The sequence below is a fragment of the Caldicoprobacter faecalis genome (assembly GCF_900115765.1).
In the GTDB taxonomy this organism is placed as follows: domain Bacteria; phylum Bacillota; class Clostridia; order Caldicoprobacterales; family Caldicoprobacteraceae; genus Caldicoprobacter; species Caldicoprobacter oshimai.
In genome coordinates this window covers 1-115,343 of sequence record NZ_FOXR01000002.1, presented here as the reverse complement: position 1 = coordinate 115,343, position 115,343 = coordinate 1, and the positions used below count along the sequence as shown (strand labels likewise).

The 115,343-nt window shown below is 46.1% G+C and carries 101 protein-coding genes, 2 tRNA genes, 1 other RNA gene, 2 pseudogenes and 2 other annotated features (1 of these 108 running past the window's edge); of the genes and pseudogenes, 93 read left to right on the top strand and 13 right to left on the bottom strand.

Translation table 11 applies throughout. The features are described from left to right. From BM241_RS01435 to pyrE, 19 genes are all read left to right on the top strand, one after another. Positions 1-179: the final stretch of a sigma-70 family RNA polymerase sigma factor gene (locus tag BM241_RS01435; RefSeq protein WP_025746981.1), read on the top strand. It extends 583 nt beyond the left edge of the window; the window shows 179 of its 762 coding nt (coding positions 584-762); its start codon lies off the left edge, out of view; it ends in the stop codon at positions 177-179. A gap of 154 nt (positions 180-333) precedes the next feature. Continuing rightward, complete coding sequence (locus BM241_RS01430; RefSeq protein WP_025746980.1) at positions 334-753, top strand: ATP-binding protein; 420 nt, start codon at positions 334-336, stop codon at positions 751-753. Between the two features lie 110 nt (positions 754-863). Then, entirely contained in the window at positions 864-2,078 is a 1,215-nt protein-coding gene (locus BM241_RS01425) for a biotin/lipoyl attachment domain-containing protein (RefSeq protein ID WP_025746979.1), read from the top strand. A gap of 7 nt (positions 2,079-2,085) precedes the next feature. Continuing rightward, a complete protein-coding gene (locus BM241_RS01420) occupies positions 2,086-2,775 on the top strand; it encodes a YggS family pyridoxal phosphate-dependent enzyme (protein ID WP_035146019.1) in 690 nt (229 codons plus the stop codon). A gap of 16 nt (positions 2,776-2,791) precedes the next feature. After that, positions 2,792-3,277, top strand: a complete 486-nt coding sequence (locus BM241_RS01415) for a cell division protein SepF (protein ID WP_025746977.1) — start codon at positions 2,792-2,794, stop codon at positions 3,275-3,277. Between the two features lie 11 nt (positions 3,278-3,288). After that, positions 3,289-3,594, top strand: a complete 306-nt coding sequence (locus BM241_RS01410; RefSeq protein WP_025746976.1) for a YggT family protein — start codon at positions 3,289-3,291, stop codon at positions 3,592-3,594. Between the two features lie 37 nt (positions 3,595-3,631). Then, on the top strand, positions 3,632-4,114 hold the full coding sequence (locus BM241_RS01405; protein ID WP_025746975.1) for a DivIVA domain-containing protein: 483 nt from the start codon (positions 3,632-3,634) through the stop codon (positions 4,112-4,114). Between the two features lie 110 nt (positions 4,115-4,224). Further along, a complete protein-coding gene (locus tag BM241_RS01400; RefSeq protein WP_025746974.1) occupies positions 4,225-4,533 on the top strand; it encodes a DUF5665 domain-containing protein in 309 nt (102 codons plus the stop codon). A 138-nt stretch (positions 4,534-4,671) separates the two neighbouring features. Continuing rightward, the gene (locus BM241_RS01395; protein WP_177206059.1) at positions 4,672-5,070 is read left to right on the top strand and encodes a TraR/DksA C4-type zinc finger protein; all 399 of its coding nucleotides are present in this window, start codon (positions 4,672-4,674) and stop codon (positions 5,068-5,070) included. Between the two features lie 97 nt (positions 5,071-5,167). Further along, on the top strand, positions 5,168-5,626 hold the full coding sequence (gene lspA, locus BM241_RS01390) for a signal peptidase II (RefSeq protein ID WP_025746972.1): 459 nt from the start codon (positions 5,168-5,170) through the stop codon (positions 5,624-5,626). A gap of 10 nt (positions 5,627-5,636) precedes the next feature. After that, positions 5,637-6,566, top strand: coding sequence for an RluA family pseudouridine synthase (locus BM241_RS01385; protein WP_025746971.1), 930 nt, complete (start codon positions 5,637-5,639; stop codon positions 6,564-6,566). Positions 6,567-6,723: 157 nt separating this feature from the next. Further along, a complete protein-coding gene (pyrR, locus tag BM241_RS01380) occupies positions 6,724-7,293 on the top strand; it encodes a bifunctional pyr operon transcriptional regulator/uracil phosphoribosyltransferase PyrR (RefSeq protein ID WP_143094033.1) in 570 nt (189 codons plus the stop codon). 148 nt (positions 7,294-7,441) lie between these two features. Then, positions 7,442-8,377: an aspartate carbamoyltransferase catalytic subunit gene (locus BM241_RS01375; RefSeq protein ID WP_025746969.1), complete on the top strand. Its 936-nt coding sequence runs from the start codon at positions 7,442-7,444 to the stop codon at positions 8,375-8,377. Further along, complete coding sequence (locus tag BM241_RS01370; protein ID WP_025746968.1) at positions 8,361-9,650, top strand: dihydroorotase; 1,290 nt, start codon at positions 8,361-8,363, stop codon at positions 9,648-9,650. Before BM241_RS01375 ends, BM241_RS01370 begins: the two co-directional genes overlap by 17 nt. 57 nt (positions 9,651-9,707) lie before the next feature. Continuing rightward, positions 9,708-10,655 carry an orotidine-5'-phosphate decarboxylase gene (pyrF, locus tag BM241_RS01365; RefSeq protein WP_092281867.1) on the top strand — a complete coding sequence of 316 codons (948 nt, stop codon included), beginning with the start codon at positions 9,708-9,710 and terminating at the stop codon, positions 10,653-10,655. A 36-nt stretch (positions 10,656-10,691) separates the two neighbouring features. After that, on the top strand, positions 10,692-13,901 hold the full coding sequence (gene carB / locus BM241_RS01360) for a carbamoyl-phosphate synthase large subunit (protein ID WP_092281866.1): 3,210 nt from the start codon (positions 10,692-10,694) through the stop codon (positions 13,899-13,901). 83 nt (positions 13,902-13,984) lie between these two features. Further along, positions 13,985-14,779 (top strand): dihydroorotate dehydrogenase electron transfer subunit, encoded by a 795-nt coding sequence (locus BM241_RS01355; RefSeq protein ID WP_092281884.1) that lies wholly within the window; start codon positions 13,985-13,987, stop codon positions 14,777-14,779. After that, entirely contained in the window at positions 14,757-15,668 is a 912-nt protein-coding gene (locus BM241_RS01350) for a dihydroorotate dehydrogenase (protein ID WP_092281865.1), read from the top strand. The genes BM241_RS01355 and BM241_RS01350 overlap by 23 nt, the downstream gene beginning before the upstream one ends. A 249-nt stretch (positions 15,669-15,917) precedes the next feature. After that, positions 15,918-16,505 carry an orotate phosphoribosyltransferase gene (gene pyrE, locus BM241_RS01345; RefSeq protein WP_092281864.1) on the top strand — a complete coding sequence of 196 codons (588 nt, stop codon included), beginning with the start codon at positions 15,918-15,920 and terminating at the stop codon, positions 16,503-16,505. Positions 16,506-16,701: 196 nt separating this feature from the next. Here pyrE and BM241_RS01340 read toward each other — a convergent pair whose 3' ends face one another. Continuing rightward, complete coding sequence (locus tag BM241_RS01340) at positions 16,702-18,465, bottom strand: Rqc2 family fibronectin-binding protein (protein WP_025746962.1); 1,764 nt, start codon at positions 18,463-18,465, stop codon at positions 16,702-16,704. A 146-nt stretch (positions 18,466-18,611) separates the two neighbouring features. Then, positions 18,612-19,512 (bottom strand): annotated as a pseudogene (locus BM241_RS13055) (hypothetical protein). Positions 19,513-19,971: 459 nt separating this feature from the next. Between BM241_RS13055 and BM241_RS01330 the strand changes: the two are divergent. The 25 genes from BM241_RS01330 to BM241_RS01210 all read left to right on the top strand — a co-directional run bounded on the left by BM241_RS01330 (position 19,972) and on the right by BM241_RS01210 (position 50,163). Then, entirely contained in the window at positions 19,972-20,982 is a 1,011-nt protein-coding gene (locus BM241_RS01330; protein WP_092281863.1) for a GerMN domain-containing protein, read from the top strand. Positions 20,983-21,055: 73 nt separating this feature from the next. Then, entirely contained in the window at positions 21,056-21,802 is a 747-nt protein-coding gene (gene rph, locus BM241_RS01325) for a ribonuclease PH (RefSeq protein WP_025746958.1), read from the top strand. Further along, positions 21,799-22,419 (top strand): XTP/dITP diphosphatase, encoded by a 621-nt coding sequence (locus BM241_RS01320; protein WP_092281862.1) that lies wholly within the window; start codon positions 21,799-21,801, stop codon positions 22,417-22,419. The genes rph and BM241_RS01320 overlap by 4 nt, the downstream gene beginning before the upstream one ends. A 155-nt stretch (positions 22,420-22,574) precedes the next feature. Then, positions 22,575-23,054 carry a metallophosphoesterase gene (locus BM241_RS01315; protein ID WP_025746956.1) on the top strand — a complete coding sequence of 160 codons (480 nt, stop codon included), beginning with the start codon at positions 22,575-22,577 and terminating at the stop codon, positions 23,052-23,054. Between the two features lie 166 nt (positions 23,055-23,220). Further along, entirely contained in the window at positions 23,221-24,411 is a 1,191-nt protein-coding gene (gene nagA / locus BM241_RS01310) for an N-acetylglucosamine-6-phosphate deacetylase (RefSeq protein ID WP_092281883.1), read from the top strand. A 77-nt stretch (positions 24,412-24,488) separates the two neighbouring features. Continuing rightward, the gene (locus BM241_RS01305) at positions 24,489-24,926 is read left to right on the top strand and encodes a carbohydrate-binding family 9-like protein (RefSeq protein ID WP_207648941.1); all 438 of its coding nucleotides are present in this window, start codon (positions 24,489-24,491) and stop codon (positions 24,924-24,926) included. Beyond that, positions 24,865-25,059 (top strand): carbohydrate-binding family 9-like protein, encoded by a 195-nt coding sequence (locus BM241_RS13050; protein ID WP_084054648.1) that lies wholly within the window; start codon positions 24,865-24,867, stop codon positions 25,057-25,059. Before BM241_RS01305 ends, BM241_RS13050 begins: the two co-directional genes overlap by 62 nt. Before the next feature lie 457 nt (positions 25,060-25,516). After that, positions 25,517-26,644, top strand: coding sequence for a GntR family transcriptional regulator (locus BM241_RS01295; protein WP_092281860.1), 1,128 nt, complete (start codon positions 25,517-25,519; stop codon positions 26,642-26,644). A 976-nt stretch (positions 26,645-27,620) separates the two neighbouring features. Beyond that, entirely contained in the window at positions 27,621-29,048 is a 1,428-nt protein-coding gene (locus BM241_RS01290; protein WP_092281859.1) for an ABC transporter substrate-binding protein, read from the top strand. A gap of 129 nt (positions 29,049-29,177) precedes the next feature. Next, a complete protein-coding gene (locus tag BM241_RS01285; RefSeq protein WP_092281858.1) occupies positions 29,178-30,074 on the top strand; it encodes a carbohydrate ABC transporter permease in 897 nt (298 codons plus the stop codon). Between the two features lie 45 nt (positions 30,075-30,119). Continuing rightward, positions 30,120-31,028 carry a carbohydrate ABC transporter permease gene (locus BM241_RS01280; RefSeq protein ID WP_025746950.1) on the top strand — a complete coding sequence of 303 codons (909 nt, stop codon included), beginning with the start codon at positions 30,120-30,122 and terminating at the stop codon, positions 31,026-31,028. 144 nt (positions 31,029-31,172) lie between these two features. Beyond that, positions 31,173-33,992, top strand: coding sequence for an alpha-mannosidase (locus BM241_RS01275; RefSeq protein WP_025746949.1), 2,820 nt, complete (start codon positions 31,173-31,175; stop codon positions 33,990-33,992). A gap of 527 nt (positions 33,993-34,519) precedes the next feature. After that, complete coding sequence (locus tag BM241_RS01270; protein ID WP_242948218.1) at positions 34,520-37,156, top strand: alpha-mannosidase; 2,637 nt, start codon at positions 34,520-34,522, stop codon at positions 37,154-37,156. A 170-nt stretch (positions 37,157-37,326) separates the two neighbouring features. Then, positions 37,327-37,649 (top strand) — a binding site (T-box leader). 271 nt (positions 37,650-37,920) lie between these two features. Continuing rightward, positions 37,921-39,354, top strand: a complete 1,434-nt coding sequence (gene trpE / locus BM241_RS01265) for an anthranilate synthase component I (protein WP_025746947.1) — start codon at positions 37,921-37,923, stop codon at positions 39,352-39,354. A gap of 1 nt (position 39,355) precedes the next feature. Then, a complete protein-coding gene (locus tag BM241_RS01260) occupies positions 39,356-39,934 on the top strand; it encodes an anthranilate synthase component II (RefSeq protein ID WP_025746946.1) in 579 nt (192 codons plus the stop codon). Continuing rightward, positions 39,924-40,946 (top strand): anthranilate phosphoribosyltransferase, encoded by a 1,023-nt coding sequence (gene trpD / locus BM241_RS01255; protein WP_025746945.1) that lies wholly within the window; start codon positions 39,924-39,926, stop codon positions 40,944-40,946. Before BM241_RS01260 ends, trpD begins: the two co-directional genes overlap by 11 nt. Then, entirely contained in the window at positions 40,936-41,730 is a 795-nt protein-coding gene (gene trpC, locus BM241_RS01250) for an indole-3-glycerol phosphate synthase TrpC (protein WP_025746944.1), read from the top strand. The genes trpD and trpC overlap by 11 nt, the downstream gene beginning before the upstream one ends. Positions 41,731-41,907: 177 nt before the next feature. After that, entirely contained in the window at positions 41,908-42,537 is a 630-nt protein-coding gene (locus tag BM241_RS01245) for a phosphoribosylanthranilate isomerase (RefSeq protein WP_025746943.1), read from the top strand. Continuing rightward, the gene (gene trpB, locus BM241_RS01240) at positions 42,527-43,702 is read left to right on the top strand and encodes a tryptophan synthase subunit beta (RefSeq protein ID WP_025746942.1); all 1,176 of its coding nucleotides are present in this window, start codon (positions 42,527-42,529) and stop codon (positions 43,700-43,702) included. Before BM241_RS01245 ends, trpB begins: the two co-directional genes overlap by 11 nt. Before the next feature lie 17 nt (positions 43,703-43,719). Next, positions 43,720-44,508, top strand: a complete 789-nt coding sequence (trpA, locus tag BM241_RS01235) for a tryptophan synthase subunit alpha (RefSeq protein ID WP_025746941.1) — start codon at positions 43,720-43,722, stop codon at positions 44,506-44,508. A 226-nt stretch (positions 44,509-44,734) separates the two neighbouring features. Then, positions 44,735-45,658: an NUDIX hydrolase gene (locus BM241_RS01230; protein ID WP_025746940.1), complete on the top strand. Its 924-nt coding sequence runs from the start codon at positions 44,735-44,737 to the stop codon at positions 45,656-45,658. 28 nt (positions 45,659-45,686) lie between these two features. After that, the gene (locus BM241_RS01225) at positions 45,687-47,147 is read left to right on the top strand and encodes a nicotinate phosphoribosyltransferase (RefSeq protein ID WP_025746939.1); all 1,461 of its coding nucleotides are present in this window, start codon (positions 45,687-45,689) and stop codon (positions 47,145-47,147) included. 196 nt (positions 47,148-47,343) lie between these two features. Continuing rightward, entirely contained in the window at positions 47,344-48,318 is a 975-nt protein-coding gene (locus BM241_RS01220) for a phosphoglycerate dehydrogenase (RefSeq protein WP_177206057.1), read from the top strand. 270 nt (positions 48,319-48,588) lie between these two features. Then, positions 48,589-49,002, top strand: a complete 414-nt coding sequence (locus tag BM241_RS01215; protein ID WP_207637332.1) for a GntR family transcriptional regulator — start codon at positions 48,589-48,591, stop codon at positions 49,000-49,002. A gap of 42 nt (positions 49,003-49,044) precedes the next feature. Further along, positions 49,045-50,163 carry a GNAT family N-acetyltransferase gene (locus BM241_RS01210; protein WP_092281855.1) on the top strand — a complete coding sequence of 373 codons (1,119 nt, stop codon included), beginning with the start codon at positions 49,045-49,047 and terminating at the stop codon, positions 50,161-50,163. 79 nt (positions 50,164-50,242) lie between these two features. On the opposite strand, the gene BM241_RS01205 is transcribed toward BM241_RS01210, so the two are convergent. Continuing rightward, positions 50,243-51,529 (bottom strand): class II aldolase/adducin family protein, encoded by a 1,287-nt coding sequence (locus tag BM241_RS01205; RefSeq protein ID WP_092281854.1) that lies wholly within the window; start codon positions 51,527-51,529, stop codon positions 50,243-50,245. A 128-nt stretch (positions 51,530-51,657) separates the two neighbouring features. Next, positions 51,658-52,905, bottom strand: coding sequence for a 6-phosphofructokinase (locus BM241_RS01200; protein WP_025746934.1), 1,248 nt, complete (start codon positions 52,903-52,905; stop codon positions 51,658-51,660). Positions 52,906-53,193: 288 nt separating this feature from the next. Between BM241_RS01200 and fba the strand changes: the two genes are divergently transcribed. Further along, the gene (gene fba, locus BM241_RS01195; RefSeq protein ID WP_025746933.1) at positions 53,194-54,141 is read left to right on the top strand and encodes a class II fructose-1,6-bisphosphate aldolase; all 948 of its coding nucleotides are present in this window, start codon (positions 53,194-53,196) and stop codon (positions 54,139-54,141) included. Positions 54,142-54,181: 40 nt separating this feature from the next. On the opposite strand, the gene spoVB is transcribed toward fba, so the two are convergent. Further along, positions 54,182-55,744, bottom strand: coding sequence for a stage V sporulation protein B (spoVB, locus tag BM241_RS01190; RefSeq protein ID WP_025746932.1), 1,563 nt, complete (start codon positions 55,742-55,744; stop codon positions 54,182-54,184). Between the two features lie 309 nt (positions 55,745-56,053). Here spoVB and BM241_RS01185 point away from each other — a divergent pair, with 309 nt between their 5' ends. The 5 genes from BM241_RS01185 (at position 56,054) to BM241_RS01165 (ending at position 60,975) form a co-directional block, all read left to right on the top strand. Beyond that, entirely contained in the window at positions 56,054-57,136 is a 1,083-nt protein-coding gene (locus BM241_RS01185) for a uroporphyrinogen decarboxylase family protein (protein ID WP_025746931.1), read from the top strand. A 132-nt stretch (positions 57,137-57,268) separates the two neighbouring features. After that, entirely contained in the window at positions 57,269-57,901 is a 633-nt protein-coding gene (locus BM241_RS01180; RefSeq protein ID WP_025746930.1) for a ThuA domain-containing protein, read from the top strand. 19 nt (positions 57,902-57,920) lie between these two features. Next, positions 57,921-58,664 (top strand): SDR family oxidoreductase, encoded by a 744-nt coding sequence (locus BM241_RS01175; protein ID WP_025746929.1) that lies wholly within the window; start codon positions 57,921-57,923, stop codon positions 58,662-58,664. Between the two features lie 136 nt (positions 58,665-58,800). After that, the gene (locus BM241_RS01170; RefSeq protein WP_025746928.1) at positions 58,801-59,559 is read left to right on the top strand and encodes a DeoR/GlpR family DNA-binding transcription regulator; all 759 of its coding nucleotides are present in this window, start codon (positions 58,801-58,803) and stop codon (positions 59,557-59,559) included. A gap of 150 nt (positions 59,560-59,709) precedes the next feature. Beyond that, positions 59,710-60,975, top strand: a complete 1,266-nt coding sequence (locus tag BM241_RS01165) for a zinc-binding dehydrogenase (RefSeq protein WP_025746927.1) — start codon at positions 59,710-59,712, stop codon at positions 60,973-60,975. A gap of 168 nt (positions 60,976-61,143) precedes the next feature. Here BM241_RS01165 and srlD read toward each other — a convergent pair whose 3' ends face one another. Next, positions 61,144-61,929: a sorbitol-6-phosphate dehydrogenase gene (gene srlD / locus BM241_RS01160; protein ID WP_092281853.1), complete on the bottom strand. Its 786-nt coding sequence runs from the start codon at positions 61,927-61,929 to the stop codon at positions 61,144-61,146. A 443-nt stretch (positions 61,930-62,372) separates the two neighbouring features. Here srlD and BM241_RS01155 point away from each other — a divergent pair, with 443 nt between their 5' ends. The 4 genes from BM241_RS01155 (at position 62,373) to BM241_RS01140 (ending at position 68,805) form a co-directional block, all read left to right on the top strand. Then, positions 62,373-63,746 carry a dihydrolipoamide acetyltransferase family protein gene (locus BM241_RS01155; RefSeq protein ID WP_092281852.1) on the top strand — a complete coding sequence of 458 codons (1,374 nt, stop codon included), beginning with the start codon at positions 62,373-62,375 and terminating at the stop codon, positions 63,744-63,746. Positions 63,747-63,773: 27 nt separating this feature from the next. Continuing rightward, on the top strand, positions 63,774-65,144 hold the full coding sequence (lpdA, locus tag BM241_RS01150) for a dihydrolipoyl dehydrogenase (RefSeq protein ID WP_092281851.1): 1,371 nt from the start codon (positions 63,774-63,776) through the stop codon (positions 65,142-65,144). A 20-nt stretch (positions 65,145-65,164) separates the two neighbouring features. Next, entirely contained in the window at positions 65,165-67,636 is a 2,472-nt protein-coding gene (locus BM241_RS01145; protein ID WP_092281850.1) for an alpha-ketoacid dehydrogenase subunit alpha/beta, read from the top strand. Between the two features lie 113 nt (positions 67,637-67,749). Further along, positions 67,750-68,805 (top strand): class II aldolase/adducin family protein, encoded by a 1,056-nt coding sequence (locus BM241_RS01140; RefSeq protein ID WP_092281849.1) that lies wholly within the window; start codon positions 67,750-67,752, stop codon positions 68,803-68,805. Between the two features lie 105 nt (positions 68,806-68,910). Here BM241_RS01140 and BM241_RS01135 read toward each other — a convergent pair whose 3' ends face one another. Continuing rightward, complete coding sequence (locus BM241_RS01135; protein WP_143094031.1) at positions 68,911-69,612, bottom strand: phosphatase PAP2 family protein; 702 nt, start codon at positions 69,610-69,612, stop codon at positions 68,911-68,913. A 295-nt stretch (positions 69,613-69,907) separates the two neighbouring features. On the opposite strand from BM241_RS01135, the gene BM241_RS01130 reads away from it, so the two are divergent. The 5 genes from BM241_RS01130 to BM241_RS01110 all read left to right on the top strand — a co-directional run bounded on the left by BM241_RS01130 (position 69,908) and on the right by BM241_RS01110 (position 74,835). Continuing rightward, the gene (locus BM241_RS01130) at positions 69,908-70,633 is read left to right on the top strand and encodes an ABC transporter ATP-binding protein (protein WP_394328169.1); all 726 of its coding nucleotides are present in this window, start codon (positions 69,908-69,910) and stop codon (positions 70,631-70,633) included. Then, positions 70,630-71,907 carry an ABC transporter permease gene (locus BM241_RS01125; protein ID WP_025746919.1) on the top strand — a complete coding sequence of 426 codons (1,278 nt, stop codon included), beginning with the start codon at positions 70,630-70,632 and terminating at the stop codon, positions 71,905-71,907. The genes BM241_RS01130 and BM241_RS01125 overlap by 4 nt, the downstream gene beginning before the upstream one ends. Before the next feature lie 81 nt (positions 71,908-71,988). Continuing rightward, positions 71,989-72,645: an adenylate kinase gene (locus BM241_RS01120; protein WP_025746918.1), complete on the top strand. Its 657-nt coding sequence runs from the start codon at positions 71,989-71,991 to the stop codon at positions 72,643-72,645. 46 nt (positions 72,646-72,691) lie between these two features. Next, positions 72,692-73,381, top strand: a complete 690-nt coding sequence (locus BM241_RS01115; protein ID WP_025746917.1) for a metallophosphoesterase — start codon at positions 72,692-72,694, stop codon at positions 73,379-73,381. Positions 73,382-73,569: 188 nt separating this feature from the next. Then, the gene (locus BM241_RS01110) at positions 73,570-74,835 is read left to right on the top strand and encodes a C40 family peptidase (protein ID WP_025746916.1); all 1,266 of its coding nucleotides are present in this window, start codon (positions 73,570-73,572) and stop codon (positions 74,833-74,835) included. Positions 74,836-74,923: 88 nt separating this feature from the next. Here the strand turns inward: BM241_RS01110 and BM241_RS01105 are convergent, their stop codons facing one another. Together BM241_RS01105 and BM241_RS01100 are read right to left on the bottom strand one after the other, a co-directional pair. Then, positions 74,924-75,679, bottom strand: coding sequence for a TIGR03915 family putative DNA repair protein (locus tag BM241_RS01105; RefSeq protein ID WP_025746915.1), 756 nt, complete (start codon positions 75,677-75,679; stop codon positions 74,924-74,926). A 2-nt stretch (positions 75,680-75,681) separates the two neighbouring features. Further along, the gene (locus tag BM241_RS01100; RefSeq protein WP_025746914.1) at positions 75,682-76,992 is read right to left on the bottom strand and encodes a putative DNA modification/repair radical SAM protein; all 1,311 of its coding nucleotides are present in this window, start codon (positions 76,990-76,992) and stop codon (positions 75,682-75,684) included. A 303-nt stretch (positions 76,993-77,295) separates the two neighbouring features. On the opposite strand from BM241_RS01100, the gene infC reads away from it, so the two are divergent. From infC to BM241_RS01030, 14 genes are all read left to right on the top strand, one after another. Next, on the top strand, positions 77,296-77,814 hold the full coding sequence (gene infC, locus BM241_RS01095) for a translation initiation factor IF-3 (RefSeq protein ID WP_025746913.1): 519 nt from the start codon (positions 77,296-77,298) through the stop codon (positions 77,812-77,814). A 63-nt stretch (positions 77,815-77,877) separates the two neighbouring features. Next, the gene (gene rpmI, locus BM241_RS01090) at positions 77,878-78,075 is read left to right on the top strand and encodes a 50S ribosomal protein L35 (RefSeq protein ID WP_025746912.1); all 198 of its coding nucleotides are present in this window, start codon (positions 77,878-77,880) and stop codon (positions 78,073-78,075) included. Positions 78,076-78,096: 21 nt separating this feature from the next. Continuing rightward, complete coding sequence (gene rplT, locus BM241_RS01085; RefSeq protein WP_025746911.1) at positions 78,097-78,456, top strand: 50S ribosomal protein L20; 360 nt, start codon at positions 78,097-78,099, stop codon at positions 78,454-78,456. A 225-nt stretch (positions 78,457-78,681) separates the two neighbouring features. Further along, positions 78,682-80,025 (top strand): TrkH family potassium uptake protein, encoded by a 1,344-nt coding sequence (locus BM241_RS01080; protein WP_092281882.1) that lies wholly within the window; start codon positions 78,682-78,684, stop codon positions 80,023-80,025. 17 nt (positions 80,026-80,042) lie between these two features. Then, positions 80,043-80,699 carry a potassium channel family protein gene (locus tag BM241_RS01075; RefSeq protein WP_394328168.1) on the top strand — a complete coding sequence of 219 codons (657 nt, stop codon included), beginning with the start codon at positions 80,043-80,045 and terminating at the stop codon, positions 80,697-80,699. A 15-nt stretch (positions 80,700-80,714) separates the two neighbouring features. Further along, positions 80,715-81,509: a TrmH family RNA methyltransferase gene (locus BM241_RS01070; RefSeq protein ID WP_177206056.1), complete on the top strand. Its 795-nt coding sequence runs from the start codon at positions 80,715-80,717 to the stop codon at positions 81,507-81,509. An 82-nt stretch (positions 81,510-81,591) separates the two neighbouring features. Further along, positions 81,592-81,684 (top strand): YqzL family protein, encoded by a 93-nt coding sequence (locus BM241_RS01065; RefSeq protein WP_394328167.1) that lies wholly within the window; start codon positions 81,592-81,594, stop codon positions 81,682-81,684. After that, positions 81,684-81,914 (top strand) — a binding site (T-box leader). Its footprint overlaps the gene before it by 1 nt. Positions 81,915-81,969: 55 nt before the next feature. Beyond that, positions 81,970-82,989, top strand: coding sequence for a phenylalanine--tRNA ligase subunit alpha (gene pheS / locus BM241_RS01060; protein WP_025746908.1), 1,020 nt, complete (start codon positions 81,970-81,972; stop codon positions 82,987-82,989). 16 nt (positions 82,990-83,005) lie between these two features. Next, the gene (gene pheT, locus BM241_RS01055; protein WP_092281845.1) at positions 83,006-85,399 is read left to right on the top strand and encodes a phenylalanine--tRNA ligase subunit beta; all 2,394 of its coding nucleotides are present in this window, start codon (positions 83,006-83,008) and stop codon (positions 85,397-85,399) included. 97 nt (positions 85,400-85,496) lie between these two features. Continuing rightward, positions 85,497-85,826, top strand: a complete 330-nt coding sequence (locus BM241_RS01050; RefSeq protein ID WP_025746906.1) for a cell division protein ZapA — start codon at positions 85,497-85,499, stop codon at positions 85,824-85,826. Positions 85,827-86,147: 321 nt separating this feature from the next. Beyond that, complete coding sequence (locus tag BM241_RS01045; RefSeq protein WP_092281844.1) at positions 86,148-88,532, top strand: endonuclease MutS2; 2,385 nt, start codon at positions 86,148-86,150, stop codon at positions 88,530-88,532. A gap of 19 nt (positions 88,533-88,551) precedes the next feature. After that, positions 88,552-89,007 (top strand): 2-thiouracil desulfurase family protein, encoded by a 456-nt coding sequence (locus BM241_RS01040; RefSeq protein ID WP_092281843.1) that lies wholly within the window; start codon positions 88,552-88,554, stop codon positions 89,005-89,007. A gap of 116 nt (positions 89,008-89,123) precedes the next feature. Next, positions 89,124-90,671, top strand: a complete 1,548-nt coding sequence (xylB, locus tag BM241_RS01035; protein ID WP_092281842.1) for a xylulokinase — start codon at positions 89,124-89,126, stop codon at positions 90,669-90,671. Between the two features lie 38 nt (positions 90,672-90,709). Next, positions 90,710-91,159 (top strand): hypothetical protein, encoded by a 450-nt coding sequence (locus BM241_RS01030; protein ID WP_025746902.1) that lies wholly within the window; start codon positions 90,710-90,712, stop codon positions 91,157-91,159. Between the two features lie 58 nt (positions 91,160-91,217). Here the strand turns inward: BM241_RS01030 and BM241_RS01025 are convergent, their stop codons facing one another. Continuing rightward, entirely contained in the window at positions 91,218-93,242 is a 2,025-nt protein-coding gene (locus tag BM241_RS01025) for a methyl-accepting chemotaxis protein (RefSeq protein ID WP_143094030.1), read from the bottom strand. A 324-nt stretch (positions 93,243-93,566) separates the two neighbouring features. Between BM241_RS01025 and BM241_RS01020 the strand changes: the two genes are divergently transcribed. The 3 genes from BM241_RS01020 to BM241_RS01010 all read left to right on the top strand — a co-directional run bounded on the left by BM241_RS01020 (position 93,567) and on the right by BM241_RS01010 (position 97,030). Next, positions 93,567-94,256: a response regulator transcription factor gene (locus BM241_RS01020; RefSeq protein ID WP_092281840.1), complete on the top strand. Its 690-nt coding sequence runs from the start codon at positions 93,567-93,569 to the stop codon at positions 94,254-94,256. After that, positions 94,257-95,699: a sensor histidine kinase gene (locus BM241_RS01015; protein WP_025746899.1), complete on the top strand. Its 1,443-nt coding sequence runs from the start codon at positions 94,257-94,259 to the stop codon at positions 95,697-95,699. Between the two features lie 101 nt (positions 95,700-95,800). Continuing rightward, on the top strand, positions 95,801-97,030 hold the full coding sequence (locus BM241_RS01010; protein WP_025746898.1) for a S1C family serine protease: 1,230 nt from the start codon (positions 95,801-95,803) through the stop codon (positions 97,028-97,030). Positions 97,031-97,098: 68 nt separating this feature from the next. Here the strand turns inward: BM241_RS01010 and BM241_RS01005 are convergent, their stop codons facing one another. After that, a complete protein-coding gene (locus BM241_RS01005; protein ID WP_092281839.1) occupies positions 97,099-98,634 on the bottom strand; it encodes a zinc ribbon domain-containing protein in 1,536 nt (511 codons plus the stop codon). A gap of 177 nt (positions 98,635-98,811) precedes the next feature. Here BM241_RS01005 and BM241_RS01000 point away from each other — a divergent pair, with 177 nt between their 5' ends. The 6 genes from BM241_RS01000 to clpB all read left to right on the top strand — a co-directional run bounded on the left by BM241_RS01000 (position 98,812) and on the right by clpB (position 107,424). Further along, positions 98,812-99,348: a DUF6106 family protein gene (locus tag BM241_RS01000; protein WP_092281838.1), complete on the top strand. Its 537-nt coding sequence runs from the start codon at positions 98,812-98,814 to the stop codon at positions 99,346-99,348. A 155-nt stretch (positions 99,349-99,503) separates the two neighbouring features. Then, positions 99,504-100,658 carry a cysteine desulfurase family protein gene (locus BM241_RS00995; protein ID WP_092281837.1) on the top strand — a complete coding sequence of 385 codons (1,155 nt, stop codon included), beginning with the start codon at positions 99,504-99,506 and terminating at the stop codon, positions 100,656-100,658. Positions 100,659-100,663: 5 nt separating this feature from the next. Beyond that, the gene (thiI, locus tag BM241_RS00990; RefSeq protein WP_025746894.1) at positions 100,664-101,845 is read left to right on the top strand and encodes a tRNA uracil 4-sulfurtransferase ThiI; all 1,182 of its coding nucleotides are present in this window, start codon (positions 100,664-100,666) and stop codon (positions 101,843-101,845) included. Between the two features lie 7 nt (positions 101,846-101,852). Then, positions 101,853-103,574, top strand: a complete 1,722-nt coding sequence (locus BM241_RS00985; protein WP_092281836.1) for an ABC-ATPase domain-containing protein — start codon at positions 101,853-101,855, stop codon at positions 103,572-103,574. Between the two features lie 257 nt (positions 103,575-103,831). After that, positions 103,832-104,785, top strand: coding sequence for a DnaJ C-terminal domain-containing protein (locus BM241_RS00980; RefSeq protein WP_092281835.1), 954 nt, complete (start codon positions 103,832-103,834; stop codon positions 104,783-104,785). Then, positions 104,785-107,424: an ATP-dependent chaperone ClpB gene (gene clpB, locus BM241_RS00975; RefSeq protein ID WP_092281881.1), complete on the top strand. Its 2,640-nt coding sequence runs from the start codon at positions 104,785-104,787 to the stop codon at positions 107,422-107,424. The genes BM241_RS00980 and clpB overlap by 1 nt, the downstream gene beginning before the upstream one ends. 73 nt (positions 107,425-107,497) lie before the next feature. On the opposite strand, the gene BM241_RS00970 is transcribed toward clpB, so the two are convergent. Continuing rightward, positions 107,498-108,022, bottom strand: a complete 525-nt coding sequence (locus BM241_RS00970; protein ID WP_025746890.1) for a DUF4364 family protein — start codon at positions 108,020-108,022, stop codon at positions 107,498-107,500. 70 nt (positions 108,023-108,092) lie between these two features. Next, positions 108,093-108,320 (bottom strand): HPr family phosphocarrier protein, encoded by a 228-nt coding sequence (locus BM241_RS00965; protein ID WP_025746889.1) that lies wholly within the window; start codon positions 108,318-108,320, stop codon positions 108,093-108,095. Between the two features lie 314 nt (positions 108,321-108,634). Between BM241_RS00965 and BM241_RS00960 the strand changes: the two genes are divergently transcribed. The 11 genes and pseudogenes from BM241_RS00960 to BM241_RS00915 all read left to right on the top strand — a co-directional run. After that, a complete protein-coding gene (locus BM241_RS00960) occupies positions 108,635-109,633 on the top strand; it encodes an acyl-CoA dehydratase activase-related protein (RefSeq protein WP_025746888.1) in 999 nt (332 codons plus the stop codon). Beyond that, positions 109,587-110,330, top strand: coding sequence for a hypothetical protein (locus tag BM241_RS00955; RefSeq protein ID WP_242948216.1), 744 nt, complete (start codon positions 109,587-109,589; stop codon positions 110,328-110,330). The genes BM241_RS00960 and BM241_RS00955 overlap by 47 nt, the downstream gene beginning before the upstream one ends. Then, positions 110,297-110,701 carry a hypothetical protein gene (locus tag BM241_RS12725; protein ID WP_242948215.1) on the top strand — a complete coding sequence of 135 codons (405 nt, stop codon included), beginning with the start codon at positions 110,297-110,299 and terminating at the stop codon, positions 110,699-110,701. The genes BM241_RS00955 and BM241_RS12725 overlap by 34 nt, the downstream gene beginning before the upstream one ends. After that, entirely contained in the window at positions 110,670-111,668 is a 999-nt protein-coding gene (locus BM241_RS00950) for an acyl-CoA dehydratase activase (RefSeq protein WP_092281834.1), read from the top strand. The genes BM241_RS12725 and BM241_RS00950 overlap by 32 nt, the downstream gene beginning before the upstream one ends. Positions 111,669-111,739: 71 nt before the next feature. Next, positions 111,740-111,940 (top strand): hypothetical protein, encoded by a 201-nt coding sequence (locus BM241_RS00945; protein WP_025746885.1) that lies wholly within the window; start codon positions 111,740-111,742, stop codon positions 111,938-111,940. A 9-nt stretch (positions 111,941-111,949) separates the two neighbouring features. Next, a complete protein-coding gene (locus BM241_RS00940) occupies positions 111,950-112,204 on the top strand; it encodes a hypothetical protein (protein WP_025746884.1) in 255 nt (84 codons plus the stop codon). 216 nt (positions 112,205-112,420) lie between these two features. Then, a non-coding RNA gene (gene ssrS / locus BM241_RS00935) (6S RNA) lies at positions 112,421-112,601 on the top strand. A gap of 138 nt (positions 112,602-112,739) precedes the next feature. Next, positions 112,740-112,813: transfer RNA gene (locus BM241_RS00930), tRNA-Gln, on the top strand. Positions 112,814-112,822: 9 nt separating this feature from the next. After that, positions 112,823-112,898, top strand: a tRNA-Glu gene (locus BM241_RS00925). A 600-nt stretch (positions 112,899-113,498) separates the two neighbouring features. Next, on the top strand, positions 113,499-114,062 hold the full coding sequence (locus tag BM241_RS00920) for a glycerol-3-phosphate responsive antiterminator (RefSeq protein ID WP_051456304.1): 564 nt from the start codon (positions 113,499-113,501) through the stop codon (positions 114,060-114,062). Positions 114,063-114,088: 26 nt separating this feature from the next. Beyond that, a pseudogene (locus BM241_RS00915) lies at positions 114,089-115,180 on the top strand (FGGY family carbohydrate kinase); the annotation flags it as partial. Between the last annotated feature and the right edge of the window lie 163 nt (positions 115,181-115,343).

Here is a 115,343-nt window from a genome sequence, read left to right as displayed (position 1 = left end):
TCGACAGCGTCATGGACAAGCTGAACGATGTGGAGAAAAAGATCATATATGAACGCTTTTATAATCAGCGAAGCCAGAAAGATATAGCAGAAGAGATGGGCGTTTCGCAGATGTATGTCTCCAGACTGGAACGAAAAATACTCAGGAAGCTCAAATACATGTTTAAAAACAGCATCTGAGAGATCGCTTTGATGTAAAATGATTACAATTGTTTTGTTTAAATGTTATAAAGAAGGGTAGTTATATAAATAAGGAGCTAAGTTTTGTTGAAAAACGATTTAAATCAGTCAATCGAATTTGAGCAACACCAGTTTTTGGAGGTAGTTGCCAGTGATGTTATTATTTAAAAAGGAAATTGTAGGAGCCAATCCTCAGATGGTTAGAGGGCTAGTAAGGGAAATAATGGAATGTATAGAATCTTGGCATCACTTGGAGGAAGAAGAGGATTATGAATTTCGCCTCATAATCAATGAACTTATTGTCAATGGTATTGTCCACGGGAATAAGTGTTTTGATGACAAGGTATTGACGGTGATTGTCCACGCGTTGGATGATAATACCATATCCATATGCATAAGGGACCAGGGAGGGGGTTTTAATTACAGGGAAATAGAAAGAGGTATTTTCCCCTGTGATTCTTTTTTGCTTTTGGAAAGGGGGAGGGGACTTAAAATAGTGCAGAGCATATGTGATGATATTAAATTCAGCAAGAATGGCAGCTGGATTAGCGTAAAGAAATCCATAAAGTCATAAGGGGATATAAACTGATTCGCTGCAATCAGAATATTTTTATTTTTGGAGGATTTTTTTGTTTTGCGGAGAAATAGAAAATATAGTAGAATAACTTTGAAGGGATTGGAGTTATGGGTAAGGACCTTGTAATTGGCAGAAGAAGAGTGCGTTTTCGCTTTTTTGTTTTTTTGTTTATGGCCATAATGGGCTGTTATTACCTTATATACTCTTCCGCTCGGTCGCCGGTTTACGGTATCGTGCAGTACGGAGAAATGTTGTTGAAAGATAGGGGCGATGCTTTGGTAATCCGGCAGGAAAGCGTGTATGAGGCTCCTGAGTACGGGCGCGTTACTTTTTTGGTAGCTGAAGGTGAACCGGTGGAGAAGGAGGCTCCTGTGGCCGTTTTATATAAAGCTAATTACAAGGAAGAGTTGGTGTATCAGCTTTACAACGTGCAGGAGAAGATATTGAGCTATCAGCAGGAAAATATAGTACAGGAGATTATCGATAAAGATTTGGAGAGAGTAGAGAAGGAGATAGCCGGGACGGTCGCATCTATCCAGATTGTGGTAAGGGATTTGCAGCTGGACAACCTGGATGATTACGAAAAGAGGCTTCGTTCATTGTTTGCCAGTAGGCAAAAGATACTAAACCAGAAGATGAAACCTGACCCTTATTTAGAAAGGCTTTACAAGGAAGAATCTGAACTGAATAGGCAGCTGGAAGAATGGAAGGTAGAACTGGTGGCCCCAGAATCCGGCCTCATAAGCTTTTCTTTGGATGGTATGGAGGATATACTGGGGGCAAAAGCGGTAAATTACATAACCATCGAGGACTTTAAGAGCTTTTATGGCAAAGATGTGTGGGAGCAGGAAGATGATGGGAAAGAGGCAAAAGCTGATCAGCCGTTTTTTAAAATCGTACAGCCCGGTAAGTGGTATGTAGCGTGCTTGATATCAAATTCACAAATTAACTATGTAGAAGGGGAAGAGGTGGATGTAAGCTTTATAGGCCCCCAGGTGCAAACCATTAAAGGCAGGGTGTACCGCGTTGTTGAAGAAAAAGGTGAAATCCTTGTGATAGTGGAATTTAATGAAAAGGTTGAAGATTTCATCAACAAGAGAAGTGTAAAAGTTGAGATAAGCAAGAATTTTCAGGGGTTTATGGTGCCTGCCGATGCCGTCGTTACCCGATGGGGTGAAAAGGGGATAAAGGTGGTTCGGGAGAATTCAGAAACTTTTATCCCGGTAGAAGTGGTGGCCTCTGATGGCGAGAGCGCTATAATTGTCGAAAAAGGAGAATCCAAACAGTTGGAGCTTCACGCCAAAGTCCGCATTGAGAGGTGATTTAGCAATGGACGTACAATACAACGTGAAGAGGGTATTGGAGAGAATCGCCGAAGCTGCCCATAGGGCAAATAGGGCCCCCGAAGATATTACGGTTGTTGCCGTAACTAAAACTGTTGAGGTAAGCAGGATAATGGAAGCCATCAATGCCGGCATCCGGCATATTGGAGAGAACAGGGTACAGGAGTTTGTAAAAAAGCACGAATTCATTCCCGCTGAGGTAAAGAGGCATCTGATTGGGACGTTGCAGACAAACAAAGTGAAGTATATAATAGACAAGATAGATTTGATACATTCGCTGGATCGCCTATCCTTGGCAAGGGAGCTGGACAAGCGTGCAGCGGCAGTGGGGAGGGTCATTCCCGTTTTAATACAGGTCAATGTATCCAAAGAAGCCACAAAGTCGGGCATCTTTGAAGAGGAGCTTGAAAGCTTTATCGAGCAGTTAGAACCCTTTAAGCATGTACGGGTAAAGGGATTGATGACCATAGCGCCGTTGTCGAGTAACCCTGAGGCTGTACGTCCTTATTTTGCGCGGCTCAAAGAGTTGTTCGACAGGATAAAGGAGAGGGGATATCCTCATATTGATATGGAATACCTCTCGATGGGGATGACCAATGATTTTGAGGTGGCCATTGAGGAAGGTGCCAATATCGTGAGGATTGGCAGGGCAATCTTTGGGGAAAGATATGTTTAGAAAAGGAGGAATTTTTATGGCGGGCGGTATATTTAACAAGATTCTGAATCTAATTGGACTGGAGGAGACCGTGATAGAGGAGAATCCGGAGGTCAGCGAACCTGAAGCTGAGGAACAAAATCAAGATCAGGAGCTGGAGGAGCCATCATTTTGGTCCAGGCAAAGGAAAGGCAAAGTTGTCAATATACATACTTCGTCCTATGTAAAAGTGGTAATATATCAGCCCACATCATTTGAGGATACTCAGACTATTATTAATAATCTAAAAAACAGAAAGCCTATTGTGGTTAACCTGGAGGCGCTGGACACAGGGCTGGCCCAGAGGGTGCTGGATTTCATAAGCGGGGCGGTGTATGCTCTCGATGGTACCATTCAAAAGGTGTCTAGAGGTATCTTTGTGCTGGCGCCCAGCAATATCGATATAGTGGGCAATATCCCGGAAGAATTGAAGGGTAAGAGCTTTTATACGTTGGCAAACATCAAGGAAGAGGGCACAGAATAGGGGGAGTGACATTGATATACTGGGGAATTATATATGTACTTAGGGGCATACGGTGGTTCTTGAACATACTGTCGTGGTTAATTGTCATTAATGCCTTTATGTCGTGGTTTATAGATCCAACCCATCCGATTCGGTCTTTTGTAATGCGGGTGGTGGAACCTGTGGTCAGTCCTTTTCGCAGGCTAACCGATAGGTTGAATACCTCGGGATTCCCTATAGATTTTTCGCCGCTTTTTGCCTATCTGGCGATAATGATTCTGCAACAGATCATAGAGGTTGTGGAAAACTTTCTGAAGTACAGGGCTGCGTTTTTTTAACGTTTTTGTGGCAATCTAAGAGAGGAGGATATTGGCTATGCCATTGACGCCCATGGATATTCACAATAAGGAGTTTTCCCGAAGCTTCAGAGGTTATGACGAGGATGAAGTAGATCAGTTTCTGGATGAAGTTGTACAGGATTTTGAAAAGCTTTATAAAGAAAACCTTGAACTTAAGGAGCGTATAGGCCTCTTAAAAGAGCAGCTGGAGTACTACAAATCCATGGAGAGTACCCTGAAGGAGACGCTGGTTACTGCACAAAAAACTGCAGAGGAAGTGACGGCCTCGGCGCATAAAAATGCCGAGCTTATCATCAAAGAAGCTGAACAGAAGGCGCATAAGATCATACAGGATGCTAATGAGCAGGTGGTAAAAATACAAATGGAATACGAGGAGACGAAAAAGCAGATGCAGATATTCAAGACCAGATTCAAGACGCTTTTGCAGGAGTATCTCCAAATAATAGAAAAGGAAGCGGAATTGCCGTCTGTTGAGGTCGAGGATCAAACTAGTGCTTAAAAGCTCATAAAGATGTATATTGATGATTAACACGGTGGGATAAAAAGCGCTGTGAGGGGGTATACTTTTTTCAGTATCCCCTTTTATGTTTTTTGGGGAGATGGTGCAACATGGGAAGGGATTGTCGGGCAAATAATGAGAAGGACACAAAGCAGCAAGCTTATTCAAAGATAGAGGAGATTGCCAGGACCCTTGAGAAGATGAGGTTTGACGACTATATAGAATATCTAAACGATACGAGGAGGATGATACGCACCAATTTCATAGCCGGCCTGGCAAGAGGGTTTGGAATGGCTGTGGGGTTTACCCTGTTGGGTGCCGTGGCACTGTATTTCTTGACCCGGCTGGCCAATAAGAATTTACCCATAATAGGCGGATTTATAGCAGAAATAGTTAAAATTGTCAAGCAACACCTGTGAACAGCTTTAAAAATATGGAGATATGTCTGATGGGTGTATTCGTGCTAGCAAATAGCAGTTCGCTGTCAACCTGCAATTAAAAACCTATTCGCTGTCAACCTGCAATTAAAAACCTAAGAGAAGGGAGAAATGAGATTCATGAAGGATTATGAGATTAAATATCTTAAGAAAAAACTGCTGGATGAACAGCAAAAAGTTGAGTCTATGCTTAACGAGTCCAAGAAAAACAATTTTGGGGTGGATGATTCCATAGGTAACAGCATAGAGGAGCTTTCCAAATACGATAACCATCCTGCCGATTTAGGGACCGAAACCTTTGAGCAGGAAAAGTACGTCTCCTTGCGCAATCATCAGTTAGAATACCTTGGCGATATACGCGATGCCCTGCAAAGGATAGAAAGGGGAAGTTATGGGATATGTTTATACTGCGGCAAGGAGATAGGCTTCGAGCGCCTGGATGCCTATCCAACTGCCAAGCTTTGTATCAACTGCCAGAAAAAAGAGGCTGAAGAACAGATTGACACCAACTGGGCCTGATTCACAAAAAGTTGTTATAAAATTGCTATGAAATGTGCTTCCCCTTATGTTATAATGTAGTACGGCTTAAACAACTCGATGGAAGGGGAGCACCATGCTGCAGGTATTTATCGTGGCCTTCATAGTGGTCCTTGATCAGGTTACTAAATATCTCGCCAAGACCTATCTTAAGCCAGTGGGGTCTATCCCTTTGATACCAAACGTTTTCCATTTTACCTATGTGGAAAACAGAGGTGCCGCATTCGGCATTTTGCAAAATCAGAGATGGCTTTTTATAGTATTGACGGTTGTAGTCAGCGCAGTGATAGTATATTATTTATTTACCCGCAGTCAAGAGAGCATAGTACTCACCATTGCGCTTTCCATGATACTGGGTGGGGCCATAGGCAACTTGATTGATAGATTGCGTTTGGGATATGTAGTGGACATGCTGCATTTTGTACTTATAGACTACCCGGTCTTCAATGTGGCCGATTCATTCGTGGTGATAGGCACAATATTGCTTGCCTATTATATCCTGTTTATGGCAGACTCAAGAGAGAGACAGCTCAGTTAGGTGTTTACTTATGGAAACTTTGAGGTTTGAAGTCGAGCAAGCGGATGACAAAAAGAGGATTGATGTCTTTTTAGCCGAGAAGATATCCGAGTATTCGCGTTCATACATTCAAAAGCTAATAAAAGACGGGCTTGTGCTGGTAAACGGTGAAAAGGTAAAGCCCAATTTCAAGGTAAAGCCCGGGTGCATCATAGATGTGACCATACCTCCGCCGCAAGAGATATCCCTTCAGCCCGAGCCCATGGAGCTGGATATAGTATACGAGGATGATGACATAGTGGTGGTCAATAAGCCCCAGGGGATGGTGGTACACCCCGCACCGGGGAATTATTCGGGTACACTGGTCAATGCGCTGCTCTACTCATGCGACGAGCTGTCGGGCATAGGTGGCATCATTCGTCCTGGAATTGTCCACCGTTTAGACAAGGATACCTCGGGCTTGCTGGTGGTTGCCAAGAATGATGCCGCTCACCGCAGTTTGGCGCAGCAACTCAAAGACAGAACTTTAAAGCGTGTTTACTGGTGTATTGTGGAAAAAAACATAAAGGGGGATAAAGGGGTTATCAATGCTCCAATAGGGCGCCATCCCATCAACCGCAAGAAAATGGCGGTGCTAAATGCGCCTACTGCAAAACCAGCGGTTACGCATTTTAAGGTACTTGAGCGGTTTGGAGAATATACCCTTGTCGAGGCCAGGCTTGAAACCGGCAGAACTCATCAGATACGGGTGCATATGGCGTATATAGGCCATCCTGTGGTGGGCGACAGCGTTTATGGTTCTCGAAAGCAAAAATTTAATTTAAAGGGACAGGTCCTTCATGCAAAGAAGCTGGGGCTTATCCATCCTTCCACTGGAGAGTATATGGAGTTTGAAGCGCCTCTGCCCGAATATTTTGAGAACCTGCTGGATATCCTGCGAAAAAATTATACCAAAAATTAAAAAAGGGTATGGACAACTTCCAGATGTTTATGTTATACTATAAAAAATTGAGTGGGCCTTTAAATCGATCCTGTGAGGTCGGTAAGGTGTGGTGGGATAGTTTGCGCAAAATTGCATCTGGTATGGTGTGTAGAGGGACGTCTTACCGATCGGTGAGATGTCTTTTTTTGTAAGAGGGGTGACTTGGACCATGATCCAAAAGGCGCTGATTATGGATGAGGTGGCAATGAACAGGGCTCTTACGCGAATAGCCCATGAGATCATAGAGCGTAACAAGGGCATCAAAGATGTAGTGCTGGTGGGTATACAGACGAGGGGAGTACCTTTAGCTCAGAGGCTGGCCAAAAAGATACAGCAATACGAGGGCCAGGAAATTCCCGTTGGCGTACTGGACATAACGCTGTATCGTGATGACCTATCCTCACAGCCCGAACAGCCCGTAATTAACGGTACGAATATTCCGTTTGATGTGAATGGCAAAATCGTGGTAATGGTCGATGATGTGCTGTTTACAGGGAGGACGGCTCGAGCAGCCATGGATGCCCTGATTGATTTAGGCAGGCCCAAGGCCATCCAGCTTGCGGTTTTAATAGACAGAGGACATCGCGAGCTGCCCATAAGGGCGGATTACGTAGGGAAAAACGTTCCTACATCAAAAAGTGAAAAGGTATACGTATATGTCGCTGAAGTTGATGGTATGAACAAGGTGATCATAGCCGAACCTTAAAAATTCCCTTTAATACAGTCCTGTGAGGCTGTCAAGGGAATTGCACCGGGTTTTATATGCCTTGATAGCCTTCTATCAAGGCATTTTTTGATGCTCAAAAACGAGCGACAGAAAATCAAATAAATCTTGAATTTTGGTGGGTGAGATAATGGCGCTAAAGCAAAAGGACTTGCTGGGACTTAGAGGATTGACCAGAGAGGAGATAGAGGAAATACTGGCGACGGCTGAAGAAATGAAATCCATTCTCTTAAGCAAGGTCAAAAAATCATCCCATCTACAGGGCAAATCAGTGGTAACGCTGTTTTATGAAAACAGCACCAGAACAAGGTTTTCGTTTGAATTTGCAGCCAAGTATCTGGGGGCACATACAGCCAGCGTTGCTGTCTCGTCCAGCAGCGTTGCCAAGGGGGAAAGCCTGATAGACACGGGGAAAACCATTCAAAGCATGGGGGTTGATGTCATCGTTATTCGCCATCCAATGTCGGGGGCGCCTCACCTTCTGGCCAAACATGTATCGGCGTCGGTTATTAATGCTGGTGACGGGATTAACGAACATCCGACGCAGGCGCTGCTCGACATGTTTACCATGAAGCAAAAAAAGGGGGCCCTAGATGGTTTGAAGGTGGCCATAATAGGGGATATACTGCACAGCAGGGTGGCGCGCAGCAACATATGGGGGCTCACTACCATGGGGGCCGAGGTGAGGGTGGCTGGACCTCCCACTCTTATGCCTCCCGATATTGAAAAGATGGGAGCCAAGGTTTTTTTCAAAGTTGAGGAAGCCGTAAGAGGGGCGGATGTGGTCATGGGACTACGGCTTCAAAGGGAACGCCAGCAGAAAGGGCTGCTGCCTTCTCTTAGAGAATACACGCGTCTGTTTGGCATAACCGAGGAACGGATACGGCTTGCCAAGAAGGATGCGCTGATTATGCACCCTGGCCCGGTAAACAGGGGTGTGGAGATATCCTCTAATTTGGTGGATGGAGCGCAGTCTGTCATCAATGAGCAGGTAACAAACGGAGTGGCTATCCGCATGGCGCTTCTATATCTCTTGACGAGGAGGAATCATGATGCTGTGCGTTAAAAACGGGATGGTGGTTGATGGGATCTCGGCTGTACCCTATAAAGCGGATATATTGATCGATAAAGGGAAGGTCATCGATATAGGAAACGGTATCGAAAATACAGCTGATGAAGTCATAGATGCCACCGGCAAGTGGGTACTCCCCGGCCTGGTGGATGCACACTGCCATTTAAGAGAGCCCGGTTTTGAATACAAGGAGGATATAAGTTCGGGAACAAGGAGCGCTGCCGCAGGAGGGTTTACCAGCGTCGCGTGTATGCCCAATACCAATCCAGTCATAGACAGTGCGGCCATGGTAAATTATATAAAGTCAATGGCAACGGCCAAAGGTGTGGTTAAGGTTTATCCCATAGCAGCCGTCACAAAAGGACAAAAAGGCGAAGAGCTCACAGAGATGGGGGAACTCAAAGAGGCAGGGGCTATAGCTCTGTCGGATGACGGCAGGCCCATCATGAACTCCCAGCTGATGAGGCTAGCCCTTCAGTATGCCAAGGGTCTCAGTATGCTTATAATCTCGCACTGTGAAGATTTGTCGCTGGTGGGGGACGGGGTCATGAACGAGGGATATATGTCGACGGTGCTGGGACTTAAAGGCATAACCCGGGCTGCTGAAGAGGTCATGGTGGCAAGGGACATCATACTGGCTGAGACGCTGGATGCTCCCATACACATCGCACATGTGAGCACCAGAGGCTCGGTGGAGCTGATCCGCCAGGCAAAGAGAAGAGGTGTAAAGGTCACTTGTGAAACTGCACCTCACTATTTCTCAGCAACTGATGCGTGGGTGGATGGATACGATGCCAACACTAAAGTGAATCCTCCTCTCCGTACCGATGACGATGTGGAGGCCATAAAACAGGGGTTAAAGGACGGGACCATCGATATCATTGCCACCGACCATGCACCTCACCACCGGGACGACAAAGAAGTGGAGTACAGCCTGGCTGCAAGCGGCATATCGGGTTTTGAGACGGCGTTTTCGCTTGCCTATACCAATTTGGTCGCGACGGGGATCCTTTCGATGGTGGAACTGGTACAAAAGATGAGCAAAGGGCCGGCTGATATATTGAATATAGATGGGGGGACCATACAGGTTGGAAACCCTGCAGACATAATAGTGGTTGACCTCGATAGGGAATACACCGTTGATGTTTCAAAATTTTATTCTAAGGGCAAGAACTCGCCTTTCCATGGCCATACTTTGAAAGGCAAGGTTATCCACACCATCGTGGATGGCAGGATAGTCATGAAGGATGAGAGAGTAATCGTTTAAAGGTCTATAAAACACCCTGGTGATGCGGTAAAACAAAATTAGATAGATGGGGGGTGAATGCATTTGATAGATAGGCTCATAGAACAGATTATTGAAAAGAGGAATCCCACGGTGGTTGGGCTGGATACGCGGCTTGAGTATGTTCCTGACCACGTGGTGGAAAGGTGCAGCGGGGCATCGCCCTTTGAGGTGGCCGCCAGCGCCATATTTGAATTCAACAAGGCCATCATTGACGCGGTATATGAGCATATTCCTGCCGTCAAGATACAGGTAGCCTATTATGAGCTATACGGCCCACCGGGGATGGAGGCCTTCAGGCTTACAGCGCAGTACGCCAAGTCAAAAGGCCTGATAGTCATAGGGGATATCAAGAGAAACGATATCGGCTCTACTGCTGAGGCCTATGCCAGCGCTTATCTCGGTGAGACTCCGCTTAAAAATGGCAGAATGCCAGCCTTTGACCTGGATTTCGTAACGGTTAATCCCTATCTTGGCACCGATGGCGTGATGCCATTTATCCAGGCCTGTAAGGAGTACAATAAGGGCATATTTGTGCTGGTTAAGACTTCAAACCCTTCGTCGGGGGAGTTCCAGGACCTGCCTGTTGAAGGGAAAAGGCTATATAACAAGGTGGCCGAGAAGGTGGTAGAATGGGGGAAAGAGCTCATGGGAACAAAAGGCTACAGCCATATAGGTGCCGTCATAGGAGCCACTTACCCCCGGCAGCTTGAGGAGCTGAGGGGCGAGATGCCCAACACCTACTTTTTGATACCGGGTTACGGGGCGCAGGGGGGTAGCGTCCAGGATGTAATGGGTGGTTTTGATGCGAATGGACTGGGTGCTGTCATCAATGCCTCGCGTAGCGTGATATGTGCCTATCGGCGAAGCCCGTGGAAGGAGAAGTTTTCTCCCAAGAGCTTTGCCGATGCCGCACGGGCAGAAGTGCTCCACATGAAGGAGGAGATAGAGGCTGCCCTATCACATAATGGGATTAAGCCATGGTAATCAAAAAATAGCAGACGGCAAAGGAGATGATGGATTATGCCAAGAGACCCAAACATCAAAAAAGTCCTTGTAATAGGCTCAGGACCAATAATCATCGGGCAGGCGGCGGAGTTTGACTATGCGGGGACTCAGGCTTGCAGGGCCCTGAAGGAAGAAGATGTGGAGGTTGTGCTGGTAAACAGCAATCCTGCCACCATTATGACCGATCCCCATATGGCGGATCATGTGTATATTGAACCTTTAACTCCTCAAATCCTCAAAGGGGTTATTGCCAAGGAAAGGCCTGATAGCCTGCTGGCCACTTTAGGCGGGCAGACGGGGCTTAATTTGGCCGTTGAGCTGGCCGAATCAGGATTTTTAGATGAATACGGTGTGAAAATCATAGGAACCGATGTGGAGTCCATCCGCAAAGGCGAGGACAGAGAGCTGTTTAAGCAGACCATGCAGTCCATTGGAGAGCCGGTAATCGAAAGCCTCACCGTACACGATGTTGACAGTGCGCTGGCGTTTGCCGAAAAAATCGGTTACCCCGTTATAGTTCGTCCCGCTTATACCCTTGGGGGAACGGGTGGAGGCATGGCCAACAACAGCGAGGAACTGAGGCGCATTGCTTCCGAAGGGTTGCGATTGAGCAGGGCGCACCAGGTGCTTATAGAAAAATCGGTGGCCGGCTGGAAGGAGATCGAATATGAGGTGGTACGGGATGCAGAAGGCAACTGCGTTATCGTGTGCAGCATGGAGAACGTCGACCCTGTGGGCATCCACACAGGGGATAGCATAGTGGTAGCGCCTGCGCAGACCCTGACTCCAGAGCAAGATGCCATGCTGAGGCGTGCTGCCATAAATATAGTCAATGCACTCAACATCAGGGGCGGGTGCAACATCCAGTTTGCATTGAGCGTCGACGGACAGCAGTACTACGTCATAGAGGTCAACCCCAGGTTAAGCCGTTCAAGCGCTTTGGCTTCCAAAGCCACGGGCTACCCAATTGCAAGGGTGGCAACCAAAATCGCACTGGGGTACAGGCTTGAAGAGATAAGGCACAGCATAACAGGCAGGCCTTTTGCTGCGCGTGAGCCTGTGGTGGATTACACGGTGCTCAAGATCCCGCGCTGGCCTTTCGATAAATTTGTGAAGGCCGATAAAGCCCTGGGTACAAAGATGAAGGCGACTGGCGAGGTTATGGCCATTGGCGGCTGTTTTGAAGAGGCGCTTTTGAAGGCTGTGCGTTCGCTGGAGCTGGGTGTGGACTATTTATATATGGAACACATCGCTAAGATGGACGACGACCAAATCGTCAAGCAGCTGGATTACAAGACGGATGAGAGGCTTTTTGTGGTGGCAGAGGCGCTTCGAAGAGGCATATCAATTGAGGAGATTTACAGCAAAACCGCCATTGACCCGTTTTTCTTGAGCAAGATTCTCAACATTATCCGCTTTGAAGACGGGATAAGGCAAGAGGGAGCAACTCTGGATAGGTCCACGCTGCTTGAGGCCAAGAAACTGGGCTTTACTGATGCGACCATCGGCAGGCTTACTGGTATGAAGCCCGACGAAGTGCGAAGCAAAAGAAAAGAATGGGGGATATATCCTGTATACAGGCCCATAGATACTGGAGCCGGCGATAACTCCGGTGTTGGAGCATACTACTATTCCACCTACAACGCGCAGGAAAATACTGTTAATGTAGGTCAAGGCAAAAAGGTTGTAGTGCTAGGTGCCGGGCCTATAAGGATAGGACAGGGCATCGAGTTTGACTACTGCTCGGTTCACTGCGTGTGGGCTTTGAAGAAGATGGGATATCAGGCCATTATTATAAACAACAATCCTGAGACAGTCAGCACCGACTTTGATACCTCGGATAGGCTGTATTTTGAACCCCTGTCTCCTGAGGACGTACTGAACGTTCTGGACATGGAGAGACCAGACGGGGTTATGGTACAGTTCGGTGGGCAGACGGCCATCAAGCTGGCACGTATCGTGCATGAGGCGGGATACACAATACTGGGAACCCAGCCCGAGTATATAAACAAGTCCGAAGATAGGAAGGAATTTGATGCAGTTCTGGAAGAGCTCAACATTCCCAGGCCGCCGGGGACTACCGTGTTCACTGCAGAGGAAGCGGTGGCTGTAGCTGAAAAGCTGGGATACCCGGTGCTGGTAAGGCCTTCGTACGTGCTGGGCGGCCAGGGAATGGAGATCGCCTACAACCGTGACAACATAGTCGAATACATGGGGATCATAAACCGCATCAAGCAGGAGCATCCGGTTCTGGTGGATAAGTATTTGATGGGCAAGGAAATCGAAGTGGATGCCATATGTGACGGGGAAGACATACTGATACCGGGCATCATGGAGCACATAGAGAGGGCGGGTATTCATTCTGGCGACAGCATTGCCGTATACCCAGCAAAAGGGCTTTCCCGATTTACCGTGGATCGCATACTTGATTACACTTACAGGCTGGCCAAGGCGTTGCAGGTTAAAGGGCTTATCAATATTCAATACATTGAGCATAATGGAGATGTGTATGTAATTGAAGCAAATCCACGTTCTAGCCGTACAGTTCCTTATATCAGCAAGGTGACAGGGGTACCGATGGTTGAGTTGGCCGTCAGGACTATGATGGGTCAAAAGCTGAAGGAATTAGGATACGGTACGGGCTTGTATCCCGAGAAAAACGTCGTGGCCGTCAAAGTGCCGGTGTTCTCGTTTGAGAAATTGCCCATGGTAGAGGTAAGCCTGGGGCCCGAGATGAAATCCACCGGCGAGGTGCTGGGGATAGGAAGGTCATTGCCTGAGGCTCTGTTCAAGGGCTTGCTGGCGGCGGGTTACAACTTGAAAAAGGAAGGCAATGTGCTGATCACCGTATCCAACGCCGATAAACAGGAGGTTGTGCCCATAGCCGCTGACTTTGAGAGGCTGGGGTTCGGCATACTTGCTACCAGCGGTACGGCCCATGTGCTCAATTCAAATTACGTGGCGGCCAGCGTTGTGAATAAGGTAAGCCAAGACCATCCCAATATCAGCGACTATATACAGCAGGGCAAGATAAGCATTATAATCAATACGCCCACCAAAGGGCATATCCCACAGCGCGATGGGTTTAAGATACGAAGGATGGCTGTGGAACACTCCATCCCTTGCCTGACTTCATTGGATACGGCCCGCGCTTTTGTCAGCATTTTGAAACAGAACATTGATGAATCCAGGATCGAGCTTATAGCTCTGGAGGATATAGAGTGATGAAAGGGGGTAAGTGCCGAGGCTCCCGATTTTCATAAAGGCCGGGGGCCTCTTGTGCCGCTAGCATGGTAAAAGGTTTAGAGATGTGTAAAGTCGTGGAGAATATAATGATTACATCCCATATGTATAAAATGGCATTTCTCTCTGAAGGTATTGCTTTAAATGCCAATCCCGGTCAGTTTGTGCATATAAAGGTGCCGGGCGATAACTCGCTGCTTCTCAGACGGCCCATAAGCATATGCGATGTGCATCCACAAACCGGAATGGTGGAAATAGTGTATCAGGTAGTGGGTAAGGGGACACGCATCCTTTCAGGGATGAATGCCGGGCAGGTTATAGATGTGCTTGGCCCTCTGGGCAAGGGCTTTACCATTTCCCGGGAAATCAAAAGCGCGTTTGTGGTGGGTGGCGGATGCGGCATAGCGCCTCTTAAGCTATTGATGAGACGGTTGAAAGAGATGGGAGTGGTGGTTACGGCGTTGCTGGGATTTCGCAGCCGCGAGGCGGTGTATGGGCTTGAAGAGTTTGAGATGCTTTCGGATCGCGTGTTGGTGACCACCGACGACGGCAGCCTGGGCAGGAAAGGGCTGGTGACCCAGGTGCTCGAGGAAGAGCTCCAGCAGCTGTTGCCTGATATTATGTTTGCATGTGGGCCGACACCTATGCTTAAGGTTGTCCAGCGGTTGGCTAAGGAGTACAGCGTACCCTGTCAGATGTCGCTGGAGGAGAGAATGGGGTGCGGGATAGGAGGATGCCTTGTCTGCTCGTGCGCTGTTCGTACGCCGGATGGCGGTTTCGAATATAAAAGGGTGTGCAAGGACGGCCCGGTGTTCTGGAGCCAAGAGGTGATGTTGGATGAAGCCACGATTGGATGTTGAGATATGCGGCGTTTCCTTTAAAAATCCCGTTATTGCTGCTTCTGGTACTTTCGGATTTGGTCGGGAGTATGCCGAATACGTGGATTTAAACATGCTGGGCGGCATAGCTGTCAAAGGCCTGACGCTTTTACCAAAGAAGGGCAATCCCCCACCCAGGATTGCCGAAACCCCTTCTGGCATATTGAACAGCGTGGGGCTTCAAAATCCTGGCATTGACTATTTTATCGAGCATGAGCTTCCCGAGCTGCTCAAGTACGACACGCGCATCATTGTAAATATAAACGGCAATACCATCGATGAATACTGCAGGATGGCCGAAAAGTTGAGGGATGTGCCGGTGCATTTTCTGGAGCTCAATATCTCGTGCCCAAATGTCAAGCAAGGGGGCGTTGCTTTCGGCACTCATCCCGATGTGGTGTATGACATCACACGCAGCGTGAAGGCGCATGCCAAGCAGCCGGTTCTGGTCAAGCTGACGCCCAATGTCACCGATATAAAGGAGATTGCCATTGCTGTTGAAAAGGCCGGCGGAGACGGCATATCCCTTATCAACACGGTGCTGGGCATGGCCATAGATGCCAAAAAGCGCCGGCCGGTACTGGCAAACATAGTAGGGGGGCTTTCGGGGCCTGCAATAAAGCCCATCGCGCTCAGGATGGTGTGGGAGGTTGCGCAGGTGGTCAGCATCCCCATTATTGGCATGGGGGGAATAACCACTGGCGAGGATGTGGTGGAATTTCTTTTAGCCGGCGCCACCGCCGTTGGGGTGGGTACTGCTAACCTTATATCTCCTACTGCCTGTATCGACATCGTCAATCAGCTGGAAGAGTATATGGTACAGAACGGCATTGGAGATGTAAACGAGCTGATAGGAGGGCTTAGGGTTTAATAATTTTTGCGGACGGAGGAGTTGGCGGCAAAGTTGGGTTTGGCGATGGGACAAAAATTTTGTTAAAAATGATAGGACATCATTTTTAGCGGAATTTGAACAGGATGTTCAATTGCCGCGTGGAAAAAACTCCATACATAAGCGTTTCTTTATCGAGCTATATTTAAGCAAGTTAAGTTTGTAGTAAAATCAAAATTGAGTCCAAAAGCACAATTTAAGACAAAACGATAACGAAAGGGGAAAAGATTTATGGACAGGGAAAGGGTACTGCAGATATTTAGGGAGACGGGGGTGCTGCTTCAAGGTCACTTCCTTCTCACCTCCGGGAGGCATAGTGGAGAATATCTTCAGTGTGCCAAGGTGTTTCAGTATCCTCGCTACGCCGAGGAGATAACCAGGGCGCTGGCTGATAAGTTCAAGGATGACCGCATAGACATAGTGGTGGGCCCGGCTATAGGCGGCATCATCCTTTCGTATGAGATGGGCAGGTGCCTTGGCATAAAGACCATATTTGCAGAGCGAGAAGATGGCAAGATGACCTTGAGAAGGGGATTTGAAATACCGGAGGGGAGCAGGGTGTTGGTGGTGGAGGATGTCGTCACCACCGGCGGGTCGGTCAAGGAAGTCATGGAGGTTGTGAAAAACTGCGGCGGAGAGGTAGTTGGGGTTGGAGCTGTAGTGGACAGAAGCGGGGGCAACGTTGACTTTGGGGTAAAGTTTCACTCGGTAATATCCATGGATGTCAAGTCGTATGCCCCTGAGGAGTGCCCGATATGCAGGACTGGATTGCCTCTTGTAAAGCCGGGCAGCCGGAATATAGGGAAGTCACAGGAATAGCTGTAAAGAATGCAGCACCCGAGGAGCTGGCTAAGGGCCAAGTAGCTGTGAAGCTGTGAGACTGCGGGCACAATTGACACAAGGACAGCGAGACGGGGCTCCAAACAATTACACTGGGATAACTGTAAACGAATACAAGGGTATCGCCACATTTTACATTTATGGCAATGCCGTGGAAAATATTGGTGCATGGAAGTCAATTTAGCTTTTTGATGCTCTGTATTTTTTCCTCGGATGGCGTTACGTATATGGTATTGTATCCTTCATATATTACCATTCCGGGCTTTGCACCGCTGGGCTTCTTGACGTTTTTGCGCGGGCAGTAGTCCACGGGTACGTTGCTGGAATTCCTGCCTTTGCTGAAATAGGCCGCTAGCAACGCGGCTTCCACCAGCGTATTTTCGGGGACTGGTCGCCCACCTGTTTTTATGATTACATGGGAGCCCGGGATGTTTTTGGTATGAAGCCAGATATCATTGGCGCCGGCCGTTTTGAGGGTGAGACGGTCGTTCTGGTAGTTGTTTTTCCCGACAAAGATATCAAACCCATCCGAGGAGATAAAATGATGGGGTTTTGAAGGGGCAGGAGCCTCCCTTTTCTCCTTTGTCGTCTTTTTGATGTATCCCTGCTCGGCCAGTTCCTGATACACTTCTTCCACATCAGACTCTTCGGTGCACTTTTCCAGGCTTTCGAGCAGTGCCTCCAAATAATCTATTTCCTCTCTGCTCTCCTCTATTTGCTTGGAAACCTTGTCCAAGGTATTTTTCGCCTTGGAATATTTTTTAAAGTATTCCTGGGCATTCTGTATGGGCGATTTCTTTTCATCCAGGGGTATGATTACGGTGGAGCCGTTTGGGTCATAGTAGTTGACCAGAGTAACCTCCTTCAGCCCTTTTGGTATGGAATGGGCGTTTGCTGTAAGAAGTTCACCCCACAGGCGGAACTTGTCGGCCTCTTTGGCCTGCTGGAGCTCTTCCATCTGCACAGCCAGCTTTTTCTGGCAGCGCTCCAGGTTGGCCTTGAGAAGCTTTGAGAGATAAGAGGTACGCTGCTGCAATCGCTCCAGCCTGTCCCGTTCTGAATAAAACGCCTCCAGCATTTCAGATACCGATGAATATCTCTCCAGCATAGAGGCAGGATACTGCTGGTAAACAAACGGGAAGATATCCCGGGGATAGCCCTCTTCATCCTTCAACATGGTGGGGCTGAACTGCTTGTTTTTTACTTCATCAAAAAAAGCCATGAACGATCGGCATAGCGCTTCCAGCTGCTGTTCGGAAAGCTCCTGAATACCCATTGTTTTATCGCTCAAAGCCCGATATACAATTTCAAAGGCTGTGGTAGGAGAGATTCCCATATAATTGTTCAAGAGGACATTTTCGACCTTCTTGTTTGTTGACATGGATTTTAAAAGGTCCTTGAACGAGTCCGGCGTTTCTGATAGGGGATTCCTTTTATCCTGGGCTGGGGGAGGACTGTACACAAGGCCGGGAAGTACCTGGCGAACCCTGCTCATTGACTCATTTACATGCTTTATGCTGTCTATTATCTTCCCGTCTTCGTCTACCAGTATTATGTTGCTGTGCCGTCCCATTATTTCGATGATTAATCTCTTTATGGCCAGGTCGCCCAGTTCATTTGTGCTTTCGATGAGTATTTCGGCAATTCGCTCCATTTGAGGCTGAACTATATCCACAATTTTGCCGCCGGTAAGGTGCTTACGCAAGAGCATGCAAAACATAGGCGGCGTTAAAGGATTGGGCTTGGTAGACTTTACCAGGTGAATGCGGGGATGATTGGTGCTGGCAGACAGCAGCAGCTTTAGCTCTTCATCCCGGGAGCGAATATGCAGGTAAATCTCATCTTTTTCTGGCTGATAAACTTTGTCTATACGCCTGTTGAGTATTTTACTGCGCAGTTCTTCGATAACGCAGCTCAATAGAACACCATCGTAAGCCATTTTATGCCTGGTCATCTAAACTGTACAAAACTGTACAAGTTTAGACGGCTGGGGTATTTCTTACCGCCTTTCAAGTTGTCCCACCCCCAGCAGGCGGTATTTGGGACAACCATAGCCCCTGCCCCAAGAAGCAGGAACTCACGCCCTTAACCGGGTCTCCCCACTTGCCCTGAGAATAATACCCCCCTCAGGACAGAGCCATCTCTTAATACCCTCTCAGGAGAGAGTGGCATCACCACCGCTACCTTGAGAACTCGCCAGAGTTTATAGCTATCGCTACAGGCACCAAGACTTGTTCCACCCAGTGGCCTTGATTCCTCCCCTGGCTCACTCCCAAGGCTTGGCATAAGCTTTTTAACCCTCTCTATCTCTCTCAATTGTTTCTTCCTTAAGTGTTTATTCTTAACCGTTTTCTTTACATACCCTTTTATCTCCTCTAATTCATCAGCATCCAAACGCTCTACAATTGCCATGTACCCTTCCGGGATCTGCTCTTTTAGTCCAAGTCCTCTCCTCGCTATCACATACGACGCCGCTACGTCCTTGCTTATCATATACTGCGGCGTATACTTTAAAAGCCCTATCACTGATGTATATGCGGGGTCAACCTCCATAACCTGTATACTCATATATCTCAATCCTCGTATTTAGATTCCCTTTCTTGCTCCTGTCACCTCTTGAGTAGAGGTTGCCTTTCCTTTTCTCCTGCCACTCTTGTCTTAACTTCTCGTATGCCTTACCGTTTATGTGCCGTTTCTTGAGCCTCTCAAACAAGCCCCTGCCACCAAAGATAACTTTACTGGGGTTTTCCTCCCTTTTTTTACAAGACTCCAATACGCTGGTTGCCTTCATTATCGCATCATCTACATACCTCGAATTTAAATTAAAAACTCCCTGTAGTTCTCTCTTTATTGTATTTCTGCTAAAGCCTTCTAAAAGCCTGTTATATGCATACTTCATACAGGATGACCATCTTCTCATTAAATCTGGCACTATTTGCTTATCTTCCTTGCTTGGGAAAGTAAGCTTAGCCTGTATTGTTATCATCATGTCTTTTACCTCTCCTGGTTTCATTTAATCCACTCGCTATTTCGGATATAACTTCATAACTGCTAACGTTATATGTTTCTTTAACTTTTTGTATATTCAATAATACCTATAATCGTCCAGTTAAAATTATATCAGTTTATATTGTTATTTTAAACTGTTGTTATCTCCTATTGTATTTATTGTATTATCAAAACAATTTATCGCATCCATAAATTACCATAGGCAATTTTTTAGTTATTGGATTTCGGGCTATAATAATTAATTATACTACATTTTTGTCTGTGATTTCAAAAATATTTGAAAAGTGGCAGCGGTTAGGTAAAAGAAAATTTGGACAAAACCCCATAAAAAAATACAAAACCCGATGGATATGTGGTAAAATATTTGACGATAAAGACATACTCAAAATTCCCCCCTAATATAATTAATATCAAGAGATTGGTTGGGGGGGAGAGTATGTTGAACAGTAAAAGCGCTGCCTTAATAGCAATTATTGTTGTCCTGATGCTTTTGTTTACGGTGGGCTGTAACTCAATAAAGACCAAAGAGGAATTTGAGGAGGAACTGCCACAGGATGTTGTGCCAGAGGGAGATACCGAGGACGCTGAAGATGCTGAAGATGCCGAGGACGAAAATGTGCGTGAGACTGTCGTATATTATCAGAATGAAGCGGGATATCTGGTGCCGGTAATGCGCAAAATACCCTGGGAAGAGGGTATAGCCAAAGCTACGTTGAAGATGACGATAGATAGCCCTGAAATACAGCAGGACCTCATGGCCATGGGGCTTAAAGCATTGCTTCCTGAAGGTACCCAGATAAGGGGTATGTCCATAAAGGATGGGCTGGCGAAGCTCGACTTGAGCAAAGAGGCAATGGAATGTGAAAACGCGGTGGCTGAACACAATATGGTTCAGGGAGTGACGCTGACTCTGGCCGAGTTTGATTCCATTGATAGGGTTCAGTTCATGTTTGAAGGAAAGGTTGTCGACCGGCTGAAATATGGAACCGATGTGAGCAAACCGATTGAACCCCAGGACGTAAACCTTGAGGCAGGCTCCAAAGCCAGCAGCGATGGCGCAAAAGTTACCGTGTTTTTCCATTCAAATCCCGATGCCTCTTACGATTACATTGTGCCGGTTACCAGGGTAACCTCGGCTGAAAGCGCATCCATTGAGACGGCCATCCAGGAGCTTTTGAATGGGCCCAGCGATGATAGCCTAAGCATGGATATACCCGCGGGGACACGATTGCTGGGGGTTGAAACAGATAACGGCGTTGTCTCCATAAACTTCAGCAAGGAGTTTGGGCATCTGGCACAGCTGCAGCAGAGCGAGCCCTTGGTGCTCAAGTCGATAATAATGACGGCTAAGCAGTTCCCAGGAGTGGAAGAAGTGAAAATACTGGTTGAGGGCAAAGAGTATGAGGGAGGAGAGGTAAGCGTCTCTGCCTTCGCCAACGAATATTGATAAAATGCAGCCCGGTGACGGATTGCGCTATAGCCTTTAGAGAAATCATATAACAAACGTAGGAGGAATTTTGATGGCTAGGATAGACGGAAGAAGGAATGACGAGTTAAGGCCAGTTAAGATGACCACCAATTACATAAAAAATGCCAGCGGTTCTGTTCTCATTGAAGTGGGTAATACCCGGGTGATATGTACCGCTACCGTTGAAGATAAGGTGCCGCCGTTTTTGAAGGGCACAGGCAAAGGTTGGCTTACAGCCGAGTACGGCATGATCCCGGCTGCCACACAGGTTAGAAAGGCACGGGAGGTTACTCGGGGTAGGCCTGAGGGCCGTACACAGGAGATTCAAAGGTTGATAGGTCGTGCACTGCGTTCGGTCATCAATACCGAATTGCTGGGTGAAAGGACAATTTGGATAGATTGCGATGTCATCCAGGCCGATGGTGGGACCAGGACGTCTTCCATAACCGGTGGGTTTGTTGCGCTGGTATACTGTATAAAGTCTCTGCTGGATCAGGGGCTTATCGAAAAAAGCCCTGTTACCAGTTATGCTGCCGCTGTGAGTATAGGTAAAGTAAACGATGAGATATTGCTTGACCTGTGCTATGATGAGGACGTGGTGGCAACGGTTGACATGAATCTGGTCATGACCGAGAAAAACGAGCTTGTGGAGATACAGGGTACGGCTGAAGGTTCGCCCTTTACGCTGCAGGATTTGAATGTTTTGCTCGAGCTGGGGCAAAAGGGAATTAACCAGCTAATTCAATACCAGATGGAAGCTCTTGGTGAACTTAATTGTTTGGTGGGGCAGGGAAAATGAGGCGGATTATCATTGCAACCAATAATTCTGGCAAGGTACAGGAAATTCGCCAGATTCTAGGCGACCTGCCCTTTGAATTATTATCCTTGCGAGATGCCGGCATTCACATAAAGGTAGAAGAGGACCAGGACTCTTTTGAAGGAAATGCGAGGAAAAAAGCGCTAGAGGTTGCCAAATATACGGGATATCCTGCTTTGGCCGATGATTCTGGGCTGGAAGTCATGGCGCTGGGCGGTCAGCCGGGGGTGTATTCGGCTCGCTTTGCGGGAGAAAACGCCACAGATGAGCAAAACAACGCTAAGCTGCTCAAGATGATGGAAGGCATACCTTACGAAAAGAGGCAGGCGGTGTTCCGCTGCGTAGTGGTGCTGGCTTATCCCGATGGGAGGATGCTTGAGGCTACAGGAGAGTGCTATGGCAGGATAGGCTTTAAGCCCTCGGGCAGCGGGGGATTTGGCTATGACCCGCTTTTTATTGTGGACGGCCTTGGGAAGACATTTGCGGAGCTTACTCCCGAGGAAAAAAACAGGATCAGCCACCGCGGCATAGCTTTGCGAAAGCTCAAGGAGCTGATTGTACAGAACTGTTGTGATCTTGATGCTAGCAAAAATGAATAACACAGCCTAAAAAATGGCTGTACGGCATTCAGTGATGGAGATGGTGGGTTATAAGGCGGATGAAGTGGAGGTCGCGCGATTTTAGTCTTGGAAAGTTTAATGCACAAAATTGATCGTTGCCTTAAAATTGCCGATAACGGGGATGGGACTAAAGTATGAGGATTGGAGTAATTAGCGACAGCCATGGTAAAAGGTTTGCCATTGACAGGGCTTTAAAAAACATAGGAGAAGTGGATATGCTTATCCATCTTGGAGATTTATGTTCCGATGCTGCGTATCTTGAAAAGTCATTAGAAGTGCCGGTGGTATACGTCAGAGGAAATTGCGATTTTTCCGGACAAGCTCCTTATTCAAGGGAGATTGAGCTGAAGGGTAAACGAATATTTTTAACCCATGGGCACCTTTATAGGGTGAAATGGGGGACAAGCTACCTTGTGGACTTCGCAAGAAAAAATGGCTTTGATGTGGTGCTTTTCGGGCATACCCATGTGCCTGAGGTTTTTTGGGAGGGTGACATTGTCTTTATGAACCCGGGAAGCGTCTCTCTACCCAGGGAGAGTACAGGGCCAACGGCTGGGGTTATTGAGATGTCAGACGATAAAATTGTCCCGTATATTATAAAGGTACGTTATTAGACTCTGTGTTAATAGGCCTGGTGAAGGCTTCGCTTTGTAATTTAAATAATGCATTTGTTTTAAAACACCTTAAAATGTATTTAAAGTATAAAACTGCGTTTAAACATATAAGAACGTGACCTAAAGGTGTATATCAAACTGTTTTAATGGGGGAAGAGGGGCTATGATGGATAGGATATTGATTTTTAATGCAAAAATCCTTACTCCTTATCGCTTAATTGACAACGGCAGCATTTTGGTGGAAAACGGTAAAATTGTGGAGGTGAGCCGGGGCAGACTCCCAGTTTCAGAATGCATTGCCATAGATGCAAAGGGGTATTATGTTTCACCAGGGTTTATCGATATCCACACCCACGGTGGTGGCGGATATGATTTTATGGATGGCACCGTGGAGGCTTATTTAGGAGCGGCAAGAAAGCATGCATGTTATGGTACAACCGCTATGGTGCCCACTACTTTGACCAGCAGCTTAGAAAATTTGAGGGAGACGTTTGAGGTATACAAACAAGCTAAAGCTGCCAATAAGATGGGGGCTGTCTTTTTAGGCCTGCATCTGGAAGGGCCTTATTTTTCAATGGAACAAAGGGGTGCTCAGGATCCAAAGTATATTAGGAATCCCAAAAGAGAAGAGTATGAGAAAATTTTGAGTTGGTCTGACGATGTGGTGCGCTGGAGTGCGGCTCCCGAGCTTGAAGGCGCACTGGAGTTCGGCAGATTTTTAAGGGAAAGAAACATTTTACCCTCCATAGGGCACTCTAATGCGATATACGAAGAAGTGATCGAGGCATTTGAAAATGGGTATACCCACGTTACACATCTATACTCTGGCATGTCAGGAGTGAGGAGGATTAATGCCTATCGGTATGCTGGGGTTATTGAGAGCGCTTTTCTAATAGATGAGATGACTGTGGAGATAATTGCAGACGGTGCACATCTGCCTGCCAGCCTGCTCAAGCTTATATACAAGATAAAAGGGCCGCAGAATATCGCTTTGATCACCGATTCTATGAGGGCTGCGGGGATGCCCGAGGGAGAGTATATATTGGGCAGCCTAAAAGAAGGGCAGAAGGTCATTGTGGAAGAGGGGGTAGCAAAACTGCCGGATCGAACTGCCTTTGCTGGGAGCGTGGCAACTGCTGATCGATTGGTCAGGACTATGGTGCAACTGGCGCAGGTGCCCTTGATGGAAGCTGTTCAGATGATAACCGCCACGCCGGCGAGAATCATGAAGGTGGATGATAGGAAAGGAAGCATCGCCGTTGGCAAGGATGCTGACCTGGTCATATTCGATGATGATATAAACGTTCATTTGACGATGGTTGAAGGGAGAATAGTGTATAAGGGGGAAGCTCTATGAGTAATGCTCGGGTTTGGAAGGTGCGCTATATTGAGGATTCAAAAGTGGACCCGAAAGTGTGAGAAGAAATACCTCCTTTGGTCATTGATAATTTTCCTTGGAATGAAAATGGTTATAGGCCCAGGACGGAAGTGCGTATCTTTTATTCTGAGACAAGGTTTTACTTATTGTTTAAAGCTTTCGAACAGGAAATACGTGCTGAATGCTTAAACATTAATGATCCTGTGTGCACAGATAGTTGTGTTGAATTCTTTTTCAATCCAGACCCTGAACATGATGATAGGTACATAAACTTTGAGATAAATCCCATTGGCGCTTTTTTATTGGGGATAGGTGCAGATCGCTACAGCCGCGTGCTTATTAACGACGCTAGCCCTGAAATATTTGATATCACTACTTCAGTAACCAAGGGTTCAGTTCAGAGCTACAAGGGCCCACTGTGGACAGTCGAATATTTCAATTCCCTTTTATTTTATAGAGAAATATTATGGAGGGCAGGATTTTCGTTGTGGTAAGAGGATAAAGGCCAATTTTTATAAATGTGGAGATAAAACAAAATATCCACATTGGGGTTGCTGGAATAGAATTGATACTCCCCATCCTGATTTCCACAGGCCTGAGTTTTTTGGTGATCTGATACTGGGGTGAATAAGGCTAAACAAAATTTTCGAGGACAGTTTTTAAGTCCTTTGAGATTTATGATGTTTTAGCAGGTTTTGAGATATTTTTGTTATTTACTAAGTTAATTCGGAAATTTCTCTCATTAGTTTTTTGCTTTTTTATGGTATATTTTGCTGGGATTATTATAATGATAGAATACGTATAAGGTCACTCTCACATCTTTAAGGTTTTTAAAAGGTAGTTTTTAGACTTCTTAATTTTATACAAAAAAGATAGAGATAGCCTCTATTCTTTTTCGGCATTTTGAAACGTCTGTTCGCTTTCGTGAATATCTTTACACCTCTTCGGAGGTGGGAGACAGGAAATGTATTGACAATAGTAATAATAAATGGTATATTTCAGATATAAAATAAAGATGACATGATATATCAAATAATTTTGTCACTTATATACATTGTATACTTTAGAGAAGGAGGATATCCATTTGTTTAATGAAGAGAAAAAGCCTTTATACATGCAAATATTTGAATACTATAAGCAAAAAATTAACAACAAAGAGTTGTTACCAAATGACCAACTTCCTACTGAGATTGAAATGGCAGAGATGTTTGGAGTAAGCAGAATTACAACAAAAAGAGCTTTGGAGGAGCTTGAGAGGGAAGGATTTATATATAGAAAAAGGGGACAGGGCAGTTTTGTTTCTGATTTACATCAACGCAAAATTAATGAATCTAATAGAAAAAATGTTATATCTATGATTATTCCTGCAACAACTATGCGTGGAAGAAATATGGATTATGTGAAAGGTGCAACCGATGTAATTAATCAAAAAGGCTATTATCTTGCCCTTCATATTACGGAAAATGAAACGCAAGAGAGAGAGATGTTGATGAATATTCCTAAAGATGGTATAAGTGGTATAATTTTTTACCCCATATCAAGAGCACATTTTGATCTCTTGTATATTATGCACATTACTGGCTATCCTATAGTAACAATAGATAAACATTTTGAATCTCTTCCGATAAGCTATGTTATATGTGATAACTTTAACGGAGCATATCAATCTGTTTCACATTTGGTTGAGTTAGGGCACAAGAATATTGCTTATATTGCGAGTTCTACTATTGAATCTATCAGTACAGTTAGACAACGTTTTTTTGGTTACTGTTCAGCTTTACAGGAGCATAATCTTAAGATAGAGAGAGAATTCGTAGTATTAGGATTAGCTGACCAAGTCAAGCATTTTAAAGATGAGATGGAAAAAACAAATTTTTTAAAAGCTAAATTGGAGAGGTTGTTAAAAAAGGGAGTGACTGCTATAATTGCAGAAAATGACTATATAGCCGTTTCTATACAAAAGATTTTGATTGACATGGGGGTTAAGATACCTAAAGAAGTATCTTTAATTGGATTTGATAATCTAGATGTATTGGAGCAGGTAGGTATTATGTTGACAACTGTAGAACAGAATTTTTATGAAATTGGTAAAGCAGCAGCAGATATTATTATTGAAATGCTTGAGAATGGAAAAAGAGAGCAGATCAAAAGGGTTGTACCCGTTAAGTTGGTTATTAAAGAATCTACAGGACCATGCAATACTGTAAAATGAATAATTAATGTAAATTGCAATTTTAAATGCAACACTTTTTAATTTTTACTTTTATACAAATTGCAAAACCCTACGTTATCAAGGAAAGGGTGGAGATTTTCGAGCGTAAGCGAGAAAATACTACCCCGACATCGACAACGTGCCTGAATGATATAACTATGTCTAGATCTATTGGCATTCCTGGCCAAAAGGCTTTAACTATACAGAATTATTATGTTTACTTCCCCGTGAGCATTTAAGTGTTTAAAAGATCGGCTTTTAGTGGTACACTTGTTTAAGCCATAGTGAGACTTCCTTGTATGGTTAGTGATTTTGGATATCTATATCATACAGGATTTCTCACTATGGTTCTATAATTTTTGGGGGTGTTGCATTTAATTTTACAACAGACCGACAAAATATATCAAAAAAATCAAATTAAATACATCTTGACAAATTGGCAAAGCTATGATATATTATAAACATAATCAATGAAATGGAATGGTATATTAAAAGTGTTATGTAATGTTTCTTATTAGACATTGATATAACTTAAAAATGGTACCCCAATTATATGGACGCATTTTATTGATCTAGTATAGGAGTATTTCGTAAGGCATTTCGTAGGTTAGGTGTGATGGAAAAGGTTAAGGGCCGCTTCTTTTTTAAGTGTTTGGACAATTTAGTGGCGAATAGATCGAAACTTATTTTTAGAAGAAAATGCTTCGTTATTCTCGTTATGGTATATAAAAATAGGGTTTTAAATCATCGATAATTTATGCAAATTGTAGATAAAATTGGATGAGGTATCATGCAGGGTTTCCTACTTATACTTACTCCTATATACCATTATGGTTTTCAATTGAACGTAACCAATATCATTTAAACAAAAAATCAAAGGGAAATCCTGCTTGATATATAAAGTAAAACCCTAAAAATGGGGAATTTTGGGGTTTTACCACAATTTAATGATTTAAAGAATAGGAGGGGTATTCTTATGAAAAAAGCATTAGTATTATTGTTGGTGTTAATGTTGAGTATTTCTTTTATCTCCTGTAGCAGCTCTAATACTTCATCTTCATCAGATGCTTCATCTTCGCCAGGGCAAAAAGCTTCTAGTGGGAATGGTAAAAAAGTGCAAGTTATAGTATGGGGACTTAATCCGTTAGCTCCTGGTAGCGGTAATAAGGAAATGATAGACGAATTTAATAAGAGTCATGATAGTATTGAAATAGTACCTCAGACTACGCCTGGTACTGGTGGTTATGCTACACAAGATGTTTCGAAACTATTGGCAGCTATAGCAGCTGGCAACCCACCAGATATTACATGGTTAGACAGGTTTACTGCAGCTCAGTTTGCAGCTAGAGGAGCTCTAACGCCTTTAGATGAATATATAGAAGCTAGTGGATTAGATATTAGTCAATATGCCGAATATACTGTTAAGGAAATAACATTTGATGGTAAAATATGGGCTCTGCCGTGGGATACTGATACGCGGATATTGTTCTGGAACAAGGATTTATTTAAAGAAGCAGGTTTAGATCCTGAAACACCTCCAAATACGTGGGATGAATTAAAGGAATATACGAAGAAGTTAACCAAAACTAACGAAAAAGGTGAATTTACGCAAATTGGTTTCATACCTACTTATGGAAATACATCTATGTATTTATATGGTTTCCAGAATGGTGCGAAATTCTTAAGCGAAGATGGTAAAAAGGCATTACTAAATGCTCCCGAAGTAGTAGAGGCTTTAGAATTTGTGGTTGAGCTTATGGACATGTTAGGTGGCGCTGAAAAAATTAATGCATATACATCAACCTTTCAAGGTGAAGCCAATAATCCATTCTTAACTGGGCAGGTAGCTATGCTTATTACTGTTAATAATGCTATAAGAGATTATACTAGGTATAAACCTGATTTAAACTTTGGTGCAGCACTGCCGCCCACACCTACTGGTGAGAATAAAATCACGTGGAGTGGTGGCTGGTCTTGGGCTATTCCTAAAAAGGCCAAACATCCTAAGGAAGCTTTTGAGGTTATAAAATGGTTAACTACTGAGGGTATAAAGGTACAACAAGCTGCCGCAGCTAAGTATAATCAAGAGGAGTTAGGTAATAAATATTTTGCACCTTTCCCTGCTGCCTATGAACCTACAAATAAAGAGTTGCTAGAAACTTATGTTGATCCTATGGATAATGAGACAATAAAAAAAGCTATATATGTAGGAATGGATGCTATGAAAGTAGCTTTGCATAGACCTGTGTCGCCAGTAGGTGAAGTAATGTGGGTTGAACTTGGCAAAGCTTTAGACAAAGCTATATATCATGAACTGACGCCACAAGAGGCTTTAGATGCAGCCAATAAAGTGGTTCAGGAAGAGCTGGATAAGTTCTGGGCTAATTATAAGCCGTCTAATTAAGAAATTTTTTGCTTAAAATATATACTCCTATATGTAAAATGTTTTTACTAAAATACTATCATAATGTGATAAGGGAGAATTTTCCCTTATCACATTTCCTTATCATTTTTTATTAATGGGAGTGATTATATGATGAGATTAATAAGTAATCGAATGGCACGGAGAGAAGCTATAACAGGCTACATTTTTGCTTCTCCATGGATAATTGGATTTGTATTGTTTACTGCGTATCCAATAGTTGCATCTATAATATATAGTTTTATGGATTATAACATATTAGAAACTCCAAGATGGATAGGAATTAAAAATTACATTGATTTAATTAACGATCGAACATTTTGGTTATCGTTAGGTAATACATGTTATTATGTTATTTTTAGTGTACCATTAAATATGATAATAGGTTTGTCAATAGCGTTGTTACTTAGTATGGATATAAAAGGTATAGCTGTATATAGAACTTTATATTATATGCCGTCAATAGTTCCGCTGGTAGCTAGTTCCGTATTGTGGTCGTGGATATTTAATCCTAATTTCGGTATTCTTACTCATACTGTTAGATTATTGGGGTTAACACCACCTGCATGGTTATCAGATCCGAAATGGGCTAAACCATCGTTAATAATAATGTCGTTATGGGGTGCTGGTGGTGGAATGATAATATACTTAGCAGGATTAAAAAATATACCAAGAACTTATTATGAGGCTGCAGAACTAGATGGTGCTAGCGTATGGAGAAAATTTATACATGTTACATTACCTATGCTCAGCCCTACATTGTTCTTTCAACTTATCATGGGTTTAATTGGTTCTTTTCAAGTATTTACTCAAGCCTTTGTAATGACAGGTGGAGGGCCTAATGAATCAACATTGTTTTATGTACTTTATTTGTACAGAAATGCATTTCAATTTTGGAAGATGGGATATGCTTCAGCAATGGCGTGGGTGCTTTTTGTAATAATAATGTTTTTAACATGGTTAAACTTTGTTATTTCAAAGTATTGGGTGTTTTATGACCAAGCTTAATTATAAGGTATTTTCCGTTAGGCTTGAAGAGGGGAGAGATACGTGATGAGTACAGTTACACGAAAATTTAATGCGTTGGATTTTATAATTGGTTCTGGATGGCAGGTACGTAGAGCTAGACGAAAATTTTTTTCTAAAATGTTTGCACATTTAGTTTTGATAGCAGGGGCAATAATATTTGTATTTCCATTATTATGGTTGGTGTCAACATCACTTAAACCAGATACACAGATATTTAAAGTACCTCCTGAATTAATACCGAGACCAATTATGTGGGAAAATTATACTAGAATGTGGAGACACTTTCCATTTTTAATGTTTTTAAAAAACACAGTGTTAGTAGTAGTACTAAGTATGGCAGGGGTACTTATATCAGCTCCATTAGTGGCCTATGCTTTTGCAAGGCTTAGATGGCCGGGAAGAAACTTTTTATTTATGATACTACTTGGGACTATGATGTTACCTGGTCAAGTTACTATGATACCATTATATATATTGTTTAACAAGTGGGGATGGGTTGATACGTTCTATCCATTGTGGGTACCTGCTTGGTTTGGTGGTGGTGCATTCAATATTTTCTTAATAAGACAGTTTCTAATGACAATACCTAAAGAACTAGAAGAAAGCGCAGTTATTGATGGTGCAAGTCACTTTAAAATTTATTGGAAAATAATGCTACCACTTATTAATCCAGTACTTACAACTGTAGCCATATTTCAATTTATGGGAGCATGGAATGACTTTATGGGGCCATTAATTTATATAAATGATCAAAGTAAATATACCTTATCGTTAGGTTTGCGAATGTTCCAACAGCAGACTAGTGCTTCTCAAACAGAGTTTGGTATGTTAATGGCGGCAACTACTATTATGGTTATACCCGTAATAATATTCTTCTTTTTAGGTCAGAAGCGATTTATAGAGGGTGTTATAATAACTGGTATGAAAGCGTAATAAACATGTTTATTTTAGGGAAAGTATTTAATTTTTATGAGTAGGACTATTAAGATTAACTCTTGAGTATCTACGTAACATTTTGCTTATACAAAATCTATGTAAAGAGATTAAATTTTACTTTAAAAGAAAGGAGCAATAAAAATGGAACAATATCTAAAGAAATTAAGGGAGATGCGTAAAAACAAAGACCTTGGCTACTGGGGAAGCAGGATTTTATCCCAGCTCGAGTATGGGCTCAAGTTATCGGAGGTTAAGGACCATCAGTTTGATGGCACGTTTTCAAAAGCTATCGATTTTGTGTACGGGGAGTTCAGCAAAGAAGGCGTCATCACAAGGTCCACATGTCAAAAGGCAGAGGAGATGATGGCAGAGCTTTCACAGGAGGCTAAGAGATTTAAGATAATCTGCGCTGCTCACGCTCATATCGATATGAACTGGATGTGGCGCTGGGACGAAACGGTGATGGTTACCCTTGATACCTTCAGGACCGTGCTCAACCTGATGAAGGAGTATCCTGACTTTACCTTTTCGCAGTCACAGGCATCTGTGTATAAAATACTGGAGGACTACGCACCCGAGATGCTGGGAGAAGTAAAAAGCAGGGTGAAGGAAGGGCGCTGGGAAGTCACGGCTTCTACCTGGGTTGAGGCTGACAAGAATATGCCAAACGGCGAGAGCATGGCCAGGCACATTTTATATACCAAGAGGTATTTGTCCAGGCTTTTGGATATCGACCCTGAGATTTTGAACCTTGATTTTGAGCCCGATACCTTTGGTCACAGTCAGAATGTGCCTGAAATCCTGCGCAGCGGTGGAGTGAAGTATTACTATCACTGCAGGGGTTATGAAGGACCTTACCTCTATAAATGGGTGGCGCCGTCGGGTAAATATATAATAGCGTACCGTGAACCATTCTGGTACAATGCGGAGATTCGCCCTGACATGGCGTTATACGTACCCAAATTCTGTACTCAGCATAATCTGGATACAATGCTGAAGGTGTACGGGGTTGGTGATCACGGTGGCGGGCCAACCCGCAGGGATTTAGAGAGGATAATAGACATGAATACCTGGCCGGTATTTCCGCAGATCCGGTTTGGCACCTTTGCCGACTTTTACAGGTTGGTGGAGAGTATCGCCGATGAGCTGCCTGAAGTGAAGGGTGAGCGCAATTTCATATTTACAGGCTGCTACACCAGCCAATCCAGGATTAAGATGGCCAACCGTATCAGCGAGGCAGCGCTAAATGAGGCCGAGATGTTCAACGCGTTCTCAAGCTTTTGCGCTGGATACAGGTACGACGGCGGGGCTTTTGAAAGCGCGTGGCGGAATGTGCTTTTCAACCAGTTCCACGACATCATCCCGGGTTCGGGGACAATAGATACCAGGGAATATGCCATGGGGCTTTTCCAGAACACCATGGCCATAGCCAACAGCAGGAGGAGCCTATCGCTTCAAGCCATTGCTGCACAGATAGATACGTCGAAGTTTATCGTATCAGAAGAAGACGATAAGGATAGCGTATCTGAGGGGGCTGGAGCGGGATTTGGCGCAGCGCAGTTTAAGGTAACTCAATCTGAGAGGGGCAGGGGAAAGACACGCATATTCCACGTCTTCAATCCTGCGCCGGTGGAAAGAGATGAAGCGGCTGAGATAGTGGTTTGGGACTGGTTGGGCGATGTTGACAGGATGGTTTTCAGGGATGCTCAAGGTAACAAGGTTGAGCATCAGGTACTTGACAAAGGTTTTAACTCTTACTGGGGACATCACTACATGAGTGTGCTTATCAAGGCAAGAGTTCCTGCTTGCGGGTATAACACTTACATCCTGACGGAAGATGACGAGGTTGAGGCGGCATTGCCCTTCCCCAGGGATCCGCGGGTAGAGGGTATAGACCAGTTTGTCCTTGAAAACGATCATATAAGGGCTGTGTTCAGCAGCCGTGATGCGTCCATCGTATCGTTGATAGATAAGGCCACGGGAGAGGAGTTTATAAAGGGGTCACCTGCTGGCATCTTCAGGTTGATCGAAGAAGACCACAGTAAAGGTGGGACAGCATGGGTTGTGGGTCGCCACATGAACGTGATTGACTTGACCCGCGACGTTAAGATTAAGAAGGTGACTTATGGAGCAGGCAATATCAGACAGTCCATTGCTTATGAGTGCTCTTTCAGGGATTCCAGCTTGAAGGTAACTGTTTCACTGGATTATAACAGCCCTGTGCTGCGCTATGATGTGCAGTGCGACTGGCACGAGGTGGGCAAACCAGGCATAAGCGTGCCCCAGCTCAGCTTCTACATGCCTCTCGGGTATGAGTGTTCGTGCTATAAGTACGATATTCCCTTTGGCACCATAGAGCGGGAGGGGATGGATAGGGACGTTCCGGCCAACAGCTGGGCCTTGGGAGTGAGAAAGCAGCCGGGCGGGAAATCCGTAATGCTCGTCACGGATAGCAAATACGGGTTCAGATGTGTGAACAACTCCATGTCCATAACCTTGATACGTAGCTCTTATGACCCGGATCCCTATCCCGAGTTTGGTATACACAAGTTTAGTTTTGCCGTCTGCCTGGTGGATAATGACAGCAACAGGGAGCTTATCCAGAGGGCATATAACTTCAATCATCCGTTGAGCGTTATTTCCTCTTGTGTACACAAAGGCTCGTTACCTGCTTCTGGCAGCTTTATGAGGCTTGAGAAAGGGGATGTGGTGCTTTCGGCTGTTAAGATGGCCGAGGAACAGGGGAAAGCAAAACGGGTTGTGGTAAGGGTCTATGAGACCGAGGGTAAGGCTGCTAAAGTCGTGCTCAGGTTGTGGAAACAACCCGTACAAACTTATTATGTGGACTTAAACGAGTGTAGGATAGACAACGGCCTTAGCGTTTCTATAGATGGGGCATGTGTATCATTTGAGGTACAACCCTATAGCGTTGCCAGCATATGCGTTGAATTTGAGGAGTGAATGAGAAAATTTCAGGTGTGAATTTGAGAAATGATAAAGTTATGATATTATAAGCTATAAAACAAAGAAAATTCAAAAAGCGCAAAATGAATTTGTAATTTAGAGCAGAAATTTTTATAAGCATTTAATAACAAACGGAGGGATAATCGTTGCCTTATTTCTACAATAAAAACATAGAGCGTTCTTTGGACTGGGTGCTTAAAAAAATCCAAAAATCTATATACAAAGTGGTAGACGAGCTAAAAATAACCGCTTGGGTGACGCCGGAACCTGTGCCTTTTGAACAACGGATGACAGGTATTAAAAAAGAGCTTTCCATAGGTGATAAATGGGGTAATCTTTGGGATTGTGCTTGGTTTCATTTTACAGGTGTGGTGCCCGAATCCGCCGCAGGAAGCAATGTGGTACTTCTTATAGATATCAGCGGTGAGGCATGTATTGTGGATAGCAATGGGTGCCCTATTCAGGGGTTAACCCCAGCAGCTTCTACCTTTGATTATTCATTGGGATTTCCTGGGAAAAAGGTAGTGCCGTTGTTTAAAAACGCTCAGGGAGGAGAAGTCATAGATATTTGGGCTGATGCGGGGTGTAATGATCTCTTCGGTGTTTTAAAGGATGATGGCGTTATAAAGGAAGCATATATAGCTGTTTGCAATGAAACAATGCGAGAGCTTTATTATGATTTTGAAGTGCTTTATGAGCTTATGCAACATATTCCACAGGACAAAGCTCGATACCATAGCATTGCATGGGCTTTGATGGAAGCCTGTAAGGTGTTACGTAATTTCACTGAAGAAGAAGCAAAGGAAGCTAGAGCTATTCTTGCGCCAGAGCTTAGTAAAGAAGGAGGACATCCTTCACTTACCATAAGTGCTATCGGACATGCACATATTGATCTAGCTTGGTTATGGCCTATTCGTGAAACTATACGTAAGGGAGCACGTACTTTTTCAACTGTATTGGCTCTTATGGAGCGTTATCCAGATTATGTATTTGGTGCAAGTCAGCCACAGTTATACCAGTGGATGAAGGAATACTATCCTTCCTTATACCAAAAGATCAAAGAGCATGTTTTTAAAGGTCGATGGGAACCACAGGGAGGCATGTGGGTAGAGGCCGATACCAATATTACAGGCGGAGAATCCCTCATACGCCAGATTTTATATGGTAAACGGTTTTTTAAAAAAGAATTTGATTATGATGTAAAGACTCTTTGGTTGCCTGATTCTTTTGGGTATACCGCTTCACTGCCACAGATTATGAAGAAATGCGGTATTGAATATTTTATGACTATAAAGCTCTCATGGAATGAATATAATAAATATCCACATCATACATTTTTGTGGGAAGGAATAGACGGGAGCAGTGTACTGGTTCACATGCCACCTGAAGGTACATACAACAGTTCGGCGGCACCTAGAGCCATAATAAAAGCTGAGAAGGAATATCTCGATAAAGGGGTTTCAGATCGATGCCTCATGTTGTTTGGAATAGGTGATGGAGGTGGAGGGCCGGGGGAGGAACACCTGGAACGATTGAAGCGTGAAAAGAACTTGGACGGTTTGGTACCAGTCGTACAAGAACCGGCAATTAAATTCTTTCAACGCTTAGAAAAAAACAAAAATAAGTATCAAACCTGGGTTGGAGAGCTATATCTGGAAAAGCATCAGGGTACCTATACAAGCCAGGCCAGAAACAAGCGCTATAACAGGAAGATGGAGTTGGAACTCAGGGAGTTGGAATGGGCCTGTGTTTTGAGCTTTCTTATTAGCGGATATCCCTATCCTCAAAATGAGTTAGAAAGAATTTGGAAAGAAGTCCTTCTATACCAGTTCCATGATATTCTACCCGGTTCTTCTATAAAGCGGGTATATGACGAATCTTTAGCTCGATATGAGATATTGATGAATGAGGTAAAGGAGTTAAAGCAAAAAGCTTACCTTTCTTGGATTAATACATTAGATGTTGGTGAGATGGTATGCCCCGTTGCTGTAATAAATTCTCTCTCATGGGAGAGAGATGAGTGGATCTCTGTAGAAGGTCAATGGCTTAAGGTCAAAGTTCCACCAATGGGTTACACCGTGGTTGACGCTTCAATACATCAGAGACAGGTTTGCGGTTTGATTGCAGGTGATAATTTATTGGAGAATGACAAACTGCGAATTAAGTTTGCTGCTGACGGAAGCATTGAGTCCATTTTTGACAAGGAATACAATCGGGAAGTCTTATCTACTGGTTCGTTTGCCAATAAGCTGGCAGTATATGATGATAAAGGAGATGCCTGGGATTTCCCTATATTCTATGATCAAATTCCTTGTGAGTTTTTTACTCTACAATCAGCTAGCTTTTATATTGATGGCCCAAAAGCTGTGGCTAATCAGGTATATCGTTATGGTGCATCTACCATTGAACAGAAAGTTGTTCTCACGCTAGGAAGCCGTCGAGTGGATTTTATTACCAAAGTTGATTGGCATGAATCCAATAAGATGCTTCGTACTTCATTCCCCGTTAATATTCATACAAATGAGGCTACATGTGACATACAGTTTGGAAACATAAAACGGCCTGTACACCGTAATACTAGCTGGGAAATGGCTAAATATGAGATCTGTGCTCATAAATGGGTAGATCTTTCTCAGAAGGACTATGGTGTAGCACTCTTGAATGACTGCAAGTATGGTTACAAGGTTCTAGATAATGTGATTGATTTAAATCTGTTGCGTAGCGCTACTTATCCCGATTCTGAGGCTGATCGCGGTGTACATGAGTTTACCTATGCGCTTTATCCTCATCCTGGAGATCATGTTGAGGGAGGAGTTGCTAGAGAGGGCTATGAATTGAATATACCCCTTAATGTGATTCCCTTAGATGCTTGTAAGAATGGAGCTATGCCACGAGAGAAGACTTTTATGGAGGTGGAAGCCAGGAATATTATTATAGAAACGGTAAAAAAGGCTGAAGACAGCGATGATATTATTATCAGACTGTATGAAAATAGTGGCGCAGGTACCAAAACAAAAATAAAGTTTTATTTCACTTTCAAGTCTGTGTGCTTGGTTAATATGATGGAGGAAGAGATCGAGATGTTGAATATGGAAAAAAATGGTGTCGAGCTATATTTCCGGCCCTATGAAATTCATACCCTTAAAGTGTCTACAAAATAATGGTCTAGTTGTTTTACTGAATCTTGTTTAAGACGTTTTAGCGGTTAACTTGGCCGAATTGAAGGTCTAACATAAGCGAAGAAAATTTTGTGAGAAATCTCTTGTTAACCCCTTGACATATATCAACTTTCTTTATATTATTAATGTAAAATATTAAAACATAGAAACAGCCAAATTCGATGAACGGGAAGAGTAGGCGGCATGGCCAGGTCACAGAGAGCCGGGGATGGTGGGATCCCGGTACCGATGGGTGCCGTTGAATGGGCCCGGGAGAAGTTGTGCGAACTTCAAGTAGCATGAACCGGTAGTCCACCGTTAAAAGGACAGGGTATCGAAGCGCAAGCTTCTGTACCTGGAACGAGATGGCTGCGTTTAGGTGGCTAGCGGAGTGCTCAGGCATTTCGCCCTAAAGGGTGAAATGCCTTTTTTGATATAACCGCCATCTAATCCGGCCGAAATTGGGTGGCACCGCGAGGGGTACCTCGTCCCATGTGGATGAGGTACCCTTTTTTCGTTATATTTCTTTGAGTTGGCTTAAAATCAACTTGCTGAAGATTTTGTTTACACAGATTGGTTGCACTTATTGTGCTGAAGATTTTGTTATGTACTGCTTTAAATAAATATTTTTCGGTTTGCACCATTTAGATGTTTGGCAAAACATTTAGACATCATTAGCCTTTCACAGGCTTCGCAGGAGACATTATAAGCTTTTGAACAGCATTTTATTTAAAAATTTAACTCAATAACGAAAGGAGTGAGCAAAAATGATATTTCCTAGTGAACCGGAGTTTAGAAAATTGAGGGAAAAAGGCGGCGTTGTACCCATGGTGTTGAAACTGAATGCCGATGAGCTTACTCCAATTGGCTTGTTTTACAGTTTAAAGGGTAAGAAAAAATTTCTGCTTGAAAGCGTGGAAAGCGGCAAGAACTGGGGCAGATACTCCTTCCTGGGCTGTAACCCTTACATGATGATTAGCAGCTATGGAGACCAGGTATTTATAGAGAAAGATGGCAAAACCGAGATTGTCACCGGTAAAGTTCTTGACGAGGTAAAAAAGCACATAAGCCGATACGGCACGGCATCGGGGATGGAACTACCTCCTTTTGCAGGGGGCGCGGTGGGGTATGTGGGCTATGACGTGGTGAGGCAGTACGAAAAGCTCCCCGACAAAAATCCGGATTTAATTCAGGTGCCAGAGGCTTATCTGATGTTCTACAAAGATATCATAGTGTACGACCACTTTTATCACATTGTATCCATTATCTGCAACGTATTGCCGGAGGACGAGGTAGAATACAGCGATGTTGTAGATAGATTGATCTGGATGAAAGATGAAATTATCAAAATGGAAGAGATTCATCCACTTGATATGACAAGCGGCCTGGAGGACATTTATTCCAATTACGATAAGGAGAGCTTTTGCGGAATTGTCCAAAGAGCAAAAGAGTATATAGCCGCCGGGGATGTGTTTCAGGTGGTTCTATCCCAGAGACTGACTGTAATCACTCATACCAGGCCATTTGACGCTTATAGAAAGCTGCGCTTTCTCAATCCTTCACCGTATATGTTTTATATAGACTTTGAAGATTTCCAAATCGTTGGTTCATCCCCAGAAAGCCTGGTGAGCGTTGAGGGACGAACGGTAAAGACCAACCCTATAGCTGGCACTAGGCCAAGGGGCAGAACAAATGAGGAAGACGAGAGATTAAAGGAGGAACTTCTTGCGGATGAGAAAGAGCGGGCCGAACACGTAATGCTGGTGGACCTGGGCAGAAACGATATCGGCAAGGTGAGCGAATTTGGTTCGGTAAAAGTTGACAGATTTCTAGGTGTGGATATGTATTCGCATGTTATGCATATAGTCTCCACCGTGTCGGGTCGGCTCAAGGATGACAAGGATTGCTTTGATGCCCTGGTGGCCTGCTTACCGGCCGGCACAGTATCAGGCGCCCCCAAGATAAGGGCCATGGAGATAATCGATGAGCTGGAGAATACAAGGCGAGGCATATATGCGGGGGCGATTGGATACTTTGCTTATACGGGCAATATGGATATGTGTATAGCCATAAGGACAATTGTTTTCAAAGGTCAAAAGGCGTATATCCAGGCAGGTGCAGGGATTGTATACGATTCTGTTCCCGAACTTGAATACCAGGAGACGCTCAACAAGGCTATGGCACTTAAGGAGGTGCTCTGAGATGGTGATTTTGATCGATAACTATGACTCGTTCACCTACAATTTGTACCAGTACATTGGCGAAATCTATCCCCATGTAGAAGTGGTCAGAAACGACGAGGTGACGGTGGAGCAGGTTATAGATTCAGGGGCCAAGAGGATAGTGCTGTCGCCGGGGCCGGGCAGACCTGAAGATGCCGGCATATGCGTAGAGCTTATAAGAAAGCTTAATGGCCAGATTCCCCTTCTCGGCATTTGCTTGGGGCATCAGGCCATAGGATATGCTTACGGTACCAAAGTGGTGCGCGCCGATAGAATACTGCACGGTAAGACCTCCATGGTGATACACAACGGGAAAGGTATACTGTGCGGCGTAAAAAATCCCATACGCGCAACCAGGTATCATTCCCTGGTGCTGGATGAGAAGAGCCTACCGCCGGAGCTGGAGGTTACGGCCCGTACGCCGGACGGCACCATTATGGCGGTGAGCCACAGAAGCCTGCCAGTATACGGCATACAGTTCCACCCTGAGTCTATTTTAACAGAGCATGGAAAGAAAATATTGAGGAATTTCATGGGAGGGATTATAGGTGTTGAGTGAAGCGCTGAAAAAGATAGTGTCGGGCGAGCATTTGACTCAGCAGGAGGCGGCGTTGGCCATGGACGATATAATGGATGGCAACGCTACGCCGTCGCAGATAGGCGCTTTCCTGGTGGCGCTGCGCATGAAGGGGGAGACCATTCCCGAGATAACCGGATGCGCCGTTTCCATGAGGCTTAAGGCTAAAAGAGTGGAGCTAGATGACTATGCAATAGATACCTGCGGCACCGGGGGGGATGGCGGCAGAACTTTTAACATATCAACGGCTGTGGCAATTATCGCTGCGGCTGCCGGGGTGAAGGTGGCAAAGCACGGCAACAGGGCGGTGTCCAGCAAAAGCGGAAGCGCCGATGTGCTTGAGGCTTTGGGCGTCAAGATTGAGATGTCGCCTGAGATGGTAGTGGAGTGCATCAAAAGAACGCACATAGGCTTCCTGTTTGCTCCCCATTACCATGTGTCCATGAAGAATGTAGTTGGGCCACGGAGAGAGCTGGGGGTAAGAACTATCTTTAACATACTGGGGCCGCTCACCAACCCTGCTGGCGTTAAGGGTCAAGTCTTAGGGGTGTATGACAGGCGGCTGGTGCACAGCCTGGCGGAGGTGCTCAAGAACCTGGGTACTCAAAGGGCACTGGTGGTGCATGGCATGGATGGGCTTGATGAAATTACCACCACCACAAGGACAATTGTGAGCGAGATTAAGGGCGGAGAAATAATCGATTATGAGATAGACCCAGCTGAATATGGTATCCCTTATGCGAGGCTACAAGACATTGCAGGTGGTGATGCAAAACACAATGCTGAGTTGATAATGAGGATATTAAAAGGTGAAAGAGGGCCGGCACGGGATATAGTCCTGTTGAATGCTGCCGCTGCGCTGTATGTCGGCAATGCCGCCGAGAGCATAAGGGAAGGGCTTGAAAAAGCCACGTATCTGATCGATTCAGGCGCGGCATATGAAAAATTAAAAGAATTCATAAGGGTGAGCAGGGAGGTGGGCCATGTTTCTTGACGAGATAGTGGCTTACAAGAAAAAGTGCGTGGAGGAGCAAAAGCGAAAGAAGCCGTTAAAAGTGCTGGAAAAGGAGATACAACTTGCGCCTCCACACAGAAATTTTGCTAAAGCGCTGCGCCAGAGCAGCTGTGGGAGTCAAGATGAAGTAAAGATTATTGCCGAGATAAAGCGGGCATCCCCCTCCAGAGGCGTTATAAGGGAGGATATAGTGCCAGTTGATGTTGCCAGGATGTATCAGGAGGGCGGGGCGGATGCTATCTCGGTTTTGACCGAGGATAAGTACTTTATGGGGTGCGATGCTTTCCTGCAGCAGGTCAAACAGGCGGTCTCCTGTCCCGTACTTAGAAAGGATTTTATAGTAGACTCATATCAGTTGTATCAGTCAAAGGCGCTGGGAGCCGATGCCGTCCTGCTCATAGTGGCTGTCTTGGGGAAGCGTTTGAAGGAGTTTTACAGCCTGGCAAAATCCCTGGGGCTGGAATGCCTGGTGGAGGTCCACGACAAGAGGGAACTTGAAATTGCGCTGGATTGTGGAGCAGAAGTGATAGGTATAAACAACCGGGACCTTAAGAGTTTCAAAGTAAGCCTTGATACCACCGAAAGGCTCATAAAGATAATCCCCAGGCATACTGTGAAGGTGTCGGAAAGCGGCATAAAGTCGGCTGAGGATATAAGGCGCCTTAAGTCCATGGGGGTGGATGCCTTTTTGATAGGCGAAACCTTGATGACGGCCAGCGACGTGGTAGGGACTCTCAGGAGGTTTAAGGGGATGATTGTATGACGATCCTCTTTAAGGATGCTCAATATTTATAATGCGACGGATATGCAGGGCGTTTACTGTAGACTAGGTTTAAGGTCGACGGCGTGGCAGACACCATAGGGGCTTTTAATGGCCAATAATAAATAGGTGCTCTTGAATAAGGTACTCTAGGGGGCATTTGGGGAGGTGGACCTTAAGGTGGTTAAGATAAAGATATGCGGCCTTAAGAGGTATCAGGACATTGATTACGTCAACGAGTTAAAAGTTGATTATGCGGGGTTTGTGTTTGCGAAAAGTCCCAGAAGGGTGGATTTGCAGCACGCCGAAAGGCTGATTGCCCGGCTGGATAAAGGCATAAGAAAAGTGGGGGTGTTTGTTAACCAAAGCCGGGAATTTATAAAAGAGGCTTGCAGCGCTTTAGGCCTTGATGTGGTTCAGCTTCACGGGGATGAAACCCCTGACGAGGTCGCCGCATATGCCGTGTACGGCGTTGAGATGTGGAAGGCCATACGGGTAAAAGGCGAAGATGGTTTGGTACGGGCTGGCGAATACCGGGTGGATGGCATACTGTTGGATGCGGCGGTGCAGGGAAGGTATGGAGGAACGGGCCAAACGTTTGACTGGGGTTTATTAGAAGGCGTGTCGTTTAATAGTAAGCTTATTTTGGCAGGAGGGCTTAATTCACACAACGTGTGTTCAGCCATAGCTAGAGTAAAGCCGTATGCTGTGGACGTCAGTAGCGGCGTGGAAACTGGCGGATTTAAGGACTACAAAAAGATGAAAGAATTTGTAGAAAGGGTGAGGAGCTTTGAAAAGCATAACAGGTAGATTTGGCATATTTGGGGGTCAGTATGTGCCCGAAACGGTAATGAATGCGTTGATCGAGCTTGAAAAGGAATTCAACGCTGCCATACAGGATGAGGATTTCATGCAGGAGTACCGCTATTACCTAAGGGAATATGCGGGGCGGCCCACTCCGCTGTATTTTGCACAAAACCTTACCGAGAAATTGAGCGGGGCCAAGGTGTACCTAAAGCGTGAGGATTTGAATCACACGGGGGCACACAAGATCAACAACGTTTTGGGACAGATACTCCTGGCCAAACGAATGGGGAAAAAGAGGGTGATAGCCGAAACTGGGGCCGGCCAGCACGGTGTAGCTACCGCCACCGGTGCTGCTATGTTTGGCATGCAGTGCGAGATCTTCATGGGCAAAGAAGATGTAAGGAGGCAGGCTTTAAACGTGTTTAGAATGCGGCTTCTTGGGGCCAAGGTACACAGCGTAGAATCGGGTACCGGCACTTTAAAGGATGCCGTCAACGAAGCCATAAGGGACTGGGTAACCAGAATAGAGGACACATTTTATGTGATGGGTTCGGTGGTGGGGCCTCATCCTTATCCAACCATCGTAAGGGAGTTTCAAAAGGTGATAGGGGAAGAGGCCAGGGCACAGATATTGGAAAAGGAAGGGAGGTTGCCGGATTATGTCATTGCCTGTGTAGGGGGTGGAAGCAATGCGATGGGCATATTTCATCCCTTTTATCACGATAAGCAAGTAAAGCTGATTGGCGTTGAAGCCGCGGGATTGGGATTGGAGACCGGAAAGCACGCGGCTACAATGGCAAAGGGGAGCGTGGGCGTGCTGCACGGCATGAAGACATTGCTCCTTCAGGACAGCGAAGGGCAGGTCATGCCCGTACATTCCATTTCGGCAGGGCTTGACTATCCGGGGGTAGGCCCAGAGCACGCGTATTACAAGGAAATCGGGAGGGCCGAATATGTCGCCGTGACAGATAGGGAAGCAGTGGAGGCTTTTGTGGAGCTATCCAGAACAGAGGGGATAATTCCGGCTCTGGAAAGCGCCCATGCAGTGGCCTATGCATTGAAGCTGGTTCCACAGCTACCGAAAGATAAAATAGTGATCGTAAATCTATCAGGCAGGGGAGATAAAGATGTTGAGACAGTTGCAAGCTTGCCGGAGGTGGAACTATGAACATGATGGACTTGACTATGAACAGGATTGATATGGTGTTCAATGATTTGCGGGAGAAAGGCAGCAAAGCGCTTATTACCTACATCACAGCCGGGGATCCCAATCTTGGTGCCACTGCCGACTTGATCATTGAAATGGAAAAGGCGGGGGCGGATATCATCGAGCTGGGCATACCCTATTCCGACCCTCTGGCTGATGGGCCGGTCATTCAGAGGGCCTCGGCGAGGGCGCTCAATAATGGCATAAAAATAGCCGATATAATGAACATGGTAAGGTCAGTCAGGCAGGCCACACAGATTCCTCTGATATACCTGGTCTATTATAACTCGGTATTTAAATACGGTATAGATAGGTTTGTGAAAGAAGCACACGATGTTGGCATAGATGGAATTATAATTCCTGACCTGCCTTTGGAGGAGAGGGGAGAGGTTTTTGACATAACAAAACAATACGGCATACACCTTATCCCACTCGTTGCGCCTACATCCCATCAGCGAATCCCGAAGATTGTTGAAAACGCAGGCGGGTTTGTGTACTGCGTTTCCACAACCGGTGTTACCGGGGAAAGGGACGAGATTCAAACCAACATAAAGGACTATATGGAAGAGGTGTCAAGATATACAGATATGCCCAAAGCCATAGGGTTTGGTATATCAAACCCGGACATGGCATCGCAGCTTAAGGACTACTGTGACGGCATAATCATAGGTAGCGCCATAGTATCGCTGATAGAGAAGGCAGCCAGCAGAGATGAAATGCTCGACAGCGTATACCGTTTTATAAGAGGTGTTAAGCGAGTTTTGTGATGCTTTAAAAGACATGATAATTATCTTTAAAAATCAGCTTGCGGTTTGGGGTGTGTAATGGGCTGCTTTTTCATTGAGCCTTTATTAAACCACATAAAAAGAGGCCAAATGAAAAGCGTAACATTATTGGGTGCAGCAGCGTACAATAACTTGACAAAAAAATGTATGAGTACTATCCTTAAGATGATAAATTAGGTTGTATAAAATACTGAGGAGCTGAGAAGTTATGTCGGACAAGATGGTCAATGCCCAGGGCTTGACCGAGGAGGAATTTTTAAGGCAATATGATCCAGATAAATATGCTACCAGCAACCCCGCGCTGACGGTGGATATGCTGCTTTTTACATTGCAGGACGATGAAAAAACTGACGTAGCCGGAGTACCTCCTAAGCATGTAGAGGTGCTGATGATAAAGAGGGGCGACCACCCTTTCATGGGCAGATGGGCTCTTCCCGGAGGATTTGTCAGCCGCAATGAAGATCCGGAAGATGCGGCCCTGCGTGAGCTCAAGGAGGAAACAGGTATAGATGAGATCTATATGGAACAGCTCTATACCTGGGGCGCGCCTGGGCGGGACCCGCGCACCCATGTGGTTAGCGTTTCATACATGGCGCTGGTTGATAGTTCAAAGCTGAAGGTCAAAGCTGGGGATGATGCCAGCGACGCCAGATGGTTTAAAGTAAGCCTTGAGGTTTTGACCAAGGAGAAAGATGTCATTGAAAACGGCTACGCTGAGAGAGTTAAATACAGGCTTGTGCTTTGCGATGGCCAAGAGGAATTGTATGGCGTAGTGGAAGTTATAAAAAGCATTGAGAAAGGCATTGTCAAGACAAAATACAGGCTTGTTGAAACGCAGGGCATTGCCTTCGATCACGCTGTCATAATTACTTACGGCTTGCTGAAGCTCAGAAGAGATGTTTGGCTTACGCCTGTTGTTTTCAGCATTTTGCCCAAATGTTTTACCATGTTGCAGCTTAAGGGAGCTTATGAGGCCATATTGAATACGACGTTTGGGATGGACGAATTTGTCGAAAAGATCGTGAGGACGGGTATGGTCATCGAAGTTAAAAACGGAGATGCACGTACATACGCTGAGAAAGATAAATTGTATATGTTCAATCCCGAATGGGATTGTGATGGTGTTATATAAAAATCCTATGCGCTAGGAGATGAAGAAGTTGGTTAGGATTGATTGGAAGGAAAAGAAGAACCTCACCATGCTCACCGACTTTTATGAGCTTACCATGTCCAACGGCTATTTTGAGCATGGGCTTAAGGACACGATAGCATATTTTGATATGTTTTTCAGGAAAGTGCCCGACGGTGGCGGCTTTGCCATCATGGCGGGGGTTGAACAGCTGATTGAATACTTAAAAAATCTGCGCTTTACGCCTGAGGACATAGAATACCTCCGCAGCAAGAAGATGTTCAGCGAAGAGTTTTTAAAATATCTTGAAAATTTCAAGTTTGAGTGCGATGTATGGGCAATTCCTGAGGGTACGCCCATATTCCCCAATGAGCCCATTGTAACGGTTGTAGGGCCGGTCATCCAGGCACAGTTTGTCGAAACCATGGTGCTTCTAACGATAAACCATCAGAGCTTAATCGCTACCAAAGCCAACCGTATCGTACGAGCAGCGCAGGGAAGGCCGGTTATGGAGTTTGGTTCCCGTCGGGCGCAGAGCTACGATGGGGCGGTGCTGGGCGCCAGAGCCGCCTATATAGGTGGATGTGTGGGCACTGCCTGCACTATAGCTGAAAGGGATTTTGGAGTGCCTGCCGTGGGGACCATGGCCCACAGTTGGGTGCAGATGTTTCCGTCGGAAGTGGAGGCATTTCGTGCATATGCAAGGACATATCCCGATAAATGCGTACTGCTGGTGGACACATACAACGTATTGAAGAGCGGCGTGCCAAACGCTATTAAAGTATTTAAGGAAGAGATAGTCCCCAGAGGCTACAGGCCTCAGGGTATACGGATAGACAGCGGTGATATCGCATATCTGTCCAAAAAAGCGCGGCAGATGCTTGACGAAGCTGGGTTTAAGGATTGCAAGATCATCGCTTCAAGCTCGCTGGATGAATATATCATCAGGGATTTACTGCAGCAAGGGGCTGCCGTTGATGCCTTTGGGGTGGGTGAAAAACTCATTACCTCCAGCAGCGACCCGGTGTTTGGAGGAGTATATAAGCTGGTAGCAGTACAGCAAAACGGGAGAATTATACCAAAGATAAAGATAAGCGAAAATGTTGAGAAGATAACCAATCCAGGCTTCAAGCAGGTGTACAGGTTGTATGATAGAGAGACCGGTAAAGCCATTGCCGACGTGATTACTCTACACGACGAAGTGATAGATGATACTCAGCCGTACGAGATCTTTGACCCAATACACACCTGGAAGCGAAAAACAGTTACAAACTTTTTCGCACGGAAGCTTCTCGTTAAGATATTTGATAAGGGCAAGTGTATATATAAGAGCCCTGATATTCATAGCATAAGGAAATACTGTCAGGAACAGGTAAATACGCTGTGGCCAGAGGTATTGAGGTTCGAAAATCCTCACAATTATTACGTGGACCTCTCTAAGCCCTTGTGGAATTTGAAGCAGGAGTTGCTCAATAAATACGGTAATATATAAAGTATGCTTGAATGGGTATTGGTTGATTTGTGCTATCTATACCAGGCGTAATTTCTAAAGACGGACATTAAAAACATTTAGGGGATGCGTATCGATAAAGGGAATTAAGATATATTGAAATAGAAAGGGGGAGTAAGGCACATTGCCTGCTGACTCTTAGCTTGTAAACGATAAAGCAGGCGTGTGCCTGATTTAGATGAAAATACTGGTTACACCGACGTCTTTTAATCGAGAAGTGTGTCCTGAGGCATGGCACATGCTAGAACAGTTTGCTAGCGAGATTGTCTGTAACCCCTATAACCGCCCGTTGATGGCCGATGAGCTTATCCCACTGCTTGAAGGCGTTGACGGATATATAGCGGGTGTGGATGATGTTTCCGCTAGGGTGATAGATAAGGCGCCTTCTACCCTTAAGGTGATTTCGAGGTATGGAGTTGGATATGACCAGGTGGATATCAAGGCCTGCGGACAACGGGGAATCGTGGTTACGAATACGCCTGGGGCCAATGCTGAATCGGTGGCAGATTTAGCGTTTGGGCTCATGCTTTCAGTTGCAAGACAGATTCCATATGCTGATGAACAGACAAAGAGGGGCGGTTGGCCGCGCATAACAGGCCTTGAGTTGTACGGAAAGACCCTTGGAATTATAGGTTTGGGGGCCATAGGTAAGGGTGTGGCAAGGCGAGCAAAGGGTTTTTCTATGAGGGTGCTAGCATATGACCCGGCGATAGATGAGGCTTTTTGTAGGCAATACGGGGTTGAAATTTCCTCCTTCGAAGAGGTATTGTCAAAGTCCGATTTTATATCGCTGCATTTACCACTCAAAGACGAGACCAAGCACATCATCAATTCAAACACCATCTCCATGATGAAGGATGGTGCTATTTTGATCAATACAGCACGAGGTGGACTGGTGGACGAACAGGCGGTGTATCAGGCTTTGAAGGCGGGCAAATTAAGGGGATTTGGCACGGATGTGTTTGAGGTTGAACCTCCAGGGAAATCGCCGCTGTTTGAGTTTAAAAACGTTGTGGTAACACCCCATATGGGCTCAAGCACGGTGGAGGCAATAAACGCCATGGCCAATCTGGCAGTCAAAAACCTCATCGATGTTTTGACCGGAAAGGAGTGTCCCTACATAGTAAACCGTGAATATTTAAAGATAGTATGAAAATAGTATGAAATTGGATTTTCTGATACGCCCATGCAAGAAGTGCATGGGCATTTATTTTTTGGCTTTAAGCTCCACTTGATATATCGAATGCCGTCGAATTTCCGATGATAAAAGATATTGACACTGTTACAATACCGTGTTAGTGTAATAGTGTACCAGTTCACCGATACACTATCAAGTACTGCTGGCTGTTGTATAAGACTATGGAGACTGAAATGGTTATTTTTATAAGATGGTAGAATCGATGACATGAGGGGGAAAATCACTGTGAAGTTGAAGAGGGCTGCCTTGAATATCGTCATTGACCCCGATGCTCCCATACCTATTTATATGCAAATCATAATTCAAATAAAGGGTCTGATTGCAAGCAAGGTCCTTGCACCCGGCGATAAGTTACCTTCTGTGAGAAAGCTCAGCCGTCAGCTGGGGGTAAATCCCAATACTGTGGCGCGGGCATATCAGGAACTAGAACGAGAGGGTATTATACGTACAACTCGTGGAATCGGGGCGTTTGTTGGCAAACCAACTCTTAAAGTTTCAGCACAGCAGCGTTCAGAGTTCATGAGCAGGATATTGGATTATCTGTTTACTGAGGCGTACCATCTCCAGTACAGCAAAGAGGAGCTTTACTCTATGTTCATGCAGCGGCTTGAGCAGTGGAATCCGGATAAAAGCTGCTGAATCTACAAGCCGGACACCTAAGAATGATGAGGGGGTCATAGTGTGGTTGAGATAAAGGAAGTTAAGACACGAAAGGATTTGAAGCAATTCGTCTATTTCCCTTATAAGCTGTATGCGGGGAACAAATACTGGGTTCCGCCTCTTGTAATGGATGAGATGAATACCCTCCGCCGGGATAAAAATCCCGCTTTTGAGTACTGTGAAGCCAGGTACTGGCTGGCGCTTAAGGATGGTGAAGTCGTAGGGCGAATTGCCGGCATTATAAATTACAAATACATAGAGAAGTGGGGGCAAAAGAATGCACGATTTGGGTGGATAGATTTTATAGATGACCCTGAGGTATCAAAGGCTTTGCTTGCAACTGTGGAGGATTGGGCAAGGGAAAAGGGGATGACAGGCCTGCATGGGCCTCTGGGTTTTTGCGATCTTGACAGGGAGGGTATGCTGGTAGAAGGTTTTGATGAGATGGGCACTTTTACTACTATTTATAATTATCCATATTATCCAGTTCATTTAGAGAATAACGGTTACGTTAAAGACGTGGACTGGTTGGAATACGAATTGGAGGTTCCGCCGCAGTTACCTGATGTTATACAAAGGGCTTCACAAGACGCTTTGAGGAGGTTTAACCTTAAGGTACTGGACGCCAAAAAACCAAAAGATTTCCTTCCTTATGTCAAGGGTATTTTTGCGCTTTTAAACGAAGCATATAAGGACCTGTATGGAGTGGTACCATTGACCGATATGCAGATACAGCTGTACACCAAGCAGTACTTTGGCTTTATAAATCCGGACTATGTAAAGGTGATTCTGGATCAAAATGATGAGGTAGTGGCATTTGGCATCGCATTTCCATCTTTGACGCAGGCGATGAGGAAAACAAATGGAAGGCTTTTGCCCTTTGGATTCATACACATTTTGAAAGCTTTAAAGAAGAATGATACCATCGATTTGTGTCTAGTAGCGGTAAAACCTGAACTGCAGGGCAAGGGCGTGAATGCCATTTTGATGAGCGAGATTCACAAGGAATGCATCAAAAACGGCATAGTCAAAGCGGAATGCAATCCCCAGCTGGAATCTAATGTGAAGGTTCGATCTCAGTGGAGACATTTTAACTTTAGGCAACACAAGCGGAGAAGGTGCTACATAAAGTACCTTTAATGATAACCAGGAAAAAGCTCCTGGCGAAAATGACTGGTTTGGATACCAGCTTCGCCAGGGGCAAATTGTTTATGCTATATTATAGCTTAAATGCCTTTTCGATCTCAGCTACCTGTTCATCATTGATGGTCACTAGCTCTCCCAAGTCCTTGGCTGCTATGATGGCCTTGGCGCTGTATTCGGCTACCTCCAGCCTGTCGAAGGCATTGAGCAGGCTACTTCCGGTTACGATGACGCAGTCGTTTTCCACCAACACCACCGACGTTTCCTTGGAGAATGCATCTGCTGTCATCTCGGGCTGCATGAAGGTACACCCAAAGGGCAGTTTTGGTATGTTGCGCAACATTATGTAGCTCTCGGGTATGGTCTTGGTTTCAAAGTTCTCATCTGTGACGGCAAAGGCCATGATGTTTGGCGGGTGCGCAATGAGCACCGAATTGATGTGAGGATGCTTGTCATATATAGCCTTGTGCAGCAGCACTGAACGACTGGGGTTTTTCCCTGCTTCCTTCCATCCGTTTTCAATGCGTACCAGGTCTTCCTCTTGGAGATACTTTCTATCCAGTCCATAGGGCGTGATTATGAAGGAACCGTCGCTCAGCCTTTGAGAGAATGTACCCTGCGTGCTGGTGAAAAGCTGTTGGTCATAAGCGCGGTGTATGAGCTGGCACATGTTCCGCCTGGCTTCCCTTTCTTCGCTGCTAAACCTTTTGGGAATGAATTCGTTCAGCGTGACATCCTGCTTGTTTTTGGATATTTCAATGTGTCTATCGGTTAAGCTCCTGGGGTTCCCAAGCCTTCGGGCTTTTAGTTCAAGCTTTGCGCAAAAATCCAGGGTTTCAAAGGCCATAAATGCTTCAAACAGGTTTTTGCCACCCGTCACCACCCCGTGATTTTCGAGTATAACGGTTTTAAAGCCCTTTTCGAATTGGGCCGCAATCTTTTTACCCAGGTCTCTGCTCCCTGGCAGGCCGTATTCCGCTATTCCGACCTGGCCACATATCAGATGTACGTTGGGTATGAGCCTTGTGTTTGGTATTTGACGCACTATGCTGAAGGCTACAAGCGCAGGTGGATGGGCATGAATTATGGCCTTTATATCAGGCCTTTTCTGATAGATCATCTCGTGAAAAGGGAGCTCAACTGAAGGTTTGTGGATTCCTTCTATGCTCCCATCAGGCTTTACGCGAATTATGTCATTTCGGCGCAGTGAGCCTTTGTCAATTCCGCTGGGAGTGATCCATATATCGCCATTGTCGTCAAGGATTGATATGTTGCCACCCGATGTGGTGGTCATACCGTAGCGATATATTCTCTCCATGATCATCACTATTTGATCCGCTGGATGCAATAGTTCGAATTTCAAGGTTTTGGCCTCCTTTTTCTTAAGACTACTTTTTCTGTTAAAATTGGTGCTTGATTTTGCTGAAAACTCAATTCGGTCAAATAATAACGAAAAGGGGTATTAAACTCCCCTTTTCGTTTGATTATGTTTTATTTTGTTGCTAAAACCTTTTTCAGTCTTGCAAACCTTGGCAATCCGTTTTCGAAAGGCGGTCTGGATTCACCTTGGATGAGCGGCATAGCGTACTTGATGAACTCTTCAGTGACGCCGTTTCCGTCCTTGTTTATCCATTCGCGCGGTACCTTCTTCTCTACGTTGGCAACATCAGTTAGGTTGACCAATTTGATGTTGCACTTATATTCGGGCCCTTCTGCCCTCTCAAATGCTATCATCTTATCGGTAATGCCCTGTACCGCGTACTGTACAGCGGCCTGTCCTGCAAGGTAAGCTTCGTTTACGTCAGTCAGTGAAGCGATATGGGCTGCACATCTTTGAAGCAGGCTGAATTCAATGCCACGCACTTTAGCTCCGGTTTTCTCCTTCAATATTCCTGCCAGGGTAGCCGCAAGGCCGCCCAATTGAACGTGCCCGAATGCGTCCGTGTGTTTGTGCAGTGCGGGACCGTATTCAAAGATGTATTTTCCGTCTTTGTCTCTTACTCCCTCAGATACGGCCACAATGATGTTTTTCTTTTTCTCGTATACCGACATTACTTCGTCTATGAATTTGTCGATGTCAAATGGTATCTCTGGTAAGTATATGAGATCCGGGCCATATCCCTGTACGCCTGCAAGAGCCGATGCCGCGGTAAGCCAACCTGCGTTTCTACCCATTATCTCCAGCACCGTGATCATTTTTGTGTCGTATGCCCTTACATCGAGATAAATCTCCATCGTGGAAGTTGCTATATATTTAGCTGCGCTGCCGTAGCCCGGACAATGGTCGGTACCCCACAGGTCGTTGTCTATAGTTTTGGGTACACCCATTACCCTGCACTCATAGCCTACTTTTTGCATATACTTGCTTATCTTATTGCAGGTATCCATGGAGTCGTTGCCGCCGTTGTAGAAGAAATACCGTATGTTGTATTTTTTGAATATCTCCAGCAGCTTTTTGTATTCGGTATCATCCTCATCGGGGTCTTTAAGCTTGTAACGTACAGAACCCAGTAAGGATGAAGGAGTGGTTTTGAGCAATTCTAGCTCATATGGGTCCTCTTTGCTCATATCGTAGAATTTTTCATTTAATATACCCTGTATGCCGTGGGCTGCTCCATAGACTGCTGTTATACAGTCTTGCTTTAACGCCTCTTGAATTACCCCTGCCGCAGTGGCGTTGATTACTGCAGTAGGCCCACCTGATTGACCAAGAATACAAGCTCCTTTTAATTCACCCATTTGTAAACCTCCCTTTTTAAGCTTTAATATTAATTTATGTTAATATTTTGTTATGTACCCGTCTAATATTTCATTATACCTTATAAAATATACCATATTTGATTTTGAAAAGCAATTTTTATAGACAAAAATATAACAAATTGCTTTGAGTCAATTTGAAGTTACAGGATTTGGAAGTCAAATTTTGAAATTAACCTTGATTTTGACAGGGAATGTGATAAAATTAATGTGATTAAAAATTTCGCTATAGATCAAAATAAAAAATAAAAAAGAAGGAGTTGTTGCATTATGCCATTGGTAACGTCAAAGAAGATGTTTGAAAAGGCCTATGAAGGTGGTTATGCTATTGGCGCGTTCAATGTAAACAATATGGAAATCATTCAAGGTATCACCGAAGCTGCAAAAGAGGTCAATGCTCCGCTTATTCTGCAGGTGTCTGCCGGTGCGCGAAAGTATGCTAAACATACATATCTCATGAAGCTTATCGAGGCTGCGCTTATTGAAACTGACCTCCCAATTTGTGTGCATCTTGACCACGGAGACAGCTTTGAGCTTTGCAAAGCCTGTATCGATGGCGGATTCACCTCGGTCATGATCGACGGTTCGCACCTTCCCTTTGAGGAGAACATCGCTTTGACCAAGAAGGTAGTCGATTACGCCCATGAGAGAGGCGTGGTTGTAGAAGGCGAGCTGGGAAGGCTTGCTGGAATTGAAGATGCCGTAAATGTGTCTGAGGAGGAAGCCTTTTTTACTGATCCTGACCAGGCTGCTGAATTCGTTGAAAGGACAGGGGTTGACTCTCTGGCGGTTGCTATAGGTACAAGCCATGGGGCGTACAAGTTTAAGGGCGAGCCGAAGTTGAGATTTGACATCCTTGAGGAGATTCAAAAGAGGCTTCCGGGATTTCCCATCGTTCTGCATGGCGCTTCTTCGGTGATACCGGAATTTGTAGAGAAGATCAACAAGTACGGCGGACAGATGCCGGGAGCAAAGGGCGTACCCGAAGATATGCTGAGGAAAGCTGCTTCGATGGCCGTATGCAAGATTAATATCGATTCCGACTTGAGGCTGGCAATGACGGCTACTATCAGGGAGCATTTTGCCAAGGATCCCAGCAACTTTGACCCGAGGAAGTACTTAGGGCCAGCCAGGGAGGCCATTAAAGAACTTGTAAAGCATAAGCTGGTAAATGTTTTGGGTTGCGCTGGAAAAGCAGACGAAGTGATGAACGGCTAACGGGATACTGCAGATTGCCCAGTTAAAAAATGTAAGCTATTTAAGGCTCCTCATAAATACACTGTTTAGTGAGGGGCCTTGCTTTTTTTATGCTCGGCATTCCATTTACTGAGTAAAGAGAGATTAAGAAAAAGGCGGCACCGGTTATTGTAGCCAGGGCTAGCGATACGATGAGGGAGAGGCCGGCATGCGCGGACAGGTTAAAAACACATCGCCCCAATGAAGCCATGACAGTAGCGGCAAAGCCAGGTTTCAAAAACCACTCCACCCATTTTATTTGAAGCTTGGTAAGCTTTCTGACTGCGGTAAAATTAAGCATGAATACTGCAATGCTTCTTAGGTTAAAGCCAATGATGAAGCCGTATATTCTTAAAGGTGGACAGGAGACGAGGAAATAGGTACAGCAGACCTGAATAATTCCTCCTATAAACAGGTTCAGGGTTGAGCGTTTTTGTCTGTCAAGGCCGTTTAGAACGGCGCTTAAAGTGTGTTGAAGGGCGTGAAAGACCATGCTCAATGTAAGGGGTGCCAGCAATTGCCCTACCTGTGGTTGATTATACAGCGCTATTCCGATGGGCTGCCCGAGGGAGAACAGCAGAGCAGCGGCCGGAAAAGCGACGAGAGAGGTCAACTGGATGGCGCGCGAAATATTATTGCGTATGGATGGCCAGTCGCCAAGCGCCATCTCCTCCGAGAGGTGGGGGATTATGACCGTAGATAGGGCATTGGTAATGGTAAAGGGCATGTGAAGCAGCGGCAGTACCATACCAGATACTATGCCAAATAACGACACCGCCTGGCTGTTTGTCATGCCGCTGGCCATCAAGCGTTGTGGGATTAAGACGGTGTTGGTAGAGTTTATCAAGGTGATTATAAGCCTGGTAGACGTTATAGGGATGGCAATGTTAATAATGCTCTTGATTAAGGGAAAAAGGGATGAGGTTCTGACATTTCCCTTTAGTTCTTTGATGGAGTAATAGTAGCGGGTGTGGAGATATAACAAGCTGGCAAGCTCTCCCATGACAACGCCAAATACCATCAAGATAGCGGCTTCTTCGTAGTCCTGGGGGTTCAGCCACAGTAGCAGAATTATGACTGTCGTAATGCGGACTAGCTGTTCTAATATTTCAGCCAAGGCAGAGTGATGGGTGTGCTTTATGCCGTAGAAATATCCTTTAAATGTGGCACCCATGCCGATTATGATGATGCAAGGGAAGAGAATGAATAGAGGTATGCGGGTGCGAGGGTCTTTTAATATGGTGTGGGTAATCCAGTTGACGTTTGTCAGGATTAATGCAGAAAGGATTGTGCCCAGCACCATCACTATCAATATGGCTGCAGGTACGATCTTCTTAAGTTCTCCATGGTGCCCTGTAGCGTCGCTGGAAGCCACCAACCGCGAGACGGCCACCGGTATACCGGATGTCGTCAAAGCCAGGGCAATGGTATAGGGTGGAAATATTAGTTGGTATACCCCCATGCCTTCAGGTCCCAGCAGCCGGCTCAACATTATTTGATATATAAATCCGATGAGTCGAACCAGGACATTTGCGCTAGCTAAGATGAACGTTCCATACAGCATAGAACGGGGATTTATCTTCAATTTGCCATTCCCCCGATTCAATTAGGATTCTGATTTCATGATATTCACCTCCATCCTCAAGTAGAAGTAGTCATGGTTTTTTGTGTAGCATACTTTGTTTGGACTTATAGCCTAGTGAAGTGGGATTTGGGGGCCGGTGCGAAGTGGTGCTGTACCTCTTTTTATTCCACAGTTAATGTTACCGTAGTAGAGGAACCGCGTTGACCGTTGTAATTTTCAAGTGAGAAGGTGAATTTGCTGATAAAATATGGTAAAATATTTTCATGGGACGTTTAGTTTAAAAGATAAAATGGATTAGGGAGATAAAAGATGGAAACCATGACGGGGGTTGAGCGTATACACAATATTCTCAAGCGCAAGCCGGTGGACCGCATTGGCGTATTTGAGCATTTTTGGGGCGATACGCTTAAAAAATGGCAAGAAGACGGATATATTGGACCAGACGAGAATTTGGTCGATCACTTTGGGTTTGATATGGAACTGTGCTGGCCGTTTAACCTTGTAGCGGATTTGGATTTCGTCCCGGAGGTAGTGGAGGAGACAGAAGAGACCATTTTAATTAGGGATGGAAATGGAGCCTTGCTTCGAAGGCACAAGCTCCATGACAGTACACCCGAGCATGTGGATTTTTTGGTCAAGGATCGTAAAACATGGGAGGAATACATAAAGCCATTGCTGACTCCTGACCCCAGACGTATTAATTTTGAGGCATATCGGAAGGCCAAGAGACATGCGCAGGAGCATAATCGCTTTTTTGCCTGGTCTGGCGTCAATGTGTTTGAGTGCATTCATCCGGTGTGTGGGCATGAACACATGCTTGTGGGCATGGCGCTTGACCCAGAGTGGGTAAAGGATATGGTTGATACCTATTCTACGCTTATTATTGAACTGCAGGAGATCCTTTTTTCTCGGGAAGGGTATCCCGACGGTATATGGTATTATGAGGATATGGGTTTTAAGCTCAAGCCTTTTATGTCACCGGCTATGTATAAAGAGATAATTCAGCCGGGGCATAAAAAGACAATCGAATATGCCAAAAGCCATAACCTACCTGTTATTATGCATTCATGTGGCTATGTGGAGCCTCTTGTACCCGGTATGATTGAAGCAGGTATTGATTGCCTGCAAGTAATTGAAGTAAAGGCCGGGATGGACTTGATCAAATTGTACAAAGATTACGGCGAGGTGCTTTCATTTATGGGAGGCATTGACGTAAGGGTGTTGTATACAAACGATAAAAAGCTTATAGATCAGGAACTCGAATCGAAGATCCCAATAGTAAAGGGTAAGTATGGATATGTGCTGCACAGCGATCATTCTATACCCAATACTGTCAATTATGAAACTTATCGTTATTTTGTTGAAAAGGGGCTGGAGCTGGGAACTTATTAATAAGGCTATAATGGGGTTATTGAACAACTCTGTATTCATTTTTATCTTTTAGAAGATTATGGACTACTGTATAAACTGTAGTCTGCTAGCCATCCTGTGATAAAAATTTTTTTAAAAATGGAGGCGTGTAAAATGCGTGTTTTAGTTCTTTGCGATGACCGCTGGCACCCAGCAAGTGTGGTTAAAAGGGGGCTTGACCCCCTTGCAGATGATGGTTTTGAATTCACGTATATAGAGAATATGGCCGATTGGACACCTGATATGATGAAACAGTTTCCGGTGGTAATACTTGCAAAGTCAAATAACTTCTCATCAACAGATACAACGGAATGGGCAACAGAAGAAGCTCAAAGCATTTTTGACGGCTATGTCCAAAATGGCGGCGGCCTTTTGGCCGTGCATTCGGGTACGGCAGGTTATAAGGAAGCGAGTATCCTTCGTAGTATATTGGGCGGAGTGTTTATACATCATCCTGAACAGTGTCAAGTTACGGTAGAAGTAAAAGGTGAGCATATAATTACCGATGGCTTTGTTCCTTTTACCTTAAAGGATGAGCACTATTTTATAGAGATTGATAATAACGATGATGTGCATGTCTTTTTAACCTCAACATCTCAACATGGGACGCAGCCTGCCGGCTGGGTGCGTACTCATGGCAAAGGAAAGGTGTGCGTATTGACGCCGGGGCATAACCTGGATGTATGGCTTCATCCGAGCTTTCAGTTGTTGCTGCGAAATTCACTCAATTGGCTGGCCAAGGTTTAAGGATGGGGGGGTGGGTAATATGGAGCCGACAGCCGTTATAACGGGCGCTGATCGCGGATTTGGATTTGCGCTGTGTGAAAAGCTTTTAGAAAAGGGATGGCGCGTATTTGCAGGCCAGTATATGCCAAGCTGGCCTCAACTTTCATCTTTAAGTAAAAAATATCCAGAAAAACTTCACATTATATCGCTTGATGTGTCATCGAATGAATCGGTAAAAGAGGCTGCTATACGAGTTTCTTCAATTACTAACTATGTTGATATGCTGGTAAACAATGCGGGAATTATTTCTCCTTATAACGAATTGGACATAAGAGAACATTTAAATTATGAAGATATGCACCGCATCTATGACGTGAATGCGCTGGGACCCATACGAATGGTAGAAGCGTTTTTGCCATTGATGGATAAGGGAAGGTTAAAGAGGCTCTGTTTTGTGTCCTCGGAAGCCGGCAGTATTGGAGCATGTACCCGAAAGGCGTGGTATGGCTATTGCATGTCTAAGGCCGCTCTTAATATGGCGGTGAAGATAACTTTTAATAGGTTAAGGCCGGAAGGTTATACCTTCAGGCTGTATCATCCTGGATGGATGCGTACGTATATGTCAGGGAAGAAAAATTATGAGGCTGATATGGAACCTGAAGAAGCGGCTGTATACGCTTTGCAATATTTTTTAAGTGGAACACCATATTCGGAAAGGGATATACATATAGATGAGGACCGCTTGGTTTTAATGGATTATAATCTGCGCGAATGGCCATGGTGATATCCGTAACATTGACAATTGATTGTTTTTATTAGTATAATTACAGTATAAAGCATGATAAATAAAAACAATTGTAACAAAATCTGTGTTAAAAATAACAGCGATTTTGTTACAAAAATTAAGGAAGTGATAAAGATTGAATGCTCAAAGACGGGAAATCATAAACGCGTATATACAGAATAAGGGTGAAGTTAAACTTAAAGAGCTGGAAAAGCTGTTCCCTGAAGTGTCCACCATGACATTGAGGCGCGACCTCAGCTACCTCGAATCCAAGGGGCAGATCGTTCGAGTACGGGGAGGGGCCAAATCCATCAATCTGTTCTCCAGCTTAAAGGAAGACATGTATAATTTAAGGGCCATGGAGAATGTGGACGCAAAGATGAAGATTGCTAAAAAGGCGTTGGCCTTTGTGGAACGAGGGCGTTCTTATTTCATTGATTCCGGTACTACCATGATGTGTTTGGCTAAAGTATTGCCCGATGAGGACCTCTCTATACTCACAAGCGGCCCCAACATTGCTTTGGAGATCATCAAGAACAACAACCCGTCGGTGACCTTGGTGGGGGGACAGCTCAGCCGTAACAATCTATCGACTTCCGGCGCCAATTCGCTCAACTTCATAAAGGATATAAACGTGGACATTGCGTTTATGGCCACATCAGGATTTTCCCTGGAATACGGCTTTACTTGCGGCGATTACAACGAATGCGAGCTAAAAAGGGCAATCATCAGAAAGGCGCGCAAGGTCATCCTTTTGATGGATGTCAGCAAGATCGATAAGAATATGCCCTTTACCTTTGCAACTTTAAAGGACATCGACGTGTTGATATGCGATAAACCTCTGCCCGAGGATATAGCGCAAGCCGCAGAACGATATGGCGTCGAGGTAAAGTGATATAAGCTTATTATCTGGCTTGCTGCATTGTGTACAGGGTTGTCCTAATACCGCCTGCTGGGGGAAGGACAACTTGAAGGGCGGATTACAAATACCCCAGCCGTCTGAACTGGTGTATTTGCACGGTTTGGATGAAGAAGGAGAAGAACTATGAAGACCAAGGCTGTGCGTCTTTATGGCAAAAATGACTTGAGGCTAGAGGAATTTGAGTTGCCACCTATAAAGGACGATGAAATACTGGCTCAGGTCATATCTGACAGCATATGCATGTCTTCATATAAGGCTGCCATCCAGGGTAAAGACCACAAGCGGGTTCCTGATGATGTTGACAAAAACCCCGTAATCATAGGCCATGAATTTTGCGGTATTATCCTGGAAGTGGGTAAGAAGTGGCAGCACAAATTTAAGCCCGGCCAGAAATTTTCTATACAGCCGGCGCTGAATTACAAAGGAAGCCTAGCGGCGCCTGGCTATTCATACAAGTATATCGGGGGCAGTGCAACCCATATCATCATCCCCAACGAGGTCATGGAGATGAACTGTTTGCTGGAATACAACGGTGAGGCATATTTTTACGGCTCGCTGGCTGAGCCCATGTCGTGTATCATCGGCGCATTTCATGCGAGCTACCATACAGTGCCCGGCAAATACGTGCACAACATGGGAATTGTGGAAGGCGGAAATATGGCAATACTGGCCGGAGCGGGTCCTATGGGTTTGGGGGCTATCGATTATGCCATACACAGAGATAAGAAGCCCAAGTTGCTGGTGGTAACCGATATCGACCAGGCAAGGCTTAAAAGGGCCAGCGAGATCATCACGGTGGAGGAAGCGGCGCGCAACGGCGTCACGCTGAAATATATAAACACCTCTGGAATGGATAATGTGGCAGAATATCTCATGTCGTTGACGGATGGCAGAGGATATGACGACGTGTTTGTCTTTGCGCCGGTTAAGTCTGTGGTCGAGATAGGGGATGCGATATTGGCAAGGGATGGCTGTTTGAATTTCTTCGCAGGGCCTACCGATCCGAATTTCTCAGCCGAGATCAACTTTTACAACGTCCACTATGCATCCACCCACGTGGTGGGTACCAGCGGCGGTAATACCGATGACATGATAGAAGCGCTGCAGATGATGGAGAAGGGACTTATAAACCCTGCAGCCATGATTACCCATATTGGAGGGCTAAATAGCGTGGTTGATACTACTTTGAACCTGCCCAAAATTCCAGGCGGTAAAAAGCTCATATACACCAACATCGAGCTTGAGCTGACCGCCATTTCTGATTTCAAAGAAAAGGGAAAGACCGATCCGCTGTTTGCCGAATTAGCCAAGATTGTGGAGGAAAACAATGGCCTGTGGTGTGCAGAGGCCGAGAAGTATCTCTTGGCCCACGCCAAGCCCATAAGCTGATGTGTATCGGCTGCTAAGACGTCAAATAGCGATTTTGCTGCAAAAACTTCATCTGTGGAATGTTCGCTTGGTAAACCAGCAGGTGAGTGGCAGTTCACGAATGTGAGAGTGCTAAACAAAAATAAAAAAGAAGATATTGCGCTGCTAAGGAGGCAATATCTTCTTTTTTTATCTCATCTCCTGTCCGCCGGTTACGTTGATGGCCTGACCTGTCATATAGCTGGCCTCATCCGAAGCCAGGAACACCAGCACGTTGGTCACGTCATCGTATGTACATGCTCTTCCCAGCGGCACCTGGCTTAGGTATTTCTGCCTTATTTCTTCTTTGGTAAGCCCCTGATTGCGTGCATACTGTTCATACAAGCTGTTGACCCACAGCGGTGAATCCAGCAAATTGCCGGGACATATGGCGTTGACTCTTATGTTATATGGTGCCAGCTCGAGAGCCAGGCTTTGCGTAAGGCCTATGCCTCCAAATTTGCTTGCAGCATAAGCCGAGTTCTTATAAGACCCCTTTTTGCCCGATTTGCTGTTTATCTGAATGATGTTGCCCTTTCTCTGTTTCATCATGATGGGTGCCACGGCTTTGGCACAATTGAAGTAGCCTATGAGATTCACATCTATAACTTTTTTCCATTCCTCGGTAGAGAATTCATCGATGCCCTTGGCGATGAGGATACCGGCATTGCTCACAAGCAAGTCGATCCTTCCGTATTTCTCTACAGTTATGCGCGCCATTTCTTCGCATTCCTCATACTTTGTGACATCCACTTTTAAGGCGATGGCGTCGTTGAGGTCGGCAGCTACCCTTTGTGCTGCTTCGAAGTTTATATCGGTTACAACCACTTTAGCGCCTTCTGCATCCAAGCGCCTAGCTATGGCTTCGCCTAAACCCTGGCCGGCTCCGGTTACAATGGCGATTTGATTTTCCAGCCGACGGCACTTGCGTTCCATACCCCATCATTCCTTTCTAATAAATTTAACATGAATATTACAAAATCCTAGTATTATTATACAATTCAAATGACAGTTAATCAACATTGAAAAAGCTTATTTTAAAAGCAAGCGTGAACTGTTGACAAGAAAAATCTGGTCTGTTAAAATGAAATTAAACCTGTTAATTTAGAAAATTGATGTTAAAAACATGTTATATTTGTTTTGAAAAATGTAAAATATAACATCGAAGTTAACACGATTTTTGTTAGATGTTTACCGGTAAATTCTAACGTTTAAGATAATCGTTTTGTCGGTGTATAAACTTTAAGTACAAATTTTCGACACGCTTTTAATTTTTTGCTCTTATCAATGAAGCATCAGACGGGTCAGCTCTTATTATAAGTGATGAAAGGTTATTATACCTGTGAAAAGTTAAAATAAAGAAGAGGGGAGATATAAGGATGGCTACGCCGGTAATCATGCCTCGGCAGGGGCAAACAGTTGAGAGCTGCATCATAACCAAGTGGCACAAGAAGAAGGGCGAGGCAGTAAAGGTAGGCGACCTGCTGTTCTCCTATGAGACCGATAAAGCTGCTTTTGATGAGGAGGCAAAGGTAGAGGGCACTCTGCTGGAGGTCTTCTTTGATGAGGGTGACGATGTGCCGGTCCTTGCCACCGTTTGCGTCATTGGCGAGGAGGGCGAGGACATCTCCGAGTTTATGCCTGGAAGAAAGGATGCTTCTACCGCAAAGGAAGTGGCGGCTGAAAGTCAAGAGCAACCAACCACAGAGAGCGGGAGCGAAATTGAAGTAAAGAGCGGCGATGTCGCACAGCAAGACGGTAGAGTGAAGATCAGCCCAAGGGCTCGCAACCTGGCCGAAAGATCGGGGGTGGATTACAGGGAAGCCGTTCCTACGGGGCCCTATGGCAGGATAATTGAAAGGGATATAAGGCAGCTTATAGAAAAAGGCCAATTGGTGACACATGCTGCCAGAGACGAATATCTCAGGGCAGAGGGGATGCGGATAGGCGGTACAGGAATAGGTGGACGGGTTACCACAGCTGATTTGCATAGCATGAAGAGAGAGGCGCATTACGAGGTGCCACAGCCTCCCGTTCAAGAGGCTAAAGCCGAAGAAGCCGACTTTGAAGAGGTTGAGCTCAGCAATATAAGGAAGGTCATTGCCAGGGCAATGCATCAGTCGCTGGCCAATACCGCGCAGCTCACCATACATACTTCGTTTGATGCTACCGAGATACTCGCTTTCAGAAAAAAGGTAAAGGAGCAGGGAGAACGCCTGGGGCTTGCAAACATTACGCTCAACGATATCATACTCTACGTGGTATCGAGGACGTTGCTCAACCACAAAGCGTTGAATGCCCATTTCTTGGATGATAGGATGCTTCTCTTCAACCATGTCCATCTGGGTGTTGCTGTGGATACCGAACGAGGGCTCATGGTGCCCACTGTTTATAATGCCGATACCAAGTCCCTGGATGAAATATCCCGGGAAGTGAAAGAGCTGGTGGAGGCCTGTAGGAAGGGCAGTATAAACCCTGATTATTTGAAGGGGGGAACCTTTACAGTTACCAACCTGGGATCTCTAGGCGTTGAGGCCTTTACCCCCATACTCAATCCGCCGCAGACGGGGATTCTAGGCGTGAATACGATAGTGCAGCGCGTCAAAGAAATGGATAGCAAAATAGTCATCTATCCGGCCATGGGCTTGTCACTGACGTTTGACCACAGGGCTGTCGATGGCGCTCCTGCCGCAAGGTTTTTGCAGGAGCTCAAGGCCAATTTGGAAAACTTCAGCATATTTCTGGCAAAATAAGCTGTAAGAAGGAAAGGTGAAAAGAAAATGGTTTATGACCTTATAGTAATAGGTGGAGGGCCCGCTGGTTACCTGGGAGCCGAAAGGGCGGGCCATGCAGGGCTTAAAACGCTTCTTATCGAGGAGAGGTTTCTGGGTGGCGTCTGCCTGAATGAAGGATGCATTCCCTCCAAGACGCTGCTTCACTCCGCTAAAATACGCGATTATGCAAGGTTTGGCGAAAAATACGGGGTTATTGCAAAGGATGTGGTTCTCGATCACGGGGTGGTCATAGCCCGGAAGAACAAGGTAGTGAAGACGCTGGTTGCGGGCATACGCTCCCGGCTCAAAGCCAACCATGTGGACGTGATGGAAGGTCATGCTTACATTGCAGGGAGGAGCGATACCGGCTATACCGTCAGAGTCAATGATGATACGTTCATTGGCAGGAGGCTGTTGATCGCCACGGGGTCTGTGCCTGTCATTCCACCTATACCGGGCGTCAAAGAAGGCCTGGAGAAAGGATACGTTCTTACCAACCGCGAGATACTTGATATATCTCAGGTGCCTGGCTCTTTAGTCATTGTGGGAGGCGGGATAATAGGTCTTGAGATGGCGTCATATTTCAACTCGGCCGGCAGCAAGGTGACCATCATCGAGATGCTGGACCACATTGGCGGCAATATCGATAGGGAAATTTCGCAAATTCTGCTTAAGAATTACCAAAAGAAGGGAATAGAGTTCAAGCTCAACTCAAAAGTGGTGGAGATACGTGATGGAGCTGTGGTTTATGAATGCGATGGCAAGAGGGAAGCTGTTGAGGCCGATAAGGTGTTGATGAGCGTAGGGCGAAGGCCGGCGGTGCAGGGCATAGGCCTAGAGAATATCGGCGTTGAGATTGAAAGGGGTGCCATAAAGACCGACGACAGGGGAAAGACCAACGTGCCGGAGGTGTACGCTGCTGGCGATGTCAACGGTCGCTATATGCTGGCGCACACGGCCTACAGAGAGGCCGAGGTTTGCGTAAACAACATGTTGGGCAAGCGGGATATAGTGCGCTATCACGCCATTCCCTCGGTCATATATACCAATCCCGAGGTTGCGTCGGTGGGCGAGACAGAGGAGAGCGCAAAGCAGAAGGGTATAGAGTTTGAAGTTGCAAAGGTCTCCATGCGCTACAGCGGCAGGTATGTGGCAGAAAACGAGGGAGGGGACGGCATATGCAAGGTGCTCATCCATAAAAAGTATAGGAATGTGATAGGCGTGCATATGATCGGCAATTATTCCTCCGAGATCATTTACGGCGCCGGCTTGATGATTGAGGCCGAAATGCGCGTAAAAGATATAAAGGAGCTGGTGTTCCCCCATCCGACTGTGTCGGAAGTTATAAGGGAATGCATCTTTCAATTTGAAGATTGAGAAGGGAGAGGTGGGTGTAGATGCCCAAACAGCTTTTTATAAATCCCCATGAGGTACGAAAAAGTGGGTGGGTTAAGTTTCAGGATATCCCTGTAAATCAGTACAACAAGACCATTGAAGAGGAAAAGGCTAACTATACCAACGAGGATTTCGTAAGGATTTACAGGGATATGGTCATAATCCGCGAGTTTGAGACCATGCTCTTGCTGGTTAAGACCACCGGCGAGTATAACGGCGTTCCTTATGATTATCCCGGGCCGGCACACCTGTCCATCGGTCAGGAGGCAGCGGCGGTAGGCCAGGCATATCATCTGGACAAGGACGATTTCATATTTGGTTCGCACAGGAGCCACGGCGAGATCATAGCCAAGGGGCTTTCTGCTATAGAGAAGATGTCCGACGATGAACTGATGGATATAATGAAAAAGTTCTGGGATGGTAGAGTACTCAAGGTTGTAGAGGAGAGTAAGAAAGATTACAAAAGCGTAAAAGAACTGGCCATGGATTTTCTGTTGTATGGCGCGCTGGCCGAAATTTTTGGACGCGAGACGGGATTTAACAAAGGTTTAGGCGGTTCTATGCACGCGTTTTTCACGCCCTTTGGGATTTATCCCAACAATGCCATAGTGGGAGGTTCGGCAGGGATCGCGGTTGGGGCGGCTCTATTTAAAAAGGTCAACCGCAAGAAGGGCATAGTGATAGCTAACATAGGTGATGGCGCTATGGGTTGCGGCCCGGTGTGGGAAGCCATGAACATGGCTGCCATGGACCAGTTTAAGTATCTGTGGGAGGAAGGCTACAGGGGAGGGCTGCCTATAATATTCAATTTCTTCAATAACCAGTACGGTATGGGTGGCCAGACATGCGGCGAGACCATGGGTTACCAGATACTGGCCAGAGTAGGTGCGGGTATCAATCCTGAACAAATGCACGCCGAGAGGGTGGATGGATATAACCCCCTGGCGGTCATAGATGCCATAAAAAGAAAGAAGCAGCTTTTGCTGGAAAACAAGGGGCCGGTCTTGCTGGACGTAGTGACTTATCGGTTCTGTGGACACTCTCCTTCAGATGCCTCCACCTACAGGACCAAGGAAGAGATAGACGCATGGATGCAGCATGATTCGATAGTGACGTACAGAAAGCAGCTTATTGATGCCGGTGTGGCCACCCAAGAACAGCTAGACGCTATTTTAAACGACGTGAAGGAGCGCATCGACAGGATATACAGGCTGGCCATAGATGAAAATAAATCGCCCAGGATGGATTTGGTATCAAATCCGGATGCTATAGCCAGTCTGATGTTTTCCAATCAAAGGATAGAAAAGATGGACGACAGGGAATGCGATGTTTTGATTCCCAAGGAGGAAAATCCCAGGCTGCAGCAGATAAAAAGAAAGGTCAGAGCGGGGATTCAGGACGGCAAACCTGTACCCAAAAATAAAGTATTTCAGCTTCGCGACGCTATATTTGAGGCTCTGCTGGATAAGTTTTATGTGGATCCCACGCTGATTGCATACGGTGAGGATAACCGTGACTGGGGCGGGGCCTTTGCCGTGTACCGGGGTCTGACCGAGGCTTTGCCTTATCATAGGTTGTTTAACGCGCCCATATCCGAAGCCGCCATCGTGGCCTCTGCGGTGGGATATGCCATGTGCGGAGGCAGGGTGGTGGTCGAGCTCATGTATGCCGATTTTATTGGGAGAGCAGGAGACGAGATATTCAATCAGCTGTCAAAGTGGCAGGCAATGAGCGCCGGTATTTTGAAGATGCCAGTGGTATTAAGGGTATCGGTAGGGTCCAAGTATGGAGCGCAGCACTCGCAGGATTGGACATCTCTGGTGGCCCATATACCCGGCCTTAAAGTGGTATTTCCTGCAACGCCGTATGATGCAAAAGGCCTTATGAACAGCGCTTTGATGGGAACTGACCCGGTAGTATTCTTCGAAAGCCAAAGAATATATGACATAGGCGAGATGTTCCATCCGGGAGGCGTACCCGAAGGATATTATGAAGTGCCCATAGGTGAGCCCGACATAAAGAAGGAAGGCAAGGATATCACTATTTTGACGGTAGGGGCCATGCTGTACAGGGCTCTGGAGGCAGCTAAAATTCTTGAGAGCAAGTACGGCATGTCTGCCGAGGTCATCGATGCGAGGAGCATCGTGCCTTTCAACTACGAAAAAGTGATTGAATCGGTTAAGAAGACCGGCAAGATAGTCATTACCGGCGATGCGTGCGAAAGGGCTTCTTATCTTAAAGACTTTGCACAGAATATTACCGAGCTGGCATTTGATTACCTGGATGCGCCTCCGGTGGTTGTGGGCTCCAGAAACTGGATTACGCCCGCCCATGAGCTGGAGAGGTTTTTCTTCCCGCAGCCTGACTGGATAATCGATGCCATCCACGAAAAGATAGTGCCGCTAAAGGGGCATGTGGTGCGCAATAACTTCACAGTCAATGAACAGCTGCGCAGGAATCGCCTGGGAGTCTAAAGCGCAAACTTGTATATTCCGGGAAATTTAAGCGAAGTGCGAACTTGTGTATTTGCCAGGATTTTGCTACAATGAATTTGTCATTCAAATGAAAGGCAAAGGAAGGGATAGCGTTGTTAAAAGATGCGTTGAGGGAATTAGAGACGATATCCAAACCGGTGGGCGTTCATCCTGACCTGGTGCAGGGCGGCGGTGGCAACACATCGGTCAAGATAGATCAGGAGCTCATGGCTATTAAGGCCTCGGGTTACAGGCTGGACCAGGTGACCGAAGATGACGGATTTGCTGTGTTGAATTACCGCAATATTGTGGAGTATTTCAAGACCGCCCAGATAACACCGGATGTAGACTATGAAGAAGCAGGAGCCGAACTTGTGAAACAAAATACCATTAAGCTGGAGGGGTATAAGGCTTTAAGGCCATCGGTGGAAGCCGGCTTCCACTCGATACTTAAAAAATACGTCATTCATACTCATCCCGTGTATGCGAATATGCTGTGCTGCGCAAAAGAGGGAGAAGGGTTTGTAGAAAAGATTTTTAAGGCAAATGGCCTGCATTGCGTCTGGATCCCCTACACCATGCCTGGGTTTCATTTGACCTTGAGCATAAAGCGGACCATCGACTGCTATATGGATGAGCACGGCGTATTTCCGCAGGTTGTATTCATGCAAAACCACGGCTTAATTGTGACCTCGGATGATGTCCAGGAATGCATAAGGCTTAATTCCACGGTAAATGACATGATAAAGGATTATTTCAATATTTCTGCACCTTATCCCGCGATAAGGTTGGAGAAGGTGAACGATTCAGAGTTTATCAGCAGGACGGACTTTGTTCAGGATTTTATCAAAGCCAATCCCGTAAACATGGATTTTTTCAAGAAAGTGCTGTATCCGGATCAAATAGTCTATCTCGGCGATGAGCAGATAGCCATAGACCGGACCGACAGCAAGATCAATATAGATACCTGTACCGGGAAAGTGGTGTACAAGGCCAGATATGCTGAAGCCAGGACCATTGAGGAGACTTTGACCGCTTATCTGTATGTTGTATACCATATACGGAAGAACGGACTTGAGCTTAATCCCATGACGGATGAGGACATCGATAGGATAAAGAACTGGGGAGCCGAGAAATACAGAAAGAAGATGGTGAGCGAGGCAGAATGAAAAGGGGCTTTGAAGCCCCTAATTTTTTATTTACAGGTTCAGATTTTTGTGTCTTGCATAGGAGCGTTTTGGAATCGGGTGATGAGGCATGTGTGCTAATCTTTTTTATTTTAGCGATGAAACTTCTTTGACATTGATGGAAACCATGCTTTTAGTGGGCAGCCATTTGGGTACCTGGTATATGGCCACATAAAATACCACGGCAAGCAAAATGCTCCACATTACATCCTTTATGGAGTGCTGCTTAATTAAAACGGTGGAAGCGCTTATGGTAAGCATGCATATGAGCGATGCCAGCTTCATCCACCTTTTCTTTCTAAATTCAGGGCAGTTGACCAAAGCCACGTGCACCGCTATTGAGTTGAAAACGTGAATGCTGGGAGCGACATTAGTAGGGGTATCGGTAGCGTATATATGCTTTATGATTCTTGAAAATACGTCGTTTTCGGTGATCGTCGGCCTCAAATTCTGTCCGTTGGGGAATATGAGATATAAGATATAACACAGATACATCCCGCCAAACATGTAAATGCACAGCCGATAAAAGTCCTTTTTGGAGACCAATCCCAGATACAAAAATCCGATACCCATGTATATGAACCAGAAGAGGTAAGGTACTACAAAATATTTGACAAAAGGTATGTAGTTATCAAGCGGCGAATACATGAAGTATTTCGGCTGTACAGTGCGTTCGCAGTATTGAAACCATATTTGGGCAAATCCGTAAAGCGATACCAGCGCAAAGTGCTTGTATTTCAACAGTAGTGCTTTTATTTCGTGCTTTTTCAACCTTTTGTATTGCATCATTTGTAAATCACCCTCGCTTTTTGTCAAAATAATGCCTTATTAAACCCTCCTTTAAGATTATACTCTAAAATTTATACTGTAGATCTTAAGATTCTATTAAGATTTGTCCTTGTTCAAAAAAAGATTGTACTCTGTGTGATTTTCTGTTAAAATTTAATCATCCTCATTGACTTAACCTCAAGGTATTGCTAAACTAAGTTTTTAACATACAATTTTTAGAATTACTGGAATCTTTTAGCTAAAGTTAAGAATGTGAAGAATGTGTAACAAAATTCTAAGATGGGGGATGGACATTTTGGATAATATAATTCTTAGAGTAAACAACTTAAGAAAAAATTACGGGAAAATTGAGGCGTTAAAGGGAGTTAGTTTTGAGGTAAAAAAGGGTGAGATTTTTGCTTTGATTGGTCCTAACGGCGCTGGTAAGACCACGACTCTCAGAATTGTAGCAACCCTTCTTACACCTACCGATGGCAGCGTGGAATTCATGGGTTTTGACCTAAGGAAGAACCCAGACAAAATAAGGCAGGGGATTACCTATCTTCCCGAGGAGGCAGGGGCATATAAGAATCTTACAGGGTTGGATTATCTAAAATTTATGGCAAACTTCTACGCCGAAAAACCCCAAGATGTGGATATGTACATTGAAAGGGCAATAAAAATTGTAGGCTTTAAAGACAGGTTAAAGGATAAAGTGGGAACTTACAGTAAAGGCATGACAAGGAAGCTACTTTTGGCAAGGGCGCTTATGACCAAGCCTAAGCTTGCTATACTTGATGAACCTACATCCGGGCTGGATGTCATTAATTCTTTAGAGATAAGGGAAGTAATAAGGGAATTCGTAAAAGAAGGGGTTTCAGTGCTTCTTTCCTCTCATAACATGCTGGAGATAGATTTTCTATCCGACAGGGTTGCAATTATAAACAACGGCCAGATTTTGGAAATTGGTGAACCCAAGGCACTGAAAGATAAATATTCGGCAGATAATCTGGAAGAAGTGTTCAGGAGGTTGGTGCAATGAGAAAATTTACCAATTTGCTCAAAAAAGAAGTGAAAGAGCTCATTACGTTTCAGCTTATCGTTTCTTTGCTTTTCACCATTGGACTGTTTTATTTTATAGGAAATATTGTCCAGTCTGAAGTGCAAAAGGCAGGGGAAAAACGAGATATACATGTTTTTAATTTGGATGATTCACAAGAATCTAAAGCACTGCTGGATGGTTTATCTTATGCGGGTTTTAAAATAAATCTTTTGGAAGGCAAGGATAAAGCCGAGGCTATAGAATATGCTAAAAACAGCAATATAAATTTGTTGATAGTAATCCCTGAGGGTTTTAGTGAAGCGGCATCGAAATTCCAGTTTAAGGAGATAGAGGCCTACTCCTTTATCCGCAGCTTTTCCATGACCAGTTCGGCAAATGCCGCAATAGTTGATCAGGTAATTTCTGAGATAAACAAACTTCTTTCAAACAATTTTTTAAAGACAAATTTTCCTGACTTTAATCCAGAGGATATAAAAAATCCAATAAAAAGCAGGGACTTTGTTGTGATAAAGGATATTATGGCCGAAGGCTCAGCAGCAGAGGTCAGCAACATTGTCTATTCCCAGTCAATATTCATTCCCGTTATTTTGATGATGATAATTGTATTCTCCTCTCAGATGGTATTATCGGCCATGGCGATGGAGAAACAGGATAAAACTTTGGAAACACTCCTTACCGTTCCTATAAGCAGAAACCAGATAGTGATTGCTAAAATGGCGGCTTCGGCTTTGGTAGGCTTGATCTCTGCAGGGATATATATGCTGGGCTTTAGGTATTATATGGGCGGATTTATGGGGAATATTCACGAAAGTGGCCAGTTGAATGAGCTCATGCAAAAGCTGGGGCTTCAGTTTACCTCGTGCGATTATGTGGTTTTGGGTATATCAATATTTTTAGCAATACTGTGCGCCCTGGGGTTGACCATCATTTTGGGAGTTATGGTAGAAGACTTAAAGAGCGCTCAGACAATGATATTGCCCTTGATTTTTCTTGTAATGATTCCGTACATCATATCCCTGTTTTCAGATATTAATTCTCTGTCCTTGCCGGTCAAGGTTTTAATTATGCTTATACCTTTTAGCCACCCTTTTATAGCATCACAGAACATACTCCTTGGAAACTATGCTGTGGTGTTTTATGGTATACTCTATATGCTGGTCGTTTTTATAATTTTGATATTTATCTGCGGCAGGATATTTTCCACAGATAGAGTATTGACTATGAAGTTAAGATTTGGAAGAAAAGAAAGGTAAAAAATAATGAAAGTCCTTAAAAGAAGGAATAATAACAGCAGATAAAACAAATTTATGAATCAGTGGATAGGAGGAATCTTTGTGAATATAGTGCTGTTGGGGCCGCCAGGTTCAGGAAAGGGTACGCAGTCGCAGCTTCTTGCAGAGAGTTTTAATCTGGTGCAGCTATCGACGGGGGATCTGTTCCGCCAGATTCTGCAGAACCCCCATCATCCTCTATATGATGAGCTTCAGATCATTAAGCAAGGAAAGCTGGTGTCGGATGAGGTGGTAAATAAGGTAGTGGAAGATGCGCTAAAAAAACTGACAAATGCTAAAGGTATAATATTTGATGGCTTTCCCAGAACTGTAGCTCAGGCAAAAGCCCTAGACAGGATGTTAAGTTCCTTAAACAGAAAAGTGGATGTTGTGATCGATTTCAATGTCACAGAAGGTGTACTTTTATATCGGTTACTGGGGAGAAGGATTTGTCCCAATTGTAAGAGGGTATTTCATGTAAATCAGGGGTATATAGAATGTCTTGATTGCAAAGTTAAACTAGTTACAAGGGATGACGATAATGAGGAAGTAATAATGAAGCGGTTTAAAGAATATAAGGAAAAGACGGTCGGTGTCCAGGAATATTATCGTGATTCGAACTGTGCTTATATAAGTTTGACCATAGATGATATTGACACCACTCCGGAAGAAGTGCATCAACAGATAATATCTGAGCTCAAAGAAAGAGACTTGGTATAGTTTTGTGTAAAAATTTGTATTGCTTCATGGTAAGGGGTTAAGGGAAATGAGAGTTTTTGCTATAGGTGATCTTCATCTATCGGGAACCAATCCTAAACCCATGGATGTATTTGGTGAACATTGGTTCCAACATTGGGACAGGATAAGGAACAACTGGATGAACAAGGTGGGACCCGAAGATGTGGTTCTCATACCCGGCGATATAAGCTGGGCCATGAAGCTGGAAGAGGCCAAACCTGATCTAGACAGCATAGGTCAGCTGCCTGGACGAAAAATCATAATACGGGGGAATCACGACTACTGGTGGTCTTCTATATCTAAAGTGAGAAAGATGCTTCCCGATAATATGTTTGCCATACAGAATGATAGCGTCGTTATCGACGGGATTGCGTTTTGCGGTACCAGGGGATGGGCAATCCTGGAGGGACGAGAAGATATTGAACATGATATCAAGATATTCAATAGAGAATTGCACAGGCTGAAATTGTCACTGGATAGCGTCAGAGGTGTCCAGGAGATCGTGGTGCTGCTTCATTATCCGCCTTTTGACGAGAGAGGTAACGAGAATGATATGGCCAGACTGATCAGGCAGTATCCTGTCAATCATGTGGTGTTTGGCCATCTGCACGGCGCAAGTTTAAACAACGTGGTGGAAGGATATATAGACGGTATTACGTATCACCTAGTCTCATGTGACTATTTAAACTTTGACCTCAAACTCATAATGGAAAGGTGAGCTGTTATTTTCGGCCCAGAAGAGCGTTTGGCATGGCGATTGTGTAAATATTAAGTATGTATAAAAAATATGTAACATTTTTGTAATATTTTAAGGATTTGCGGTTATACCCCTCGACAACAAGATTGTCGAGATTTGAGCTCAATGTGGACAAGGTATATAATAGGGAAAGAAAGGGGGTGAACCGCGTGTTAAGAGGTATGGCGCGTTTGTTCTGTGCTGCATTTGCTTTTGTCTTCATCTTAACAGTATTGGTTTTTCCAGGAGATGTACATGCTCAGGGAACGTTGCTTAAGATGGGTAGCAGGGGACCTGCAGTTGAAAAGTTGCAGCGGGCCTTGATAGAGCATGGTTTTCTCTCTGGTAAAGCTGATGGGATATTCGGTCCTGTAACTCGAGCAGCTGTTATGGCTTTCCAGAGGGCAAAGGGATTGGCTGTTGACGGCATTGCCGGACCGCAAACTTTGAATGCTCTTTATGGCAGTGGATCTTTTACGGGAGGTAATTCTTCTTATGAACAGCCCAGCAGAAGTGCGACTATATCAAGGATGTTGAGGCTGGGGGATAGAGGCCAAGATGTAGCAATTCTTCAGAATCGGCTAAACGAGCTTAAATTCAACTGTGGGAAAGCCGATGGGATATTTGGGCCTGCTACTTACGCTGCTGTAGTGGCCTTCCAAAAGAAAAACGGCTTGGTACCCGATGGCATCGTTGGACCTAAGACGTTGGCAGCACTGTTCGACAATGGTGTTTCTCCAGGGGAAAATCCACCGTCAAATTTACCAGATGAACAGCCTAGCAGAGGTGCTGACATTTCAAGGACGTTGCGGCTGGGCGATAGAGGAGAAGACGTGGCGATTTTGCAAAGGCGATTGAACGAGCTGAAGTTTAACTGTGGAAAGGCTGATGGAATATTCGGTCCTGCTACCTATGCTGCTGTAAAGGCATTCCAAAAGGCCAATGGGCTTGTGGTTGACGGCATTGTAGGAAAGAACACCCTTGCTAAGCTATACAGCTCAGACGTGATCACGGGCGATAAAGTGGCAGATCGCGGTGATACTTCACGTGATTCAAAGGCTGATAAGGTTGTTGCTTTTGCTATGGGGTACATAGGCAAACCTTATGTGTACGGTGCATCAGGACCGAATTCCTTTGACTGTTCTGGTTTTACCACTTTTGTGTACAAGCATTTTGGCATTTCCCTTAAACGGACAGCGTGGGACCAGGGTAATGATTCCCGCTTTGCCAGGCTATCACGACAGCAGCTTAGCAAGGGCGATCTGGTGTTTTTCGATACCAGCACATCGGCGCACACCAGATATCATGTTGGGATATATATAGGTGGCGGTAAGTTTATACACGCCTCTTCGGCTGCAGGAAATGTTAGAATCGATACGCTGGATTCGGGATATTATCAGCAGAGATTCAAGTGGGGACGGAGAATATTAAATTAAGCAATGGGACAACCTTAAGAGAAGCAGGCTACAGAAGAGAACTGTAGCCTGCTTTTTTGTTTTACTAAAGACTTTAAAGATTTGGAAGTTACGATTTGGCTTGTGTGCCCGGCGTTTCAATTAAGTACTTCCAATAACGGACGGGCATGAACTGTCGCTGGAGCCGTGGGTTGATCCTGCTCTTGATAGCAATATTTTGGAAGTACTCCTTCCACAGGGTTTGGTAGTCAAATTCTTCATCGTCCAAGGGAAGGGCTCCTTTGAACTCAAAAGGCACAATTGCGTATTGGCCTTGGCTATAGAAAGCGGCCAGCTTTCTCTTTACGTCATGTATTATCCAATCCTGGTTTGGCATGCGCTTTTTAAAGTGGGGCGCTATTATGCCTAAAATGTTAAAATCGGGTTCAATGGGGGCGTAATATACTCCGCTTTTGAGCAGCCGGAAGCGTACCAGCCCAAGCATCTTTCCGGCTTCCTGGCTTACCTTTTTACGCAGGGCATGAACGCGGAAGACATGCGGTTCTGCCAAGGCTGAATCAACGCTTTTGCCCATCTTCCAGCCAAGCTTGAGATACCTGTATATGGCCGTTCCCGCATCCTGGGCCTCCGAAAGAAAAGCATATAATACGTTTTTGGCTGCTGAAGGTGAAATCTTTTGCACTATGGCGTCGTACACCCTTTGTGCCTTTTCCTGGTCGGTGTTTATGTGTACATATTTTATAAACAGGCTGTTCTGGACATTATCGCTGCTCAGGATTTTTTCGGGCGTTTCCCGCCGGTAATACGCTTCGTATATGGCTGTTAGCAGCCCCTCAAAGCTGCCGTCATATATGTAATAGACCACCCTCACATCTCTCCCGTTATGACCGTGTAAACATCTTCGGGCTGGAACACATGGGGGTAAAGGGACGAGAAGGTCAGCTGTTTGCTTGCTGGGCTTATGCCTTTTTGCTGGGTTGAAGCAGGTTTGAGCAGCTGATACAGGGTTGACTCGTTTATGTTTCTCTCGCCGTAGAACTTGCCACGGCAGGTTATGAAGTGGCGCGCCCTTTTGAGCACCACGCCAAAGCGCTTCAAGGTTTCAAAGTCAATGGAGCTGTACCGCCTTGCTGCAATTATGCGCCTTGCAGAGCGAACCCCGATCCCGGGAACCCTGATCAGCATCTCGTAGTCGGCACGGTTGACCTCTACGGGGAACAGGTGGAGATTTTTAAGCGCCCAGGCCGATTTTGGGTCAATCTCGGTGTCCAATAGCGGTTGGGTTTCGTCCAGCAGCTCATCGGCCTTAAAGCCATAGAACCTCAGCAGCCAGTCGGCCTGATAGAGGCGGTGTTCTCGCATAAGGGGAGGGCTGGCAATGGCCGGCAGGTTTGGGTGTTGAGTCACCGGCACATAGGCCGAGTAGTAGACCCTCTTTAAAGAGAAACGCTTATAGAGGCTTTCGGATAGCTTGAGTATCTTCAGGTCATTGTCAGGCGTTGCTCCCACTATGAGCTGCGTGGTCTGGCCGGCGGGGACAAAAAGGGGGGCGTTTTTATATAGTTTTCGCTCTTCTCTTGCCTGAAGTATTTTGGAGTGAATAAACCCCATGGGCCTGATGATCGAATCCCTGTCCTTTTGCGGTGCCAGCAGCTGAAGCCCCTGGCTGGACGGAAGCTCAATATTGACGCTCATGCGGTCCACGTATTTGCCCGCTTCGGCTATCAGCAGGGGATCGGCGCCCGGAATGGCCTTTAAATGGATATATCCGTTGAACTGGTACTCCTTACGCAGCTTCTTTACAGTAGCAATCAAAAGCTCCATGGTGTAATTGGGATTTTTGTACACAGCCGAGCTCAAAAACAGCCCTTCGATGTAATTCCTCTTGTAGAAGTTTATGGTAAGCTGGGCAACTTCGTCGGGCGTGAATGTGGCACGTGGGACATCGGCTGTCGCACGGTTTACGCAGTACAGGCAATTGAAGGCGCAGCAGTTGGTGAACAGTACCTTGAGGAGGGATATGCACCGCCCGTCATCCGACCAGCTGTGGCAAATCCCGGGCAGGCTGGCATTGCCCAATCCACCGGGCCTGTTCCGTCGGGAGCTTCCGCTGGATGAGCAGGATACATCGTATTTGGCAGCCGCACCTAGAATCTTTAACTTTGTATGTAAATCCATGATGGAGGACCTCCTGTTATACCGTGTGAGTAAATTTTATCATATTTTGGCTCATGTTGCAAACATATGTTTGGGTTGTGCCTTTTAAAAATTTTCATCAAAATGTTTGACAAAGTACGAGCTTTTGTGTTAAACTTTATGTTGCCATCAAGTAGAAGCTATCCACTTCTCACCTTCCGGCGCGAGAGGGCAGCCAGGAAGGTCAATATGGCGGTTAAAGGGTGTAGTGTGTGGCGCTGCGCTATGGAGATGAGAGTGGGTAGATGTGTGCCCGCTCTTTTGTTTTATTAAATTCGGGGGTGAATGAATATCAATAAAAAAGAGTTATTGGTTAATGAGCAGATCAAGGACAGAGAGGTCAGGGTGATCAGCGAGACGGGTGAGCAGCTGGGCATCATGCCCATTGAGAAGGCGCTCAGGCTTGCCGAGGAGAGGCAGCTTGACCTGGTCAAGATAGCTCCCAAGGCCAATCCACCCGTGTGCAAGATCATGGATTATGGCAAATACTTGTTTGAAATGGCCAAGAAGGAGAAGGAGGCCCGTAAAAACCAGAAGGTCATCAACGTGAAAGAGATACGCCTGTCGGCTTCCATAGAGGACCATGACCTGGGGGTTAAGGCCAGGAACGCCGACAAGTTTTTGAAGGCGGGAGACAAGGTGAAGGTGACCATAAGGTTTAGAGGGAGAGAGATGGCTCACCCTGAGGTAGGGTACGAAGTTATGGAGAAATTTGTGTCCATGCTTACGGTGGAAGCTGTGATGGAGCGCAAACCCACACTGGAAGGCAATCACATGATTATGGTACTGGCGCCAAAGGCGTGATTGCAGAAATTGATGGCAGCGAAACAGTAAACAAGGATAAAGCACTGAGAGGAGGAATAAACAATGCCTAAAATTAAAACCCATCGCGGGGCAGCCAAGAGATTCCGCCTGACAAAAAGTGGGAAGGTAAAGAGGGCTAAGGCATTCAAGAGCCATTTGCTTACCAAAAAGTCGCCCAAGAGAAAGAGAAACCTGAGAAGAGCTACTTACGTTGCGGCTGTTGAGGCAAAGAAAATAAAGCAGCTGATTCCGTATAAATAAGGCAGTAAAGGAGGGTGTATTATGGCTAGGGTAAAGAAAGCGCTTAATGCAAGGAAGAAGCACAAGAAGATATTGAAGCTTGCAAAGGGGTATTATGGCGCCAAGAGCAGGCAGTTCAGAGCCGCCAATCAGGCAGTGATGAAGGCGCTGGCATATGCATACGTTGGGAGAAGGCTGAAGAAGAGAGATTTCCGCAAGTTGTGGATTGCCAGGATCAACGCGGCGGCAAGGCAAAACGGCTTGAGCTACAGCCGATTCATAAACGGCCTGCGCAAGGCGGGGATTCAGATAGACAGAAAGATACTGGCGGATATGGCTGTCAACGATGCCAACGGATTTGCTCAGCTGGTCAACATTGCTAAAGAGAAGCTGCATGCATAGCTTTATGCAACTAAATGGACATTGTGTGATTAAAAAAGGCCTCATTCAATGAGGTCTTTGTTCATTTTGAGATAACGGGAGGATAAAAAGGCTTCATCTTTTTAAGAGTAAAATTGCCTAAAAGCAAAAGAAAGTGAGGAAATATAGCTGGATTACAAATATGTAGAAACCGATGACTTTAACTGGTAATTTGTTTAAAACTGGAGGGTAAAGCAATTGAGTGAAATGATGGGTAAAAGAACTATCAGGCTTTTGCCAGCCCAAATTTTGGTCTTGGGTTTTGCATCTATAATTATAATTGGTGCTTTGCTGCTCACTCTTCCTATAGCTTCCAGTACAGGAAAAAGCATAGGCTTCCTCAATGCCCTGTTCGAAGCCACTTCAGCTGTATGCGTTACCGGCCTTGTAGTAGTTGATACAGGCACTGATTTAAGCCTGTTTGGGCAAATTGTCATAATTACCCTTATTCAGATGGGCGGATTGGGGTTTATGACCATGGCAACCATGGTGTTCTTGCTTTTGGGCAAGCGAATTACCTTAAGGGAAAGGCTTGTGATTCAAGAAGCTCTTAATGAATTTAAGTTGCAGGGCGTTGTGCGCTTAACCAAAAGCATAATCGGGATTACTTTCCTCATTGAAGGCATTGGTGCCTCAATACTTGCTTTGCGATTTGTGCCAATGTATGGCTGGGCTAAAGGGCTGTATTTCAGCATTTTCCATGCTATTTCGGCTTTTTGCAATGCAGGGTTTGACGTTATGGGAGAATATAGGAGTTTTATGGACTTTACTGATGATTTCATCGTAAATTTTGCAATAATGGGGCTCATTATTTGTGGTGGCCTTGGCTTTTCTGTTTTGCTGGACATCTACCGGAACAGGCATTTCAGAAAGTGGTCGTTGCATACAAAACTGGTTGTTTGCATTACCGCTGGATTAATTGTTTTAGGTGCATTGTTTTTTTTTGTCGTCGAGTTTAACAATCCTGCCACATTAGGCAGTCAAAATTGGAGGGGGAAAATACTTGGTGCTTTATTTCAATCTGTAACCCCTAGAACAGCCGGTTTTAATACCATTGATCAGGCTGCCCTTACAAATGCATCCAAGTTTATGACCATAATTCTTATGTTTATTGGAGCTTCACCCGCAGGTACAGGCGGAGGGATCAAGACCACTACTGCAGGTGTGCTTCTGCTTGCTGTGCTCAGCGTAATCAAAGGAAGGCACGATGTGGAGGTTTTTGGCAGGAGGATTTCCTATGCTATTGTAAACAGGGCATTGGCGATAACTGTTATCAGCTTTGCCTTGTTGATCAGCGTTAGCATGGTTTTATCAATACTGGAGCCCTATCCGCTGGTTGACGTGCTTTTTGAGACAGCCTCTGCCCTGGGAACCGTAGGGTTGGCGACATTTAACAACGGTGATTTAAAGGACCTCAGCAAAATACTTATCATTATAACCATGTTTGCCGGCAGGGTGGGGCCTTTGACATTGACGCTTGCTTTTGCAAAGCGATTGTCCAACAATAAAGATACTCTAAAATATCCCGAAGGGAAGGTAATGGTGGGTTAATAAGGAGGAATGTGATTATGAAGCAATTTGCCGTTATTGGAATAGGGCGTTTTGGTTCAAGCGTTGCCAGGACGCTTTGTGCACTGGGATATCAGGTTCTTGCTGTTGATAAAGATCAAGAAAGAGTACAGGAGATATCCGACTGCGTAACTCATGCTGTACAGGCAGATGCAACTGATGAGGATGCCTTGAAAGCGTTAGGCCTAAGGAATTTTGACGCCGTTGTGGTATCGATCGGTACCGATATTCAGGCAAGCATAATGGTTACCCTACTGTGCAAAGAGCTGGGGGTTAAGTTTGTTCTGGCCAAAGCACAAAATGACCTTCATGCCAAAGTGCTGTACAAGATAGGGGTTGATAAGGTGATATTTCCCGAAAGGGATATGGGCATGAAGGTAGCACATCATCTGGCATCAACCAATATAATCGATTATATTGAGCTGGCATCTGATTACAGCCTGGTAGAACTTACGGCCATCCCGGAATGGGTGGGGAAATCGCTTAAACAGATTGACATGCGGGCTGCGTATGGACTTAATGTGGTGGCAATTAAACGCGGCAATGATGTGCTTGTATCCCCTAAAGGTGAAGATATTATCAAAGAAGGCGACATTTTAGTGGTGATTGGTAGAAATGACCACATCAAAAGATTGGAAGAAAAGACTCAAGAGTAAAGGATGCGGAGAGCTTTGGAAGAATATATCACTAGCCCGCAAAACCCTTCTATTAAACGCATTAAAATGCTTCATAAGAAGAAGTACAGGGACATCTATGGACAGTACTTGATAGAAGGGCCTAAAATGGTAAAAGAGGCTTTGCAGCAGGGAGAGCATATCTGGGCTTTAGTGGTGGCAGAGAGCTTTGACTGGGCAGAGTTTAAGGCACAGCTGGATTTTTGTGCTGAAAACCTAAAAATCCTCGTGGTGAAAGATAATTTATTTACGCATATCAGCGATACTCAGACACCCCAGGGGATTATGGCGGTTGTCCACAAAAAGGATTATCGCTTAGAGGATGTGCTGAATAGGCCTTCGTTTTTTATTGTGGTTTTAGACCAGATAAGAGACCCTGGAAACCTGGGTACCATCATAAGGACATTGGATGCCGCAGGCGGGGACGGCGTTGTTCTGCTTAAAGGTTGTGTAGACCCCTATAATCCAAAGGTTGTGCGCTCCACCATGGGTTCGATATTCCGCGTACCCCTTTACGAGGTGGATGACCACATCGATTTTTTCAACAAGCTTCTGGAAGCCAAGGCCCATGTACTGGTTAGCCATCTGCACGGTTCCAATCTCTTTGAATGGCCGGGGGGCTACAGTAAGATAGCTCTTGTAATCGGCAATGAATCAGAGGGCGTTCGCCAGGAAATATGCAAGTTCGCTTCCTCACTGGTAAAGATACCCATACCGGGTGGTGCTGAATCCCTTAATGCTTCGGTGGCCGCAGGTATACTGATATACGAGGTGCTGCGCAAGTCGAGGTAGATAGTGCCTTGAATTTCCTTGAATCCACGCGGTGTGTATGGTATAATTAGCCTAGGAAAGCCCGGTAAAGGAGATGGGACCGGTGAGGCTGGCGGACGTAATATGGAAGATTTTTGAAAAGACGGGTTCTATAAACGCTTATATGCTTTATAAGGAGCTCTTAATGCTTTTATGATAAAGGCAATGATGGAGAGGAGTATACCCGAGCATCTTTATACAGAGAGGGGGACGCCATGGGCTGGAAGCGCCCCTATAGAGATGAGGGTAGAAGTTCGCTCCTGAGCTGGGGGCTGAAGTGGCAGTAGGCCCTGCCGGGTTTAACCCGTTATCGTTAAGAGAGGTTTCGTTTCCTACCGAAACGAAAATGGGTGGTACCACGTGGCTTATCAAGCCTTCGTCCCATGCTTGGGCGAAGGCTTTTTCAATATATGACGATATCGATGAAAGGAGAGAGCCATGGATGAAAGCTGAGTTGGAGCAGATTAGAAGGGAAGCTGAGCAGGCTCTTGCGCGTATAAATAACCTTCAAGATTTATCGAGTTTTCGCGTGGAGTATCTGGGCAAAAAAGGCAAGTTAACCCAGATTTTGAGGGGCATGGGGAACCTTCCTGCTGAGGAAAGGCCCCAAATCGGGCAGCTTGCCAACCAGATAAGGGCTTATCTTGAAGAGGAAATTGAAAAGAAGAGGAAGGTGCTTGAAGAGGAGGCGCTCAATCAACGGCTCAGGGATGAAGTGATCGACGTTACCATGCCGGGCAGGCGCCATTACCGCGGTAAGCTGCATCCTCTGAACATCGTACTCAATGAGATCAAGGACATCTTCCTGGGAATGGGTTTTGAGATAGCCGAAGGGCCGGAGGTTGAGTGGGATTATTACAACTTCGAAGCCCTCAATATACCCAAGAACCATCCTGCACGGGATACGCAGGATACCTTCTATATTACAGAAAACATACTTTTGCGCACCCATACCTCGCCCACCCAGATTCGCGTGATGGAGAGGCAGAAGCCGCCTATAAAAATCATAGTGCCCGGCAGGGTTTATAGGTCGGATGCGGTGGATGCGACCCACTCCCCCATCTTCCATCAGGTGGAAGGGCTTGTAATAGACAGGAACATTACCATGGGCGATTTAAAAGGCGTCCTGGACGTATTTGCCAAGGAGATGTTTGGGCCCCAGACTAGGACACAGTTCAGGCCGCATCATTTTCCGTTTACCGAGCCTAGCGCTGAAATGGATGTAAGCTGTACCACATGTGGGGGTAAGGGATGTCGCGTGTGCTCATATACCGGCTGGATAGAAATCCTGGGTGCCGGCATGGTGCATCCAAAGGTGCTAAAGCATGGAGGGATTGACCCTGAGAAATACAGCGGTTTTGCATTTGGCATGGGTCTTGATCGCATAACAAATCTGAAATATGGGATAGATGATATAAGGCTGCTGTTTGAAAACGATATACGTTTCCTGGAGCAGTTTTAAAGGGAGGTAGAGATGGATGCTGGTACCACTGAAGTGGCTAAAAGAGTATGTAAAGATAGACGTACCCGTTGAACAGCTGGCGCACCGTCTGACCATGACTGGGACAAAGGTTGAGGGCATAACCAGGCTGGGCGAAGGCATAAGCAACGTGGTGGTGGGAAGGATACTTGAGATACATCCCCATCCCAATGCTGACAAGCTGGTGGTATGCATTGTTGACGTTGGAAAATGCAAGCTGCAAATAGTGACCGGCGCTCCAAACGTGAAGGAGGGGCAGCTTGTACCGGTGGCGTTGGACGGCGCTACCCTGCCAGGTGGCCACAGGATAACCACGACCTCGTTGCGGGGTGTGGAGTCATGCGGGATGCTGTGCTCTGGCCAGGAGCTGGGGCTTACCGATGAGGACTATCCAGGGGCAGAAGTGGACGGCATATTGATTTTGCAGGAAGAATACCCGCTGGGGATTGATATAAGGGAGGCTTTAGGTTTAGATGACCATGTGCTGGAGTTCGAGATCACTTCCAACCGTCCGGATTGTCTGAGCGTCATAGGCATAGCCCGCGAGGCATCGGTGGCTTTGAACTCCTCCTTTATACCGCCGCATATAGAGGTAAAGCCGGGCGTTGGAGATGTCAACGCCGAGGCCAAGGTTCTGGTAGAGGACCCTTACCTGTGTCCCAGGTATTGTGCACGGGTGGTCAAGGATGTCAAGGTGGGGCCATCGCCGAGGTGGATGCAGCGCAGGCTGGCCTCTGCGGGAGTTCGACCCATAAACAACATCGTTGACATAACCAATTACGTCATGCTGGAGATGGGTCAGCCCATGCACGCCTTTGACCTGGATAAGGTGGCGGGCAGGACCATTGTGGTGCGCAGGGCCCGCGAGGGCGAAAAACTGGTCACACTGGATGACAAGGAGAGACTGCTGAGTTCGGATATGCTGGTTATAGCAGACGTAGAGAAGCCCATAGGCCTGGCAGGGGTCATGGGTGGGGCCAATACTGAGATTACCGATGGGACGAAGAACATTTTGCTGGAAAGCGCGCTGTTTGACAGGGGAAGCATACGGAAGACGGCAAAGGCACTTGGGATTCGCAGCGAGGCCTCTCTCAGGTTTGAAAAGGGTTTGGATATACATGCTGTCCGGGTAGCTTTAGACCGTGCGGCACAGCTGATCCAGGAGCTGGGTGCAGGGACGGTGGTAGAGGGAGTGATAGATGTCTGTCACGGCTCTCTCGAGAAGAGGATTTTGGAGATACCCTGGAAGAGGGTAAACGGCCTGCTGGGGCTCAATCTGTCGGCTGATGAGATGGCCGATATTTTAAACAGGCTGGAATTCAAGGTTGAGATAAAGGGCGAATACATGCGCATAGAGGTTCCATCGTTCAGGCAGGACATAGAGGGCGTGGCCGATATAGCCGAGGAAGTGGCCCGCATTTACGGCTACAATAATATACCCATGACCTTGATGGAAGGCACCGTAAGCCGGGGTAGAAAGACCAGGCGGCAAAAGCTTATGGACAGGGTAAAGGATGTGCTGGTGGGTACCGGCCTTTACGAGGTGGTCACCTACTCGTTTACCAGCCCAAGGGTTTACGAATCCCTCGGCATTACCGATCCGCAGCTCATCCCGAAGACGGTCAGAATCTTAAATCCCTTGGGCGAGGACCAAAGCATAATGCGCACCACGCTTATTCCGAGCCTTCTGGAGGTGCTTTCGCGCAACCGTAACAGGGGGATAGAGAGGTGCCAGATATTTGAGATAGGGCCGGCTTTTCTGCCCAAGTCGCTGCCGCTGGAGGATTTGCCGGAGGAAAAGCCACTTTTGACCATTGCAGAGTACGGGCCGGATATTGATTACTATGACCTGAAAGGCAAAGTTGAAGTGCTGCTTAATGAACTGGGATTGCTGGCTGAGGCTGAATTTGTACCCCACGTTCATCCGACCTTCCATCCGGGAAAGACGGCCCTTGTGAAGCTGGGCGGCAAGGAGATAGGCATGCTTGGCGAGATACATCCGAAGGTGGCTGAAAACTATCAGCTTGAAGAAAGGGTGCTGGTGGCCGAGCTGGAACTTGACGCGCTGCTTGATTGTGCAAAGGAGGAGCGGAGATACAAGCCTCTTCCCAAATATCCAGCTGTTGAGCGAGACCTGGCGCTTGTGGTCAGGAAAGAAGTGCTGGCCGCTCAGGTCGAGAGCTGTATAAGAGAGCTTGGAGGGCAGCTTCTCGAAAAAGTGGAGCTCTTTGATGTGTATGAGGGTGCTCAAATACCCGAAGGCTATAAGAGCATGGCATATTCTTTGAGCTATCGCGCCTCCGACAGAACCTTGACGGATGAGGAGGTGAATTCCCTGCACGATAACATTGTAAAAGGCCTGGAACAAAAATTGGGCGCAAGATTGCGATAAGTTCGAATAATCACAAAAATTCGACAAAACGCTTGTTTAAGTATGGCAGGTGTTGTATAATAGTACCGAGGATAGCGGGGGAACGGAGATGTGATCCATGGTGGAAAAGACTAAAACCGTGGTCAGGATCGGCGGTCGCGAATATGCCATAAAGAGCGTGGAGTCTGAGGAGTACATCCACAAGGTGGCCATTTATGTCGACAAGAAGATGGAGGAGATCAGGCAGCGGCAGCCCAATCTGAGCACCACCATGTTGGCCATGCTGACGGCCATAAACCTGGCGGATGAGGTCATCAAGCTCCAGCAAAAGGTCGAAAAGCTTCAGAGGGAGATAAGCGTCCTGCACTCCGTGCTGGAAGAAGATGGTCGAAATGACATTTCAAACGCTTCTGCCGTTTACGACGTTTCGCGCAGGGCGCGACGCTAAGGGGTTATGTTGATATTGAGTGCTGTATAAGCGATGTGGGTTATAAAAAGCAGCCTTCGGGCTGCTTTTTATAGTCTTTGGCATTGATTATGTATTTCATTTTGCAGTTGTGCCTTAATTTGTCGTATAATTGCTGAGATTATTCAAATGATAGAATTTAAGCCTGTTTCTATGGTATAATGTATGAAAATGTTTTTGAAAAACGGAGGTATCACTGTTAATTAATGATAAGTTTGTATAATGTTTTCCTCCATAACTTATCTTATGATAAGCATGAGCTTTACAATATACAAATAAACTTTGAAAACGAGGTAATGTATCGTGAATGACAGGACCTTTCGTGCGCTGGAATACGACAAAATCATAGATATGCTTACCAGCCATACTGTATCAGCGCCGGGACGCGAAATGGCGCAAAGTTTGGTTCCATATACGGACAGGGACAAGGTCATTTCGGCCCTGGCGGAGACCGAAGAGGCTTTAAGGATAATGGTTAAATACGGGATGTCGCCTTTAGGAGAGTTCCCTGATATTCGCAGCCATTTGAGGAGAGTGGAGAAAAGGGCAATATTGAGTCCGGAAGAACTGCTGGAGATAGGGCGTGTGCTTAGGACGTGCGCCAGCCTTAAAGAGGCCTTTAAGAGCAAGGATGGCTTAAATGATGCCGGGCTCACCGTCATTCCAAGTTTGGTATATCAGTTAAAACCTCACAGCGATTTGATGAGCGAGATATTCAGGTGCATAGAGCCTGATGGACGGATAGCAGACGGTGCCAGCCCTGAGCTTCACAGCATCCGCCGCAACATAGTGCGGTGTCAGGAGAAAATAAAGGAACTTTTAAACGGCTATATACAATCCCCGCAGTACCAGAAATTCCTTCAGGAGCCCATCGTTACTATAAGGAACGGCAGGTACGTCATTCCGGTAAAGCAGGAGTATCGCTCCAACGTGCCCGGGCTGGTACACGACCAGTCGGCCAGCGGGGCCACCCTGTTTATTGAGCCCATGCCGGTGGTGGAAGCCAATAACAAGCTCAGGGAATGGATGCTCAAAGAGGAGCAGGAGATAGAGCGCATTCTGGCCAGGTTGACCGAGGAAGTCTGGAAAGTTAGAGAAGATATACGCAGTTCATTTGAAATCCTGAGCCGGCTTGACTTCATCTTTGCCAAGGGGAAATTGGGACACTCGATGAGAGGCGTAGTGCCCAGGATTGTAGAGGGCGGGAAGGTCAATATTGTAAACGGCAGGCATCCGTTGATACCCCATCACGAGGTTGTGCCTATAAGCCTTAATCTGGGGTATGATTTTAATACCCTGGTGATCACCGGCCCCAATACTGGAGGTAAAACCGTGACCCTGAAGACGGTGGGGCTGTTTGTATTGATGGCACAGGCCGGCCTTTGTCTGCCAGCCGATTACGGTACCGAGATAGGCATATTTCAGAAGGTTTTTGCCGATATAGGAGACGAGCAGAGCATAGAGCAGAATCTCAGCACATTTTCATCTCATATGGTAAATATTATATCGATGATTAACAGTGTGGATGGCGATTCCCTGGTGCTGCTAGATGAGCTGGGAGCCGGTACTGATCCCACAGAAGGTGCTGCTCTGGCCATGGCCATCCTTGAATTTTTGCACAACAGCGGCGCTAAAACCGTCGCCACAACGCACTACAGCCAGCTTAAGGCATTTGCCATGATGAAGCCGGGGATGGAGAACGCTTCAATGGAGTTTGATGTGGAGACATTAAGCCCCACATTCCGCCTGCTTATAGGGGTGCCGGGCAAGAGCAATGCCTTTCAGATATCGAGGAGGCTGGGGCTTAAGGAGGATATCATCGAAAAGGCCAGGGAATTCTTGACGCAGGAGGACATCCGGTTTGAGGATTTGATTTCTGACCTGGAATACAACAGGACCAAGGCGAGGGAAGAACGGGAAAAAGCTATAAAGTATTTGAAAGAGGTAGAGAAGGAGAGGCAGAGGCTTGCTGAAAGGGAGTCCGAGCTTGAGTCGGCGCGCCAGCAGATACTCCGAAAGGCCAGAGAAGAGGCCAGGATGATACTGCGTCAGGCTAAGGAAGAGGCTGATCAAATCATCAAGGAATTGAACAGGCTGTCGCAGGTGGCCGCTGAAAAGGAGCGCAACAGGGCCATCGAGCAATACAGGATGAAGTTGAAGCAAAGCCTGGACAGGCTGGACGATGAGCTTTCCAGAGAGGCCAGGCAGTCTCAGGAGCACAATGAATCGGTTAGAGAGGTTCGCCTGGGAGAGACGGTGTATATAAGCACGCTGGGGCAAAAGGGACAAGTACTCACCCTCCCCGATGATAATGGAGAGATTACGGTTCAAGTAGGCATAATGAAGGTAGCGGTCAAGCTGTCGGATATAAGAAGGGTTGACGAGGGCGATGATGCAGCAACTGCCGTTATGTCTGCGAAGAAGCCTTCGCCCAGAATGACAGCCGTTTCTCCCGAGATAGACTTAAGGGGTCAAACGGTGGACGAGGCATTGTTGAACGTTGACAAGTATCTTGATGACGCTTTTTTAGCGGGCTTAAAGCAGGTGACCATTATCCACGGCAAGGGTACGGGTGCTCTAAGGGAAGGAATCCATCAGTACCTGCGCCATCACCCCCATGTGAGCTCTTTCCGCCTTGGGAAGTACGGTGAGGGTGAGAGCGGCGTTACCATAGTCGAGCTCAAATAAAGAAAGCAGGGTGGACGATATGATTTTGGTAAGTGCGTGTCTGGCAGGGATATGCTGCAAATACAACGGTGGAAATAATGGCATTCCCCTCATCAAAGAGCTTGTAAAGCAGGGCAAGGCCATTCTGCTGTGTCCTGAACAGCTGGGTGGTCTGCCCACACCCAGGCTGCCGGCAGAGATAAAAGGCGGCAGCGCCCGCGATGTTTTGCAGGGTAAAGCCTCGGTGGTGAGGGAAGACGGCGCTGATGTCACCGAAAATTTCATAAGGGGCGCCAGAGAGGTTTTAAAGTTTTGCCAGGAGATGGGGATCAGGCGTGCCATCCTGAAATCAAAAAGCCCTTCTTGCGGTAAAGGGCTGGTATATGATGGGACATTTACGGGTAAGCTGGTAGAGGGCAACGGCGTCACCGCCCAGCTGCTCATCGACGATGGGATTGAGGTGATGACGGAGGAGGAGTTTAAAAAAATTTGTTGAGGGGATAAAGGAAAATAGTTCTTTTTGTAGAATAAATCTAATAATTAATTACAGAGTTTCACGTGAAAGGCTCAGAGTTGAGAATTTAAAATAAAAATGACGGGAGGGTGTTGTTTATGGCTTATTTGCTTGGAATCGATATTGGGACTTCTGGGACAAAAACTGCGCTGTTTGATGAATTGGGGAATACGGTGGCCAGCGCAACGCAGGAATATCCCCTTTATCAGCCGCAGATAGGGTGGGCCGAGCAGGAACCGGAAGACTGGTGGAATGCCGCTGTTGAGACCATTAAACAGGTATTATCGAAGAGCAGTGTTGATCCATCGGATATCAAGGGTATAGGCTTGACGGGCCAGATGCATGGTATGGTACTTTTGGATAAGGAGGGCAAGGTGCTCAGGCCTGCCATCATATGGTGCGATCAGCGGACGCAGGAGGAGTGCGACCAGATAACCGAGATTATAGGAAAAGACAGGCTTATAGAGATTACCGCTAACCCTGCTTTAACCGGTTTTACCGCTTCAAAAGTGATGTGGGTAAAAAACCATCAGCCCGAGATATTTGAAAAGATAAACAAGATTTTGCTTCCCAAAGACTACATAAGGTACAGGCTTACGGGTGAATTTGCTACCGAGGTATCCGACGCAAGCGGTATGCAGTTTTTGGATGTGCCAAGGAGGACCTGGAGCCGGGAAATAGTGGATAAATTGGGGATCGATTATGAGTGGTTACCAGCTGTGTATGAGTCGCCGGAAGTGAGCGGTAAGGTGAGCCAGCAGGCTGCCCAGCTGACAGGGCTGTTGCCAGGAACGCCGGTTGTGGGCGGTGGCGGGGATCAAGCCGCCGGTGCTGTGGGCAATGGCATAGTCAAGCCAGGGGTTATTTCGTCCACCATTGGGACCTCGGGAGTGGTTTTTGCATACATGGATCAGGTGAAGATAGACCCTAAAGGAAGGGTACATACATTTTGCCATGCCGTGCCCAATACTTGGCATGTTATGGGGGTCACCCAGGGTGCGGGCCTTTCGCTTCAGTGGATGCGGAATAATTTTGGCGGCATGGAACGTGAGTTGGCCAAGTTTATGGGCATTGACCCCTATGTGCTTATGGATGCTGAAGCAGAGAAGGCTGTGCCAGGCTGCCAAGGGCTTATATACCTCCCGTATCTCATGGGAGAGCGTACGCCTCACCTTGATCCTTACGCCAAAGGCGTTTTCTTTGGCCTGTCTGCCAAGCATGGCAGAAGTGAGATGATCCGCGCAGTTATGGAGGGAGTGGCTTACAGCCTCAGAGACTGTCTTGAAATAATAAAAGAAATGGGTGTACAGGTATCTGAAGTACGGGCCTCTGGTGGCGGCGGCAAGAGCAAGTTATGGCGGCAGATACAGGCCGATGTGTTCAACAGCCCCATCACCACCATCAATTCCACTGAAGGGCCTGCCTTTGGTGCGGCGCTGCTGGCTGGGGTCGGAACCGGCGTCTATGGCAGTGTACCTGAAGCATGCGAAGCAGCCATCAAACGGGTGGGAGTACAGCAGCCCATCGAGTCCAATGTAAGGGTATACGATAAATATTATGAGGTATATAAAGGGCTATATTACGCTTTAAAGGACAGCTATTTGAAGGTTGCCCAAATCGAGCGAGAGTTGAGCGGCCAGGCATAATTATAAGTATATTAAGTATATCGGGAGCTCCTATTGAGATGGGATGGATTGAGAAGTGGTTGCCGCGAACAGGAAGGTGTATCCGTGAAGGGATGCGACTGGCCCTTTTGAATGCAATTTTGTTGGCAGGGGGCGGGATGGCTGTCTTTTTGCTGTTCGGGGCAGTGGATTTACTGAGGAAGAAAGGCATCCCGATTCCTTTGCCGGTATGGCTTGTTATGGTGCTTTTGGTCGTGCCGTATTATGTGTTGATGTTTCAGTACGGCAAGGCATTTGGGGCTTTAAGCGCTTCAAAAAATCCTGTTTCTGGTTTTGCAGTGGGTCTGTTGGGTCAGCTGCCCTCCATATTGCTGCTGGCACTGTCAATCAATGGAGAGCTATACAGGTATATCTCTCCTCATGTGTGGAGAGTCTTGTTCACCATTATGAGCATGATCGCCGTTGTTGCCCCAATTATGGTGGGGCTCGGCTCGTTGGACCAAAAATGATAAAGAAAATGTAAATACGAAGTGTAGAAATTAAAAAGGGAGCATTTGTTGCTCCCTTTTAATTTTGCTCTATTTTGAACTTGCTGATGGCCTGCATCAGCTCCTGTGCGGCATAATTGAGTTCCTCAGCATAAGAGGCCAGCTGTTCTACGCCGGACAGCTGTTCCTCGGTGGACGCCGTTACCTCCTGGGATGATGCGGCTGCCTCTTGCGACACAGCGGATATGTTCTGCATTGCCAATACTGCTTGGTTTTTGTCGTTTTCCATTTCATTGACGCCCTGTATTATCTGCTCAACCCGGTTGACTAGCGTTTCGGCCGATGCTGCTATCTGTTTGAAAGCCGAGATGGTGGTGACCACCGCTTCATTTTGAGATTTTACAATATCCTCTGCGCTTTTGGCTCGCTTGACGGTTTGAGCGGTTTGCTGCTGCGTGTTTTTGATAATAGCGGTGATCTCACGCGTGGCAGACATCGACTGCTCTGCAAGCTTGCGTATCTCGTTGGCCACTACGGCAAATCCCTTGCCCATCTCCCCTGCCCGTGCAGCCTCTATGGCTGCGTTTAAAGCAAGAAGGTTGGTCTGGTCGGCTATGTTGTCAATTACTTTTATTATCTTGCCTATGGCCTGAGAATGCTGGTTGAGGGTATCTATGTCTGCCAATATCTCCTGAGTGATAGCAGTGGTTTGTCGAGCTTTCTGTTCTAGCTGATCCACCGCATCGAGCCCTTGCTGGGTTAAATTCATCGTTTCTTTGGACAGATTGTGAATGTCTCTGGCATTGTCTGAAACGCTGTTTATTTTGGCGGCCAGCATATCCATCTTCTGAACGCCTTGCTCTGCATCGGCTGCCTGCTCTGCTGCTCCCTGGGCGATTTCCTGAATAGCTTTGGCGATTTCCTGCGATGATGCCGATAGCTGCTGCGAGGTTGAGGCTACCGTTGACGAAGACTCGACGACTTTATGTGCAAGGGCGGCAGTTTGCTGTATGAGCTGGCGCATGTTGGCAATCATCGAGTTTATGCTTCTGGTCAGTACGCCCAGCTCATCCCTGCGCCTGGATACCGGATTTACTGTTAGATCGCCCATAGCGACTTTTTCGGCGGCGTTGATGATTCGTGCTATTGTTCGGCCCATGCTGTTGGACATGTACAAGCCGACTATCAGTGCAAATATGCAGGCAAATACCATCAGCATGATAGTAGTCCTTGCGATCTCCTGTGTGGCAGCAAAGAGCACAGAATTGAGTATGAGTCCAACCAGCGTATACCCTGTTTCCCCAACCCTGTTATAGATCATCAGCCACTTTTGACCGTGATGGGTAACTTCTTTGTAACCTGCGGGTTCCTCAGATGATATTATTTCCTGGTAAAAGTCGTGCTCCGTTATGTTGTGGGTGGTTACCGATTCATCTTCATTTATCTGCTCCCCAGTTTCTGAACTCAATGCGTGCCCGTCTGGGCCGATTAAATGGATTTCGCTCCTTGAACCCAAGTTTGCCTTCTTCAATATATCCATGATAGGCTCGTATTTCACGTCTATCAACAGCACACCAAAGATAGTACCGCTGGAGAGGTGTTTTATGGCCCGAATGCCCGACATGCAATATGCGGTTTTAGATGTGGCACTGGTATCCAGTTCGGGATGGCTACCTCTCCAGATGATCTTGCCGTTTCCTTCGATGGCGGCTTTATACCATTCTGCGTTTTTTATGTCTTCGAAATTCAAATTGGATAGAGAGATATTCCCTGTGGCTATGCTACGCTTTTCATCGATTAAAAGGATAATGTTGTCGATAAATTTGTTGTTCATGGTGTAATTGCTTAGGACAGATTGAACCTTTTGCCTCATTTGATGGTAGTCGTATGTCGTTAACTGGTCTTCCCTGATTAAAAGAAAATCTTGGATGTCCTTGTTTGAAAATATCTGCATAGATATTTCCTCTACGGTTGAGAAAACCAGGCTGAGATATTGCGACATCTGCTCCATGGTTTGAATGGTAGACTGGGCAGCCGTTTGCTGTATGGCCTTCTCTGCCTTGTCCCTAGAATAGTAACCCAAGATGGAAATAGGGATGATCATTATAAGGAACGCTGCTATGAGTTTGTTGCTTATGCTGTTTAAACGGGAAAATTTTACAATACTTGATATCTTTGCCACGTCGCTTGCAAGGGTACAATACCCTTGCTCTCCCTCCTTTCTGTGTGTATTGGATTATTTTGTCCTGCTCTTTGTCATATTTTGTTATAACTCCGGTAATATTTCTACATAAAATGCCAAAATCCTTCTTGAGTTAAAAAAATGTGAAAAAAGGCCTATATTAATATGAAAGAGCCTTTTTCGAGTGTTCCTTTTTGTGTATAATCTATAAGTAAAGAAATTTTTTTGGGAAGGGTGCGATCATAAATGAATGCACAGCAACAGAGGATCATGGTGGTGGACGATGACCCCAATATATGCCAGCTTATAAGGCTGTATCTAGAAAAAGAGGGATACCAGGTTGAGCATTATCTTGATGGGATTTCGAGCGTTACGGCCTTTAAGAATAATCCACCCAATCTAGTAATACTGGATATAATGCTTCCCGGAATGGATGGCTGGGAAGTATGCAAGGAGATACGCAAGATAAGCGATATCCCGATTATAATGCTTACCGCCAAAGGTGAGACCTTCGATAAGGTCCTGGGATTAGAGCTAGGGGCCGATGACTACATCGTGAAGCCGTTTGACCCCAAGGAACTGATTGCGAGGGTAAAGGCCGTTTTGCGCAGATCAAGGGCAACGGGCATCAGAGAGAAGGTGGTGTCTTATCCCAATTTAACCGTTGATATTGGCAACTATACTGTAGAATACCACGGGAAAACCGTGGAGCTTCCGCCCAAGGAGCTGGAGCTTCTGTATTTTTTGGCTTCACATCCTAATAAGGTATTTACAAGGGAGCAGCTGCTGGACCGCGTATGGGGATATGATTTTTACGGCGATACCCGTACTGTAGATGTCCATATAAAGAGGCTCAGGGAAAAGTTTTCGGATCCTACCGACGTATGGCATATAAAGACGGTTTGGGGTGTGGGGTACAAATTTGAGGTGAAGTAGATGTTCCGATCGATTTTTACTCGTTTGATGGTTACCTATTTCGTGATCATAGTCGTCACTATTGTAATACTGAGCTTACTTTTGTCTACTTTTTTTATGGATTATGCATTTAGCACAAAAGCCCGGGAGCTCATAAGGGAGGCCCAGGAGCTTAACCCGTACATCGAAATGTATAGCATGGGCCTTATCGATCAACGGTCATTGTACAGCTATTTCAAGATCATCGATCGTTTTTTAAATACCACCATATGGGTAAGCGATGGGCTAGGCTATATCTGGATTGCCTACAGCCCTTCAAAAGAAGACCAGGAGAGGTGGCAGGAACAAAAGCTTACCGAACAGGAATTCATCCAGATACTGAAAGGCAACATCATCACCAAGACCGGGCGGTTCGGTGGGCGTTTTAACACTCCGGTTTTAACCGTGGGGGTACCTTTGAGGATCAACAACAGGATTAGAGGGGCGATATTCCTGCATTCGCCCGTAGAGGGGATCAGGCGTACCCTATATGACATCTACAGGAACATATGGTGGGCTGCATTTATCTCGGCCGGCCTTTCGGTGGTGCTGCTTTATTGGATGTCGCGCCGTATATCCAATCCATTGATACAGATGAACGAGATTTCGCGCGAGTTTGCCCAGGGCAATTTCAAGCGCCGGGTTAAAGTGGTTACAAGGGATGAAATTGGCCAGCTGGCTGTCAACTTCAATGCCATGGCCGATTCTTTGGAGAAGCTGGAGGATATGCGCAGGAGCTTTGTGGCCAACGTGTCGCACGAGCTGCGGTCACCGCTTACTTCCATTATGGGCTATATCCAGGGGGTATTGGATAATACCATAAAGCCAGAGGATAGAGAGAAGTGCTTGAGCATAAGCCTCTCGGAAGCTCAAAGGCTCAGCAAGTTGATCGACGAGCTTCTGGACCTTACGCAAATCGAATCGGGGCAATTCCCTCTCAACCTTTCGGTATTTGACGTCAACGAGCAGATCAGGCGTTCGCTCATTTCGCAGGAGGAGAGGATAAATCAGAAGGGCATAGAGGTCCAGGTGGATTTTCAGGATGAACACTGCTGGGTGGAAGCCGATGCCGACAGGATTCAACAGGTGATAATAAACTTGCTGGATAATGCGATAAAGTACAATCGTGAAAACGGCAAGCTGATTATAAAGACCTGGAAACACAGGGATAAAGCTTACGTAAAGATTCAGGACCAGGGACCGGGTATTCCGAAAGAAGATATTGTGCACATATGGGAGCGCTTCTATCAGGTTGATAAGTCCAGAAGTGGCAAAGACAGGGGGAGAGGGCTAGGGCTATCTATCGTAAAAAAGATCATAGAGCAGCATGAGCAGAATATATGGGTCAACAGCCGCCTCGGCGAGGGTACGGCCTTTATATTTTCGTTGAAGGCAGCCAAACGGCCAGACAGGACTTCGCGGTAAAAATTGTTTACAAGGCGTTCATATTTTGTTAAAAAAGAAAGTTTATAATTGAATTGCAGGATAAATGAAAGATTAATTAATGAATATGGGAGGTGTAGAGTATGAGGGAATTCTATGAATTCGATGAGCAGCAATACCAAGGCAAAGGTAGAATATGGAAATATATCGCAGTGGCAGTGGTTTTTGCCTTGCTGGGTGCCATTGGCATGTATTATATGCTGCCGTACATCAGCGATGATTATTCTGAAAATGCTGTTGTTACACCAAATGATCAAGAGAAGAAGGCTGCCGAGAATGATCAGGCTAACCAGGAGAAAGATAAAGCTAAACTTCCCGAGCTGGGCTACAAGGGGGACTTATTTATCACCTCTGATAATCCGGTGGTAGAGATCGCCGAAAAGGTCGGACCGGCTGTGGTCGGCATAACAAACAAAAGCATTATAACCTACAGGGACTGGTTCTTTGGCGATGTGTACATGCAGGAGCAGGAAGGGTATGGGTCGGGCATAATACTCAGCGATGAAGGATATATAGTCACCAATGCGCACGTAGTAGAAGGTGCCAAGGAATTATATGTGGTGTTTCAAGGGGAAAAGCAGGTACCGGCTCAGCTCGTCGGAATGGACGCCACAAGCGACGTGGCCGTCGTGAAAGTTGACCCTCAAGACCTGAAGGAAGTGAAATACGCCGTAGCAAAGCTGGGAGATTCGGACAAGGTTCGTCCCGGAGAGCTGGCTGTGGCCATAGGAAATCCGTTGGGCCACGACCTTGCAGGGACCATAACGGTGGGGGTAATAAGCGCTGTAAATCGTACCCTTGTGGTTGATCAAAGGCCCATGAAGCTCATACAGACCGATGCGGCCATAAACCGCGGTAATAGCGGAGGAGCGCTTGTCAATGCCAAGGGTGAGGTTATCGGCATGAATACCTTGAAAGGAAGCGGAGCGGAAGGGCTGGGCTTTGCCATACCTACCAACGAGTTTTTGCCTATAGTTCAGGAGTTGATAAAGAAAGGCGTTGTGGTAAGGGAAGACGATAAGCCGGGCATTGGAATTTTGGGACGCGAGATAACCGAGGCAGAAGTCAGACAGCTCAACTATCCACGCGGCATACTGGTGAGGGCTGTTGTACAAAACGGAGCTGCGGCAAAAGCAGGAATTCAGCCTGGTGACGTGATCATAGGATTCAACGACAAAGAAATAAGAACTTTCCAGGAGTTGAAAGATGCAATAAACCAGCATAAAGTTGGAGACACGGTGAGAATAAAGATATGGCGCGATGGCAAAGAGTTCACTTTGCCGGTGACGCTTGAGCCACTGCGTGAGGAATAAAAAAGTAGTGCCTAGAAAAGGCACTACTTTTTTAATTTTTATATGTAGGTGGCTGTTCTGCTGTAACTTCAATAGCGATATACGTATTTGGCAAGGATGCGGGGCATGTCTTCATGATTTCCCCATCGATTGCCAAATATTCTCACTTTGTTCCCTGATCTGATAGATATGTTGCCCCAGTGTTCAATGTATACCAGCTGAGGAGAAGAACTATTGCCGGATACGTCAACAGTAAATGCATTCTTATCTCCCAAGGCTATTATATCCTTTACAACTCCTTCAAATACGAATATCCTGCCGTTGTGAAGGTCGGGGTCGGATTTTAACTGGTTATAATTGAGGGCCCAGGCGCGCCTGGTGTATTCCGATTCGTTTGTCTGGCGCTCAATTACCAGATTCAGTTTTGCATCATCTTTGCCTTCTACATGTGCCGTGATGGTACAGGGGGTATATCCGGGTGCATCAGCCCTTACATATAGGGTGAAATTGCCAGTTTTAGGGTCAACTCTGGGCTGCGACCTCGTTTCAAGGCTGACTTCCAGCACAGCCTGCGGATCGGTAGTGCCGGTGATTTTTGCCCATTCGTCAGTTGTCTGTACTGGTATTGATTGATTTATGGTTAATGGGAATTCCATAACTTCTCTCTTTAAAACGATATTGCGTATGTGGTCGGCGTATCCCCGGGTGGACACCCGGATTTCATATACGTTTTCAGGAGCGTCGGGCACTTCTATGTCCTTCTCCAGCCTGCCTTCCTGATCGACAAGGTCGCTGTAGTTGTTGCCATTTATGAATACCTGTGAGCCCGGTTCCACCTTAAGTATTATTCGGTACTTTTTACCTTCCACGATGGCTTCGCCCGATGCGGGCTGAATCAAAGTCAGAGGCGACAAGGGCGTGTTTAAGGTGAATGTTACTCTTTCTTTTGCCTCTGGCAAACCCTCTCCATAGATGGTGATGTCAAGCTGTGCTTCGATTTCGTCCTTTTGCTGGCCCTGTGAGAAGTATGAATATAGAAAGGCGTCCTCATATACTATTTCTGCTTTGCCGTTTATGACAGGATATACCTTCCCCAGAGCCTCTACTTTTTCCCCGTTGCTGGTGTTTACAATAATCCTGTGGGCAGGTTTTCCATCAATGGTTGTAGCTTCTACAAAGGTGGATGCCATAATCCTTGAGCCGTAACCGGTAGCTTTATCATCTGTGCGCGAAATCTGATCCACGATTATATAGCCTATGAAGAGAAGTACGGCCAGCACGATGATGGTTGCGCATATCTTGGCAGTGCGCTTGGCCAACGAGGAGCCTTTATCTTTACGATGCCGCCTTAGGGGAAATTGCTGTGTGTAGTCAGGCTCTTCAAAAAACCAATCTAAGTCCTCGTCATCCCATACACTTTTTTTATCGGCTTTGAACAGATAATCGAGATCGAGGTCCTGGTCAGCTGTTTTTTCATCGATTGATGGCTGTTCAACCTCAGGTTTCTGTGGCTGCTCTTTTTCATGGGATTTTATTTCTTCCTGGTCGGTTATTAGTTTATACCCGCAATTGTAGCAGTAACGGTGATAATAATTATTTCTGGTACCACAACTTGGACACAGCATGGAAATGCCTCCCTCCTTCAATAAATAAATTCGCAAGTTTCATCAAAAATCCTCCCGTTTCGATAAAAATTTTGAAGAACCTGAATTGTCATTAGGGGGTTTTAATATAGCCGAAATCATGCTACAATTATTTAAAAAGCGATATAAAGATAATTTGCAAAGGGGGATAGGCCTTCAATGGATTACTTTCATGAGGAATCGGTGACCAAGGTCAACGACGGTTTAAATTCAATAATCTATGTTATATGCTATATTGGTATGGTTATATTCGCAATTTTAGCCATACAGGGGCTCATGACCATTATGAACGGCATCATCAATATACCGGCAATAGCCTTCACTTTAGTGTGCGGAGCGCTGGCATACGGGTGTTTTGTCCTTAAGAACAACCAGCGGATTGAGTACGATTATACCTTTACAAACGGCATTCTCGATATAGCCAAAATCATCAACAACAGCAAAAGGAAAAAGCTGCTGTCGGTGGATGTGAGGGAATTTGAGGTGATTGCACCCATAAGCGATGAGGGGTTTAAGCGCATGCTTCACCACAAGGGGATTCAAAACAGGTACAACTATTTCCTCAACCGCGGTCCAGGGCTTTACTACGGCATTTTCACCCAGGATGGCGTAAAATCGATGCTGGTGTTCGAACCCAGCGACAAGCTGGTGGAGCTTTTCAAGATATTCAATCCCCGAAATGTCAAAACCAGATAACATCATATGATCCCCTTGTCAAGAGGGGATTTTTATTTTAACAGGAATTTTAATTTTGGTGTAAATTAAAATACTGTGTGGATTCACTTGTAGTAATTTAGAGGAAGGGGTAAAATAATGGTTGATTGAGGCAAGGTATAAGGAGGCATTGCGCTATGGGGCATGAGATTTATTTGGACAATGCGGCTACTACCCCTGTTCATCCTGGTGTGGCCGAAGCGGTGATGGAGTGCATGCTCCATGACTTTGGTAATCCATCCTCATTGCACAGGATGGGTTTGCGGGCAGAGAAAAAGCTTAAGGAGGCCAGAGAAAGGATTGCTTTGGCACTGGGGGTGGATGCCGAAGGCGTTTTTTTTACCTCGGGCGGGACTGAAGCAAACAATTTAGCTATTATAGGGACGGCACTGGCCAGAAAGCGCGAAGGAAGGCATTGCATTACCACCCAGATCGAGCACCCCTCGGTTTTGAATACATTTAAATACCTCGAGAAAGAAGGGTGGGAGGTAACCTATCTCCCTGTAAACAGGGATGGAGTAGTCTCACCCGATGACGTGAGACGGGCAATACGTCCTGATACCGTACTGGTGAGCATAATGCATGTAAACAACGAAATCGGCTCGATACAGCCAATTCAGGAGATCGGCAGGCTATTGAAGGCTCAGGGGAATTCCCCTGTTTTTCATGTGGATGCCGTTCAATCGTTTGGCAAGCTGGATATAAAGCCAGTTCAGTGGGGCATCGACCTGCTTTCCATAAGTGGCCACAAGATTCATGCCCCCAAGGGTATAGGTGCTCTGTATATGAGAAAAGGGGTGAAGATACACCCTCTTCAGTGGGGTGGCGGTCAGGAAAGGGGCGTCAGAAGCGGTACCGAAAACATGCCCGGCATCGTCGGTTTTGGTGAGGCGGTACGCTGGCTTGAGGAAGTTGACAGGGATTACCTGTACAGGCTGAAGGGCATTTTGGTTGCCGAGCTGACCGAAAAGGTGCCTTGGGCGGTTATCAACGGGCCTCCACCTGAGAAGGGAGCACCGCACATTTTGAGCGTGAGCTTTCCAGGCATAAGAGGGGAAGTCATGCTCCATGCCCTGGAAGAAAAAGGGGTGTATGTTGGCACCGGTTCGGCCTGCTCGTCGAGAAGAGGCCATATGAGCCATGTGCTTGAGGCTATCGGCGCAAAAAAGGATGTGGCCCAGGGGGCTATAAGGCTCAGCCTGTCGTACTTGAATACCGAGGATGAAATGCGCCAGGCTGCTCGAATTATAGAGCAGTGCGTAAAGGAACTGGAGGGGTTTGTAAGGAGGTAGATAGATTGGAGAGAGTGGCTTTATTGCGTTACGGGGAGATACACTTAAAGGGCCTGAATCGCCCCTATTTTGAAAGGGCGCTGTATAACAATATAGTAAAGGCTTTGGAACCCTATGAGGGCGTAACCGTAAGGAAAGCGGAAGGAAGGTATTACGTGGAAAACATCGGGGATGACCCAAGGGTCTTCGACAGCATAGCCAAGGTCTTTGGGATAATTTCTTTCAGCCCCGCGCTGAAGGTCGAAAAGGATGTGGTAGCTATACAGAAGGCGGCCGAGGTGTTATTGAGAGAGGCCATGGAGGCTCAGGCTGCCAGTCAAAAGGAAACGTTTACCTTCAAAGTAGAATCCCGCAGATCTGATAAGAGCTTTTATTTGAATTCTATGGAGCTGAGCCGTAAAGTGGGTGGTTATCTTTTAAGGCGCATTCCCAACTTGAAGGTGGATGTCCACAATCCCATGATGACGGTTAACGTTGAGGTCAGGGAATGGGCTTATGTGTACTGCCAAATAATCCCCGGCGCAGGCGGGATGCCGGTTGGCACTAATGGGAAGGCCGTGCTGCTGCTTTCGGGAGGTATTGACAGTCCAGTGGCGGGGTGGATGATAGCAAAACGCGGGGTTGAGGTCACCGCCGTCCATTACCACAGCTTCCCATATACCAGCGAGCGCTCAAAGGAGAAAGTGATTGACCTGTGCAGGATCCTGAGCCAGTACTGCGGTGAAATAAAGCTGCATGTGGTGCCTTTTACCAAGATACAACAGGAATTGTATCAAAAGTGCCCTCATAACATGCTTACAATACTCATGAGGCGTTTTATGATGAGAATAGCTGAGGTGGTGGCGCATAAGGAGGATGCAAAGGCCTTGGTCACAGGGGAAAGCCTCGGGCAGGTTGCCAGTCAAACGATAGAGAGCTTGTGTGCCACCAATGATGCGGTTTCGATGCCGGTATTCAGGCCGCTTATAGGGATGGATAAGATAGAGATAATGGACCTTGCCAGGAGGATAGGGACATACGAGACCTCCATTCTTCCTTACGAGGACTGCTGTACTATATTTGTGCCAAAACATCCCGTCACCAGGCCAAAGCTGGAAAAGGTGAGGGAAGCTGAAAAGCTGGTTGAGGGCGAGAAGCTCATCGAAGAAGCGGTAGCAAACATAGAAGTGCTAAACATAAAGGGGTGATGGAGGAGTGCAAAACCGTACGCAGCTTGAGAACATACTGCGCAGGATTGATGGCAGGGGCTACAAGGCCTATAAAGACATACAGGGGTCTTATGATTTTGGCAATTTTATCTTACGTATTGACCACGTTCAGGGGGATCCCTTTGCTTCGCCTTCCAGGATCAGGGTGGTAGTGCCTCAAAAGGTGGCAGGTTTTCCACAAGAGCTGTATTCATCAAAGCCCAGGAAGAAAGGCCTCGAGGATTTCCTGACCCGCCAGATCTCCAAAAACATTGCCAGAATTGTGAAGGGCAACAGGGGAACCGGAAAGAGCGGGCAGATTTCGGTCATCTCGGTGGGACAGGAGATTTTAAACCGCACTTCTGTGCTGGTCGCCGATTCAAGCGTTGAAGCGCGGCTGACCATGGGGCTTCCTGCCCGCGGCAGGACCGTGCTGGCAGGGCAGGCAATGGAAATGTTTTTTGGCGAGCTGCCTCGATTGGTGGAGCAATCCCTTGTGTATAAGAATTTGGACAACGCGGCATTGTTGAGGCATGTCAACCTGGCAGAGGACCAGTGGGTGCTGCGCAACAAGATAAAGGAGATGGGTTTGGTGGCCTTTATCGCCAACGGTTCCATCCTTCCACGGCGCAGCGGAGTAGACGACCGGCCGATGGAAAGCGGGGCTGTGCCTTTCAAGTCGCCTCCAGAACTGGAGGTCATGGTGGAGCTTCCCCATGCGGGTAAGGTATGGGGAATGGGAATCCCTAAAGGTATAACGCTCATAGTGGGTGGCGGCTATCACGGGAAATCCACGCTGCTCCGTGCCATTGAACGCGGCGTGTATGACCACATACCCGGCGACGGAAGGGAGCTGGTGGTCACCGTCGAAGATGCCGTCAAGATCAGGGCAGAGGATGGCAGAAGGGTGGAAAAGGTGGACATAAGCCCGTTTATCAACAATCTCCCCAACGGCGAGTCTACCAGGTCTTTTTCAACCGAGAATGCCAGCGGTAGCACATCCCAGGCGGCCAATATCATGGAGGCCCTGGAGATTGGGACTTCACTGCTTTTGATCGACGAGGATACCAGCGCTACCAACTTTATGATCAGGGATGCGCGCATGCAGAAGCTGGTTCACAAGGATTCAGAACCCATTACGCCTTTTATCGACAGGGTGGAGGACCTGTATGAGCAGTTGGGCGTATCCACCATTATCGTAGTAGGCGGCTCGGGAGATTATTTTGATGTGGCGCATCGGGTCATAATGATGGAGCAGTATGTCCCCAAGGACGTCACTGCAAAAGCCAAGGAGATTGCGCAAGAGTATAGGACTGATAGGAAAAAAGAGGGTGGCGGGCAGCCCATTCGAGTCACTCACAGGATACCCATTCCGCATAGCCTTTCGCTCAAAGGCCGCGAGAAAATAAAATCCCGTGGACTGGACAACATACAATATGGACATACCAATTTGGTCCTGGATGACGTTGAGCAGCTGGTGGATATAAATCAGACCAGGGCCATTGGTGACATAATCCGCTATGCGATGGAGAATTATATGGACGGTAAGACTACTTTGAGGGAGATAATCCAAAGAGTGTACAGGGACATAGAGGAAAAGGGGCTGGATGTCATATCGCCTTTTGAAGGGCTTCATCCGGGAGACTACGCGCAACCCCGTCCTCAGGAAATAGGCGCTGCCATAAACAGGTTGAGGATACTGAAGGTGAAGCAGGAGGGGACAAAATAAGGGAAGGAAAACATGATTTGCTGGAGGCGTATGAGAGCAGACTGATTTATCATTGATAAATGGCTGGGAATGCCGCATTCCCAGCCAAAGACAAATGCTACCCACAAGGGCATTTTTATGGAAGTTAATATGCGATAAATCGTAACATTAAAAATTCTCAAAAGGGTATTGTATAAAAATGGATTTAGTGCTACAATAAAGTCAAAGAAAGTCAAAGATAAAATCCGGCTTGATGTGTCCAGGGAGGAATATCCACTATGGAATACAAGGACTACTACAAGATACTGGGTGTATCGAGGGATGCTACGCAGGAGGAGATAAAAAGGGCCTATCGCCGTTTGGCTAAGAAGTACCACCCCGATGCCAATCCCGGGGATAAAGAGGCCGAGCAGAAATTCAAAGAAATAAACGAAGCCTACCAGGTGCTGGGTGACGAGGAAAAGCGCAAGAAATATGATACATTTGGCCAATATTACGACTTCCAAAACGGCATGAACTTTGACCCATCCGACTTCGGATGGCAAAAGCGGACGTCTACCACGGGAGGTAGCGGGTTTTCCGATTTCTTCGAGATGTTCTTCGGCGAGAATGGATTGGACCTGGACAGCATTTTAGAAGGGTTTGCCAGGCGGGGCGACCCGTTTAGCTTTTCGGGGCGTTTTTATAATACGGCTACAGCTCAGAAGGGACAGGACGTAGAAACTGAGGTAGAGGTGGATCTGGAGCAGGCCTTCAATGGCGGCGATAGGATATTATCGGTCCGTGGCCGAGACGGTTCAATAAAGAGGATAAGGATGAAGATACCGGCCGGCGTTCTGGATGGTGACAAGATAAGGCTAAGGGGACAGGGCATAGACGGGGGTGACCTCCTCGTCACCGTACGTATCAATCCAGGCGAGGGTTATGAGCTGCAGGGCCTGGACCTGATAAAGGATGTGCCCATACTTCCGTGGGAGGCTGTGCTGGGCACAACGGTTACTGTAAAATCCCTTAGCGGGCAAAAATTTTCGGTAAAAATTCCTGCCGGCACTTCAACCGGTAAAAAATTGAGGATCTCGGGTATGGGTTACAAGGACAGAAAGGGTAACAGGGGAGACCTGTACGTCAGGGTAAAGATTGTAATACCTGAGCATATAACACAGAAGGAGAAGGAGCTATATCAGAAGCTAAAGGAGATTTCCCCGTGGAATCCAAGGGGGGATGAGGAATGATTAACTTTGAAAGGTTCACTCAGCGAGCCCAGGAAGCGTTAATGGAAGCGCAGAAGCTGGTGATAGACAACGGGCAACAGGAACTGGATACGGTACATCTTCATTTGGCGCTGGTGGCACAGGAAGACGGCCTTATCCCCAGGATATTGAAAGGCATGGATGTGGACGTAGATGCCTATATACGTGATTTGAGGGACGAGGTTGAAAGGCGTCCCAAGGTCATAGGCAACGTTCAGCCCTATGTCAGCGTTCAGTTCAATCAAGTTTTAATAAAAGCCGAGAAACAGGCAAAGGAATTCAAGGATGAGTATATAAGCGTTGAGCACCTGTACCTTGCCATACTGGATGATACCAGCTATTCCACCAAAAGGATAATCAGCCGTTACGGTATTAGCCGGGAAAAGTTTCTCAAGAAGCTGGCGGAGATCAGAAAAAGCCAGAGGATAACCAGCCAAAATCCTGAGGAGACCTACGAGGCTTTAAAGCGCTTTGGCCGCGAGCTGGTGGAAGAGGCCCGCAAAAACAAGCTGGACCCGGTCATAGGCCGGGATGAGGAGATACGCAGGGTAATCCGCATATTGAGCCGCAGGACAAAGAACAACCCGGTGCTGATTGGCAAGCCCGGTGTGGGTAAGACCGCTGTGGTAGAGGGCCTTGCCCAGCGCATACTCAAAGGAGATGTGCCTGAATCGCTTAAGAATAAAAAGATATTTGCCCTTGATATGGGTGCGTTGATTGCGGGAGCGAAATATCGCGGAGAGTTTGAGGAAAGGCTTAAAGCGGTGCTCAAGGAAATAGAGGATTCCAACGGCGAGATAATACTCTTCATTGACGAGATCCACAACATAGTGGGTGCCGGAAAGGCAGAGGGGGCAATGGATGCCGGTAACCTGCTCAAACCCAAGCTGGCTCGAGGCGAGCTCCACTGCATCGGTGCCACCACCATAGATGAGTACAGGAAGTACATCGAAAAGGATGCTGCGCTTGAGCGAAGGTTTCAGCCAGTGCTCATCGAGCAGCCCAGCGTGGAGGATACCATATCCATTTTGCGCGGGCTGAAGGAGAGGTTCGAGATCCATCACGGGGTCAGGATAAAGGACAATGCTTTGATTGCCGCCGCGGTGCTATCTCATCGTTACATCACCGAACGTTTTCTGCCCGATAAGGCCATTGACCTGGTGGATGAGGCGGCCGCTATGCTGCGTACCGAGATTGACAGCATGCCCGCTGAGCTGGACGTCATAACCAGGAAGATCATGCAGCTCGAGATCGAAAAAGAGGCCTTGAAAAAAGAGGCCGATGAAGCGTCAAAACAGCGCCTTGAAAGCATAATGAGGCAAATAAGCGAGCTTAAGGAGAAGTCAAATGCCATGATGGCCCAGTGGGAAATGGAGAAGGATATAATCCGCAAGATTAAAGAGATAAAGCAGGAGATCGAGGACACCAAAGCGCAGATAGCGCAGGCCGAACGGCAGTATGACCTCAACAAGATGGCTGAGCTGCAGTACGGTGTCCTGCCCAGGCTGGAGAAGGAGCTGGAAGAGCAGAGGATGAAGCTGGAGTCTCTAGACTATGACAAGCGATTGCTCAAAGAGGAGGTAACCGAAGAGGAGATTGCACAGGTGGTTTCACGATGGACGGGAATACCCGTTGCGCGGCTTATGGAAAGCGAGAGGGAAAAGCTTTTGCGCCTGGAGGATATAATGCACGAGAGGGTCATTGGGCAGGATGAAGCCATAAAGGCGGTGGTCAATGCGGTGATACGCGCCAGGGCGGGCCTTAAGGACCCAAAGCGCCCCATAGGCTCGTTTCTGTTCTTGGGGCCCACAGGCGTTGGCAAGACCGAGGTGGCCAAGACTTTGGCCAGCGTGCTGTTTGACACCGAAGACAACATGGTCCGGATCGATATGTCCGAGTACATGGAAAAATTTTCGGTGTCCAGGCTGATCGGCGCGCCGCCGGGCTATGTGGGATATGAAGAAGGCGGACAGCTGACCGAAGCGGTGCGGCGTAAGCCTTACTCGGTTGTGCTGTTTGATGAGATTGAAAAGGCCCATCCCGACGTGTTCAACATTTTGCTGCAGTTGCTGGATGATGGACGGCTGACCGACAGCCAGGGGCATACCGTAGACTTTAAGAATACCGTAATCATCATGACCTCCAACATCGGGGGACCCATTTTGATGGAACGCCTAAAAGACAGGGGCGATATCGACGAAAATACCAGAAGCCTGGTAATGTCTGAACTGAAGAGATACTTCCGTCCCGAGTTTTTAAATCGCATCGATGAGATTGTAATGTTTAAACCTTTGAGAAAAGAAGAGGTCAGCAGGATTGTGGATTTAAGGTTTAATGAAATCAAAGAGAGGGTAAGAGAAAGGGGAATAGAGCTTAGGCTGAGTCAGGCTGCCAAAGAGCTCATTGCCGAGCGAAGCTTTGATCCGGTGTATGGAGCCCGTCCAATAAAGCGCTTTATGGAACACACCATAGAGACCGAGCTGGGGTGGAAAATAGTTGCCGGAGAGCTGCATAGCGGCTGCACCGTAATGATAGATGCTGAGAATGGGGAGTTGGTATTTAGAATGGAAGACCGAGCAGAGGCTTTAGAAAATAAGGCAAGTGCTTTGTTGACGGGTTGACCATAAAAAATCCCCATGCCATGGATGACTGTATGATACCATGTCATGGGGATCTTTGTTTGAGCTTTTATTATCAAACGCTCAAGTTCTGCATGATGAATCTGTATATCTCGGGGGCTTTGGTGTCCCAGTTATTGCAGATGATTCTGGCCTGCTTGCTGTCGGTTACGCTCAATTTTAGTTCGATGAGGGTGATATCGTTTTCCATCACCTTGCAGGTCACCTCATATTCATCGGGGGAGACCCTCTTGTACTCGGCTACTATTTGGTTTTCTCTCTTGAACCGATTCCGATTTTGTCTGGCATATATATCTATTGCCTCGCGAAGCCACTCCGGAATGCGGTTTTTAAAAAAGTTTAGGGTCTTGAGCCCCATGGGGGTAAGGCTGTAAAAGCTCTTGTGGCCGGTATCCAAGCAGCTTATGTGTTGAGACGATACCAGCTCGCCCAACAGCTGTTGCAGGTCGAAATAGTTCATCACGTTGTTTTCCAGAAAAAATTGGGTGATCTGGCTGTTGGTGAGCGGTATGTCCAGGGAACGAAGGTAATACAGTATTGATAATTTGTTTTCAGCCAGGTGGGCAGCTTGGTCCGGCATTTCTTCACCTCAAACGAACAATATGCATGATCCACAGCATTGACAAAAAGAACACCTTGGAGGTGTTCTTTTAAATTATGTATTCCTTTATCTCTTCCAGGAAGTCATCACAGTCATCCGAGTATATCTCCACCGTCACGGGTTTGCTGAGATCCAAGCTGAAAATGCCAAGGATCGACTTTGCATCAACCACATAGCGCCCCGAGCGAATGTCTATCTCGTAAGGGTATTTGCTGACTATGTTGACGAATTTCTTTACGCTCTCAGCCGTGGTTAACTTTATATTTACGGTTTTCACAGTAATCATCCCCCTTTATTATATTCTAGTTCTAGTATATAACATTTTTATTGTTAAAGCAATAGTCGGTTTTCATAAATTTTACAGTTATTCAATGAATGTTCAATCTCCACTTTTGCCCTTTTATCTTGTTTGGCAAGGCTTTTATTATGTCAGACGAAGCTTGTTTTAAGGCGATACCTTTTATGTGTTAAGTAAAGATTGTGAGCTTCAAGTTGGCTATGCACCTATTATAAGATACAAAGTATTGGTCAATAATATATAGATATGATGGACTGTGAATTTTTCGAGCTAAGAAAGGAGAGGACGAGCATTTGAGAATCGGGATCCCCAGAGCATTGCTGTACTACAACTACTATCCCTTGTGGCACAGCTTTTTTGAAGAGCTAGGGCACCAGGTGGTTACGTCATCAGTAACTTCAAAGGCGGTGCTGGACAGCGGGGTAATGAGCTGCGTTGATGATGCCTGCCTGCCGATCAAGCTGTTCCATGGCCACGTCGTCAACCTTATAGGAAAGGTCGATGCAATATTCATTCCTAGACTGGTCAGCATATGTCCAGAAGAATATATATGCCCAAAGTTTATAGGTTTGCCCGAGATGATAAAAAGCTCAATAAAAGGGTTGCCCGATTTGATAGTGCTGAATTATAACGCTCACCGCAATCTCAAGGATGTGCATAGGGCTTATGTTGAGCTGGGTACGAGGATTGGAGCCAAGCCTTCTCAGGCAGTTAAGGCTTTGCAAAAAGCCACAGCAAGCCAGCAGGCTTACGATTTACTTTTGAAGGAGGGCCAAACGCCCCTTGATATGCTGAATGGGCGTAAACGCATTGGAGAAGGAGAAGGCAAAGGGATAATAGGCCTTATAGGACACCCCTATCTGCTGTACGATGAGTTCATCAGCATGGGGCTTATCTCCAAGCTCAGGGCCAGGGGGTATGCCGTCCTGGTGCCCGAGAACATTGCGCAGCCACAGATTGAGATGGCATGCGCAGAGCTGCCTAAGAAGCTTTTTTGGAGCTACGGCAAAAAGCTGCTAGGCAGCGGGCTTACCATGCTGAAGGGCAGAAAGGTGGACGGGATCATATTTTTATCCAGCTTTGGCTGTGGCATCGATGCTTTCATTGTGGAGCTGCTTCAAAGGTATAACCACAGGTTGTACCAGATTCCCAGCGCTTTGATTACCGTTGATGAGCACAGCGGACAGGCAGGGTTTAATACGCGCCTGGAGGCGTTTATAGACATGATCGAATGGAGGGATGGCCGTGAAGGTTACATTTCCGCACATGGGGCAAGTGTATTTGGCCATTAAGGGACTGCTTGACGACCTGGGGGTAGAGGTTGTAATACCGCCGTCCATCACTGAGAGGACGCTGGAGATCGGTACCAAGCTTTCGCCCGAGATGGCGTGCTTGCCCTTGAAGATCAACATAGGGAATTATATAGAAAGTATAGAAAAGGGAGCTGATACCATAATAATAGCCGGGAGCTGTGGCCCCTGCAGGTTCGGCTATTATGGAGTGGTGCAGAAGGAAATCCTAAAAGACTTGGGTTATGACGTGGATATGATTATATTTGACCCGCCCGATGCCGACTACAGGGTATTTATAGAGAGGATTAGAAAGCTTGCCGGCAAAAACTCCTGGGTAAACATAGCGCAGGCATTCAAGAGGGCGTCGACCATTGTGAAAGAGGCTGATGAGATGCTGGATATAGCCTTGAAGAAGAGGGCCAGGGAAGTCAATAAGGGAGATACCGACAGCAGGCTGTACCGTTTTGAACGGGAAGTGGTAGGCAAGCATGGCAGCCACGAAATACTGGAAACCATTAGAAAATATAAGGGGATATTGAGCCAGGTAGAGGAAAAACCCGGGGTGTCGCCTCTAAAAATAGGCCTGGTTGGCGAGATATACACCCTTATAGAGCCGTACGTTAACCTCAACATTGAAAAAAGCTTGGTTATCTGGGGGTGGAAGTGTACAGGAGTATCACGCTTCATGAATGGGTGAAAGTTCACCTTTCTCTAGATGTCAAATACAGGATGAGCTACAAAAGGATATTGAAAAAGGCGGCACCTTACTTGAATTTATGCGTTGGGGGACATGCCTGGCAGACCATAGCCAACAGCATATACTACTCTGAATGTGGCCTGGACGGGATAATCCAAATCATGCCTTTTGGCTGTATGCCAGAAATTGTGGCAGAAAGCATACTACCCAGGGTTTACCAGGATTACGGTACGCCTATAATGACCCTTGTGGTGGATGAGATGACGGGTGAGGCCGGCTATTTTACCCGGCTGGAGGCTTTTGTGGATCTACTGGAACAAAGAAGGAGGAGCAAGGCCGATGAATACAAAGAAAGTCTTCTTAGGGGTTGATGTTGGGTCGGTCAGCATCAACGTCGTTGCCATAGACCAAGAAAACAACGTGCTGGGCAAGATATATGTGCGCACTGAAGGAAAGCCCATACAGATTTTGAAGAAAGCGATGGCCGATATGGCTTCAATGCTTCCCGCGGATGTTGAGATAAGGGGCGTTGGCACCACCGGCAGCGGCAGAGAGCTGGCGGCGGTGGTGGTTGGCGCAGACGTGGTAAAGAACGAAATAACCGCCCACGGCATTGCTGCCTTGACGTTTGTGCCCGATGCCAGAACCATTCTGGAGATAGGAGGCCAGGACTCAAAGATAATAATACTCAGGGATGGAGTGGTTTCGGATTTTGCCATGAATACGGTATGCGCAGCCGGTACCGGTTCGTTCCTCGACCGGCAGGCAGCCCGCTTAAATATACCGATTGAAAAATTCGGAGAGCTGGCGCTTAAGTCCAAGTCGCCGGTCAGGATTGCTGGGCGGTGTGCGGTATTTGCCGAGTCTGATATGATACACAAGCAGCAGATGGGCTGTAGTTGCGAGGATATCATAAGAGGGCTGTGCGAGGCTCTGGTCAGGAACTATTTGAACAACGTGGGCAAGGGTAAGGAAATCCTTCCTAGAGTGGTATTTCAGGGGGGCGTTGCGGCAAACGTTGGGATACGAAAGGCGTTTGAAGAGGCTCTGGGGTACGAGATAACAGTTCCAGAGCACTACGACGTCATGGGTGCGCTGGGAGCCGCTATACTTGCCAAAGACTACGTAAGCAAAGGGTATAAGACGAAATTTAGAGGCTTTGAGGAGATACTGAGAAAAGAATTTACCTCCAGAAGCTTTGAGTGCAATGGATGCACCAATTATTGCGAAATAGTGGAGCTTATGGCCGGAGACAGTGTAGCAGCTAGATGGGGCGGCCGATGCGGCAAGTGGTCAAGGGCCAACCAGCCAGCAGAGAAAAGGTCTGAAGTCGTATAAAATTGAATATTCCCCTTGAGAGGAGGGATAATAAGTTATGGATAAGGTTAAGCAAGGGAGGACGTGAGATCATGGAAAACCGGGAATCGCCCAGCATGGAGCAGAAGAGGTATGTGGCTTCGGTATGTCCTGAATATCGATCTCGCATGGTGGCGTTGAGTGACAACATCAATGCGCAGGAACAAATCGTAAGCTGTGAAGGGTGCATACATTGGAACAACGGTAGATGTGTGATATTCGATGAAGTATTGACCGGCATTGACCAGACCTGAGGGAGAGATATGGACCTGGTTTGCCCTTTATGCAACGGGTTGATAATTGTATACGAGCTGTGCGACAGGTGTGGAGGGCCCATGATCGAACAGGGAAAGATGGAGGATTATAAGGGCCCTTACAGCCCTTATGTCGACAGGGAAAGCTTCGCTTATGATATGAATAGCAACATAATAATGGGCGATCACCTGTGCGTACATTTATATTATTGTGAAAGGTGCAATGTTTGGAAGCATAAGCCCGTTCATCCACGATTTTTTTAAATGGATGGTAGTGTGTTAAAAATAGTGTAATTAAGATACAAAACCTGTAGAAAAAAGTGCCATTTTATCTTTTAGAATGAGAAAAAGCCAGCAATATAGAGATTTCATTCGTTGTACTGGATTTAATCAAAAGTTTTTTATGTTATTTGGGTAATATTGTGTATTGAAAATACGCGAAATTTGTATTACTATATAACTGCGACTGGATTATGAATACTCATCCTGGGGTGCGCGAGAATCTCTACCGGTTTTAACCCACGGAGATAATATGGGAGTCCGGAGTTTGGCTGACCGATGTCAGGCCATCGTCGAATGGAAGACAGAGGCAGTCAACAGGACACCCACCTGCTGAGAAGCGGGTTGTAAAATCGTAGAGAGACGGCATCGTGGGATGGGTATAGGCCCTCAATCTTTGAGGGCTTATGTATTTGAAATTAAACTGTTGCTGGAAAGCAAAGAAATTTAAAATCTCCTCTTGACATTCTCTTGGAATGTGGTATAATTTATCCCGCAAGTTGATGAACAGCTACAACGCTGCGGAATGGTGTAACGGTAGCACGTGTGACTCTGGATCATAAGGTCTAGGTTCGAATCCTAGTTCCGCAGCCATTTTTATGGGGCTCCTTCGTCTAGTGGCCTAGGACGCCGCCCTCTCACGGCGGAAACAGGGGTTCGATTCCCCTAGGGGCTACCAGTTTGATTAGTGGAAATAGGCTGTAGAGCCGTAACGGCTGTACAGCCTATTTTTTATTATAAAATTCGCAAGAAGGTTCCTCTTCTTTTGGATTGCCAAATTTCTTATGAGGCTATTGCATTTATAGGTTGTTGGTGGTTTACAAAATAGGCTGGTATGCTTGGAAATAGGCTGGTATACTTGTGCTGTTGGCTGATTTAACGGTGAATTAATACCGAAAAATGTCCAAAATACGTTCGCTTTGTTGACAGCTATCTCATGACGGCCAATGGAAAAGTTTAAAAATACAAGCTGCGCGAGATGGCAATCGAAGAGCTGAATTTACACGATGTGGCTCGTATTGAAACGGCATAAAAGGTAGTCATGTATTAGCCCCGTCTTTCAATATTGTAGAGGGGGCCTTTTTTATGATATAATGTAACCAAGCGAGCAGAAGTTGTCAACGTTTTGCCTATATGTCTTTAAGTTCTTTAAATAGACATTGCTAGTTTTTTCACGTGGTAATCGTCTATTTTGTAATTGCAGAGATAAGTTGTTTAAATTATTAATATTTTGGTTGTAGGAGTTATTTGTTGATTTTTTAAAAGAGGAGAAAAGGTGATGGAGAGCATTATTGAATGTCTTGAGGCAAATCCTATCATAGCAGCACTACCTCACACCGAGCTGCTGCAGCAAGCACTGCATTCAAGCGTCAACGTGGTTTTTCTGCTATCAGGCAGCATACTAACCCTTCAGGATATTGTCAATGAGCTAAAAGATAGAGGGAAGAGGGTTTTTGTTCACATCGATCTAATTGATGGGTTGGGCAAAGATTTGGCGGCGGTTGACTATCTTCGATACAGGATACAAGTCGATGGCATACTATCCACCAAGAACAATTTGCTGAAGTACGGGAAGGAAATAGGGCTTGTTACTGTTCAGCGGCTGTTTCTCGTGGACTCCAGATCTTTTGAGAGCGGGATCAAGATGGTTCAAAGCTATGACCCGGACTTTGTGGAAGTGATGCCGGGTATTGTTCCCAAAGCCATCGCTGAGCTCAAGCACAAGATTCCCCAGCCCGTTATAGCCGGAGGGATGATCACCAGTAAACAGGACATCATACAGGCGCTGGGAGCCGGTGCAGTGGCCGTATCAACTAGTAAGGCGGAGCTGTGGGAGCTGTAAGATTATAAATTGTGAGGGAAGATGATATGGGGGAAAAGTATGTTGTGGCCCTGGATCAGGGCACAACCAGCTGCCGGGCTGTTGTATTTGACGGCTACGGCAGAATTGTGGGGAAAGAGGGCAGGGAATTTAGACAAATTTATTCTAGGCCAGGATGGGTGGAACACGATGCAGAAGAGATATGGGAATGCCAATTGAGCGTGCTGCGCAAAGTACTGGATACAACTGGTATTAAAGCAGACGACATTGCGGCCATAGGGATTACAAATCAACGGGAGACTGTTGTGGTATGGAATAGGCATACCGGCAAGCCCATATATAATGCCATTGTCTGGCAGTGCCGGAGAACGGCTTCTTTGTGCGATGAGTTAAAACAGAGGGGTTTAGAGGATATCATCAAGAAAAAGACGGGGTTGGTCATAGACGCGTATTTTTCTGCCACCAAAATCTGCTGGATATTGGAGAACGTCGATGGGGCAAACCAGATGGCACAGGCTGGGGATCTGTTGGCCGGCACAATGGACACATGGCTTATATGGAAGCTTACGGGTGGCAAGGTATTTGCCACCGATTACACAAACGCTTCCAGGACCATGCTGTATAATATTGATGAGCTGTGCTGGGATGAGGAGTTGCTGAAAGAGCTGGATATTCCGCCTACAATGCTTCCTGAAGTCAAGGAATCCAGCGGATTTTTTGGTATGATCGACAGTAAACTTTTAGGAAGGGAAATACCTATAACGGGAGTGGCGGGAGATCAGCAGGCGGCCCTTTTCGGTCAGGCATGCTTTGAGAGAGGCATGGTGAAAAATACTTATGGAACAGGGTGTTTTATACTGATGAATACCGGTAAAAGCCGGATCGCATCAAACAATAACCTGCTGACCACCATCGCATGGGGTATTGGAGGAGAGATCGAGTATGCCCTGGAAGGCAGCGTTTTTATCGCGGGTGCGGTCATACAGTGGCTCAGGGATGAGCTGAAATTGATTGAAAATGTTGCTGAGAGTGAAAAATATGCCAATAGAGTGAAGGACACCAATGGTGTGTATGTGGTGCCTGCCTTCGTGGGGTTAGGAGCACCTTACTGGGATATGTATGCACGGGGCGCTATTTTGGATCAAGTCCAAATTTTTGTGTAAAATTCCCTCTGGCTAGAATCAGGTTAAATTATCACCACTGATCTTTAAATTTTACTGCTTCCGGCTTCTTTTAGGTCAAGGATTCGCTATCGCCGGGCTGCGCCCGTCCTTGACCTAAAAGAGCCTCCAGCAGTTTTAT

Coding starts and splice junctions, on each gene's coding strand:
- BM241_RS01430 (WP_025746980.1), top strand. CDS start 334: ATGTTATTATTTAAAAAGGAAATTGTAGGAGCCAATCCTCAGATGGTT.
- BM241_RS01425 (WP_025746979.1), top strand. CDS start 864: ATGGGTAAGGACCTTGTAATTGGCAGAAGAAGAGTGCGTTTTCGCTTT.
- BM241_RS01420 (WP_035146019.1), top strand. CDS start 2,086: ATGGACGTACAATACAACGTGAAGAGGGTATTGGAGAGAATCGCCGAA.
- BM241_RS01415 (WP_025746977.1), top strand. CDS start 2,792: ATGGCGGGCGGTATATTTAACAAGATTCTGAATCTAATTGGACTGGAG.
- BM241_RS01405 (WP_025746975.1), top strand. CDS start 3,632: ATGCCATTGACGCCCATGGATATTCACAATAAGGAGTTTTCCCGAAGC.
- BM241_RS01400 (WP_025746974.1), top strand. CDS start 4,225: ATGGGAAGGGATTGTCGGGCAAATAATGAGAAGGACACAAAGCAGCAA.
- BM241_RS01395 (WP_177206059.1), top strand. CDS start 4,672: ATGAAGGATTATGAGATTAAATATCTTAAGAAAAAACTGCTGGATGAA.
- BM241_RS01385 (WP_025746971.1), top strand. CDS start 5,637: ATGGAAACTTTGAGGTTTGAAGTCGAGCAAGCGGATGACAAAAAGAGG.
- pyrR (WP_143094033.1), top strand. CDS start 6,724: ATGTCTTTTTTTGTAAGAGGGGTGACTTGGACCATGATCCAAAAGGCG.
- BM241_RS01375 (WP_025746969.1), top strand. CDS start 7,442: ATGGCGCTAAAGCAAAAGGACTTGCTGGGACTTAGAGGATTGACCAGA.
- BM241_RS01370 (WP_025746968.1), top strand. CDS start 8,361: ATGATGCTGTGCGTTAAAAACGGGATGGTGGTTGATGGGATCTCGGCT.
- pyrF (WP_092281867.1), top strand. CDS start 9,708: ATGCATTTGATAGATAGGCTCATAGAACAGATTATTGAAAAGAGGAAT.
- carB (WP_092281866.1), top strand. CDS start 10,692: ATGCCAAGAGACCCAAACATCAAAAAAGTCCTTGTAATAGGCTCAGGA.
- BM241_RS01355 (WP_092281884.1), top strand. CDS start 13,985: ATGTGTAAAGTCGTGGAGAATATAATGATTACATCCCATATGTATAAA.
- BM241_RS01350 (WP_092281865.1), top strand. CDS start 14,757: ATGAAGCCACGATTGGATGTTGAGATATGCGGCGTTTCCTTTAAAAAT.
- pyrE (WP_092281864.1), top strand. CDS start 15,918: ATGGACAGGGAAAGGGTACTGCAGATATTTAGGGAGACGGGGGTGCTG.
- BM241_RS01340 (WP_025746962.1), bottom strand. CDS start 18,465: ATGGCTTACGATGGTGTTCTATTGAGCTGCGTTATCGAAGAACTGCGC.
- BM241_RS01330 (WP_092281863.1), top strand. CDS start 19,972: ATGTTGAACAGTAAAAGCGCTGCCTTAATAGCAATTATTGTTGTCCTG.
- rph (WP_025746958.1), top strand. CDS start 21,056: ATGGCTAGGATAGACGGAAGAAGGAATGACGAGTTAAGGCCAGTTAAG.
- BM241_RS01320 (WP_092281862.1), top strand. CDS start 21,799: ATGAGGCGGATTATCATTGCAACCAATAATTCTGGCAAGGTACAGGAA.
- BM241_RS01315 (WP_025746956.1), top strand. CDS start 22,575: ATGAGGATTGGAGTAATTAGCGACAGCCATGGTAAAAGGTTTGCCATT.
- nagA (WP_092281883.1), top strand. CDS start 23,221: ATGGATAGGATATTGATTTTTAATGCAAAAATCCTTACTCCTTATCGC.
- BM241_RS01290 (WP_092281859.1), top strand. CDS start 27,621: ATGAAAAAAGCATTAGTATTATTGTTGGTGTTAATGTTGAGTATTTCT.
- BM241_RS01285 (WP_092281858.1), top strand. CDS start 29,178: ATGATGAGATTAATAAGTAATCGAATGGCACGGAGAGAAGCTATAACA.
- BM241_RS01280 (WP_025746950.1), top strand. CDS start 30,120: ATGAGTACAGTTACACGAAAATTTAATGCGTTGGATTTTATAATTGGT.
- BM241_RS01275 (WP_025746949.1), top strand. CDS start 31,173: ATGGAACAATATCTAAAGAAATTAAGGGAGATGCGTAAAAACAAAGAC.
- trpE (WP_025746947.1), top strand. CDS start 37,921: ATGATATTTCCTAGTGAACCGGAGTTTAGAAAATTGAGGGAAAAAGGC.
- BM241_RS01260 (WP_025746946.1), top strand. CDS start 39,356: ATGGTGATTTTGATCGATAACTATGACTCGTTCACCTACAATTTGTAC.
- trpC (WP_025746944.1), top strand. CDS start 40,936: ATGTTTCTTGACGAGATAGTGGCTTACAAGAAAAAGTGCGTGGAGGAG.
- trpA (WP_025746941.1), top strand. CDS start 43,720: ATGAACAGGATTGATATGGTGTTCAATGATTTGCGGGAGAAAGGCAGC.
- BM241_RS01230 (WP_025746940.1), top strand. CDS start 44,735: ATGTCGGACAAGATGGTCAATGCCCAGGGCTTGACCGAGGAGGAATTT.
- BM241_RS01220 (WP_177206057.1), top strand. CDS start 47,344: ATGAAAATACTGGTTACACCGACGTCTTTTAATCGAGAAGTGTGTCCT.
- BM241_RS01200 (WP_025746934.1), bottom strand. CDS start 52,905: ATGGGTGAATTAAAAGGAGCTTGTATTCTTGGTCAATCAGGTGGGCCT.
- fba (WP_025746933.1), top strand. CDS start 53,194: ATGCCATTGGTAACGTCAAAGAAGATGTTTGAAAAGGCCTATGAAGGT.
- BM241_RS01185 (WP_025746931.1), top strand. CDS start 56,054: ATGGAAACCATGACGGGGGTTGAGCGTATACACAATATTCTCAAGCGC.
- BM241_RS01180 (WP_025746930.1), top strand. CDS start 57,269: ATGCGTGTTTTAGTTCTTTGCGATGACCGCTGGCACCCAGCAAGTGTG.
- BM241_RS01175 (WP_025746929.1), top strand. CDS start 57,921: ATGGAGCCGACAGCCGTTATAACGGGCGCTGATCGCGGATTTGGATTT.
- BM241_RS01165 (WP_025746927.1), top strand. CDS start 59,710: ATGAAGACCAAGGCTGTGCGTCTTTATGGCAAAAATGACTTGAGGCTA.
- srlD (WP_092281853.1), bottom strand. CDS start 61,929: ATGGAACGCAAGTGCCGTCGGCTGGAAAATCAAATCGCCATTGTAACC.
- BM241_RS01155 (WP_092281852.1), top strand. CDS start 62,373: ATGGCTACGCCGGTAATCATGCCTCGGCAGGGGCAAACAGTTGAGAGC.
- lpdA (WP_092281851.1), top strand. CDS start 63,774: ATGGTTTATGACCTTATAGTAATAGGTGGAGGGCCCGCTGGTTACCTG.
- BM241_RS01145 (WP_092281850.1), top strand. CDS start 65,165: ATGCCCAAACAGCTTTTTATAAATCCCCATGAGGTACGAAAAAGTGGG.
- BM241_RS01135 (WP_143094031.1), bottom strand. CDS start 69,612: ATGATGCAATACAAAAGGTTGAAAAAGCACGAAATAAAAGCACTACTG.
- BM241_RS01125 (WP_025746919.1), top strand. CDS start 70,630: ATGAGAAAATTTACCAATTTGCTCAAAAAAGAAGTGAAAGAGCTCATT.
- BM241_RS01115 (WP_025746917.1), top strand. CDS start 72,692: ATGAGAGTTTTTGCTATAGGTGATCTTCATCTATCGGGAACCAATCCT.
- BM241_RS01100 (WP_025746914.1), bottom strand. CDS start 76,992: ATGGATTTACATACAAAGTTAAAGATTCTAGGTGCGGCTGCCAAATAC.
- infC (WP_025746913.1), top strand. CDS start 77,296: ATGAATATCAATAAAAAAGAGTTATTGGTTAATGAGCAGATCAAGGAC.
- rpmI (WP_025746912.1), top strand. CDS start 77,878: ATGCCTAAAATTAAAACCCATCGCGGGGCAGCCAAGAGATTCCGCCTG.
- rplT (WP_025746911.1), top strand. CDS start 78,097: ATGGCTAGGGTAAAGAAAGCGCTTAATGCAAGGAAGAAGCACAAGAAG.
- BM241_RS01080 (WP_092281882.1), top strand. CDS start 78,682: ATGATGGGTAAAAGAACTATCAGGCTTTTGCCAGCCCAAATTTTGGTC.
- BM241_RS01075 (WP_394328168.1), top strand. CDS start 80,043: ATGAAGCAATTTGCCGTTATTGGAATAGGGCGTTTTGGTTCAAGCGTT.
- pheS (WP_025746908.1), top strand. CDS start 81,970: ATGAAAGCTGAGTTGGAGCAGATTAGAAGGGAAGCTGAGCAGGCTCTT.
- pheT (WP_092281845.1), top strand. CDS start 83,006: ATGCTGGTACCACTGAAGTGGCTAAAAGAGTATGTAAAGATAGACGTA.
- BM241_RS01050 (WP_025746906.1), top strand. CDS start 85,497: ATGGTGGAAAAGACTAAAACCGTGGTCAGGATCGGCGGTCGCGAATAT.
- BM241_RS01040 (WP_092281843.1), top strand. CDS start 88,552: ATGATTTTGGTAAGTGCGTGTCTGGCAGGGATATGCTGCAAATACAAC.
- xylB (WP_092281842.1), top strand. CDS start 89,124: ATGGCTTATTTGCTTGGAATCGATATTGGGACTTCTGGGACAAAAACT.
- BM241_RS01030 (WP_025746902.1), top strand. CDS start 90,710: ATGGGATGGATTGAGAAGTGGTTGCCGCGAACAGGAAGGTGTATCCGT.
- BM241_RS01025 (WP_143094030.1), bottom strand. CDS start 93,242: ATGATCATCCCTATTTCCATCTTGGGTTACTATTCTAGGGACAAGGCA.
- BM241_RS01020 (WP_092281840.1), top strand. CDS start 93,567: ATGAATGCACAGCAACAGAGGATCATGGTGGTGGACGATGACCCCAAT.
- BM241_RS01015 (WP_025746899.1), top strand. CDS start 94,257: ATGTTCCGATCGATTTTTACTCGTTTGATGGTTACCTATTTCGTGATC.
- BM241_RS01010 (WP_025746898.1), top strand. CDS start 95,801: ATGAGGGAATTCTATGAATTCGATGAGCAGCAATACCAAGGCAAAGGT.
- BM241_RS01005 (WP_092281839.1), bottom strand. CDS start 98,634: ATGCTGTGTCCAAGTTGTGGTACCAGAAATAATTATTATCACCGTTAC.
- BM241_RS01000 (WP_092281838.1), top strand. CDS start 98,812: ATGGATTACTTTCATGAGGAATCGGTGACCAAGGTCAACGACGGTTTA.
- BM241_RS00995 (WP_092281837.1), top strand. CDS start 99,504: ATGGGGCATGAGATTTATTTGGACAATGCGGCTACTACCCCTGTTCAT.
- BM241_RS00980 (WP_092281835.1), top strand. CDS start 103,832: ATGGAATACAAGGACTACTACAAGATACTGGGTGTATCGAGGGATGCT.
- BM241_RS00970 (WP_025746890.1), bottom strand. CDS start 108,022: ATGCCGGACCAAGCTGCCCACCTGGCTGAAAACAAATTATCAATACTG.
- BM241_RS00950 (WP_092281834.1), top strand. CDS start 110,670: ATGAATACAAAGAAAGTCTTCTTAGGGGTTGATGTTGGGTCGGTCAGC.
- BM241_RS00945 (WP_025746885.1), top strand. CDS start 111,740: ATGGAAAACCGGGAATCGCCCAGCATGGAGCAGAAGAGGTATGTGGCT.
- BM241_RS00940 (WP_025746884.1), top strand. CDS start 111,950: ATGGACCTGGTTTGCCCTTTATGCAACGGGTTGATAATTGTATACGAG.
- BM241_RS00920 (WP_051456304.1), top strand. CDS start 113,499: ATGGAGAGCATTATTGAATGTCTTGAGGCAAATCCTATCATAGCAGCA.